Genomic DNA, 115343 nt, shown 5'->3' with positions numbered 1-115343 from the left:
ACGGCATAGCGTCGGCCTTCCAGTCGGCCGGTGCCCAGCTCGGCGAGGCCGTCCCAGAAGCCGGCGCCGTTGTCGGGGGCGTCGCCGTCGCCGAAGGTGCTGGTGATCAGCAGCAGGTCGGCCCCTGCGGGCAGGGCGGCGGGGTCGGCCTCGTCCATGGCGACGAGGGAGGCCGTGTGGCCGCCGGCGGTGAGCCGTTCGGCGGTGGCGGCGGCGAAGTCCTCGGCGTTGCCGGTCTGCGAGGCCCACAGGATCACGACCCGCCGGGTCGGGGTCGGGGTCTGCGGGGGCGGCACGGCGCCGGTGCGGGAGTACATGCCGGCGAGGGTGCCGTTGACCCACAGGGCGTGCTCGGGACTGAAGGGCGCGTCCGGCGGCAGGACCGGTACGCCCGGGGCGCCGGCCGGGATGCCGGCGAGGAAGCCGACCAGATAGCGCCGTTCCAGCTCGGTGAGGACCGGCGGCGGGCTGGGCTCCAGGCCGAAGACGGCGGCCGCGGAAGGCTGGACGGCGGAAGGCTGGACGGCGGTGGGGACGAGGGCGGCCGACGGCTGCGCGGCCAGGTTCTGCGCAGCCAGGTTCTGCGCGGCCAGGTTCTGCGCGGCCGGGGTCTCGGCCGCCGGAGCATGGACGGTAACCGGTGTCGACACCTTCGTCAGCGACACCGCGCACACCTTCAGCTCGGGCTGGAAGGACAGCGGGTCGACGGCGTCGCTGGTGACCGCGTTGACGCTGAGGTACTCGCCGAAGAGGTCGTTCCAGTGGAACGGTGCGAAACAGGAGCCGGGCAGGACGCGGTCGGTGACGACCGTCGGCAGCACGGCCCGCCCGCGCCGTGAGGCGACCTCGACGGAGTCGCCGTCGGCGAGGCCGAGCGCGGCCGCGTCCTCGGGGTGCACCTCGACGAACGGGCCGGGATCGAGTTTGTTGAGCTTGGCGACTTTGGCTGTCTTCGTCAGGGTGTGCCACTGGTGCTGGAGACGGCCGGTGTTGAGGACGAACGGATAGTCGTCGTCCGGCATCTCGGCGGGCGGAACGTGCGGACGCGGGTGGAAGACGGCGCGGCCGGAAGCCGTGGGAAACGTGAGGGAACCGTCTTCGTTCACGTAGCGGATCGGGTTGCGGTCGGGCCCGTCGGCGGTGGCGGCCGGCCACTGCACCGGGGTGTCACGCAGCCGCTCGTATGTCACTCCGCGCAGGTCGTAGCCGGTCTGCGGGTTGTGGGCGCGCTTGATCTCCTCGAAGATCTGCTCGGCGCTGTCGTACGAGAAACCGCTCTCGTAACCCATGGCTCGGGCGACGGCCGCGATGAGCCGCCAGTCGGCCGTGGCCTCGCCGGGCGGGTCGGCGGCGGGCCGGGCGAGGGTGAGGTTGCGCTCGCTGTTGATGAGGACGCCCTCGGTCTCGGTCCACAGGGCGCCGGGCAGGACGACGTCGGCGTAGGCGTTCGTCTCGGTGTCGGCGAAGACGTCCTGGGTGACGACGAACTCGGCGGCCTCCAGGCCCTCGATGACCGTCCTGCGGTTGGCGACGGAGGCGACCGGGTTGGTGCAGATGATCCAGCAGGCCTTGATCTCGCCGTCGGCCATCTTCCGGAACATCTCGACGGTGCCCTTGCCGACGCCGTCCGCGCGGATCGTGCCCGGTTCGAGCCCCCACAGCTCTTCGACGAAGGCGCGGTCGGCGTCGACGAGGACGGAGCGCTGACCGGGGAGCCCGGGCCCCATGTAGCCCATCTCCCGGCCGCCCATGGCGTTGGGCTGGCCGGTGAGGGAGAAGGGACCGCTGCCGGGGCGGCAGATCGCACCGGTCGCGAGATGCAGGTTCACCAGGGCGTTGGTGTTCCAGGTGCCGTGCGTGGACTGGTTGAGGCCCATGGTCCAGCAGCTGGTCCACTCCTCCGCCTCGCCGATCAGCCGGGCGGCCTCGCGCAGGCAGGTCTCCGGGATGCCGGTGAGCTCCGCGACGGTCGCGGGCGGGTAGTCGGCGAGGAACTCCGGCATCGCCTCCCAGCCCTGGGTGTACGCGGCGACGAAGTCGGGGTCGGTGTGGCCGTCCTCGTGCAGAAGATGCAGCAGACCGTTCAGCAGGGCGAGGTCGGTACCCGGCTTGACCTGGAGAAACAGGTCTGCCTTCGCCGCGGTGGCGGTGCGGCGCGGGTCGACGACGATCAGCTTGGCGCCGGCCTTCACCCGGTCCATCATCCGCAGGAACAGGATCGGGTGGCAGTCGGCCATGTTGGAGCCGATGACCAGGAAGACGTCCGCCTTGTCGAGGTCCTCGTACGAGCCGGGCGGACCGTCGGCGCCGAGAGACAGTTTGTAACCGGTTCCGGCGCTTGCCATGCACAGCCGGGAGTTCGACTCGATCTGGTTGCTGCGGAGGTAACCCTTTACCAGCTTGTTCGCGAGGTACTGCGCCTCGAGGCTCATCTGCCCGGAGACGTAGAGGGCGACGGCGTCCGGGCCGTGCTCGTCGACGATCGCACGCAGGCGCCGTGCCGTCTCGGCGACCGCCGCGTCCACGGGGGCGGGCTCGGGCTCCTCGCCGCGGTCCGAGCGGACGAGGGCGCTGGTCAGCCGGCCGGGCGCGGCAAGCATGTCGGCGGTGGTCGCGCCCTTGGTGCACAGCCGGCCGAAGTTCGCCGGGTGCTGCTTGTCGCCGACCGCTTTCAGGACCGTGCGGCGGCCGTCCGGTCCGCGGCCGATGTCGAGGACCATGCCGCAGCCGACGCCGCAGTACGAGCAGACCGTGCGCACCTTCGTCTCGGTCGCGCTGTCGGTCCGCGGGTCCGGCACGGCCACGGGCGCCCCTTTCGTTCTGACGTCCTGCTGACGATCGGCCTGGTGAGAGCTTCTGCAAGCCTCTGTGACGGTACGAACCGCGCATTACACAGGTGTCTCCCGGACCGGCCACCAGGAGTTAAGCCCGGCGCACAGCGCAGCGCGGCCGGGTGTGAGCGGCACCTTCCGCTCCGCAGGTAGGAAGGCTACCTGGGCGAGGACGAACGAATTCCGGAACCGGGGGCGGGCGGGCCGGGCCGGCGCGAGGGTGACCGGGCCGGCGCGAGGGTGACCGGGCCGGCGCGAGGGTGACCGGGCCGGTGTGAGGGTGGCCGGGGCTGAGGGGCGGCGGGCTGTGCACGGGCGGGGGCCGGGGCTGCGGCGGGACGCGCTCGGAGCTGCTGAGCTCCTCGGCGATCCCCGAGGGCGGGCCCGCGGTGGGGGCGGTGCACCGGGCCCTGCCCGGCCTGTTCGAGCAGTGGGCGGTGCTGCCTCCCTCGTGGTGCATGCAGAACTTCGCCGGCACGCACGCCCACGCCGACAGCATCCGCGGCCAGGGCACGATCATGACCGCGGCCGGGACCGGCCGGGTCGGATTCGTCGACGCCGACGACATCGCCGCCGTCGCCGTACCGGCCCCCACCCAGGACCGCGCGCCCGATGCCGAGGACATCGCCGCCGCACCGGCCGGCCGCCACACGGTTTCCGGGCGGTCGCCGAACGCGAGCCGGCCGCCGAACGCGAGCGGGCCGTTCGGGCAGGAGACGCTCAGTCGCGGTAGGCGGCGGCCGCGTTCTCCACGAACGACCTGATCAACGGGTTGGCGTCCCCCTCCTGCCATGCCACCGCGACGCGGCTCGGCGCCATGTCGACGACCGGGATCACGGCCAGCTGTTCGGGTGGGCGGTGACCGAGCGGGGTCATCCCGACCGTGCCGTTCCAGAGCACGGCCTGCAGACACTCCTGGACGGCACGCACCACCGGACCCTCACGCGGCTCGCCCCCGTTCCAGTACGACTGCCAGATCGGGTCGGTGCCGTCCGGGAACTGGAACCAGCGCCGGCCCGCCAGGTCGGCCAGCTTCAGGCGGTCGCTCCCGGCCAGCGGATCGTCGGTGCGCAGCACCGCGCCCACCGGGTCGGCGCGCAGTTCGCGCACCGCCAGGCCGCTCTCGTCGAACGGCAGGCGGGTCAGCGCGACGTCGACGAGTCCGGCCCGCAGTCCGCAGGTCGGATCGGTCAGGTCGGTGTCGCGGATGCGGACTTCGACGCCGGGGTGCCGTCGGCGGTACGCGGCGGCCAGTCGCGTCGCGCCCCGGTCGGAGCTGTCGCCCAGGAGGCCGACGGTGAGGGTCGCGGCGCCGGCCGCGCCGGCCACGCGCACGCGTGCCCGGTCGGCCTGGTCGAGCAGGGCGCGCGCCTCGTCCAGCAGCACCGCCCCGGCCGGGGCGAGGGCGACGCCCGCGGCCGAGCGGTGCAGCAGGGTGGCGCCGAGATCGGCCTCCAGCCGCCTGATCGCCCGGCTCAGCGGCGGCTGGCTCATGTGCAGCCGGACGGCGGCCCGGCCGAAGTGGAGTTCCTCGGCGACGGCGACGAAATAGCGCAGCGTTCGCAGCTCCATGACCAGGGATGATACCCGTGCGGTATCGGGCTCACCACAACGGTCTTGGACGGCCGCGGTGTTCCGGCGGTGCAATCGGCGCATGGCTGACGAACAGATTCCCGACCCCGCCGTGCAGGTCTCCGGCGCCCAGGACATCGCCCCCGACCTGCTGGTGATCCCGAACCAGGGGGCCGCACTGGTACCGAACATCGGCGTCATCGGCGGTACACGAGCCGTCCTGGTCGTCGAGACGGGCATCGGCGCCGCCAACGCCGAGCAGGTCCTCGCCCTCGCGTCCGAGGTGGCCGGGGACCGCCGCCTGTATCTGACCACGACGCACTTCCACCCCGAGCACGCCTTCGGCGCACAGGTGTTCGCAGGCCGGGCCACGTACCTGGTCAACCGCGCCCAGGCAGCCGACCTGGAGCAGAAGGGGCCGGGCTATCTGGAGATGTTCCGGAGCTTCGGCGGGCCGGTCGCCGAGCGGCTCGACGGCGTCCAGGTGCCCACCCCGGACGTGGTCTACGACGACGGGTACGACCTGGACCTCGGCGGCCGGACCGTGCGGCTGCGGCCCACCGGACGGGGCCACACGAAGGGCGACCAGGTGGTCGAGGTACCGGACGCCGGCGTGCTGTTCACCGGGGATCTCGCCGAGACCGGGCAGTTCGCCATCTTCCCCTGGTTTCCGCCGTACGACACGGACGTCTCCGGCGTGCGCTGGCTGGAGGTCATGGACCGGCTGGCCGCGACCGGGCCCCGGGTGGTGGTCCCCGGCCACGGCGACCTCGGCGGCCCGCAGGTCCTCACCGACGTCCGCGACTATCTGCGCGACGAGACCTGGCGGCGGCGCGACTCCACGACGGCCGAGGACGAGATCGTCGCCGAGGTCCGGGCGCTGCTGATCGAGCGGCATCCGCAGTGGGCGGGCCGGGAGTGGATCGAGCGGGGCGTCGGCTGCCTGTGCACGGAGCACACAGCAGAAACGGAACACACAGCAGAAGCGGAACCGGCACGGCCGAGGTGACTGACGACCCGCCCGCGAGGGTCAGCCCCGGCCAGGCCAGGCCAGGCCAGGCCAGGCCACGGCGAGCATCGCGGCGAACGCGGCAAGGGCCGCACCGGCCCCCGCCGTGACGCTCTGGTCCTGAGAGAAGCCTGCGAGAACGAGAGGCCGAGAGGCCGGCGCCCGTCACGCCGGCCTGACCGATCCGGTGTGGTGCGCGAAGATCACGGCCGGTACGCGGCCGCGGACACCGATCTCGGGAGCGGCCGCCGGACCGGACCGTTCAACCGATGTGCGCGGCGAACGCGGCGTAGGCCCGTTCGTCGAAGAGGACGAAGGTGACCTCCTCCACCGAGGTCGGCGTCGCCCGCACGGTCTGCACCGCGATCCGGGCGGCGTCGTCCATCGGCCATCCGTAGATGCCGGCGGAGACCGCCGGGAAGGCGACGGTGCGCGCGCCCAGCTCGTCCGCGACCCGCAGCGACTCCCGGAAGCAGGAGGCCAGCAGCTCCGAGCGGTCCTCGCCCGCGCTGTACACCGGGCCCACGGTGTGGATCACCCAGCGCGCGTCCAGTTCGCCCGCCGTCGTGGCGACCGCCTGGCCGGTGGCCAGACCCTTGCCGTAGTGCGAGGCGCGGAGCCGACGGCAGTCGTCGAGGATCGCGGGGCCGCCCCTGCGGTGGATCGCGCCGTCGACGCCGCCTCCGCCGAGCAGCGAGGAGTTGGCCGCGTTGACGATGGCGTCCACCGACTGCCGGGTGATGTCGCCCTGGACGAGCGTGATCGTGGTCATGACTGTGTGTATAGCAACGGGGACCGGCCGACCGCTCAGCTTTGTCGCCGCAGTCTGCGCCATACGGCCTTGGCCGCGTTGTGGCCCGACATGCCGTGCACGCCCGGGCCGGGCGGGGTGGCCGAGGAGCAGATGAAGACGGCCGGGTGCGGGGTGGCGTACGGGAACGGGGTCAGCTTGGGGCGCAGCAGGATCTGGAGCCCGGAGGCCGCGCCGGTGGCGATGTCCCCGCCGATGTAGTTGGCGTTGCGGGCGGCGAGTTCGGCGGGCCCTGCGGTGGCGCGGGCGAGCACGCGGTCGCGAAAGCCCGGAGCGAAGCGCTCCAGTTGGCGTTCCATGGCGTCGGTGAGGTCGCCCGTCCAGCCGTTGGGCACATGGCCGTACGCCCAGAAGACGTGCTTGCCGGCCGGGGCCCGGGTGGGGTCGACGACGCTGGGCTGCACCGTGATCATGAAGGGTCTGTCGGGGGCCCGGCCCTCCCGGGACGGGGCGCGCAGGGCGGCGCCGATCTCCGCGCTGTCCGCGCCGATCTGCACGGTGCCGGCGGCGCGGGCCTCCTTCGCGGTCCATGGGACGGGGCCGTCGAGCGCGTAGTCGATCTTGAAGACGCCCGGTCCGTACTTGTACCCCGCGTAGTAGTCGCCGAAGCCGGCGATGCGGGCGAGGGCGGTGGGCGAGGTGTCGAAGACGTACGCGCGGGCCGGCGGCAGGTCGTCGAGGCGCTTGACCTCGTAGTCGGTGTGGACGCTGCCGCCGAGGTCCTCGAGGTAGGCGGCCAGGGCGTCCGAGATGGACTGGGAGCCGCCGCGGGCCACCGGCCAGCCGCGGGCGTGCGCGGCGAGGGCGAAGACCAGGCCGACGGCGCCGGTGGCGAGGCCGCTCAGCGGAGCCATGACATGGGCGACGAGGCCGGCGAAGAGCGTCTTGGCCGGCTCGTCGCGGAAGCGTCGGACGAGCCAGCTGGACGGGGGCAGACCGACCAGGCCGAACCGGGCCAGGGTGACCGGGTCGCGCGGGAGCGCGGTCAGCGGCAGCGACATGAAGTCGCGGGCCAGGGTGTCCCACTTGGGCAGGAAGGGCTCGACCAGACGGCGGTACGCGCCCGCGTCCCGTGGCCCGAAGGAGGCGGCCGTCTCGGCGACCGACCTGGACAACACGGCCGCGCTGCCGTCGAGGAAGGGGTGCGCCATGGGCAGCTCGGCGTGCAGCCACTCCAGGCCGTAGCGCTCCAGGGGCAGGGCGCGGAACGCGGGCGAGTTGATGCCGAGGGGGTGCGCGGCGGAGCACGGGTCGTGGCGGAAGCCCGGCAGGGTGAGTTCCTCGGTGCGGGCGCCTCCGCCCACGGTGTCCCGTGCCTCGAAGATCGCCACGGAGAAGCCGCGTCTGGCCAGCTCCACCGCCGCGGTCAGCCCGTTGGGCCCCGCTCCCACCACGACCGCATCGAGCATCGACGGCACTTCGACCCCTTCGTCAGCCGGTGACCGCCGTAGACCGGTGGCCCCCGCAGTCAGGATATGCCGGGCGTACGACAACGCCCGCGGCGCGGGGGCCCGAACCGGCCGGGACGCCCGCACCGCCCGGCACGATGCCCACACTGCGCCACGCCACGCCACGCCACGCCAGGCCACACCGCACCGCGCCACACCCGCGCCACGCCACACGGCACCCGCGCCACACCGCGTCGCACCGCACCGCATCGCTCAGGCGATGTCGCGAAGCCGCTCGACGCCCGAGAGGAGTCCCGACACCCTGCGGGCCGTCGCCGCGTCCCGGGCCGCCGTGAAGGGCAGGGAGTTGCCGCCGGTGATGCGGAACGGCTCGCCGGTGAGGGTGAGGTGGGCGCCGCCCGCCTCCTCGACCAGCAGCAGTCCGGCCGCGTGGTCCCAGGCCGCTTCCCAGGAGAAGGCCGTGGCGTCCAACTCGCCCCGGGCGATGGCGAGATACTCGAGCCCGGCGGATCCGCACGCGCGCGGTGCGACTCCGTCCGTCCACAGCGCCAGCAGGGCGCGCTTCTGCGCGTCGGTCGTGTAGTCGGGGTGCGAGGTGGCCACCGTCAGGTCGCGGCCGGGCTCGGGCGGACCGGCGAACAGCCGCTCGCCGTCCAGGAAGGCGCCGCCGCCCCGGACGGCCGTGGCCAGTTGGTCGCGGGCCGGAGCGTACGTCCAGGAGGCGTGCAGGACGCCGTGCCGGACGAGCGCGACCAGGGTGCAGAAGCCGTCGTCGCCGTGCACGAACTGCCGGGTCCCGTCGACCGGGTCGACGATCCACACCGGCGCGTCGCCCTGTATCGCCTCGTACGTGGCCGGGTCGGCGTGCACGGCCTCCTCGCCGACGACGACCGAGCCGGGCAGGAGGGCGGCGAGGGCCTTGGTCAGGAACAGCTCGGCGCCCCGGTCGGCGTCCGTCACCAGGTCGTGGGGTCCGCTCTTCTGGTCGACCTCGTGCGCCGCGAGCTGCCGGAAGCGGGGCATGATCTCGGCCGCGGCGGCCCTGCGGACCGCCTCCTCCACGTCGGCCGAGCGGCGCGCGAGAAACTCGTCGATGGTTTCCTTGTCTTCGATCATGCCTCCATGAGAGCACGCCCCACTGACAATCCCCGCCCGCCGGGTGCATCACGGGTGGAATCGGGATGAAGAACAGGAAGTCGAACTCGTCAGCGGCCCACCGCGTACCCCTGCATCCCGCGCGGGTTCGCGGCCGCGAGCAGGATCCCGGTCTCCGGGTCGCGGGCGACCGCGCACAGCCGGCCCTCGGACCACGGGTCGCCGACGGTGAGGTCGTGGCCGCGCCGCCGCAGCTCCTCCACCACCGCCGCCGGCATGCGGGACTCCACGGTGACGCTGCCGGGCCGCATGCCGCGCGGGTAGAAGGAGCCGGGGAAACCGTCGTTGTGCCAGTTCGGGGCGTCGATCGCGCCCTGGAGGTCGAGGCCGCCGCGCACCCGCGCGCGAAGGGCGACGGCGAGGAGGAAGTGCAGCTGCCACTGGTCCTGCTGGTCGCCGCCCGGCGTGCCGAAGGCCAGCACCGGCACCCCGTCGCGCAGCGCGATCGAGGGCGTGAGGGTGGTGCGGGGGCGCCGGCCCGGCGTCAGCGAGTTCGGCAGGCCCTCCTCCAGCCACGTCATCTGCAGCCGGGTGCCGAGCGGGAAGCCCAGCTCGGGCACGACCGGGTTGGACTGCAGCCAGCCGCCGCTGGGCGTCGCCGCGACCATGTTGCCCCAGCGGTCGACGACGTCGAGATGGCAGGTGTCGCCCCGGGTGAAGCCGTTCGCGCCGATCTCCGGCTCCCCCGGCCCGAAGGGCGCCGGGCCCCGGGCGACCGTCGGCTCGCCCGCGCCCAGGGGGCTGAAGCCGGGGTCGTCGGCAGCCGCCACGCACGCGTGCGTGCTCAGCCGCGGGGTGCGCCCGCCGGGGCTGCCGGGCCGTACCTCGTACGAGGCCTTGTCGCCGATCAGCCGCCGCCGGTCCGCGTTGTAGTCGGCGGCGAGCAACTCGTCGAGCGGGACCTCGGCCGCGTCGCCGTACCAGGCCTCGCGGTCGGCCATGGCGAGCTTGCAGCCCTCGACGAGGAGATGGACGTAGTCGGCGGAGCCGTACCCGGGCAGCTCGGCCGGGAGCAGGGCGAGCTGCTGGAGGAGGGCGGGGCCCTGGCTCCACGGGCCCGCCTTGCACACGGTCCAGCCGTTCCAGTCGTACGTCGCCGGCGCCTCGTAGGACGCGGACCAGGCGGCGAGGTCGGCGGCCGTGAGGGTGCCGGTGTGCCGCTCGCCGCTGGTGTCCAGAGTGGGCCGGGCGGCCTGCCGGACGAGCGCCTCGGCGACGAACCCGGTCCGCCACACCTCCCGCGCGGCCTCGATCCGCGCCTCCCGGTCGCCCGCCCCGGCGGTGGCGGCGGTCTCGGCGAGCAGCCGCTTCCAGGTGGCGGCGAGGGCGGGGTTGCGGAACAGCGCGCCGGGCCGCGGGGCCTCCCCGCCGGGCAGGTACACCTCCGCCGACGACGTCCACTCCGTCTCGAAGAGCTCCCGGACCGTCTCGACGGTCGCGCCGACGTTGTCCACGGGCGCGTGCCCGTGCTCGGCGTACCCGATGGCGTACTTCAGCACGTCGTCGAGGGACTTGGTGCCGTGGTCGCGCAGAAGGAGCATCCAGGCGTCGAACGCGCCGGGGACCGCGGCTGCGAGGGGCCCCGTTCCGGGGACGAGGTCCAGGCCCAGCCCCCGGTAGTGCGCGACCGTCGCGCCCGCCGGCGCCACGCCCTGTCCGCACAGCACCCGCACCTCGCCGCCGGCCGGGGCGAGCAGGATCGGGACCTCGCCGGCGGGCCCGTTCAGGTGCGGTTCGACGACGTGCAGCACGAAGGCGCCGGCCACGGCCGCGTCGTAGGCGTTGCCGCCGTCCTCCAGGACGGCCATCGCCGACTGCGAGGCCAGCCAGTGCGTGGAGGACACCATTCCGAACGTGCCCTGGAGGGTGGGACGGGTGGTGAACAAAACGGGCTCCTCACTGCGCGGCGGCCGATCTCGCGATCGTACGTACCTACCCACCGCACGCTCCCCGTCCCCCTCCTCCCCTCCTCCCCTCCTCCCCTCCTGTCCCTCCTCCCCTCCTGTCCCTCCTCCTGTCCCTCGCCCCGTCCCTCCTCCCGTCGCCGCGCCCTCGCCTCCCCGTCGCCGCGCCCTCGCCGTCTCTATGTCCGGTGAAGAACCCCGATGTCCCGGTAGGTTCAGGCCCCTTCGTCACCGCACAGGCACGGAGCGAGTTCGCACTTCCGCCCCACAGGGAGTCGTGTGACACTGGCGTCTCCTGTCCGCACTGCGGACTCCGTCCGCACCGTCCCCCACGAAAGTGCGCCGTGCGCTCTCTCCCACTGCCGCTCGCCCTCACCGCGCGTCTGACCCCGGTGGTCGTGCTCGCCTGTGCGGGTTGGGCGATGTCGTCCGGCCCGCTGACCGATAAGCAGGACACCGCGGCCAAGGACACCCAGAAGACCCGGACCGAGAAGTCGTCCGGCCCGTCCTCCACGGCCGTCTCCAAGACGTATGCCGCCGCCCCCGCCCCCTGCACCGGCGTGGCCGCGAAGACCGTCTCCTCGCTCGTGCCGGGCGCCAAGGTGGCGGGCAAGGAGATCCCGTCCACGGACACCGAACTGCGCCGCACCTGCTCGTGGAACGCGCTCAAGGGCTACGACTACCGCTGGCTCGACGTCTCCTTCGAGATCACGGAGTCGGACGACGCGGCCACGAGTTCCTACAAGGAGCGCGTCGGGGAGAAGAGCGGCGGCGGTGCGGTGCCGGGGCTCGGCGACGAGGCCTACTCCGTGGTGAACCTGACCACGGAGGACAAGCAGCAGACCCGTGAGGGCGTCGTCATCGCCCGGGTGGCCAACGCGCTGGTGGTCGTCAACTACAACGGCAGCGACTTCGAGACGAAGAAGGCGCCCACCACCGACGAGATCAACAAGGGTGCGATCAAGGCCGCGAAGGAAGCGGTGGCCGCCCTGCAGAACGGCAAGAAGAGCTGAGACAGCGGTTACCCAGGACGGCCGGAAGAGCTCTTCTGCTCTTCCGGCCGTTTCCTGCGTCATGCGTCAGCCGACGCGTCCGTTTCCTGCATCACGCGTCAGACGACGTCCTTCACCAGCTTGACGTGCTCTTCCTGCTTCTCCTGTTCCTGCCGTCCGCGCGCCAGCATCAGGGCCAGGTACAGCGCCATGGAGGTGCCGAGGCCGACGGCCCAGCCGTAGTCGGCGAGGGGTTCCAGCGCCGGGATGGGCCGGCCGTCGATCAGCGGCTTGAAGCTGGCGCCGCCGATCGCGAGAACACCGCCGGTGACGAAGGCGACGACGGCCCGCCAGTTCCAGCCGTTGTCGTACCAGTAACGGCCGCCCTCCTTGTACAGGTCGGTCAGATCGAGCTTGCCGCGGCGCAGGATCCAGTAGTCGGCGATGAGAATGCCGGCGACCGTGCCGAGGAGCCCGCCGACCAGGCCGAGCCAGGTGAAGATGTAGCCCTGCGGGTCGGAGTACAGCTTCCACGGCATGATCACCACCCCGAGCACACAGGTGACGAGGGCACCGGCGCGGAAACTGATCTTCCGCGGCGCGATGTTGGAGAAGTCGAACGCCGGCGAGACGAGGTTGGCCGCGATGTTCACCGACAGGGTCGCCACCAGCACGGTCACCAGCGCGAACAGCAGCCCGACCACGTTGTCCGTCTTGGCGGCGAGCTGTACCGGGTCCCAGATCGTCTCGCCGTACACGGCCTGCGATCCCGAGGTGACCATCACCGAGAGCAGCGCGAAGAGCGTCATGGTCGTGGGAAGACCGAGAGCCTGTCCCCAGGTCTGCGCTTTCTGCGACTTTCCGTACCGGGTGAAGTCCGGGATGTTCAGCGACAGCGTCGACCAGAAACCGATCATGCCCATGAGAGACGGCCAGAAAAGTTTCCAGAAATCGCCGCCCCAGCCCAGCTTGGAGGGCTGGTCGAGCAACGGGCCGAAACCGCCTGCCTTGTTGCTCATCCAGATCAGCATGACGACCGCGCCGACGAGGACGAAGGGCGCCGCCCAGTTCTCGAAGCGGCGGATGGTCTCCATGCCCCGGTAGATGATCGCGACCTGGATCGCCCAGAAGATCGCGAACGACAGCCACATGGTCCAGGCGTAGCCGCCGATCTTCCCGGCGTCGCTCCAGCCGTTGCCGATCAGCTTGCCGGCGAGGAAGTAGATCGCCTCACCGCCGATCCAGGTCTGGATGCCGAACCAGCCGCAGGCCACCAACGCCCGTACGACAGCGGGGAGGTTGGCGCCGCGGATGCCGAAGGAGGCGCGGGCGAAGACCGGGAAGGGAATGCCGTACTTCGGTCCGGCGTGCCCGGTGAGCAGCATCGGGACCAGCACGATCAGGTTGGCCAGGGCGATGGTGAGCACCGCCTGCTTCCAGTCCATGCCGACGGCGATCAGACCGGAGGCCAGCGTCCACGACGCCGTGTTGTGGGCCATGCCGACCCACAGCGCGGAGAAGTTGTACGTGGTCCAGGTGCGCTTCTCCACGGGGACGGGAAGCAGGTCCTCGTTGGCGTAGGGGCCGCTGGGCTGCGGCGAACCAGGGGCGATCTCCACCCGGCCGTCGGCCAGGGTGACTTGAGAGGTCGGCGGTATGGCCGTGGGAGCGGTGTCGGTCATGGGCAGGCCAATCAAACGAGGGGCGGATCCGGAAAGGCCGTGCGGGGTCTCCGGCCCCCTCTCCCCGGGACGCTGGGAGAGGGGAGAACTGGAGTGGGGGGATGGGGAGTTGATCCGGGGGGACGGGTCAGCCGTTGACGGCGGGGATCACCGTGGCGCCGTACGCGTCGATGACCTTCTCCTGCGCGTCGTGCATGTCGTAGACGGCGAACTGGTCGACGCCCAGCGCGCGCAGGGCGTTCAGTTTCTCGATGTGCTTCTCGACCGGTCCGATGAGGCAGAACCGGTCGACGATCTCGTCGGGCACGAAGGAGGTGTCGGGGTTGTCGCTGCGGCCGTGGTGCGAGTAGTCGTACCCCTGCCGGGCCTTGATGTATTCGGTGAGTTCCTCGGGGACCTGGGAGGAGTGCTCGCCGTACTTCGCCACCAGGTCGGCGACGTGGTTGCCGACCATCCCGCCGAACCAGCGGCACTGGTCGCGGGCGTGCGCGAGGGCCTCGGGCGAGTCGTCCTCGGTGACGTACGCGGGGGCGGCGACGCAGATCTTCACCTCGGACGGGTCGCGGCCGGCGGCGACGGCGGCGTCCTTGACGGCCTTCACCATGTACTCGGTGAGATACAGGTCGGCGAGCTGGAGGATGAAGCCGTCGGCCTCCTCGCCGGTCATCTTCAGCGCCTTGGGGCCGTACGCGGCCATCCAGACGGGAAGCTTCGCGTCTTCCTTGATCCAGGGGAACTTGACGACCGTGCCGCCGAGGTCCGCCTCCTGGCCCGAGCCGAGCGCCTTGATGACCTTCATGGCCTCGCTGATGCGGGCGAGCGTGTTCGGGGCGCGGCCCGCGACGCGCATCGCGGAGTCGCCGCGGCCGATGCCGCAGACCGTGCGGTTGCCGAACATGTCGTTGAGGGTGGCGAAGGTGGAGGCGGTGACCTCCCAGGTGCGGGTGCCCGGGTTCGTCACCATCGGGCCCACCGTCAGCTTGCTGGTGTTGGCCAGGATCTGACTGTAGATCACAAACGGTTCCTGCCAGAGCACCGCGGAGTCGAACGTCCAGCCGTATGTGAAGCCGTTGCGCTCGGCGCGCTTCATCAGGCTGACGACCTTCGAGGCCGGCGGGTCGGTCTGCAGGACGAGTCCGAAGTCCATGTGCGCTGCTCCTAGTTGAGGTACTGACAGGTGGAGCGCGGGGTGTAGACGCCGTGACCGGCGTGGCCGGTGTACTCCCGCTCGGTGATGACGAGTTCGCCCCGCGACAGGACCGTCTCCACACGGCCGGTGAGCCGCTTGCCCTCGTACGCCGAGTAGTCGACGTTCATGTGGTGGGTCTCGGCGGAGACGATCTGCTCGGCGTGCGGGTCGTAGATGACGACGTCGGCGTCGGCGCCGGGGGCGATGGTGCCCTTCTTCGGGTACATGCCGAACATCCGGGCCGGGGTGGCGCAGGCGATCTCGATCCAGCGGCGGCGGCTGATGTGCCCGTCGACGACGGCCTGGTGGAGCAGGTCCATCCGGTTCTCGACGCCGGGAAGGCCGTTGGGGATCTTGGAGAAGTCGCCCCGGCCGAGCTCCTTCTGGCCCACGAAGCAGAAGGGGCAGTGGTCGGTGGAGACGACCTGGAGGTCGTTCGTCCTCAGGCCCTGCCACAGCTTGGCCTGGTGCTCCTTCGGCCGCAGCGGCGTGCTGCACACGTACTTCGAGCCCTCGAAGTCGGGCTCGGCGAGGTTGTCCGTCGACAGGAACAGATACTGCGGGCAGGTCTCGCCGAAGACGTTCAGCCCCTCGTCGCGCGCCCGCGCCAGTTCCGCAACCGCTTCCATCGCCGATACGTGCACCACGTACAGCGGGGCCCCGGCGACCTGCGCGAGCTTGATGGCGCGGTGGGTGGCCTCCGCCTCGAGCAGCGCCTTGCGCACCTCGCCGTGATAGCGGGGATCGGTCTCGCCGCGCGCCAGCGCCTGCTCGACCAGGACATCGATCGCGATACCGTTTTCCGCGTGCATCATGATCAGTCCGCCGTTGTCGGCGGAGCGCTGCATGGCGCGCAGGATCTGACCGTCGTCGCTGTAGAAGACGCCGGGGTACGCCATGAACTGCTTGAAGGAGGTGACCCCCTCCTCCACCAGCAGGTCCATCTCCTTGAGCGTGTCCTGGTTCACATCGGAGACGATCATGTGGAAGGCGTAGTCGATCGCGCAGTTGCCCTCCGCCTTGGCGTGCCAGGCGTCCAGTCCCTCGCGCAGGGTGTGCCCGACGCTCTGCACGGCGAAGTCGACGATGGTCGTCGTACCGCCCCAGGCGGCCGCCCGGGTGCCGGTCTCGAAGGTGTCCGAGGCGAAGGTGCCGCCGAACGGCAGCTCCATGTGGGTGTGGGCGTCGACCCCGCCCGGGATCACGTACTTCCCGGTCGCGTCGATGACCTGCTCGGCGCTCCAGGCCTCGGCGGCCGAGGTGCCGGAGGCGGCGAGGGCGGCGATACGGCCGTCCTCGATCAGGACGTCGGCGTGGATCTCGTCGGACGCGGTGATGACGAGACCGCCGCGGATGATTTTACGGCTGCTCATGTTCCGGCTCCGGAGAGGTAGTTGGTCGGGTGCGGGTCGGATGTGGTTGATCGGGCAGTTCCCCGCGCCCCTGGGTCGGTCGAGTGCGGGGAACTGCGTTCATCACGGAGCTGTCAGCGGGCCGTACGCCTCCGGGCGGCGGTCGCGGTAGAACTGCCAGCGGTCGCGGACCTCGCGCAGCTTGGCCATGTCGAGGTCGCGGACGACGAGTTCGGTCTCCTTGTCGCTGGCCACCTCGCCGACGAACTGGGCCTCCGGGTCCACGAAGTACGAGGTCCCGTAGAAGTCGTTGTCGCCGAGTTCCTCGACGCCGACCCGGTTGATCGCGCCGACGAAGTACTCGTTGGCGACCGCCGCCGCCGGCTGCTCCAGCTGCCACAGGTAGGCGGACAGACCGCGCGAGGTCGCCGACGGGTTGAAGACGATCTCGGCGCCCTCCAGTCCCAGCGCGCGCCAGCCCTCCGGGAAGTGGCGGTCGTAGCAGATGTAGACGCCGATCTTTCCGACAGCGGTGTCGAAGATCGGCCAGCCGACGTTCCCCGGGCGGAAGTAGAACTTCTCCCAGAAACCCTTTACCTGCGGGATGTGATGCTTGCGGTACTTGCCGAGGTACGAGCCGTCCGCGTCGATCACCGCGGCGGTGTTGTAGAGGACGCCGGGCTGCTCCTCCTCGTACATCGGCAGTACCAGGACGATGCCGTGCTCCCGGGCCAGCGCCTGGAAGCGCTGGACGATCGGGCCGTCGGGGATCTGCTCGGCGTACTCGTAGAACTGCGGGTCCTGGACCTGGCAGAAGTACGGTCCGTAGAACAGCTCCTGGAAACACAGGACCTGAGCACCCTGCGCGGCCGCGTCGCGGACCGCCTGCTCGTGCACCTGGATCATCGATTCCTTGTCGCCGGTCCAGGCCGTCTGGAAGACGGCGGCACGGATCACTCTGCTCATCGGGACCTCCGGTCACTCGGTGTGCGAGAAGACTAGGAAGTCCGAAAACCGGCTTTGAGTTGCAGCGTGTCACGTCTGCGGGCCCCGGGCGTGCCACGGTGTCACCCTCTCGTGGATCCATGTTTCACCGCCGTTTTCCCAGGTCGTCGCATGTTTCAGGCCTGTTGCGCATCATGCGCGAGGAGCGCGATGTGCACCGAGGCGGCCTGTTCGAAGTCGTCGAGGTCCACGCCCAGCCGCCCCTGTATCGCCTCCAGCCGGCGGTACAGCGCAGGCCGGGAGACGTGGTGGAGCTGGGCGGTGCGGGACTTGTTGCGGCCGGTGGCCAGATAGGTCCGCAGCACGGCGAGCAGGTCCTCGTCGGCCGCGCACAGCAGCCCGTCCAGCTCCCGCTCCGCGAAGGACTGCACATGCGGGTCGTCCCGCAGCAGCCGGATCAGGCCACGCAAGTGGACGTCCCGCAGACGGACGACGGCCGGGAGGTCGAGGGCGGCCGAGGAGTCGGCCACGGCGTCGGCGACATGCTGGGCCTCGCGCAGCCCGGCGGGCACGTCGTCCCAGACGATGCGCGGGGCGGCCGCCGCGACGACGGTGCGGGTCTGACCCGACTCGGTCCGCAGCCGGGCGGCGAAGTGGGCGGCGAGCGCCTCGGCGTCCTGGTCGCGGGCGAGGCTGAGCAGCACGGCGGTGGCCCCGTCGGCGAGCTCGGCGACCAACCCGGGCAGCCCCAACAGCCGTAGCATCCGGTCGAGTTGACCGGGGTCTCCGTCGCGTACCACGAGCGGGACGAAGGTCCGCCGGTTGACGGGGAGGCCGGCCGCCCGGGCCCGGGGCAGCAGTTGCCGGGCCGGTACGACCCCGGAGACCAGATCGGTGAGCAGGCTCTGCGCGGACTGCTCCTCCCAGGTGTGGGCGGAGGCGCCGCCGAGCATACGGTGCAGGACGAGGGCCTCGGCGGCCCGGTCGGCGAGCAGCCGCCCGCCCGCGGTGTCGCCGCGGTAACCGCACAGCATGATCTGTCCCCACCGCTCGCCGCGGCCGCCCAGTTCGGCGCGGATCCAGCCGTCGCCCTCGCTGCCGCCGGCCTGCCGGGCGATGCGCTCCCAGTCCCGCAGCACGTCGTCGACCGCCGACCGCTCCCCCGCCGTCGCCAGCACCCGGTGGGCGAGGTTGGTGACGACGACGGGACAGCCGGTGTGGTGGGCGATCTCGTCGAGCAGGAGTTGCAGCGGGGCGCCCGCGGTGATCAGTCCGGTGAGCGCGGTCCGTACGGCCTCCGACAGGCTGACGGCGGCGAACTTCCGCTGGACCAGCCGGGACTGGACCTCCTCGGTCAACTCGGCGAAGGGGAACGGCCGATGGAGCACGACCATCGGCAGCCCGCACCGCTCGGCGGCCCGCCGCATCACGTCCGGCGGGGTGGGGAAGGCCCGCCCGAGACCCAGCACGACGGCGGCGGCCTCCGCCCGGTGCAGGGAGTGGATGTACTCGGTCTGCGCGCTCTCGTCCCCGGCCAGCAGCACACCGGTGGTGAGGACCATCTCGCCGCCGCTGAGCATCACTCCGACGTCCGCCGCCTCGGCGACATGCACCCAGCGCACCGGCCGGTCGAGCTGGCCGGCGCCGGCCACCACCTCGGGCTCGCCCGCCAACACCCGCTCCAGGGCCAGGACCTGACGGACCGACAGGGCGGGTTCCAGAGGCTCCACGGGGCCCCAGGGCTCCAAGGCGATGGTCATGGCGATGCGTTTCCCTTGGCTCAGGCCGGTGCTACCGCGTGCTGCGCAGCGCGTTCTCGAGGATCGCGGCGCCCTCCTCGGCCTCCGCCACGGTCAGGGACAGCGGCGGGGCGATGCGCAGGGCGCTGGTGTCATGGCCGCCTCCCTTGCCGATCAGCAGCCCGTCGGCGCGGGCCGCTTCGAGGACGGCGGACGCCCGGTCCGGGTCTGCCCGGTCGGTGCCGGGCTTCGTCAGCTCGACGCCGATCATCAGCCCGCGCCCGCGCACCTCCCGTACGCCCGGATCCTGGGCGACAGCGGCCCGCAGCCGTTCGATGAGCAGGCCGCCGACCCGCCGCGCGTTGCCCTGGAGGTCGTGTTCCAGCAGGTAGGAGAGGTTGGCGAGACCGGCCGCCATGGTGATCTGGGTGCCGCCGAAGGTGGAGATGCTGTTGGCGTCCAGGCAGTTCATGATCTCGGAGCGGGCGATGACGCCGCCGATGGACATGCCGTTGCCGATGCCCTTGGCGAAGGTGACGATGTCCGGCGGACCGCTCTGCGCGTGCGCCTGCCAGCCCCAGAAGTGCTCGCCGGTGCGGCCCCAGCCGGTCTGCACCTCGTCGGCGATCCACAGGATCCCGTATTCGTTCAGCACGTCACGGAATGCTGCATACAGTCCGTCCGGTGGTGAGGTGAATCCGCCGACGCCTTGGATGGGCTCGGCGATCAGGGCCGCGGGCGGGCGGGTGTGTCCGAGCAGATCCCGCAGGTCCGCGACGCAGGCGTCGATGAACTCGGCGTCGCCGAGATCGGCGAACGGGCCGCGTCCGCGCACTCCGCCGTGCACGTACAGCGTCTGGAGCGGGGACAGCGAGGTCGGGGACCAGCCGCGGTTGCCGGTGATGCCGACCGCGCTGAAGGAACGGCCGTGGTAACTGTTGCGCATGGCCAGGATCGTGTTGCTGCGCCGGTAGGTCGTGGCGAGCAGCAGCGCCGTGTCGTTGGCCTCGGTGCCCGAGGTGGTGAAGAAGACGCGGGCGTCCGGGATGCCGCTGATGTGGGCGATGCGCTCGGCGAGCTCGACCATGGGCCGGTTGAGGTAGAGCGTCGAGGAGTGGACGATGCGCCCGGCCTGTTCGCTCACCGCCTTGGTGATCTCGGGCAGCGCGTGTGCGGTCATCGTGGTGAGGATGCCGCCGAAGAAGTCGAGGTACTTGGCGCCCTCGGCGTCCCAGACGTGGCGGCCCTCGCCGTGGGTGATCTCCAGCGGCTGCTCGTAGTACAGGGCGAGCCAGTCCGGCAGGACGTTGCGGTGGCGGGCGTGGAGATCGCTCACGGCTGCACCAGCCCTTCGTAGGCGTCGGGACGGCGGTCACGGTAGAAGGCCCACTGCCGGCGGACCTCGTCGACCAGGTCGAAGTCGAGGTCGCGGATGAGGAGTTCCTCGTCCTTGTCGCTCGCGACCTCGCCGACGAACTGTCCGCGCGGGTCGACGAAGTAGGAGGTCCCGTAGAAGTCGTTGTCGCCGTACTCCTCGACGCCGACCCGGTTGATCGCGGCGACGAAGTACTCGTTGGCGACCGCGGCCGCGGGCTGCTCCAGCTGCCAGAGGTGGGCGGAGAGGCCGCGGTGGGTGGCGGACGGGTTGTAGACCAACTGGGCTCCGTTGAGGCCCAGTTGCCGCCAGCCCTCCGGGAAGTGCCGGTCGTAGCAGATGTAGACGCCGATCTTGCCGACGGCCGTGTCGAAGATCGGCCAGCCGAGGTTGCCGGGCTTGAAGTAGTACTTCTCCCAGAAACCCTTCACCTGCGGGATGTGATGCTTGCGGTACTTGCCGAGGTACGAGCCGTCGGCGTCGATCACGGCGGCGGTGTTGTAGTAGAAACCGGACTGCTCGACCTCGAAGACCGGGACGACGACCACCATGCCGGTCTCGCGCGCGAGCTCCTGCATACGACGCACGGTCGGCCCGTCGGGCACCGGCTCGGCCCAGCGGTAGTGCTCCGGCTCCTGGACCTGGCAGAAGTACGGAGCGTTGAAGACCTCCTGGAACCCGATGATCTTCGCGCCCCGGCGGGCCGCCTCGCGGGCGTGCTCCTCGTGTTTCGCCACCATGGACTCGGTGTCGCCGGTCCAGGTGGCCTGAACCAGTGCGGCACGTACGACGTTGGCCATGAGCTGCTCCTTCGACGGTTCCGTCAGAGCCTCTACGCCCGTAGACGAAGGTCGTAGAGGGATGAACGTAAGCCTCCGGGACAGGCTTGCCAAGACCATCGTCGTTAACCCGCGGAGTCGATCGCGTTTCACACTCTCGTGGGTTAAGTCGCGGTGCCGTACGGCCGAAGGCGTGACTCCGGTCGGACGTGCGATCGGTCAGGCGGTGAAACCGGCGACCCTGAGCGCGTGCACCAGGTCCCAGTGGCGTTGCTCGGAGACCGCGCGGGCGGCGGCCAGCAGGAGCGGGACGAGCGCCTGCGGGTCCGGGGCGACGCTGCGGGCGGCCTCCTCGGGGGTGCGCACCCGGACATAGGCGTCGAGCAGCGCGCCGGCCTCGCGCCGTCGGCCGCCCTGGACGAGACCGAGGACGGCCTGCCCGATCTCCACGGCCGGCCGGGCGACGCCCTGCCGCAGGATCTGCTCGCCGTCGGCCGTGCGCCCCACCGCGACCAGCGCGTCGGCCGCGGCGACGAGCCGGTCGGCGGGGAGGGAGGCGGCCTCCCAGAGCAGGGTGGTCCAGTCGGCGCTGAGCCCCGCGCGCTGCAGTTCGGCCGCGAGCAGCGGGATGCGGGCGGCCGGCCAGTACGCGAGCTCGACGAGGAGGGCGTGCGCCTCGCCGCTGCGGCCTTCGCCGCGCAGCCGCACCAGCCGCTCCACGACCTCGACGGTCTCCCGCCGGGCCGCCGCGTCCAGCGGCTCGCGCTGCGGCTCGGAGCGCCCCTCGGGGCTGTCGGCGGCGGCTCCGGCGAAGCGGGCGCCGCGCGGGGTACGGCGGGTGGCCGGGGCGGGGGCGGGGGCGGGCGCCGCCGGTTCGGCGGCGGGCGGCTGGACGACGGGCGCGGCGTCCTCCTCCTCGGCCATGCCGGCGAACCGGGCGCTGCCGCGGCGCCGCTTGCGCTGCTTGGGCACGGGGGCCGGGGCGGGCAGGGGGGCGGGCGCCTCCTCGGCGGGGACCTCGGCGTCGACGGGGGCCGCTGCGTCGTGGACGTCGTACGCGTCGACCGTCGGGCCCGCCATGGGCTCGGCGGTGCCGCCGTACCCCGGCCGGGCGCCGTACCCCGTCCGGGCGTCGTACGCGGGGCCGGCGGCGGTGTGCGGGGCAGGCCCGCGGCTCGGGTCGGAGGCTGGCAGACGGTCCAACTCGGTTATCCGGTACCGGAGTTCAGCGCACCGCGCGGTGGCTCGTTCATGGTCGTCGTGGGCCCAGGCGAGGTCGAGGCGGACGGCGTCCGCCTGTTCCCGGGTGCCCGCGGAGGAGAGGCGGCGGCCCAGTTCGGCCAGCCGTTCGGCGGCGTAGCGCTGCTCGCGGAGCATGACGTCGAGCCGGTCCCCGAGGGCGTCACGGCCGCCGGGACGGGCGTCGTGGGCGGCGAGTGCGGCGGCGTGCAGCGGCCGGACCTGTTCCGCCTCCCGCCCGGCGACCTCGGCGCCGTACTCGGCGGAGAGGTCCTGGAGGACCGCCTCGACCACGTCCCAGGGGGGTACCTCACGTCCGTCGAGGCAGGCTTGCATGCCGTCGGGATCGCGCTGCCAGAACACGGCGCACCAGCCGGCGCCCTGATCGAGGCGCGCCAGCAGTCCGTTCAGGTGGTTCGCGAACTCCCGCACCCGGCCCGGGAGTTGATCCACTGTCATCGCCCAACTCCCGCCCGACCGGAACACTCCGGCTTCGTAGAAAACACCAGTTGTGTTACAGCGGGGCTACGACGAGTTTGCAAAGCGGACGCGACGAGTTCATTGCGCGATCTTGACCGAGGCGAGGACGGCCGCCGCCGGGGTCACACGGGCGCGGGCGTGCACAGCTCCGCCAGCTCGTCCATCGACAGACCGAGCACGCGGGAGAGCGCGGCGACGGTGAAGAACGCCGGGGTGGGCGCGCGGCCGGTCTCGATCTTGCGGAGGGTCTCGGCGGAGACGCCCGCGTCCGCCGCGATCTCGGTCATGCTCCGGCCGCCGCGGGCCGCGCGCAGCAGGCGCCCGAGCCGTTCGCCGCGTTCACGCTCTTCGGGGGTCAGTGGGGTACGCACCATGCCGTCATTCTAATACCGGTATAGTAATTGGCATGGTGGAACTGAAGACAGACACATCGATCGACGCCATGTACGAGGCGGGGCAGGTCGTCGCACGAGCCCTGACGGCCGTGCGCGAGGCCGCCGCCGTGGGCGTCTCCCTGCTGGAGCTGGACGAACTGGCGCACGACGTGCTGCGGGAGGCGGGGGCGACGTCACCGTTCCTCGGCTACCGCCCGTCCTTCGCGCCGACGCCCTTCCCGGCGGTGCTCTGCGCCTCCGTGAACGACGCGATCGTGCACGGCATCCCCACCGCCTACCGGCTGCGCGACGGCGACCTGCTCTCGGCCGACTTCGGCGCGCAGCTGAACGGCTGGGCCGGTGACTCCGCGATCAGTTTCACCGTGGGCACGGCGCGCCCGGCGGACGTCCGGCTGATCGAGACCGCGGAGCGGGCCCTGGCGGCCGGCATCGAGGCGGCGGTCGTCGGCAACCGCGTCGGCGACATCGCGCACGCGATCGGCACGGTGTGCCGGGCGGCCGGCTACGGCATCCCGGACGGCTTCGGCGGCCACGGCATCGGCCGCCAGATGCACGAGGACCCCGGGATCCCCAACGAGGGCCGCCCGGGCCGCGGCCTCCCCCTGCGCCACGGCATGGTCATCGCGATCGAGCCGATGCTGATCGCCGGCGGCAAGGACGGCTACCACGCGGCCCCCGACGGCTGGACCCTGCGCACGAACGACGGCTCCAGGGCCGCCCACGCGGAACACACGGTGGCCATCACGGAGAACGGACCGAGGGTGCTGACCGACCGACGGTAGAACAGCGCACCGAAGGGGCGCGGGGCTGTATCCGTGTGCGGCTCCGCCGCGTGGGCGCGACCAGCCACGACGGCCCCGCAGCCGCCATACAAGACCAAGGCCCCGCCCGTGCCGCGTCAACCTGTAGGAAATGCCGCCCACTCCCCGGCATGCCATGGTGGTCTAAGCCCCGCAGGGACGGGCACCCGCGTTTCGGTCCGGTGCCCCGATCGAACGGAACGCCATGACCAACGGCTTCACCGGCCCGGAGGGCTACGGCGACCCCTTCGGTGAATTCCTGGCCCGCTTCTTCGGCGGGCCCCGCCCCGGCCCCCGCCAGATCAACATAGGCCAGCTGCTCAGCCGCCCCGCGAGGGATCTCGTCCGCGGCGCGGCCCAGTACGCCGCCGAGCACGGCAGCCGGGACCTGGACACCGAGCATCTTCTGCGGGCGGCTCTCACCGCGGAGCCGACCCGCAGTCTGCTCAGCCGGGCGGGCGCCGATCCCGACTCGCTCGCGACGGAGATCGACGAACGGTCGGGTCCGGTGCGGCATCCGCCGGGCGAGGTGCCGCCGCCGACCTCGCTGTCCCTGACCCCGGCCGCGAAGCGCGCCCTGCTGGACGCGCACGACCTGGCCCGCTCCCGGGGCGCGGGCCACATCGGCCCGGAGCACGTGCTGAGCGCCCTCGCCGCGAACCCCGACTCGGCGGCCGGGCACATCCTGAACGCGGCCCGCTTCGCCGCCGCGGGCCTGCCGCCCGAGCCGCCGGACACCGCGCAGCCGGCCCGTGCGACGGACCGGCAGCGGCCCACCGAGACGCCCACCCTCGACAAGTACGGCCGTGATCTCACCGAGTCGGCCCGCCAGGGCCGGATCGACCCGGTGATCGGCCGGGACGACGAGATCGAGCAGACCATCGAGGTGCTGTCCCGGCGCGGCAAGAACAACCCGGTGCTGATCGGCGACGCGGGGGTGGGCAAGACCGCCATCGTGGAGGGCCTGGCCCAGCGGATCGCGGACGGGGACGTGCCGGACGTCCTCGTCGCCCGGCGCGTGGTCGCGCTGGACCTGACGGGCGTGGTCGCGGGCACCCGCTTCCGAGGCGACTTCGAGGAACGGCTGAACACCATCGTCGACGAGATCCGCTCGCACTCCGACCAGCTGATCGTCTTCATCGACGAACTGCACACGGTGGTCGGCGCGGGCGGGGGCGGCGAGAGCGGGTCGATGGACGCCGGGAACATCCTCAAGCCGGCCCTGGCCCGCGGCGAGCTGCACATCGTGGGCGCGACGACGCTGGAGGAGTACCGGCGGATCGAGAAGGACGCGGCGCTCGCCCGCCGGTTCCAGCCGATCCTCGTGCCGGAGCCGTCCGTCGCGGACGCGCTGGAGATCCTGCGCGGGCTGCGCGACCGCTACGAGGCCCATCACCAGGTCCGCTACACCGACGAGGCGCTCGTCGCGGCCGTGGAGCTGTCCGACCGCTACCTCACCGACCGCCGGCTGCCGGACAAGGCGATCGACCTGATCGACCAGGCCGGCGCCCGGGTGCGGCTCGGCGCCCGCGCCAAGGGCACGGACGTGCGGGCGATGGAGCGCGAGGCCGAGCAGCTCGCCCGCGACAAGGACCAGGCGGCGGCCGACGAACAGTACGAGCAGGCCACCCAACTACGGGACCGCATCGTCGAGTTGAAGCAGCGCATCGCGGCGGCGACCGGCGAGGAGGCGGCCGACGAGGGCCTGGATCTGGAGGTGACCGCGGAGGCCGTCGCCGAGGTGGTGTCCCGGCAGACCGGCATTCCGGTCGCCAGTCTCACCCAGGAGGAGAAGGACCGGCTGCTCGGCCTGGCGGACCACCTGCACGAGCGGATCGTCGGCCAGGAGGAGGCCGTACGGGTCGTCGCCGACGCGGTGCTGCGCTCGCGCGCGGGCCTCGCCAGCCCCGACCGGCCGATCGGCAGCTTCCTGTTCCTCGGCCCGACCGGGGTCGGCAAGACGGAACTGGCCCGCGCGCTCGCCGAGTCGCTGTTCGGCAGCGAGGAGCGCATGGTCCGGCTGGACATGAGCGAGTACCAGGAGCGCCACACGGTCAGCCGGCTGGTCGGCGCCCCGCCCGGCTATGTCGGACACGAGGAGGCCGGGCAGCTGACGGAGGTCGTCCGCCGCCACCCGTACTCGCTGCTCCTGCTGGACGAGGTGGAGAAGGCCCACCCGGACGTCTTCAACATCCTCCTCCAGGTCCTCGACGACGGCCGGCTCACCGACTCCCAGGGCCGCACGGTCGACTTCACCAACACGGTCATCGTGATGACCAGCAACCTGGGTTCGGAGGCGATCACCCGGCGCGGCGCCGGCATCGGCTTCGGGGCGGGCGGCACGGACGCCGACGAGGAGGCACGGCGCGAGCAGATCCTGCGGCCGCTGCGCGAGCACTTCCGCCCGGAGTTCCTCAACCGGATCGACGAGATCGTCGTCTTCCGTCAGCTCAGCGGTGAGCAACTGCGGCAGATCACCGACCTGTTGCTGGAGAAGACGCGTCGGCTGGTGCACGCGCGGGGCGTCACGGTCGAGTTCGCCGACGCGGCCGTGGACTGGCTGGCCCGGCGCGGCTACCAACCGGAGTACGGCGCGCGTCCGCTGCGCCGCACCATCCAGCGGGAGGTCGACAACGAGCTGTCGCGGCTGCTGCTCGACGGGCGGGTCAAGGACGGCGACCGGGTGACGGTGGAGGTCGAGGACGGACGGCTCGCGTTCCGCACCGGCGCCGGTGTCGACGCCCGTACGGATACCGGCGAGCCGCCCGCACCCGAACCCTGATCCGCGCCTCGCGGGCGGCGCTACGGCGCCGGGTACACCACCTGCGCCGAGCCGCCGCCGCGTCGTACGGTCTCGGCGGCGGCCAGCCATTTGCCGTTCGGCAGCCGCTGGACGGCCGTTGCGGCGCCGATCTCGGCGTTGAGCCTGAAGGAGTGCCCGATGGCCTCCAGTCGGGCCCTGAGGCCGCTGGGGCTCGTGTCGTTGAAGAGCGCGGGCTCCAGCTCCGTCTGGGCGGCGTTGCGCTGGCTGGCGCGCGGGGCGGCGATCGCGTCGACGAGCGGCAGGCCGCGGTCGAGGAACTGGGTCAGGGTCTGCAGCACGGTGGTGATGATGGTCGCGCCGCCGGGCGAACCCAGCGCCACCACGGGCTTGTCGTGCCGGTCGAGCACGATCGTCGGCGAGAGCGACGACCGCGGCCGCTTGCCGGGGCCGGGCAGGTTCGGGTCGTGGACGGCCGGGTTGGCGGGGGCGAAGGAGAAGTCCGTCAGCTCGTTGTTGAGCAGGAAGCCGCGGCCGGGGACGGTGATGGCGCTGCCGCCGGTCTGCTCGATGGTGAGCGTGTAGGAGACGACGTTCCCCCACTTGTCGGCGACGGTCAGATGCGAGGTGTTCTCGCCCTCGTACGTCGTCGGCGCCGCCGTGCCGCCCGTGTTGCAGGCCGCCGGGTTGCGCGGGTCGCCGGGCGCGACAGGACTGGTGAGGACGGCGTCGTCCTTGATGAGGCAGGCGCGCGAGTCGGCGTAACTCTGCGACAGCAGCTGCTTCGTGGGGACGTCCTCGAAGGCGGGGTCGCCGAGCCAGCGGCCGCGGTCGGCGAACGAGATCCGGCTGGCCTCGATGTAGCGGTGCAGGTACTGGACCTCGCTCGCCTTCGAAAGATCCGTGTTCTCAAGGATGTTGAGAGCCTCGCCCACCGTCGTGCCGCCCGAGGACGAGGGCGCGATGGAGTAGACGCCCAGGCCCCGGTAGGAGGTCCTCGTGGGCGCCTGGACCTTGGCGCGGTAGGCCGCGAGGTCCTTGGCGGTCAGCTTGCCCGGCCGGGCGTTCCAGCCCGAACTCGGGTCCACGGGCGGGTTGTTGACGGTGGAGACGATGTCCTTGCCGAGGTCGCCCCGGTAGATCGCGTCGACGCCCTTGCGGCCCAGCTCCGCGTAGGTGCTCGCAAGGTCGGGGTTCTTGAACGTCGAGCCCACGACGGGGAGTTGGCCGCCCGGCAGGAAGAGCTTCGCGGTGTCCGGGAAGTAGCGGAAGCGGGTCTCGTTGCCGGCGGTCTGGGAGCGGAAGGTGTCGTCGACGGTGAAGCCGTCGCGGGCGATGCGCTCGGCGGGCTTCAGGACCGTGCCGAGCTTCTCGCTGCCCCACTGCTTCAGCGCCGTCGCCCAGGTCGCGGGCGCGCCCGGGGTGCCGACGCTGAGGCCGCTGCTGACGGCGTCCGCGAAGGCGAGCGGTGCGCCGTTCTCCAGGAACAGACCGGAGTCGGCGGTCAGCGGGGCGGTCTCACGGCCGTCGATGGTGTGCACCGTACGGGACTTGGCGTCGTAGTAGACGAAGTAGCCGCCTCCGCCGATGCCGGTGGAGTAGGGCTCGGTGACGCCGAGGGCGGCGGCGGTGGCGACGGCCGCGTCGACGGCGTTGCCGCCCTTCCTGAGCACCTCGATGCCGGCGGCGGAGGCGTCCGCGTCGACGCTGGCCACGGCGCCGCCGTAGCCGACGGCGACCGGGACCTTCTCAACTGTCTTCGCCTTGGCGGCGGGTGGCGCCGCCGCCCCCACCGTGACCACGGCGGCCGAGACCGCCAGGACCGACAGTTTTCGCGCGACGGAGCGACCCATCCGTACCTCCAGTCCGGGACCGTCCGCGCAGCGTAACCACATTCGCAGGGCCTCGACAGCCTCCTTCCGGGCAGTGTCATACGACTGCCACACCTCGAACACGGGTACGTACCGGTCATGCTCGCCCGCTACCATGCGCGCCCATGAACGACGACGTGCGCAACATCGCCCTCGGGGTCGTCGCGGCCGGTATCAGCGCCGCGCTCGGCTGGCTCGCCCGCACCTATCTGTGGAAGCGCAGGCTCCGGCGCAAGCAGACGTTCTTCGGGCTGCCGGAGAACTCGGAGACGCTGCTCGTCGTCAACCGCGACCCGGCGTCCTCCGAGCCGGCGGTGCACCGGTTCGACGTGTTCGCGCTCCTGGAGCTCTCCGCGCTGATCAAGGACTGCGGCGCGAACGTCCAGGTGGTCACGCAGGACACGGCGCAGCAGGGCTTCGGCGAGCGCACCGAGTTCTGTGTGGGCGGCCCGTCCTCCAACCGGCGCATGATGGCGCACATGTCGGCGATGCTGCCCGGTGTGCGCGTCAACATCGATCCCGAACCGGGGCCCGATCGGGGCGCGTTCCAGATCGGCGCCGAGCGCTACCGGCTGGACCCGGGCATCACGGAGTACGTGCTGCTGGCGCGGCTCACCGCGGGCCAACGGCGCGAGGCGCGGCCGGTGTTCCTGTTCTGCGGCCAGCGGGCGATCAACAACCAGGCCGCCACCCGCTACCTGGCCCGCAACCACGAGCGGCTGGCGCGAAAGCACGGCAACGGCTCCTTCGTGCTGCTGCTGAAGGTCGTCAACTCGCAGGCGTACGGCCCGGACGTGGTGGAACTGGTCGCCGATGTGACCCGGGCGGCCCAGGCTCCCCTGCCGCCCGCCCAGGAGGTCTCCGCCCGCTCGTCGCACCGCGCCTCCTGAGTCGCCGCCCCCGGTCCCTGTACAGCACAACAATCGTTACTCCTGCGTAACTTACCGACGGGTTACCGACGGTACGAAACCCGGTTACCGTCGGGTCACTTCGCTGTGCCGCACGTCGAGGAGTGACCCGTGAGATCCGTGGGACAGCACCGCCAGGCCCTGCGCACGACCGTCGTGGGCGTCGTCTCCGCCTCGCTGGTCGCCGGTGGCGTCCTCGCCCTGGCCCCCACGGCCGGGGCCGCCGGGAACGGCGTCCGCTTCGTCGACATCGCCGGCGACGGCGGCACCGTCCTCAAGGCGAACGTCGTCACCCCCGCCGACGCCGACGGCACGCGCCGCTATCCGCTGATCGTGCTGCCGACCAGCTGGGGCTTCCCGCAGGTGCAGTACCTCGCCCAGGCCCAGAAGCTCGCCGACTCCGGTTACCTCGTGCTCAGTTACAACGTGCGGGGCTTCTGGCAGTCCGGCGGGGAGATCGACGTGGCCGGGCCGCGCGATGTCGCGGACGCCTCCGAGGTCATCGACTGGGCCCTCGCCCACACCGACGCCGACGCGGGGCGCATCGGCATGGCGGGCGTCTCCTACGGGGCCGGGATCAGTGTGCTCGCCGCCGCGCACGACCCGCGCGTCAAGGCCGTCGCCTCGCTCAGCGGCTGGGGCGACCTGATCGACTCGATCTACTCGGAGCGCACCCAGCACGTCCAGGCGGCCGCCGTGCTCGACACCGTGGGCACGGTCACCGGCCGGCAGAGCGCCGAGTCCCGGGAGATCTTCTCGGCCTTCTACTCCGGCGACCCGTCGAAGGAGAAGGACATCGTCGACTGGGGGAAGAAACGTTCCCCCGCAACCTATGCCGACCAGCTCGACCGGAACGGCGCGGCCGTGCTGCTCGCCGGCTCCTGGGGCGACACGATCTTCCCGTCCAACCAGTCCATCGCCTTCTACGAGCAGCTGACCGGCCCGAAGCGGCTGGAGCTGCGGCCCGGCGACCACGCGACCGCCGAGCTCCCCGGTCTGCTCGGGCTGCCCAATGACGTCTGGACGGACACCGAGCGCTGGTTCGACCACTACCTCAAGGGCGTGGACAACGGCGTCGACCGCGAGCAGCCCGTGCAGCTCAAGTCCCGTACCGGGGGCGGCTACGAGGGCTACCCGGACTGGAAGTCGGTGGGCGCGACACGGAAGAAGATCGCTCTCGCGGGCACGACCACGATCCACACGAACGTGAACTCGGGCGCGGACGGCGGGATCGTGTTCGTGGCCGGCATCCTCGACCAGATCGCCCAGGCGCCGCCGGTCGCCTCGATCCCGCTGCTCCCCCGCCGCTGGGCCGCCGTGTGGCAGTCGGAGAAGTACGCGACGCCCCAACAGGTGCGCGGCACCGCGAAGCTGCACACGACCGTCACCCCGACCGAGGAAAGCGGCACCCTCGTCGCCCACCTGTACGACGTGGGGCCGCTCGGCCTCGGCAAGCTGGTCGCCCACGCGCCGTACACCTTCCACGGGCGCACGCCCGAAACACCGTTCGGTCTCGATCTGGAGCTGCTCTCCACGGCCTACGACGTCCCGGCAGGGCATCGGCTCGCCCTGGTCGTCGACACGGTCGACCCGCTCTACATGGAGCACAACCCGTCCGGCGCCCGGCTGACCTTCTCCTCGCCGACGAACGACCCGTCGTACGTGTCGGTTCCGCTGCGCGAGCAGTGATCTCCGGCCGCCGCCGGGGCGGGCGGGCTCCGTGGCCGCCGCCGTCGTTCAGTGCTTGAGGATCTTGGACAGGAAGTCCTTGGCGCGGTCGCTGCGCGGGTCGGTGAAGAACTCCTCGGGGGTGCGGTCCTCGACGATGCGGCCGTCGGCCATGAAGACCACCCGGTTGGCCGCCGAGCGCGCGAAACCCATCTCGTGGGTGACGACGACCATCGTCATGCCCTCGCGGGCCAGTTGCCGCATCACCTCGAGGACCTCGTTGATCATCTCGGGGTCGAGGGCGGAGGTGGGCTCGTCGAACAGGAGCGCCTTGGGGTCCATGGCGAGGGCGCGCGCGATGGCGACGCGCTGCTGCTGGCCTCCGGAGAGCTGCGCGGGGTACTTGTCCGCCTGGTCGGCGAGACCGACCCGGTCGAGCAACTCGCGGGAGCGTCTGTCCGCGTCGTCCTTCTTGCGCTTGCGGACCTTCACCTGGCCCAGCGAGATGTTCTGCAGGACGGTCTTGTGGGCGAAGAGGTTGAAGGACTGGAAGACCATGCCGACCTCGGAACGCAGGTGCGCCAGCCCCTTGCCCTCCTCGGGCAGCGGCCGTCCGTCCAGCGTGATCGTGCCGGACCGGATGGGCTCCAGCCGGTTGATCGCGCGGCACAGTGTCGACTTCCCCGACCCCGAAGGGCCGATCACCACGACCACCTCCCCCCTGCCGACGACGAGGTTGACGTCCTGCAGGACATGCAGCTCCCCGAAGTACTTGTTGACGTCACGCAGCTCGATCAACGGATCGACGGCCATCCGCAGCCCTACTCACTCTCAGCCGTGTCGTGGTTGCCGCAAACTATCCACATAAGGCTCACGTGAAGAAGCGACACGCACTTTTCGCGTATTAGCCCTATTTACGCCCGCTCCTCAGTTCTCGGCCACCTCGGCGTACAGCTGCGACAGTTCGGGCGTCCCGGTCACGGCCCACTCCCGCCCGGCCGTGACGACGTCCACCTCCCGGCCGGACACCAGCCGGACGACCGCCTCCCCGCCCGGCCGGATCGCCCAGGCCGCGCCGGGCACCGTGCGCACCACGACCGTCCCCAGATAGAGCCCGGCGTCATGGCCGAACCAGGGCAGGCTCTCCTCGTCGTCGCGCCAGCGCGGCGGAAGCTGGTCCAGCGCCTCCAACGACGCGGCCGTGTCGTCCAGTCCGATCCCCTCCCGGGCCGCGTGCGAACGCAACAGCTCGCATTCGGAGAGGAGTTCGGCGATCCCCTCGGGGTCCTCGGCCAGCACCGCCGCGCGGTACTTCTTGCTCCTGTTGCCCAGAAAAGGGATGTTCATTGCTCCAGCGTGACACCCGCACCCACGCACGCACCACAGGCGCGCTGGCCCGCGCCGAGGGTCGAATTCCCGCCCCGCCCCGCCCGCGCGGCACCCGGCGGAACAGGGAACTACACCGCCAGGTCGACCACGACCGGGGCGTGGTCCGAGGCGCCCTTGCCCTTGCGTTCCTCGCGGTCGACGTAGGAGTCCTCGACCGACTTGGCGAAGGACTCGTTGCCGTACACCAGGTCGATGCGCATGCCGCGGTTCTTGGGAAAGCCGAGCTGGCGGTAGTCCCAGTACGTGAAGGGGTGGTCGTACTTCAGGGGGCGCGGGACCACGTCCGCCAGGCCGGCCTCTCGCAGGGAGGCCAGGGCGGCGCGCTCGGCCGGGGTGACATGGGTGAGGCCCTCGAAGGCGGCCACGTCGTAGACGTCGTCGTCGGTCGGCGCCACGTTGTAGTCGCCCATCACCGCGAAGGGCCGGCTGCCTGCCGCATCCCCGGCCACGGCGGCCTTGAGGGCCTCGAACCACTGGAGCTTGTAGGCGTAGTGCGGGTGGTCGACCTCCCGGCCGTTGGGCACGTACACCGACCAGACCCGGACCGGGCCGCAGGTCGCGGAGATGGCGCGGGGCTCGGTGCCGCCGTCGTAGCCGGGGTCGCCGGGCAGGCCCTTGACCACGTCCTCGATGCCGACGCGGGAGATCACCGCCACGCCGTTCCACCGGCCCGTGGCGTGCACCGCCGCCTCGTAGCCCAGCTCGCGCAGCTCGTCGAGCGGGAACTGCGCCTCGGCGACCTTGGCCTCCTGGAGGCACAGCACATCGGTGCCGCTGCTCTCCAGCCAGGCCAGGAGCCTCGGCAGGCGGGCGGTGATCGAGTTCACGTTCCAGGTCGCGATGCGCATGCCTCACAACCTACCGGGCGCCACTGACACTCACAGTGCCGTGCTCTCCCCCGGGGCCAGCCGCAGGTGTCGCGCCCCGCCGAGGGCGCCGATCTGGTTGTCGTAGATCGGCCGGGCGAGGTCGGTGAGGAGGGCGTCGTGGATGTCGTAGGCGCGCTGCGGCCGCACCTCGCGGACGTAGTCGATCACCTCGGAGATCTTGCTCCAGGGGGCCATCACCGGGAGCATCAGCGTCTCGACGGCCCCCTCGGGGACGGTGAGCGCGTCGCCGGGGTGGAAGACGCGGCCGCCGTCGACGAGGTAGCCGACGTTGGTGATGCGCGGGATGTCCGGGTGGATGACGGCGTGCAGCTCGCCGTGGACCTGGACGTCGAAGCCCGCGGCGGTGAACGTGTCGCCGTGGCCGACGGTGTGGACGCGGCCGGGGAAGGCGGCGGAGATCTTCTCGGCGACCGAGCGCAGGGTCCAGATCTCGGTGGCCGGATCGGCCTCCATGGCCGCGCGCAGCCGCTCCTCGCTGAAGTGGTCGGGGTGCTCGTGCGTGACCAGGATCGCCTCCGCGCCGAGCGCGGCGTCCGCCTCGCTGAACCCGCCGGGGTCGAGGACGAGGGTGCGGCCGTCCTTCTCCAGGCGGACGCAGGCGTGCGACTTCTTCGTGAGCTTCATGGTCGTCATGAGCTCCATCCTGCCGCTCACGTACGGCGGGCGCTCACTCCTGCGGGGTGGTCTCCTCGCGGATGACCTGCTGCGCCACCTTGAACGCGCTGTTCGCCGCCGGCACGCCGCAGTAGACGGCCGCCTGGAGCAGCACCTCCTTGATCTCGTCCGGGGTCAGGCCGTTGCGCAGCGCGGCGCGGGTGTGGAAGGCGAGCTCCTCCAGGTGGCCGCCGGCGACCAGCGCGGTGAGCGTGACGCAGGACCGGGAGCGCCGGTCGAGGCCGGGACGGTCCCAGATCTCGCCCCAGGCGTAGCGGGTGATGAACTCCTGGAAGTCGCCGGAGAAGTCGTCGGCCTGCGACAGGGCCCGGTCGACGTGGGCGTCGCCGAGCACCTCCCGGCGCACCTTCAGCCCCGCGTCGTACGGATCGGGGCGGCCCATGACCTGCGGCGGTTCGAGGACGGGGGCGGGCGCGATCTCCGCGATCGCCATGGGCTGCACAGGCTGGGGCGTGGTCAGGACCGCTCTGACCGGGATGCCCGGGACGGCCGTCTGTCCGGTGGCGGAGTCGTAGGCGGGCTGCCAGGCGGTCGAGAAGTGGCGGACCAGCAGGTCGGTGACGGCCGCGGGCTGCTCCACCGGGACCAGGTGCGAGGCGCCCGGTACGACGGCCAGCCGGGCGTCCGGAATGCCGGCGACCAGGGTGCGCGCCTCCGCGGGGCCGGTGACCTGGTCGTCCGAGCCGACGAGGACCAGCGTCGGCACGCCCACGAGAGAGACCTCGGCCCGTACGTCGAACGCGGCGAGCGCCTCGCAGGCCGCTATGTAGCAGCCGGGGTCGGTGGTGCGCACCATCTGCACGGCCCACTCGGTGATGGCGGGCTGCGCGGCGGCGAAGCCGCTGGTGAACCAGCGGTCGGGCGAGGTGCGGGCGATGGGGTCGAGGCCGTTCGTGCGGACTATCACGCCCCGCTGCCGGAACTCGTCGGCCGTGCCGAACCGGGGCGAAGCCGCGATCAGCGCGAGCGAGGCGACCCGCTCCGGGTGCCGCAGGGCCAGCTCCACGCCCACCGCGCCGCCCAAGGCGCAGCCCGCGTAGCCGAAGCGCTGTACGCCGAGCCCGTCCAGGGTGGCGAGCAGCCGTGCGGCGAGGTCGGACACCGAGCCCACCGCGTGGGCCGGGGCGCCGCCGTGGCCGGGCAGGTCGAACCGGAACACCCGCCACTGCTGGGCCAGTTCGGGAACCTGGCGGTCCCACATGTGCCATGTCGTACCGAGCGAGGGGCCCAGGATCAGCACTGGTGCCTCTTCCGGCCCGTCAAAGCGGTATTGCAGGGTGTTGGACGTACTCTCGCTCACCCGACTCACGCTCCCACATCTCCGAATTTCTCAAGGGCTTAGGTCGGAACCCCGTGCAGGCCGTCCCACGTTGTGGCAGCCTCGCGAAGATCCGATGCATCGGGCTTCACACATGTGAGACACGACGCGCGAGCATCGTACCGACGCACCCTGGGAAGCTCCGATTCGCGTCGCGCAGCCGCCTGCACCGGGGCGACGATCACATCTCGTCGGCGCCGCCCAGGCCGGTGAGCGCGCCCACCGGATCCGGGTCGGGGGTGCCGCGCGGCCACCAGTCGTCGTGGCCCGGATCCGACTCGTAGGCGTACCACAGTCCGTCGCGGCCGAAGCGGAGTTGGACGTGACCGCGCGGGTGGGTGAGGTGGTTGCGACGCGGGCGGAAGGCGGGCAGGTCGGCGGCGAGGAGGAGGGGGCGGGCCCGGTCGAAGCGTCCGGCCGGCGGATCCCACTGCTCCTCCAGGACGATGAGCCCGTCCGGCCCGCCCTGGCGCCAGGCGGCCACCGCGCGCGCCAGCTCGGACGGGGTGCGGCCGGCGGCGGAGGCGAGCGAGGCGTACAGGGAGCGGGTGGTGGCGGTGAGCCCGGAGCCGGGGCGCGACGCGGCGAGCCGTACGGCGTCCTGCCAGAGGGTCAGTTCACCGATCTCGTCGTGCCCGGAGAGCAGCAGGGCGTGGGCGCGGGCCGCCGCGTCGGTCGCCAGGTGGTCCAGCGCGAAGGAGTCCGGGCCGCCCGGCGCGGACGGGTAGGCCGGGGGCTGCTCGGGGTGCGGGGGCACGGGCGACGGGGCCGGGAGCGGCGGCAGTCGACGCTCGGCGAGGGCCTCCCCGGCCCGTACGCCCGGCAGGGGTTCCGGTTCCTGTTCCTGAGCGGCGCGGGCCGCGCGGGCGGCGTTGCGGCGGGACAGCGCGTCGAGCAGCTCGCGTTCGCCCCGGCCGCGCAGCAGGAGCAGGACGAACGGGTCGGCGTCGAGCAGTCGCGCGCTCTGGTAGCAGAGGGCGGCGGCGTGCTTGCAGGGGTGACCGCGGTCGGGGCAGCTGCAGTGCGGCTCGAGGTCGCCGGGGCCGGGCAGCAGGGGCACCCCGCATTCGGCGAGGGACTCGGGCATCTCCTTGTCGAGCAGGGCGGCGATGTGTCCGGGGCGCTCGACGGCGGCGTCCAGGAAACGCTCCCAGTCCTCCTCGCCCAGGGTGCGCAGCCGCACCTGTACGCGGTACGGACGGGGGCGGCTGCCCTGTACGTACGCCAGGACGAGCCCGGGGGTGACCGTGATCGCGTCCACGTTTCCCTGCTCGGCGTAACCGCGCCCGCGGGCCAGGCGGCCCGGGTCCAGGGCGCCCTCCTCGAGCGCGGCGACCCAGGCGTTGCCCCACCAGGTCTCCGCGAACGAGCCGCCGGTGCGCGGGGGGAAGGCGGGGAAGGTGCGGCGGTGGTCGCCGTCCCGGGAGGGGGCGGCCATCGAGCGTGCGGCGCGGGGCGGTTCGGCGGTCGGGAGGAACGAACTCTCGTCGGCGGTCGCCGCGTCGTCCCCGTCGGCCTCGAACTCGGGCTCGGGCCTGGACTCGAACTCGGGCTCTGGCTCGGCCTCGAACTCGGGCCTGGACTCGAACTCGGGCTCTGGCTCGGTCCCGAACTCGGGCTCCGACTCGGCCGTCTCGTGCTCGTGGGACGGCATCCGGAAGGCGCCAGCGAGCGACTCCCTGACGACACGCGCACGTTCGTCGGCGACAGGGTCGCGCGTACGGCTCGGTGGGCGGGCTTCGGCGGGGCGGACGTCGGCGCGGGGGCGCGGGCGGGAGGGGGAACGGGGGCCGTTGCGTGCGGTCTCGGGCCCGGTCGGCTCCCCCGCGTCGGCCGCGCCCTGCCGCGCCTGCGCCCGCGCCGCGCGCAGAGCCTCACGGGCGACGTCCCCGGGACGCGGGCCCGCGGGGGTCTGAGGGGTGGGGGTCTGCGGGGCGGGGGCCGGTGCGGGGACGGCGTCGGCTGCCGGGGTGTCCGCCACGGGGGTGCCGTCGGCTGCGGAAGCGGGTCCGGGAGCGGATCCGGAAGCGGGAGCGGGAGCGGGTTCCGGCGTCCGCCGCAGGGCCGCGCGAGCGGCGTCGCCCGGCCTGGGGGCCCGGCCTTCGGGCTGCTCCTGCTTGTGGGACTGCTCCTGCCGCCGTTCCCGGGCCTCGCGCAGCGCGCGGCGTGCCTCGTCGGCCGGCCTCGAACCCGGCTCCTCGTACGCCTCGGGGGCCGCCGCCTCCGCCTTCTCGGGCTCGTCCTTCTCCGGCTCGTCCCTCTCCGGCTCCCCCATCACGCCTCCCTCCGCAGCCTGACCAGGTCGGACAGTTCACGGTCCGTCAGTTCGGTGAGGGCCGACTCGCCGGAGCCGAGGATCGCGTCGGCCAGGGCGCGCTTGGCCTCGAGCATCTCCGCGATGCGGTCCTCGACCGTGCCCTCGGTGATCAGGCGGTGCACCTGGACCGGCTGGGTCTGGCCGATGCGGTAGGCGCGGTCGGTGGCCTGTTCCTCCACCGCCGGGTTCCACCAGCGGTCGAAGTGGACGACATGGCCCGCGCGGGTGAGGTTCAGGCCGGTGCCGGCGGCCTTCAGGGAGAGGACGAGGATCGGGGTCGCGCCGCTCTGGAAGCGGTCCACCATCCGCTCCCGCTCGGGTACCGGGGTGCCGCCGTACAGGAGCTCGACCGGGACCGCGCGGGCGGTGAGGTGGGCGGTGATCAGGCGGGCCATGCCGACGTACTGCGTGAAGACGAGGGCCGAGCCGTCCTCCGCGAGCAGGGTGTCCAACAGCTCGTCCAGCAGGGCGAGTTTGCCGGATCGGGTGGCCAGGGCGTCGCCGACGGAGGCGGCCTCCTCCTTGAGGTACAGGGCCGGGTGGTCGCAGATCTGCTTCAGCGCGCCCAGGAGTTTGAGGACCAGGCCGCGGCGGGCGATGCCGTCCGCCGTCTCGATGGCCAGCAGGGACTCCCGCACCACCGCCTCGTACAGCGCGGCCTGTTCGCGGGTGAGCGGGACCGGATGGTCGGTCTCGGTCTTGGGCGGCAGCTCGGGCACGATGCCGGGGTCGGACTTCTTGCGGCGCAGCAGGAACGGGCGGACCAGGCGGGCGAGGCGCTCCACCGCGGCTGCGTCCTCGCCGTTCTCCACCGCGCGCGCGTGCCGGGCGCGGAAGGACTTCAGGGGGCCGAGCAGTCCCGGTGTCGTCCAGTCGAGCAGGGCCCACAGCTCGGAGAGGTTGTTCTCGACGGGGGTGCCGGTGAGCGCCACGCGCGCGGGCGTCGGGATCGTGCGCAGCGCCTTCGCCGTCGCCGAGTAGGGGTTCTTGACGTGCTGGGCCTCGTCCGCGACGACCATGCCCCAGGGCTGCTCGGCCAGTGCGGGGGCCGCCGAGCGCATCGTGCCGTACGTGGTGAGGACGAAGCCGCCGGACAGGTCCGCCAGGCTGCGCTCGGGGCCGTGGAAGCGGCGGACGGGGACGCCGGGCGCGAAGCGGGTGATCTCGCGCTGCCAGTTGCCCAGCAGGGAGGCCGGGCAGACCACCAGGGTCGGCTCGGTGCGGGCCCGCTTCAGGTGCAGGGCGATCAGGGTGATCGTCTTGCCGAGGCCCATGTCGTCGGCGAGGCAGCCGCCGAGGCCGAGGGAGGTCATGAGGTCCAGCCAGGCCAGACCGCGCAGCTGGTAGTCGCGCAGGGTGGCGTGCAGGCCGGCCGGCGGCTCGGCGGGGTGCACCCCCGCGGTGAGCCGGTCGCGCAGGGTGGCCAGGGCTCCGACGGGGACCGCCGTCACGGTCTCGCCGTCGACCTCCGCGGTGCCGGTGAGGGCGACGGACAGGGCGTCGACCGGGTCCAGCAGGCCCAGCTCGCGCTTGCGGGCCTTGCGCACGAGCGCCGGGTCGACCAGGACCCACTGGTCGCGGAGCCGGACCACCGGGCGGTGGGCCTCCGCCAGCAGGTCCATCTCGGCCTCGCTGAGCGGGTCGCCGCCGAGCGCCAGCTGCCAGCGGAACTGCAGCAGTTCCTCGCTCTCGAAGAAGCCGGTGCCGTCGGTCGCCGAGCCCGGCGCGGGCCGCACCACGGCGGCCGCGGCGAGGTCCTGCGCCAGGTCCCTCGGCCAGTGCACGGCGACGCCGGCGGCCGCGAGCCGGGTGGCCGCCACGCCGAGCAGATCGCCCAGTTCGTCCTCGGCGAGGGCCAGGACGTCCGGCGCGTCCTGTTCGGCGAGCCGGGCGAGCGGCGGCCAGACGCGGGCCGCGCGCCGCACCGCGAGGGCCGCGTCCACGCGTGCGCGTGCCCCGAAGGCGGCGTCGGCCGCGCCCGCCCACAGGGCCGCCGCGTCGGTCACCAGGGTGGGGTCGGCGAGGCTGTGCACCTGGACGACGGCCGCGCCCGCGCTGCGCCCCCGCCCGCCGCCGTCGTCGAACAGGTCGTACGCGTTCAGGTCGAGGCGGAGCGAGATCCGCACGCCCGCGTCCATGCCCGCGGCGACCTCGGCGGCCCAGTCGTGCGCGCCGGGCAGCCGCTGGGGCCGGCGGTCCGCGAAGGGCTTCCCGCACGCGTGGGGCGCGGCCGGGGTGCGGGGCATGGTGTCCGCCACGGCGTCCAGGAAGGACCGCATCAGGGCCTCCGGGCGGGGCAGCAGCAGCGGGCCGGGGCCGGGGAGCGGCACCGCGTGGCCCTCGTGCGGGAGCGCGGCGGCGACCGCGCGCAGGTGTGCGATGTCCTCCGGGTCCAGCGGGCCCGCCCGCCAGGCGTCGTGCCCGGCGGGCGTCAGACCGGGCAGCAGGCGGCCGCGGGCGGTGAGCCGCAGCGCGTGCAGCGCGGCCGCGCCCCAGCAGGCCGTCGCCGGGTGGGCGGCGGGGTCGCGGCGGGCGCGCACGAGCAGCGGGAGCGCCTTGTCGAGCGGCAGGGACAGGGCCGGGGCCTGCCTGCGGCGGATCGAGGAACCGTGGCGGCGCACGACGGTGAGTTCCGTGGGCTCCGCGTCCGTCGTGTCGGGCAGTGTGCCGTCGGCCGGGTCCCAGAAGGCGACGCGGCCCTCGCGCGGGAGGGGTGCGGGCAGGAAGACGGCGGCCAGCCGCACCGGGACGCAAGCCGTCTTCGCCGGTGCCGTGCCGTCGTCGGCCAGGGCGCGCATACCTTGTGTCCACCTCCCGCCCGCGTGTCGGATCAGTCGTCTTCGACTCTACGGGCGGGGTCTGACATTCGGCCCCGGCGGCCTGCCGAGCACCCCGTCGGGTCCGGTCGGCTCCGTTCGGGCCTGGCCGGGTCCGGGCGGGGTGGGTCGGGGTGGATCAGGGGACCGCGCGCGAGACGACGTAGACGAAGGGGTACACCGCGTTGCCGGTGTTCACCACGATGTCCAGCGTCGGCTGGGGGTCCTTCTGCTCATGGACGATGCCGAAGTCGTCGCCGGGGCGGGAGCCGGGGCCGGTGAACTTCCAGCCCGTGATCTCCTGGTCGCGGGCGCTGATGGTGATGTCGCCGTTCTTCAGGTCGGCCCGGCTCAGACCGACGTCCGCGAGGAACTGGTCGAGACCGTCGTGCGTGGTCTGGAACTGCACATAGAGACGGCTGGTCTTCCAGTTGTTCGTCTCGTAGTAGGCGACCTGGTTCGACGGGTGCGGGATCGGCACCTGGTACAGCCGGCGCTGGACCTTCGACGGCCAGCCCTCGGTCAGGCCGGTGGCCGAGTACTTGGCCTCCTTGTTCCTGCCGCTGTCACGGCTCTGGTTGGCGGAGATCACCAGGTAGCCGGCCGGGACGCCGATGAGCAGCACGATGATCAGCAGGGTGAGCGCCCTGCGGCGGATCACGTGCCGGCGGTCCTCCGGCGGGCGGGACGGCTCACCGGCGGCCGCGGCCTGGTGGGGCAGCGATGCTGTCATGCGATGTCCCAGGTAGTGCGGGGCGGTGCGGTGGTCATGCGGTGTCCGGGGCGGTGCGGGGCGGCCCGGCGGTCACGCCGGGTCCTGGGCTCGGCGGGCCGCCTCCGTGAATCGTTCGAAGCGCTCGTAACGCTCCACGCGGCGGCGCTTGGCGCGCCGGAAGCGGCGGGCGACCAGGCGGGCCAGGTCGGCGGCCCCCACCATGCCGGCCTCGGGGCCCAGCTGGGCGCGGACGATCCGGGCCTCGGGGCGGTAGCCGCGGCCGGTGAGCTGGCGCTTGAAGGCGTCCCGCGCGGGGGCGATCAACAGGTCGTCGGCAGCCGAGACACCGCCGCCGATCACGAAGCAGGACGGGTCGAGGGCGGCGGCCAGGTTGGCGATGCCGACGCCGAGCCACTGGCCGATGTCCTGGAGCAGCTCGATGCACATGGCGTCGCCGTCGCGGGCCAGCTCGGTGATCATCGGGCCGGTGATGTCGCCGATGTTGCCCTTGACGTGCTCGATGATCCCGTAGGCCACCGGGGAGTCGGCGGCGGCCAGTTCACGGGCCTCCCGGACCAGCGCGTTGCCCGAGCTGTACTGCTCCCAGCAGCCGCGGTTGCCGCACGGGCAGCGGTGGCCGCCGGGCACGACCTGCATATGGCCGAACTCGCCGGCGACGCCGTACTTGCCGCGCTTGACCTGGCCGTCCTCCAGGATCGCGCCGCCGATGCCGGTGCCGAGGGTGATCATGACGAGGTGGTCCTCGCCGCGGCCCGCGCCGAAGCGCCACTCCGCCCAGGCGGCGGTGTTGGCGTCGTTGTCGACCAGCACGGGAACCGCCAGCCGACCGGAGAGACGGTCCCTGAGGGGCTCGTTGCGCCAGGACAGGTGGGGCGCGAACAGGACGCGGTTGCGGTCCGCGTCGACCCATCCCGCCGCGCCCACGCCGACCGCGTGCACGTCGTGGCGGTCGGAGAGGTCCAGGACCAGCTCGACGATGGTGTCCTCGACGACCTTCGGGCTCTTGGACTTGTCCGGGGTCTCCGTGCGGACCTTCTCCAGGATGTTGCCGTCGGCGTCGACGACGCCCGCCATCACCTTGGTGCCGCCGATGTCGATGCCCACCGTGGGCACCCGGGGCGCGGTCAGGTGCGAGCGGCGCTCCCGGGTGCCTACCGTGCGCAGCGCCGGTGCGCGGCGGGAGCCGATGGGGGCGGTGAAGTTGCCGTAGGTGCTCATCGTCGCCGATTCTGCCTCACCCTGATGCCGGGTGCCGAGCCGGGCGGCGGCGGGCCGTGCGCGTCGTCGGCCGTTCCCGGGTGTGTCGTGGCTGGTCGAGGCCCACGGGGCGGCGCGACAGGGCGACGCGGTCCCGCACCCTGCCTCGGGCGGCCGTGAAGGGGGTCACACGTCTCATGACCGTCGACTGTCTCGTCCTGACATATCGCCATCCTGGCATATTGTCCGGACAATGCGACCAACACGCTGCGGGGCGACCCCTCGCCCCGGGTCCCGGCCCGGGATCCGCACGGGGTCCGCACGGGGGTCCTCGGGGGAGCCCTCAGAGGAGTCCTCAGGGGCGCACGAGCAGCTGGAACTCGAAGGAGTAGCGGGTCGGCCGGTAGATGTGGTCGCCGAACTCCACCGCGCGGCCGGTGTCGTCGAAGGTCGTGCGCTGCATGGTCAGCAGCGGGGCGCCCTCGTCCTCGGCGAGCCGCTCGGCCTCGGCGGCGGTGGCGGCCCGGGCGCCGATGGACTGCCGGGCGCTGTGCAGGGTGATCCCGGCGGCCCGCATCAGCCGGTACAGGCCGGTGGCCTGGAGCTGCTCGGTGTCCAGACCGAGCAGACCGGAGGGGATGTGGTTGCACAGGTACGCCATCGGCTCGCCGTGCGCCAGCCGCAGCCGCTCCACCCGGTGGACGTCGCTGCCCTCGGCGACCGCGAGCGCGGCAGCGACCTCGGCGGACGCGGGGACCATGGTGTTGACCAGGACCGTGGTCGCCGGACGCTGCCCGGCCGCCTCCAGGTCGTCGTAGAGGCTGCTGAGCTCCAGGGGGCGCTTGACCTGGCTGTGCACGACCTGCGTGCCGACGCCCCGCCGACGCACCAGGAGGCCCTTGTCGACGAGCGACTGGATCGCCTGGCGGACGGTCGGCCGGGACAGGCCGAGCCGTGCGGCCAGCTCGATCTCGTTGCCCAGCAGGCTGCCCGGGGTGAGCGAGCCGTGCTCGATCGCGGCCTCCAGCTGCTGGGCCAGCTGGAAGTACAACGGCACCGGAGAGCTTCGGTCCACACGTAGTTCGAGCTGCACAGTCGGGTCCACTCCTGGTTTCGGCACGGGCCGAGCGTAGCTCCGTGGCCGGTTGACGGGAAGTTCTGTGGTTCGGTTGTCCGGACATACGCATTGACAGGGCACTGCCTGCGAGGTCACTTTGATTCCATGCGCATCGGGGTCATCGGGACGGGCCGCATAGGCACCATTCATGCGAACACACTCAGCCGTCACCGCGAGGTCGGATCCCTGATCCTGACGGACGCGGACCACGCGCGGGCTCAGGAGCTCGCGTACCGGCTGGGCGAGACGGCCGCCCCAGGGGTGGACGAGATCTTCCGCTGGGGCGTGGACGCCGTGGTGATCACGACGGCGACCTCGGCCCACGCCGAACTGATCGGCCGGGCGGCACGCTCCGGGCTGCCGGTCTTCTGCGAGAAGCCGATCGCCCTGGATCTGGCGGGGACCTTACAGGCGATCGCCGAGGTCGAGTCCGCCGGAACGATCCTTCAGATGGGCTTCCAGCGCCGCTTCGACCCGGGGTACGCGGGGGCCCGGGAGGCGGTGCGTTCGGGGCGGCTCGGACGGTTGCACACGGTGCGGGCGCTGACGTCCGACGAGTCGCCGCCGCCGGCCTCGTGGCTGCCGGTGTCCGGCGGGATCTACCGGGACGCCCTCATCCACGACTTCGACTGTCTGCGCTGGGTGACCGGGCGCGAGGTGACGGACGTCTACGCCACCGGGTCCGCCGCCGGACCGGCGATGTTCCGCGAGGCGGGCGATGTGGACACGGCCGCCGCCGTCCTCACCCTCGACGACGGCACCCTCGCCACGGCGACGGCGACGCGGCTGAACGGCGCGGGCTACGACGTCCGCATGGAGCTGGCCGGGGAGCTCGACCAGATCGTCGTCGGCCTGGACGACCGCACGCCGATCGCGTCCACCGAACCCACCGGGCCGCCCGCCGCGGACAAGCCGTGGACCGGGTTCCTGGAACGCTTCGAGCCCTCGTACCAGGCGGAGCTGAACGCCTTCGTGGACGTCGTGCGCGGCAAGCGGGCCAACCCCTGCGACGGCCGCGAGGCACTCCAGGCCCTGCGGATCGCGGAGGCCTGCGAGGTCTCCCGGCGGGAGCGCAGAGCGGTGTGGCTCGCCGAGATCCCGGAGACCTCGGAGGCGGGCTGAACACGGGCGCGCCGGTGTCTCAGGCTCCGGTGTCTCAGGCTCCGGTGGCTCAGGCCCGGGGGTCGCTGCTCGGCGTCCAGCGGAGCGGCAGGCTGCGCATTCCGCGCATCAGCATGCCGGGGATCCATTCGCCGGGCGGTCCGTCGAGCGCCAGGGACGGGGCGCGCTCGACGAGGGAACGTATCGCCGTGCGGGCCTCCAGGCGGGCCAGCGGGGCCCCCAGGCAGTAGTGGATGCCATGGCCGAAGGCGAGGTGGCCGCGGTTGTCGCGGCGGATGTCGAAGCCGTCGGGAGCCGGAAAGCGCTCCGCGTCCCGGCCTGCTGCGGTCAGGCCGATCATCACCGCCTCGCCCGGCGCGACGGGCACGCCGGCGATCTCCAGCGGCTCGGCGGCGAACCGGTACGTGGCGTTCTCCACCGGCCCCTCGTAGCGCAGGGTCTCCTCGACCGCGCCGTCCAGCAGGGTCATGTCGGCGCGCAGGGCGGCGAGTTGGTCCGGGTGGGTGAGCAGGGCATGCACCGCGTTGGAGATCAGGTTGACGGTCGTCTCGTGGCCGGCGATGAGGAGCACGAACGCCATGCCGCGCAGTTCCCCGGGCGAGAGCCGGTCGCCGTCCTGCGCGGTGGTGCGGATCAGGTCGCTCAGCAGGTCGCCGCTCGGTCCGGCGCACCGCTTGTCCTCGATCAGCTCGGTCAGGTACTCGCCGAGCCGCACGAACGCGTCGCGCTCGGCCTGTGCGCTCGTGGGCGCGACGGCCTCGCTCGACAGCTTGCGGAACTCGGTGCGGTCCAGCTCGGGAACGCCGAGGAGCTCGCAGATGACGGTGAGGGGCAGGGGGTAGGCGAGCGACTCCACGAGGTCGGCGCGGCCGTGCGGAAGCATCGCGTCGAGCAGGTCGTCGGTGATCTCCTGGATCCTCGGCCGCAGTTCCTCCACGCGGCGCACGGTGAAGGCGCGGGAGACCAGCGAGCGCAGGCGCGTGTGCTGCGGCGGGTCGGAGACCAGCAGGTGTCTGCCGATCGCCCGATCGTCGGGGAACGTGCGGCCCATCCGCGAGGCGTCCTTGGCCAGCCGGGGGTCGGCGAGCGCCGCGCGCGCCTCCGCGTGGCCCACGACGAGCCAGGTCACGTGGTCCTCCTCGGGCAGCCGCACCCGGTGCACCGGGCCGCGCTCACGCAGCCGCGCGTAGACCGGGTGCGGGTTCCTGCGGAAGTCGTCGCCGAACTCGCCCAGGTCGACCGTCTCGACCATGCCGCTCCCCCTCACGTCGTCCGCAGAACATGCCACCCCCTACAACGCGCGGGACGTCCGCTCAGTGCCCGCCGTGCTCCCCTTGCTCCCCTTGCTCCAAGAGGCCCGCGTCGTAGGCCAGGAGGGCGATCTGGACCCGGTTGTTCAGGTCGAGCTTGGCCAGCACCCGGGAGACATGGGCCTTCACGGTGGCGACGCTCATGAACAGTTCGGCGGCGACGTCCGCGTTGGACAGTCCCCGGCCGACCGCGACGGCCACCTCGCGTTCGCGCTCGCCGAGCACCGCGAGCCGCACGCACGCGTGGGCGCGCCGGGTGTCGGCGGCCGTGCCGGCCGCATGGTCCATCAACTGCCGGGTGACCGCGGGCGACAGGACGGGGTCGCCGGCCGCCACCCGGCGCACGGCGTCGAGGATCTCGGCCGGCGGGGTGTCCTTGAGGACGAACCCGGCGGCGCCCGCGCGCAGCGCCCGCAGCACCTGTTCGTCGGCGTGGAAGGTGGTGAGCACCACGACCTGCGGGGCGTCCTCGCGCTCCCGCAGCCGTCGGGTGGCGGTGATTCCGTCCACGGACGGCATCCGGATGTCCATCAGGACGACATCGGGCCGGGTGCGCTCCACGAGCCCCTCCACCTCGCCGCCGTCGGCGGCCTCACCGACGATCTCGATGTCGTCGGCGCCGCCCATCATGAACGTCAGACCGGCCCGCACCAGGGGATCGTCGTCGACGAGGAGGAGTCTGATCGCAGTCATGGGTCTTACGTAATCACGGTTGCGGCAGGCGAGTTGCGCGGATGCGGGCAGTGCGGACGCAGCGGGTCACCGTGCCGGTGGCCGGAGGGACAGGCTCCGCTCACGCCCACGGCAGCCGGGCCCGTACCTCGAACCCGCCGTCCTCGCAGGCCCCGTGCGTGAGGCGGCCCCCGGCGAGCGTCGCCCGTTCGGTCAGGCCGATGAGGCCCTGGCCGGAGCCGGGGACGGCCGGTACGTCGCCCTCGGGGGCCGGGTTGCGCACGGTCACGGCGAGGCCCTCGCCCCGCCCGCCGGACACGGTGACCGCGGCCTCCGCGCCCGGGGCGTGCTTGCGGGCGTTGGTGAGGCACTCCTGGACGATGCGGAAGGCGGTGCGGCCGACCGAGGCGGGGACGGCGTCGGCGTCCGTGACGCGCTGGTCGAGGGTCACCTTCATGCCGGCCTCCCGGGACTCGGCGACCAGCGTGTCCAGGGCGGCCAGCGTCGGCTGCGGGCGGCCCGCGTCGTCGGGTTCGCCGGCCCGCAGGACTCCGATGATCTCCCGCAGGTCCTGGAGGGCCTCGTGGGCGCTCTCGCGGATGACCCCGGCCGCCCGCGCGATCTCCTCGCGGGGCGCGTCGGGACGGAACTCCAGCGCGCCCGCGTGCACGCTGAGCAGGGTGAGCCGGTGGGCGAGCACGTCGTGCATCTCCCGGGCGATGGACTCGCGGGCCAGTTGCTGCGCCTGCTCGGCGCGCAGTCGGGCCTCCGTCTCGGCGCGCCGGGCACGGTCGCGCAGGCTCAGCATCAGCTGCCGTTTGGAGCGCACGAACATGCCCCAGCCGATGGCCGTGACGATGAACAGCACGCTCCACGCCACCGACGGCCCGTACGCCAGGGTGGGGTCCGGGCGGACCCAGGCCAGCAGCGGGAGCAGGGCGAGCTGGGCGCCGCCCACCCAGGCCACATAGCGCAGCGGCCGGTGCACGGCGAGCGTGAAGAGGGCGACCGCGCAGGCGCCGGCCGAGGTGGTCGACAGGAAGCCGAGCGGGACCAGGGCGACCGCCAGGGCGAGGGGCCACCGGCGGCGCAGCCAGACCGCCGCGCAGGCGAGGACGCCCAGGAGCTGGTCGGTCACGGCGAAGGCGGGCGAGAGGTCCGCGCCGCCGGGGAACGCGTCCGCGACCGCCAGGCCGACGCCGACGGCGATGAGGAAGCAGCAGAAGTCCACGACCCAGTCGCGGGCGGTGCGCCGCTGCGGCCGGCCGGGGCGCTCGGGGTCCGGGGCGAGCTCCGCGACCAGGGCGGACGGCAGCAGCCATCGGCGTCCGGTGATTCCGACCGCCGTCGGCGCCGTGTCGTCGTCTGCCTTCATGGTCGACAAATCTACGCAGTGCGGGCCCGCGGCACCTCTTCGTGGCCCGGATCCCTACCGAAGGGAGGTGACGATCGACCGAAGTCGCGGCGCCCGCTACTTTCGGCGCGGCCGGGCCGCCGGGACGGGGCCTTGCGTCGGACATGTCTCGCCCCGCGGCCGATGGCGCGAGGGGGGTCCGCGGGGCGAGGGTCTCGGACATGAAGGAACTGCTGGGAGTACTCGGATTTCTCGCCCTGGTGCAGGGCGTCCTGGGCCTGCTGCACGAGTTCACCGACTGGCACGTGGGTCTCGTGCAGCGGCTCGGCTTCCTCGACGGCTACGAGGTGTACGCGAGCGCCGCGCTCATCGTGCTGGCGTTCGCCCTGTTCGCCGCCGCGGAGAGCCGGAGGTCGGGCTGAGTGGGGTCAGCCGGACCTCCGGTCCCGTCGCGCCGCTCCTCGGCGTTCGACAGCTGATCGGGGGCCGGCTCAGCAGCCGTAGTTGATCAGCTTGAACGTGACGTAGTGGTCCGCCGTGTAGTAGTCCTCGTCGGTCTTCTTCCCGGTCACGATGCGGCGCGCTCCGCGCGTCGACGACCCGGGGGTCTTCACCGTGTACTCGTGGTAGTAGCCGGTCGACTGACTGGGCAGCACGCCCTCGCGGTTCTGGAAGACGGCCCCGTCCTGCGAGTACGGGAAGGGTCCGCCCTCCTCGATCAGCTCGAGGGTGTCGTACGCCTGGGACGGCAGGCTGCCGTAGCAGATGCTGCCGACCGCGGCGTGCGCCGTCGTGGCGGAGACGGTGCCGCCGACGAGCAGGGCGGTCAGGACGGCCGCCGATGCTCCGATGCGGGTGATTCGTGGGGGGAATCTCATGCCGACATGATGACGCGCGTAGACCGTGGCATGTCAATGACAACTCCGAGGATTTTCCCGTCAAGTCCGATGAATTTTCGGGAAGTTAACCTGCGGCTACCCGTTGTCCGGGAGTTCCTGCGGGCCATGGCGGGGCCGGCCTTCGAGGTCCGAGCCAGCCCCGGCGATCTCGATGTCCGTTCGCCGCCAGCGGCGCAGGACCCCGACGGCTGGGATGGAGGCATGACGACGACATACGCAAGGACGACGGCACACGGAACTCTGCACGGCAAGGCGGCCCTGGTCACCGGCGGCAGTCGCGGGATCGGGGCGGCCACGGCCCTGCGGCTCGCGCGGGAGGGCGCGGATGTGGCGGTGACGTACCTGAACGGCAAGGAGGCGGCCGAGGACGTCGTGCGGGCCGTGGCGGGCCTGGGGCGGCGGGCGGTGGCCCTGCGCGCGGACTCGGCGGACCCGGCGGAGGCGGCCGGGGCGGTGGACCGGGCGGCGGAGGCGCTGGGCGGTCTCGACGTGCTGGTGAACAACGTGGGCGTCGGCGTCCTCGGCCCGCTGGAGCAGCTCGACCTCTCCGAGGTCGACCGGGTGCTGGCGGTGAACGTGCGCGGGGTGTTCCTGGCCTCGCAGGCGGCCGCCGGGCGGATGACGAGCGGCGGCCGGATCATCACGATCGGCAGCTGTATGACGCAGCGGGTGCCCGGCCCGGGCGGCACGCTGTACGCGATGAGCAAGTCGGCCCTGGTGGGACTGACCAAGGCGCTGGCCAGGGAGCTGGGTCCGCGCGGGATCACGGCGAACCTCGTCCACCCGGGCCCGGTCGACACCGACATGAACCCGGCGGACGGCCCGTACGCGGCCGCCCAGGCGACGATGACCGCGCTGGGCCGCTTCGGGCGGGCGGAGGAGGTGGCCGCGGCGGTCGCGCATCTCGCGGCGGCCGACTACGTCACCGGCGCCGAGTTCGCGGTGGACGGCGGACACGCGGCGTGAGCGTCGGGCGGGCGCCTCCCGCACCCGGTGCAGGAGACTCCCGCGCACCCGGTGCGGGTGACCGAAGTCGTGGTGCGCCGCCCTCTCGTCCTGCCCGTGAACACCCCGTCCCCGACGGGGTGTTCACGGCGGCGCGGGCCGGATCAGCCGCCCAGCTCCTGGTGGCGGGCGGTCAGGGCCGCGACGCCCGCTTCCGTGAGGGAGCCGAACAGGCGCAGGCGGGAGATGCCGCCGTCGGGGTAGATGTCCACGCGCGCGTGCGTGCCGACGGCCGGGGTCGGCAGGACGAAGCGGTGGTTGGTGTCGGGCTGGAGGCGGGTGCGCGGCAGGATCTCCGTCCACTCGCCGCTCTCGCCGTCCTTGACCGACACCGAGGCCCAGCCGGCGCTGTTGCCCTTCAGGTACGCGGTGTCGATCTCCAGCGCGCGGATCTGCGCCTGGGCGACCAGCCGGTAGCGGATCCAGTCGTTGCCGGTGTCACGGCGGCGGCGGGTCTCCCAGCCGTCGTCCATCTTGCGGGAGCGGCCCGGCTGGATGGTGTTGGACGCCGGGGAGTAGAAGAGGTTCGACGCGTCCTCGGCCCGGCCGCCGTTCTCCAGGGCGACGACGTCGAAGGCGCCGAGCACGGACAGCCACTCCGGGTCCGGGACGACCTCGCCGTACACGCGCAGGCGCGCGATGCCGCCGTCGGGGTGCTGGTTGACCCGCAGGTGGGTGAAGCGCTGCTCCACCGACACGGAGAAACCGTTCGCGGCGTGGCCGCCGACCGGCGTGCGCGGGACGAGCGTCGTCCACTTCACGTCGTCGCCGAGGAGTTCCTCGGGGGACGGCGAGCCCGGCGCCGACGTGCCCTCGACGGACACGGCCTGCGGGTAGTTGCCGCGGAAGTGGGCCGTGTCGACGACGATGCCCCGGATCACGCCGGGCGCGCCGAGCCGGATCAGCGCCCAGTCGTGGTCCTCGGCGGTCGGCCACGGGTGGTCGGCGGAGGCGCCCCGGCGGCGACGCGTCTCCCAGCCGTCCATGATCTTGCCCTTGTGCCCGAAGCGCTCCGGGTCGAACTCGGCGGGGTGCGGCAGCAGCAGGTTCTCGCGCTGCGCGAAGAACTCGTCGTTGGCGGCGACGACCGCCGCGCCGAGCTGCCGGTCGGCGAGGTTGGCGTGGTGCGTGAAGGGGAAGTCGGCGGTGCGGTGGTCCGCGTACGGGTCGCCGCCGCCGTAGGGGTTCGCGTCGCCGGTGAAGCTCTGTATCGCCGTCACGGTGATCAGGTCTGCCTTTCGGTAGTCGGCCGGTGCGGGTGCCGGTGCGGTGCGGGTGCGGGGTGGGTCAGGGGGTGCGGGTGAGGAGTCGCCCCTTCGGTTCGGTGAACTCGCCGTCCGCGACGATGCGTTCGCCGCGCAGCCAGGTCGACTTCACGACGCCGTACAGGGTCTTGCCGGCGTAGGCCGTGACGCGGTTGCGGTGCTGGAGGGCGGCCGGATCGACGGTGAAGGTCTCGTCGGGGGCGAGGACGGCGAAGTCGGCGTCGCGGCCTGCTTCGATCGCGCCCTTCTGCGACAGACCCACCAGCGCGGCCGTCCGGGCCGACATCCACCGCACGACGTCCTCCAGGCCGTGACCGCGTCTGCGCGCCTCGGTCCACACCGCCGCCAGGCTGAGCTGAAGCCCCGAGATGCCGCCCCACGCGGTCGCGAAGTCGTCCGTCTTCAGGTCGGCCGTGGACGGCGAGTGGTCGGTGACGACGCAGTCCACGGTGCCGTCCGCCAGCGCCTGCCACAGCAGGTCCTGGTTGGCGGACTCACGGATGGGCGGGCAGCACTTGAACTCGCTGGCGCCGTCCGGGACTTCCTCGGCGGTGAGGGTCAGGTAGTGCGGGCACGTCTCGACCGTGATGCGGACGCCCTCCGCCTTGGCGGCGGCGATCAGCGGCAGCGCGTCGCTCGACGAGAGGTGCAGCACGTGCACGCGCGCGTGCAGGCGCTTCGCCTGGGCGATGAGGCCCGCGATGGCGGTGTCCTCGGCGTCGCGCGGGCGACTGGCGAGGAAGTCGGCGTACTTGGGGCCGCCCGTCTGCGGGGCCGCCTCCAGGTGGCGGGGGTCCTCGGCGTGCACGATCAGCAGGCCGTCGAACCCGGCGATCTCGGCGAGGGACCGGGCCAGGCCGTCCCTGTCGAGGTGCGGGAACTCGTCCACGCCCGACGGGGAGAGGAACGCCTTGAAGCCGAAGACGCCGGTGTCGTGCAGCGGCCGCAGGTCCTTGACGTTGTCGGGCAGGGCGCCGCCCCAGAAGCCGACGTCGATGTGCGCCTTGTCGGCGGCGACCTCCCGCTTGACGCGGAGGTTGTCGACCGTCGTGGTGGGCGGCAGGGAGTTCAGGGGCATGTCGACGAGGGTGGTGATGCCGCCGGCCGCCGCCGCGCGGGTGGCGGTCCAGAAGCCCTCCCAGTGCGTGCGGCCGGGGTCGTTGACATGCACGTGGGTGTCGACCAGCCCGGGCAGCAGGACGTCGTCGCCGAAGTCCTCCAGGCGGGCGCCCTCGGGCAGGGGGGCGTCGTGGGGCAGGACGGCCGTGATCGTGCCGCGGGCGACCGCGACCGCCGCGGGACGCGTCCCTTCGGGAGTGATGACCCGCGTCGAGCGCAGCACCAGGTCAGCTTCAGCGTCGGACACCCGGACCCCTCTCTGTTCAACATTCCGTTGAAGGAGTCTTCACTCCCGCCTCCACACCGTCAAGGGCACACTTCCCCGCAGAGCGCCCACCTCCGGCACTCTGGACGTTTCCACAAAGCGGAATTAGTATTCCGACAAGCAGAACGTAGCTAGGCACAAGCGAGGAGTCAACCGACCGCCGGGTAGGCTTCAGCCCCTCCCGCCAGTTTCGAACCGTCAGATTCGTACCGCCAGTTTCGAGAGGAACGCGCCGTGCCGACGTCCAGCGCCAGCACCACCGACTCCGCCAAGTCCGCCGGCGGAGGGGTCCAGTCCCTCGAGCGCGCCTTCGATCTGCTCGAGCGGATGGCGGACGCGGGCGGCGAGGTGGGTTTGAGCGAGCTGTCCGCGAGCAGCGGGCTGCCGCTGCCCACCATCCACCGCCTGATGCGCACCCTGGTGGCCTGCGGTTACGTCCGCCAGCAGACCAACCGCCGCTATGCGCTCGGCCCGCGGCTGATCCGGCTCGGCGAGTCCGCCTCCCGGCTGCTGGGCACCTGGGCCCGCCCCTACCTGGCCCGGCTGGTCGAGGAGACCGGCGAGACGGCGAACATGGCGCTGCTCGACGGCGACGAGATCGTGTACGTGGCGCAGGTGCCGTCCAAGCACTCGATGCGGATGTTCACCGAGGTCGGCCGCCGGGTCCTGCCGCACTCCACGGGCGTCGGCAAGGCCCTGCTCGCGGGTTTCCCGGACGCCGAGGTGCGCGCCCTGCTCGGCCGCACCGGCATGCCCGCCGCCACCGAGAAGACGATCACCACGGCCGACGGCTTCCTCGCCGCGCTCGCCGAGGTGCGGCGCGCCGGGTACGCGGTCGACGACAACGAGCAGGAGATCGGCGTCCGCTGTCTGGCGGTGTCGGTGCCCGACTCCCCCACCGCGGCGGCCATCTCCATCTCCGGCCCGGCGGGCCGTGTCACGGAGTCGGCCACGGAGCGGATCGTGCCCGTGCTCCAGCAGGTGGCGGTGGAGCTGTCGGAGGCGCTGACCAGCTCGGGACCGACGGTGTAGGGCGGTGCACGGGTGGCCCGGAGGCTGCCCGAGAGCGGCGTGGACAGGCAGCGGTCAGCCTGGCCCGCGACTCCTTCAGGTCCTTCGCCGCCCGGCAGGACGTCGAAATCGATGCGCGCCCGGCAGGCCTCACCCGAGTTCGCCGCGCGGCTCGCCGCCTGCCGAACCCTGTGCGACGACATGCGCAGCGGCGCCTACGAGCCGGCCTGCGACATCCGAGCCCACGTCGGCCACCGCCCGGCACCGCCCCCACGACTCAGCGGCGCGGTGGCTCGCCGAACAGCTCCACCGCGCTGCGCACGTCCGACAGTCCGCGGGACAGGGCGCTCATGGAGCCGATCGCCCCGGCGATCAGCAACAGCGACCGGCGTAACCGGGGAATCTCCGGGATCCCGTGCGCGGCCATCGCGGCGAGCGCGGCGAGTTCGTCCTCGGCGACGACCCGGTCCGGGAACTCGGCCGGGTGCGCGGCGAGTTCGCGGCGCAGCCGGGACACCGCGGCCCGCAGTTCCGCCACCCTCGGATCCTCGTCGCTGCCGGTCACTGCCCTCTGCGCCCTCTGCCCCAAGCTTCGCAACACGGCTCCCCCCTGGCACCAACCCGCGCGCGTGCGAGTACGCGCGCGTGTTCCCACCCCGCGCCCCCATGGCGCTGGTCGAGCACCGAAGGACGCGCGGGTCAGTTAACGCCACCCGATGCCGGATCCGCCACTGCGCGGACGGAAATTCAGTCCCTGGTCGGGTATGCAGGACGCATGACGCAATACGAGGACCGGGCCGCCGTCGCCGCCGAGGACCCCGAGAACGCCGAAGGCCCGGTCGTCGGCCTGCTCCTCGCGGCGGGCGGGGGCCGGCGGCTCGGCGGGCGGCCCAAGGCGCTGCTCGAACACCGGGGGCGGCCGCTCGTGGAACACGCGGTGGGGGTGCTGCGGGCGGCGGGCTGCACGCGCGTGTACGTGGTGCTGGGGGCCGGAGCCGACGCGGTACGGGAGCGGGCGCGGCTGGCGGGGTGCGTGGTCGTGGAGAACGCGGAGTGGGAGCAGGGCATGGGCGCCTCGCTGCGCGTCGGCCTCGGCTCGCTCGCCGGGTCGGGGGCGCGGGCCGCGCTGGTCTCGCTCGTCGACCAGCCGGGCATCGGGCCGCGGGCCGTGGCCCGGGTGCTCGCCGCGTTCGAGGACGAGCACTCGCTCGCGGCGGCGGCCTACGACGGTCTGCGCGGCCATCCCGTGCTGTTCGGGTCGGCCCACTGGGCGGGCGTGGCGGCGAGCGCGAGCGGGGACCGGGGTGCGCGCGCCTACCTCAAGGAGCACGCGGCGACCGTCACGCTCGTGGAGTGCGGGGACGTGTCCGAGCCGTACGACATCGACACCCCCGAGGATCTCGGCCGCCTCACCGGTCCCACCGGGCCCCATGGCCCCACCGCGGGCCCGTAGGAATCTTGACGTCAACAAACCATTGAACTTCCACGATGAGGAAACTAGTATCCATTGATCAGAAGGGCACCCGGTGCCACGCACGCTGAAGGAAGTGACCGCTCATGTCCGCACCAGCGCCGTCCCCGCTGGCCATCGTCGACGCCGAGCCCCTGCCGCGGCAGGAGGAGGTCCTCACCGAGGCGGCGCTCGCCTTCGTGGCCGAGCTGCACCGGCGGTTCACACCGCGCCGTGACGAGCTCCTCGCCCTCCGGGCGCAGCGCCGCGCCGAGATCGCCCGCACCTCCACGCTCGACTTCCTCCCGGAGACCGCCGCGATCCGCGCGGACGACTCCTGGAGGGTGGCCCCCTCCCCCGCGGCCCTGGACGACCGCCGGGTCGAGATCACCGGCCCGACCGACCGCAAGATGACGATCAACGCCCTCAACTCGGGCGCCAAGGTCTGGCTCGCGGACTTCGAGGACGCCTCGGCGCCGACCTGGGAGAACGTCGTCCTCGGGCAGCTCAACCTGGCCGACGCCTACACCCGGAACATCGACTTCACCGACCCGAGGTCCGGGAAGTCGTACGCGCTGAAGGACGCCGGCGAGCTCGCCACGGTCGTCATGCGCCCGCGCGGCTGGCACCTGAACGAGCGTCACCTGGTCGCCCCCGACGGCACCCAGGTCCCCGGCGCGCTCGTCGACTTCGGCCTGTACTTCTTCCACAACGCGCAGCGCCTGCTCGACCTCGGCAAGGGCCCGTACTTCTACCTCCCGAAGACGGAGTCGCACCTGGAGGCCCGTCTCTGGAACGAGGTCTTCGTCTTCGCGCAGGACCACGTCGGCATCCCGCAGGGCACGGTCCGCGCCACCGTGCTCATCGAGACGATCACGGCCGCGTACGAGATGGAGGAGATCCTCTACGAACTGCGCGACCACGCCTCGGGGTTGAACGCGGGCCGCTGGGACTACCTGTTCTCCATCGTCAAGAACTTCCGTGACGGCGGCGCCAGGTTCGTTCTCCCGGACCGCAACGCCGTGACGATGACCGCCCCGTTCATGCGGGCGTACACCGAACTCCTCGTCCGCACCTGCCACAAGCGCGGCGCGCACGCCGTCGGCGGCATGGCGGCCTTCATCCCCTCCCGCCGGGACGCGGACGTCAACAAGGTCGCCTTCGAGAAGGTGCGCGCGGACAAGGACCGTGAGGCGGGCGACGGCTTCGACGGCTCCTGGGTCGCCCACCCCGACCTGGTCCCGATCGCCATGGAGTCCTTCGACAAGGTCCTCGGCGACAAGCCGAACCAGAAGGACCGGCTGCGCGAGGACGTCCACGTCGAGGCGGCCGACCTGATCGCCGTCGACTCGCTGAAGGCCGTGCCGACGTACCCGGGTCTGGTCAACGCCGTCCAGGTCGGCATCCGTTACATCGAGGCCTGGCTGCGCGGTCTGGGCGCGGTCGCCATCTTCAACCTCATGGAGGACGCGGCCACCGCCGAGATCTCCCGTTCGCAGATCTGGCAGTGGATCAACGCGGGCGTCGAGTTCGAGAACGGCGAGAAGGCCACGCCCGAGCTGGCCCGCAAGGTCGCCGCCGAGGAACTGGCCGCGATCCGCGCGGAGATCGGCGAGGAGGCCTTCGCGTCCGGCCACTGGCAGCAGGCCCACGACCTGCTGCTGACGGTCTCCCTCGACGAGGACTACGCGGACTTCCTCACCCTGCCCGCGTACGAGCAGCTCAAGGGCTGAGACTCAGGGGCTGAGGCTCAAGAGCCGAGGCTCAAGGGCTGACGTCGTCCTGCGCAGGCTTGTCCGAGTGGCCCAGGGACTTTCCCGGGGCCACTCGGTCGCGTACGAGCCTCTTCACCGCCGTCGGCTCCGGGAAGCCCTGCTCTCGGCGGTCCCAGACCACCTCGTCGTTCACCCGGACGACGAAGACGCCTCCGGTGCCGGGCTTGAGCGACAGCTCGGTCAGCTCGGTCTCGAAGGTGGTGAGCAGCTCCTGCGCCAGCCAGGCCGCGCGGGGCAGCCAACGGCACTGGGTGCAGTACTCGATCTGCACGATCCGGGTCATCCGAGATGCACCGACCAATCCTGTTCCGCGGCCGGTTTGCCGTGCAGGTCGGGGACCTGCTTCAGCCATTTCGGCCGGCCCTGCTGTGTCCTCGCCGCCCTGAGGGCCTCCTCGGCGGCGAGTTCCTCCCGGGTGGGGAAGTCGGTGGGCAGCCAGGCCGCGGAGGCGCACACGCGCGCGTGGAGGTACGCCACGTACGCCTCTCGGAGGACGTCCGGCGCGCCGAACCCGTCCTCGTCCGTCAGCCAGGCGTCCGGCACCTCCGCCACGATCGCGCGCAGCAGCTCCTCGGTCACCCTGGGGGCCAGCTCGGCGTCGGCGGCCCGGACGTCCGGGGCGTAGTGGCCGAGGGCGTGATGGCGGAAGTCGTACGCCTTCTCGGGGTCGGCGCCGTCCCAGCGGTGGTGGAAGACGAGGGCCGCGCCGTGGTCGATGAGCCACAGCCGCGGGGGCGCGATCCCCAGGGTGGGCCAGATCATCAGGTTGGAGCTGTGGACCGTGCGGTCGACGTTGACGGTCAGGGCGTCGAGCCAGACGATCCGGCCGGCCTCCAGCGGGTCCACGGGGAAGGACTTCGCGATCTCCGGGGTGAAGTCCTGCGCGCCCGGCAGGTGGTCCATGCCGAGGTTGAGGCCCGCGCTGGCGCCGTGGAGTTCCCGCACCTCCTGGTGGGGCTCGCCGTCGGCGATCGCCGGGTCGAAGTGCACCAGGACCAGCTCGGGGAAGCGCAGCCCGAGGGCGCGCGCCAGCTCGCCGACGATCACCTCGGCGACCAGCGCCTTGCGGCCCTGCGCGGAGCCGGTGAACTTCACGACGTAGGTGCCCAGGTCGTCGGCCTCGACGACTCCGGGGACGGAGCCGCCGGACCTCAGCGGGTTCACGTATCGAACAGCAGTCACATCGCGCAGCACATCGGCCAGCGTAGTTCAGATCATGTGCCGACCAGCGGGTTCGGCAGCGGCAGGTAGCGGGCGTCGGCGCCGTCCGCGCCCGTCCAGCGCAGCAGCAGGTTGGTCTTGCCGGGCAGGGTGGGCGCGGTGAGCAGGGCGACGGCCTCGGGGAGGTCGTGGCGGGCCAGTTCACGGCGTACGGCGGGCCAGGGGTCGAGGCCGGGGCACCGCTCGGCGAGAGCCGCTGCGACCTCGCACAGATGGTTCACGACCAGGCAGTACACCAGCCGCTCCCAGCCGGCCGCCCGCTCCACGTCCGCGAGCAGTTTCACGCCCTCGGCGTCCCGGAACAGGGCCTGCACGGGGGTGCCCTCGGCGTCGACGGCGACCAGCGTGTTCTGCAGATGCGCCTCCAGGACGACGCCGTGGTCGGCGAAGGCAGCCAGCGCCGGCGGGACGACGACGGCCAGGTACGCCTCCCACCAGGCCGCCGGGTCCGGCGCGGCGGCCAGCGGGCTGCCCTCGAAGCCCTCCACCAGGCCCGCGGCGAGCAGCGGGGTCGCACCGGGCAGCAGACGGCCGTCGAGACCGTCGCGGACCAGGACGGCGAGTTCCTCGAAGGCGAAGTCGGCGGTGCGGTAGCCGCGGTCGCTCAGCCAGGCCGCCGGGCCGTCGATCGCCTCGAAGGCGCGGGCCGCCGCCGCGTCGGTGCGGCGCAGTCCCAGCAGGTCATGCCGCCACAGCCGGCGGATGTCGTTGGTGATGCGGACGTCGAGGCTGAACTTCAGGCACAGGTCCCGCTCGGGTGCGTACAGCGTGCGCACGGCGGCCGTGGGCCAGGCGTCGAAGTCGGTCGTCCCGAGCCGGACCAGACGGCCGTCGGCGAAGGCCTGGGTGAGGTCCACGAGGTCGAGCTGCCAGGGGTGGGCGGGCAGCAGCCGGTAGCCGGGCGGGGCCGTGCCGAGGGCGTCCAGCGCGGAGGTGTCGCCCTCCTCGACGACCGTGTCCTCGCGCACGCCCAGCACGACGAGCGGGAAGCGGGCGTACGCCTCCGGGGCGTAGGGCAGCCAGCCGGCCTGCGGGCCGCCGCCGCGCGCCTTGGGGGCGGGGTGGTGGGGGTGGCCGGTGATCAGGCACTGCTCGGAGCGCAGATAGGGGTCGGCGGGCGGGGTGGCACACGCGCGTGCGGTGAGCAGCGCGGCCACCGCGTCCCTGCTGTCGATCATCTCGGTGGGCAGCTCGTGGTTGGACGCTCCGGTGTGCCGGCGCAGTTCCTCGGCGACCAGTTTGACGAGCTCCTCGTGGCCGATCCGGCGCCAGGCGCCCGCCGCCTCCACCTCGGGCTCGGCCGGCCGCCGGGCGCCGCGCACGCGCAGCAGACGGCCGCTGCCGGGCAGCCGGTACACGAGCCGCCCGTCGGCTCCGGGCCGTCGGGGCAGCTCTTCGCCGATCTCGCGGAGCAGGCAGTTGAGCAGCGGCGCGGCCGCGTAGGCGTCGGCCTCGGCGTCGGCCTCGGCCTCGGCGGGCGGGGGGATGAGGTCCACGTGATCCACTGGTTCCCTGGTTCCCTACGGTTCTTCTGAGCGGAGACGATCAGTATCGCCGTCGTCACGGCCCCTCCGTGACGTCGTACCCGTACCCCAGGAGCCCACCCGTGCACCGTCCCTCAAGCGCCGAGTCCGAGCTGGCCGAAGAACTGGCCACCGTACGCCCCGCTCTCGGTCCCCGGTTCGCGGCCGCGTTGCCGGGGGCCAGGGCCGCCGTGCTGACCCGGCTGTGGCGGGCCCTCGTCCATGAACCGCTGCCCTGGATCGCGCACCGGGCGGAACCCGAGGGCGAGAGCCTGCTCACACTGAGCGACGGTCGCCGTCTGCACGGCCCGCGCGCGGACCCGTACGCGACCGCCTCCTATGTGACGGAGGTTCGGCTGGACGGTGTGGCGTACGACGATCCGGCACGGTTGATGACGGAGCTGGCGGTGCCGCACGGCGCGGATCTCGCCGTCGAACTCGGCCACAGCGTCGCCTCGTTGGCGCTGTCGCGGGCCGGGCAGGACCCCCACGCATCCTCGCTGAAGGACCCGCGGGAATGGCCGGCGCACGACTGGGAGTGGGAGCAGCGGGTCGTCGACGGGCATCCGTACCACCCCAGCTGCCGTTCGCGGCCCGGCTTCACGGTGGCCGAGCAGTTGGCCTACGGGCCCGAGCACCGGCCGTCGGTGCGGCTGGGTCTGCTGCCGGTGCCGGCCGACGAGTGCCTCGTGTCGGGCGAGTGGCCGCCGCAGCTGCGGGACGGGGCGCGGCTGGTGATTCCGGTGCATCCGTGGCAGGCGGCGCACGTGCTCAAGCGCTCCTGCGAGGAGGGGGCCACGGCGCATCCGCTGATGTCGCTGCGCACGCTTGCCCTCGCCGACGGTCCGCATGTCAAGACGGCGTTGAGCACCCGGCTGACGTCCTCGGTGCGGGACATCTCGATCGGTTCCATCGTCGCGTCCGCGGCCCTGTCGGAGTTCGCGGAGACGTTGACGCCGCGCGCCTACGGCCTGCTGCACATGACCCGGACCCTGGGCGCGGCGACGGCCGACTCCCCCGATCTGGCGGCCGTGTTGCGCGAGTCGCCCGCCGTCCACGGCGCACCGGGCGAGCGGGTCGTCCCGGTGGCCGCCCTCGCCGGCACCGAACTGCCCGGCTCCCCGGCCTGGTTGGCGCAGTTCGCGCGTCTGGCGCTCACCGTCGGGCTGCGACTGCTGGAGCTGGGCGTGGCGTTGGAGGCGCACGGGCAGAACCTGCTGGTGGTGCTGTCGGCGTCGGGCGCCCCGCTGCGGCTGGTCTACCGCGACCTGGCCGACATCCGCGTCAGCCCGGCCCGGCTGGCCCGGCACGGCATCCCGCTCCCCGACGGCCTGCCCGCCCGGATCCGCACGGACGACGTCACGACGCTGCGGCGCAAGCTGTTCGGCTCCCTGGTGGCGGGCGCGCTCGCCGGGACGGCCGGCAGCCGTACGGCCCTGCGAGCGGCCCTGGAGACGGCCCTGCGGGACGTCCCGCCCACCCCGGACCTCGGGGCGCTGCGCGAGCAGCCGCTGCCCACCAAGGCGCTGACGCTGATGCGGCTGTCGCCGGGGGCGCCCGGGGACCAGTGGGCGCTGCTGCCCAACCCGCTGGGCGGGGACGCGGGCTGACCTTCGTTCTGTACGCGGGCTGACCTTCGTTTTGTGGCGAGACGCCTCTGATCAATAGGATCCGCCGATGATCAGAACACAACGGCTGGCGGCGGGCGTATGCGCCCTGCTCGCCGCGCTGACGGCCGGGATCGCGTTCCCGGCCGGGGCGATGGCCGACGAGACCACCGCCACCGCGCCCAAGGTCAATTTGGTCCTCGACGTCAGCGGTTCGATGCGGACCAAGGACATGGACGGCGGGACGCGGATGGCCGCGGCCAAGCAGGCGTTCAACGAGGTGCTCGACGCGACCCCGGAGAACGTCCTGCTCGGCATCCGCACCCTGGGGGCCAACTACCCGGGCGACGACCAGAAGACGGGCTGCAAGGACACCGCGCAGCTCTATCCGGTCGGCCCGCTGGACCGGACCGAGGCGAAGACGGCCGTGGCGACCCTGGCGCCGACCGGCTGGACGCCGATCGGTCCCGCCCTGCTGAAGGCCGCCGACGACCTCGAAGGCGGCACCGGCTCCAAGCGGATCGTGCTGATCAGCGACGGCGAGGACACCTGCGCTCCGCTCGACCCGTGCGAGGTGGCCCGTGAGATCGCGGCCAAGGGCATCGGCCTGACCATCGACACCCTCGGCCTGGTGCCCAACGTCAAGATGCGCCAGCAGCTCAGCTGCATCGCCGAGGCGACCGGCGGCACCTACACGTCGGTCGAGCACACCGACGAACTCACCGACCGCGTCAACCAGTTGGTCGACCGCGCCGCCGACCCCGTGGTGACTCCGGTCGCCACCGAGGGCGCGGCCTCCTGCGCCGCGGCGCCCACGCTGAAGTCCGGTCTGTACACCGACCGCGAGGAGTTCGGCCAGGAGCGCTGGTACAAGGTCGCCGTCGAGCCGGGCCAGGAACTGCGGGCCTCGGTCAGCGTGTCGGCGGACCGGGCCATGAACCCCGACTACGGGGTGCTGCTGCGGGCGGTCACCGTGCACGGCCGCGAGATCGTGCGCGGCGAGGCGGCCGGCAACGGCCGTACCGACGTCATCTCGACCGGTCTGCGCTACCCGAAGGCGGAGGACGACGACGATGACGCTCCCGCCGAGACGGTGTGCGTCCAGGTGACCAACTCCTACTCGGCGGCCGCCGGTGTGAAGACCACGCCGGGCATGCCGCTGGAACTGACCGTGGACGTGGTCGACGGCCCCTCCCAGGCGAGCGACGTGGCCTCCTTCGGCCTCGGCCGCGGCTGGTGGCTGCTCGGCGTCCTGGTACTGGCCGGCTTCCTCGCGGGTGTGCTGTGGGGCTGGGTGTCGCGCCTGCGGATCGCGGTCTGGAGGACCAACTAATGCGTATCACACGTGTGTTGAGCGGCGCGTTGCTCGCGCTGGGACTGGCGGTCGGACCGGGGGCGGTCGCACCGGCCGCGGCCGACTCCACCCCGTCCGCGAGCCCGTCCGGCGACGGCGACGGCTCCGCGCCCACCGAGGCGGGCACGTCGTTCCGTACGGCGACCGAGATCGACCAGGGCCAGACGGCCACGGCGAACGGCTCCGCGGGCGACTACCTGTACTGGTCGTTCCCGGCGGACTCGGGGCAGCGCCCCACCGTCAAGGCGACGGTGAAGCTGCCTCAGACCCACACCGCGCAGACCTGGCAGGTCGACGTGTACGACGGTCTGCGGCGCCGTCAGGCCTGCCAGTACGGCGCCCAGACGCGCACCGCCGGGGCGCAGGCGGCCTCCGTCGAACTGGCCTGTGTGCTGCGCACGGTCCGCGCCTGGTCGGAGCCGTGGGCGGACGACCCGCTGCCGGGCACGTACTACGTCCGGCTGACGGTCCTCGACCTGAAGGCGTCCGACCTGGGGCTCCCGGTCGGCGCCGAACTGCGGGTGGACTCCAAGGACATCGGGGGCTCCGCGGCCGTCGACGGTTCGCTGGCGCAGCCGCTGGTTCCGGGCATCGCGGTCACGTCCCAGGCGGAGGAGTCCGAGGACGACTCGTCGGCCTCGGCCGTGCTGTCGAGCATCGAGCCGGACGACGGCTGGGCGTCCGGCTGGTGGTCCGACCGCTGGGTGTGGACCTCTCTCGGCGCGGCGCTGGCCGCACTGGCGGGCATCGGCGGCTACACGCTGACGCGCGGCACAGGGCGCCCGAGGCACGTGCCACCGGGCGCGTGACGCCGCATCGGCTGCATCAGCCGATGCATGAGCCGACGCATGAGCCGCGCATTGCCTGATGTTCCGTCAGAAGGCCTACCAGGACACACTGGTGGGCCTTCTGCCATGCCGTCATGCCGTCATGCCGTCACGCTGTCTCACGCCTCGCGCAGCGCCTTGGCCAGTGCACTGTCACCGCTCACGTCGATCCGCCCGGCACGCACCGCGTCGAGGACGCTCAACTCCCCCTGGGCGACGCCCATACAGGTGTCCACGTCGAGGACGAGCCGCGCGTCGGGCTCGGCGGGCGCGGGTCCGTCGCCGTACACGGGAACGCCTTCCGCTCCGACGTAGAGATGGAACTCCCCTTCGTCCAGGCGGACTTCGACGAGCCCCTCGCCCTCCAGCCCACGCAACAGGGGCAGCGCGAACCAGTGCGCACGGACGGCGTCGGTGGGGCGCCGCTCGCCGAGCTCGGCTTCGCCCCACTTGCCCAGCGCCTGGAGCACCGGCAGCAACTCCCGTCCCCGCGCGGTGAGTTCGTACACATAGGCCGCACCGGGCGGAGGCAGCCGGCGCCGGGTGGCCAGCCCGTCCCGTTCCATGTCCTTCAGCCGCGAGGCGAGCACGTCCGTGCTCACCCCCGGCAGGTCGGCGTGCAGGTCCGTGTAGCGGCGCGGGCCGGCGAGCAGCTCCCGGACGATCAGCAGGGTCCAGCGGTCGCCGACGGTGTCGAGTGCGCGGGCGGCGGAACAGTACTGGTCGTAGCTTCGGCGAGGTGACATGGCACGCAGTCTAGACATGTCGTTGGACTTTCCAAGCTGGAACTTGGTAAAACCAAGCAACACAACGAACCGGAGGGGCGAGCGCGCATGGAGTTCCGGCAGTCGAACAAGCTGAGCGAGGTCTGTTACGAGATCCGCGGCCCGGTGATCGAGCACGCCAACGCACTGGAGGCGGCGGGCCACAGCGTCCTGCGCCTGAACACCGGCAACCCCGCGGCGTTCGGCTTCGAGGCGCCGGAGGAGATCCTCCAGGACATGATCCGGATGCTTCCGCAGGCGCACGGTTACACGGACTCACGCGGCGTCCTCTCGGCCCGCCGTGCCGTGGCCCAGCGCTACCAGGAGCGGGGCCTGGAGGTGGGCGTGGACGACGTCTTCCTCGGCAACGGCGTGTCGGAGCTGGTGTCGATGGCCGTCCAGGCGCTGATCGAGGACGGCGACGAGATCCTGATCCCGGCCCCGGACTTCCCCCTGTGGACGGCGGTCACCACGCTCGCCGGGGGCAAGGCGGTCCACTACCTCTGCGACGAACAGGCCGACTGGTATCCGGACCTGGCCGACATGGCGTCGAAGATCACGGACCGTACGAAAGCGGTTGTGATCATCAATCCGAACAACCCGACCGGCGCGGTGTACCCCAAGGAGATCATCGAGGGCATCCTCGACCTCGCCCGCCGGCACGGTCTGATGGTCTTCGCCGACGAGATCTACGACCAGATCCTGTACGACGACGCCGTCCACCACTCGGCCGCCGCGCTCGCCCCCGACCTGGTCGTCCTGACCTTCTGCGGTCTGTCGAAGACGTACCGGGTCGCGGGTTTCCGCTCGGGCTGGCTGGTAGTGACCGGTCCCAAGCAGCACGCCAAGGACTACCTGGAGGGCCTCACCATGCTGGCCTCCATGCGCCTGTGCGCGAACGCGCCCGCGCAGTACGCCATCCAGGCCGCGCTGGGCGGCCGCCAGTCCATCCACGAGCTGACCGTGCCGGGCGGCAGGCTGTACGACCAGCGCGAGGTGGCCTGGGCGAAGCTCAACGAGATCCCGGGCGTTTCCTGCGTGAAGCCCAAGGGCGCGCTGTACGCGTTCCCGCGCATCGACCCCAAGGTGCACCCGATCCACGACGACGAGAAGTTCGTCCTGGACCTGTTGTTGCAGGAGAAGATCCAGGTCGTCCAGGGCACCGGCTTCAACTGGCCCACCCCCGACCACTTCCGCATCCTCACCCTCCCGCACGCGGAGGACCTGGAGACCGCGATCGGCCGGATCGGACGGTTCCTCAGCGGGTACCGGCAGTAGTCACCGGCCGTGGTCACCGACCGTAGCCATCGGTGGTCACCTGTGGTCACCGCAGCGCAGGAACGGTCGGCTCTCCTGTCGTACGCTGAAAAACGTGGGCGATCTTCTCCTCGTCCGGCACGGTGAGACCGAGTGGTCGCTGTCCGGACGGCACACCGGCTGGACGGACCTCCCGCTGACCGAGAACGGGCGCAAGGAAGCCGAACAGCTCGCGCCGCTGATCCGGGGGCTCCGGGTCGGCGCCGCGTTCGTCAGTCCGCTGCGGCGGGCGCGGGAGACCGCCGAGCTCATCGGGCTGCACCGACCGCGCGTCGAAGACGATCTGCGCGAGTGGGACTACGGCGCGTACGAGGGCGTCACGACCGCCGAGATCCAGCGGACGCACCCCGGCTGGTTCCTGTTCGACGACGGGGTCGCGCCGGGGCCGCCGGAGCATCCCGGGGAGACGCCCGAGCAGGTCGGGGCGCGGGCCGACCGGATCCTGGCCGAGATCGACACCGACGCCGACGTGGTGCTCGTGGCGCACGGACACGTCCTGCGGGTGCTGACCGCCCGGTACCTCGGGCTGGCCCCCTCGGCGGGGGCCCACTTCCGGCTCGCGACGGGCACGCTGAGCCGGCTGGGCACGGAGCACGGGCGGCCGGTGATCGCCGAGTGGAACGTCGGAGCCGGGGCGTAGCCTCGCGTCCTACTCGGGGCTGTGGAGCGGACGCCCGGCCTTGACGCGGCGCTTCACCTCACGGAAGTCCCGGATGCCGTCCACGCAGGTGACCCTGCGACCGTCCTCGTCCTCGTCGTCGTACACGCGCAGCAGGTCGCGGTCGAGGTGGTCCAGAAGCCGCGGATCGTCCATCTCGAGCCCGACGGGCTGCTGCGCGATCTCCAGGCGCGGCCGGCCGATCACCGCGGCGGCCGTCAGCGCGCCGCCGACGGTGAAGTGATGCTCCTCGCCGTAGAAGAGGCCGGTGTGCACATCCCCGCCGATGTACGCGGCGCAGTCGTTGTAGTCGCCGATCAGCCGGTCGGCGCGGAGCTCTCCGTGGACCTCCAGCCAGCCGGCGGTCACCACGTCGCGGGCCCTCATGTCCCCCGTGACCAGCAGATACGACTCGGGGTCGTCGTAGTCGGCGTAGCCGCCGTCGACCACCAGGTCACCGAGCACGACGAGCAGGTAGGCGCGCTCCCGGTGCAGGTCGAGGTCGCCGTGGACGTGCAGGTCGCCGTCGGCCAGCCAGACGTCGGCCTCGTAGTCCTCGATCTCGTCGAGTCCGGCGGTCACGTGCTTGATCTTGTGGCCGTCCCGGAACCGGCCGACGGCGGCGAGGACTTCGGACCGGGGGACCTGGCGCTGCTTGAAACTGCGGGCGTTGGCAATCACAGCGGAAAGCTAGCGGAAAGCTGTCCGACGTCTCGGCGATACTGGCTGTTCCGTCGGTCTCCGGGGCCGGGGACAGCACTTGGAGGGGGCCCGCCGTGACCCGACCGCCGACCGCCGCGCAACGGCGGCTGATCGAGGCCGCCGACCCGGTCACGGGCCGCCTGCGGGGTACGGAGGCGCAGCTCACGGCGCTGGTGAAGCGGGGGCTGGCCTTCCGGCACCCCCGCCCGCCGCACGATCACTTCCTGACCCCGGCGGGGCATCGGATGCGGGAGGACGATCCCGCCGCCGAGCCGGAGTCCCCGCGGCCGAAGTCCCCGCGGCCGGACTCCCCGCAGCCGGCGGACACCGGCGGGTTCGCCGCGCGGGTCGGCGGTGAGGAGGCCCCTCCCCCGGCCGGTCCGGCCCGGGTCCGCGAGGTGCACAGCGCCTGGGAGGGGCTGCTGGAGCTGCGCCGGATGACCAACCCGGACGGGAGCCGGGAGCGGCCCTGCGGCTGGGAACGCACACATCTCGTGCGGGCCGCCGCCCTGGCCCTGGAGGCGGCCGGACACCCTCCCGCCGGGCCGACCGGCACCGACGGCTACCGGGTGCGGGCGACCCCGCAGCCGGAGGCGGTGGCCGTGCACGGACCGGACGACGCGACGCTGTCCGCCTGCGCGGCGACACTGGAGAAGGCGGGCTGGCAGGTCGGCGAGCACACCGATCGCCGGAGCAGGAAGCGCTATCTGCTGGCTTCCCCGCGCCGCGTGTAGAAGGCATGCCAAGATCGATGCCTCTCGATGTGAAGGGGAAACAGTGAGCGAGCCGTTTTCCGTCCGGGTCACCGTCCGCGGATACGAGACCGACGTGCAGGGACACCTCAACCAGAGCGTGTACATCAACTACGCGGAACACGCTCGCTGGGCGTTGCTGCAAGCGGCCGGCATCACCCAGGCCGGGCTGATCGGCAAGGGCGTGGGCCCGGTCGCCCTGGAGACGAACATCCAGTACAAGCGCGAACTCCTCGCCGGGGACGAGGTCGACGTCACGTGCGTCTTCGAGTGGGGCAGCGGGAAGACGTTCCGCATCCAGCAGACCATCCGCAGGGCGGACGGCACCGTCTCGGCCGAACTCACCTCGGTCGGCGGCCTGTTGGACCTGGAGAAGCGCCGGATGGTCGCGAACCCCCAGGGCTACTTCAAGGAACTCGCCACGGATCCCGCCCTGTTCGGACTGTAGTCCTGGCCGGAGCCCCGGGAGACGTGCGACGGACGATCCCGGGGCGGTGTCGGCACCCTGTCACGGCTTGGACCGCTCGACAGGGCGGACGGATCGCACGACGGCCGTGCGGCTACTTCAGCTCGTCGGCGGTGTAGTAGCCGCCCGCGACCAGGACATAGTCAAGGTTCTTCTTGTCGACGCTCGTCGGCTGCAGCAGGAAGGCCGGCACGTACTTGGCGCCGTTGTTGTAGGCCCTTCTGCTGTTCACTCTGGGCGTCTTGTCCTTGAATATGGCGTCGACCATCTCTGCGGCGACGCCGGCGAGCAGGCGGACGTCCTTGTAGACGGTCTGCGACTGCTGACCTGCGATGATCGACTTCACCGAGGGCAGTTCGGCGTCCTGACCGGTGATGACCGGGAGGGGCTTGCTGCCGGAGCCGTAACCGTCCGCCTTGAGCGCGGACAGGACGCCGAGGGAGATGCCGTCGTACGGCGACAGCACCGCGTCGACCGTCCGGTTCCCGTACGACTCGGCGAGGATGCCCTTCATGCGCTTCTCCGCGGTGGGTCCGTCCCAGCGCAGGGTGGTGACGTCGTTGAGCCCGGTCTGGTCGGACCGCACGACCAGCTTCTTGCTGTCCAGGTACGGCTGCAGGAGGTGCATCGCGCCGTCGAAGAAGTACTTGGTGTTGTTGTCGTCGGGAGAGCCGGCGAACAGCTCGATGTTGAACGGGCCCTTGCCGTCCTCGAGGCCGAGCTCTTCGATGATGTAGTGGGCTTGGAGCCGCCCGACCTGCTCGTTGTCGAAGGAGACGTAGTAGTCGACGTTCTCGGTGCCGAGGATGAGCCGGTCGTAGGAGATCACCGGGATCTTCGCGGCGGCGGCCTGCTTGAGCACGCCGTTCAGCGACTTGTTGTCGATGGCCGCGATGATCAGCGCGTCGACTCCCTGCTTGATCAGGTCCTCGATCTGGGAGACCTGGGTCTTGGGGTCGTCCTTGCCGTAGACCAGCTTGGTCGCGTACCCCTTCTGCTTCAGGTCGTCGACGACGCTCTTGCCATCGGTGAGCCAGCGCTCAGAAGCCTGGGTCGGCATGGCGATGCCGACGGTGCTTCCGTTGGAGCTGCCTTCGGAGCTGCCCTTGCTGTCCTGCCCGCAGGCGGACAACGTGAGGGCGAGGGAGACGACTCCGGCCAGCGTGGCGAGGGCGGCTCTTCGGTTGCGCATAGTCAACGGTCCTTGTTTCTTCTCGTCGTTGAGAGGATGAGGGCATATCGGATGTCGCTCGGGGGCGCGGTGGAGCCAGCCGGGCGGTCGGCACGGACCGGCTCCGGGGAGAGCGGTGCGCCGCGGCGGATCAGCCCGGCGACCGCATGGATCCGCACATGGCCCGCCGAGGTCGTCGGGGGTCCGGGTGCGCATCTTCCAAGGGCGGCGAACAACCGGAAGGCGGCCCTCGATCACCGGTCGGTGCGTGCGTGTGGCGCGGCATCCGGGTCTCGCCGACACTCGTGACCCTGTTGCCGGTGTGCACCTGTACGTACGTCAGGATGCGCCACCGCGTTCGGCCCACGGGCGTGCTGATTCCAGTGCTGCGCAGGGCGCTCGCCTTTCAAGCGTTCGAAATGTCGTCACATGTTCGGAAGCTTGCGGAACACTAGGGGCGAGAACGCGAGGTGTCAACGGGGTGAACAGGAACGGTTACAGAAAGGCGTGACGGCGATCGACGAGTCAGACCGACTCCCGCTCCCGCTCGGTGTCGTACGACGCGCGCGCCTCGGCGATGTAGACCCTGTTGTGCTCCGCCCAGTCGGTGAGGCGTTGCAGGGTCTCGTGCAACTCACGGGCCACCGGGGTGAGTTCGTACTCCACCTTCGGCGGCACCGTCGGATGCACGGTGCGGGTGACGAGTCCGTCGCGCTCCAGGTTGCGCAGCGTCAGGGTCAGCATGCGGCGGCTGATGCCCTCGATGCTGCGCTCCAGTTCGGTGAACCGGATGGGTCCGTGCGCGGCGGCGACGAGGATCTGCACGCTCCATTTTCCGGAGACCCTGTCAAGAACCTCGCGGACGGGGCAGGCGTGCGCGTTCACGACCTGCGAGGTAACACCCGTGTTCCTCTGCGACATCGAAGTGCCTCCTTACACCGCTCTCCATGGTTATCCACGATGGTCCCCGTTACAAGTCGTGCACCAAGGGTTGCCCTGAAGAATGTGGAGGCCACACCGCCATGACGGTCATCGCCGATTCCTCGACGCGGATACCGCAACGAACGTACTCCCGCTGGGCGGCTCTCGTCGTGCTGTGCGCGGGGACCCTGATGACGATCCTGGACGGCAACATCGTCACGGTGGCGATGCCGGCCATCCAGAGCGACCTCGGGTTCAGCGGCCCGGGTCTGGCCTGGGTCGTCAACGCCTATCTGATCCCCTTCGGGGGCCTGCTCCTGCTGGTCGGCCGGCTCGGCGACCTGGTGGGCCGCAAGCGGATGTTCACGGCGGGCCTCGCGGTGTTCACCGCGGCGTCGGTGCTGTGCGGGGTGGCCACCGACCAGGAGGTCCTCATCGCGGCGCGGGCCGTGCAGGGCGTCGGCGGGGCGATGACCTCGGCGGTGGTCCTGGGCATGCTGGTGGCGCTGTTCCCCGAGCCGCGTGAACAGGCCCGCGCCATCGCGGTGTTCAGCGCGGTCGGCGCGGCGGGCGGCGCGCTCGGCACGTTCCTCGGCGGGGCGCTGACCCAACTCCTCGACTGGCACTGGATCTTCCTCATCAACCTGCCGATCGGCGTGGCGGCCTGGTGCGCGGCCGTCCGCGTCCTCGCCCCCGAGAACGGCGCCGGGCTCGGCAGGGGCGCCGACTACCCGGGGGCCGCCCTGGTCACGAGCGCGCTCATGCTGACCGTGTACGTCATCGTCGGCGCGGGTGAGCGCGACGGCACCGCGACCGCGCTGCTCGCCCTGCTCGCCGCCGCGCTGTTCACGGGGTTCGTCCTCCGCCAGGCGAGGACCGCGCGCCCGCTGCTGCGGCTGCGGCTGTTCGGCTCCCGGCTGCTCAGGGGGGCGAACGCCGTCCAGGTCCTGATGATCGCGACGATGTTCGGCTTCCAGTTCATCGGCGCGCTGTATGTGCAACGCGTCCTCGGGTACGGCGAGTTGGCGACCGGTACGGCGTTCCTGCCGGCGCCGGTCGCGATCGGCCTGCTGATGCTGTTCCTGTCCGCGCGGACCATCGAACGCTTCGGCCCGTACCGCGTCCTGCTGACCGGCCTGGTCCTGATCGCCGCCGGAATGGCGCTGCTGAGCCGCGCACCGGCGGACGGCTCGTACGCCGCCGACTTCCTGCCCCCGATGCTCCTGATGTCCGCCGGCTTCGCCGCCGCGATGCCCGCGCTGACCGGGCTCGCCATGTCGGCGGCACGGGAGGAGGACGGCGGCCTGGCCTCCGGGCTCTTCAACACCACGCAGGTGGTGGGCGGTTCGCTCGGTCTCGCGGTCCTGTCGACGCTGGCCGCGAGCCGCACCGACGAACTCCTCGGCGAGGGGGCGGAGTTGGTCCCGGCCACGGCGGAGGGTTACCAGCTGGCGTTCCGGGTGGCCGCGTCGATCGCGGTGGCGGCGCTGATGCTCGCGGCGGTGGCACTGCGTACGCGCAGGCCGGGGCAGCCGCGTCGACAGCGCTGAACGCGCAGAAGAATGCGGCTGCGGCCATGGGACCGGACCTGCGATGATCCGGCCCATGGCCGCGCAACGCGTGAAGGCGAGCCTCTACATCTCCGTCGACGTGGAAGCCGACGGTCCGATCCCGGGACCCTACTCGCTGCTGAGCCTGGGCGCGGTGGTCGCGGGCCGGCAGGACGCCGACGGGTTCACCGCGGCCGACCCCGACCGACAGACCTTCTATCGCGAACTACGGCCGATCAGCGCCGAGTTCGTCCCGGAGGCACTGGCCGTGAGCGGGCTCGACCGGGAGCGGCTGGCCGTGGAGGGGATCGAACCCGCCCTGGCGCTCGCCCAGTTCACCCGCTGGGTGCGCGAGGTGAGCGGGGACGCGCAGCCGGTGATGTGCGCCTACCCGGCCTCGTTCGACTGGACGTTCCTGTACTGGTACCTGATCCGCTTCACCGGCACGAGCCCGTTCGGGCACTCCGGCTGCCTCGACATGAAGACCCTGTACGCGACCAAGGCGGGACTGCCGCTGCGGGCGGTGGCCAAGCGGACGATGCCCGCGCAGCTGCTGTCGAACCGCCCGCACACCCTCCCCCAACTCTCGACTTCGCTCGAGCCGGGGGCACCCCCATCGCCCTGGACGACGCCGTCGAACAGGCCGAGCTCTTCGCCAACCTCATGGCGTGGCAGGGGCCCGGATCGCCCCGGTGATCTCCTCGCCCGCCCCCATCGGACGGGGCACGTCCGCCGCGTCCCGGCGACCCTGGCCCCCATGGACGGCGGAGGAACCGTTCCGGGGCGCGCGCTTCCACGCGCGCCCCGGTCACGGCTTCCGGGCGAGGGCCGTCCCCCTCGACCGGAGGTCTTCACCTCATCGGCCCTGCGCGGCGATCCGCGCCAGCCGCTGCGCCTCCTTGCGGGTGGAGCGCGCGATCGCGTCCTCGTCGGCGTGCAACAGGCGTCCTTCCTCGACGATCTGACGGCCGTTCACGAAGGAGGCGGTGACCGGGGCGGCCGCGCCGAAGACCAGGGCGGTCACCGGGTCGGCGATGGAGGCGTGGGCGAGGGTGTCCAGCCGCCACAGCACCAGGTCGGCCAGCTTGCCGGGCTCCAGGGAGCCGATCTCCCGTGCCCGGCCGAGGACCTGGGCGCCTCCGAACGTGCCGAGTCGCAGCGCCTGACGGGCGTTCAGGGCGGCTTCCCGGTGGGCCCCGAGGCGGTTGACGAGCAGGGCGTTGCGCAGCTCGGTGTGGAGTTCGCCGGACTCGTTCGACGCCGTGCCGTCGACCCCGAGGCCGACCGGTACGCCGGCCGCCAGCATGTCGGGGACGCGGGCGATGCCCGCCGCCAGCCGGGCGTTGGAGGACGGACAGTGGGCGACACCGGTCTTCGTCCGGGCGAAGGCGTCGATGTCGGAGTCGTTCATGTGGACGCAGTGCGCCATCCACACGTCCTCGCCGAGCCAGCCGGTGGACTCGAAGTAGTCGGTCGGACCCATGCCGAACAGCTCGTGGCAGAACTTCTCCTCCTCGACCGTCTCCGAGCCGTGGGTGTGCAGCCGCACGCCCAGCCGACGCGCCAACTCCGCTCCCTGGCGCAGGAGTTCGGTGGAGACGGAGAACGGCGAACAGGGGGCGACGGCGATCTGGGTCATCGCGTCGAAGGACGCGTCGTGATGCTCCGCGACGGTCGCCTCGGTGGCGGCCAGGGCGCCCTCCAGCGTCTCCACCGCGAAGTCCGGGGGCAGCCCGCCGTCCTTCTCGCTGCGGTCCATGGAGCCGCGGGCGAGGGTGAAGCGGACGCCCATGTCGCGGGCCGCGCCGATGATCGCGCCGGACAGGTCGCCGGTGCCCTTCGGGAAGACGTAGTGGTGGTCCATGGCGGTGGTGACGCCGCCGCGGGCCATCATCGCCAGGGAACCCTCGGCGGCCGCGCGGACCATCGGCTCGTCGATGCGCGCCCAGGTGGGGTAGAGGGCGACGAGCCAGTCGAAGAGGTTGTGGTCGGTGGCCAGGCCCCGGGTGATCCACTGGTAGAAGTGGTGGTGGGTGTTGACCAGGCCGGGGGTCACGAGGTGGCCCGAGGCGTCGATCCGGCGTACGACGTCCGTCAGGCCCTCGGGAGCCCGGCCCGCGCCGAGCGACTCGATGCGATTGCCGGAGACGACGACGTAACCGTTTGCGTACTCGGTGTCCTGGGCGTCGACGGTCGCGATCGAGCAGTTCTCGATGACGATGCGCTGAGCCATCATGCGTCCTCTTCTTTCCGTGTCCGCTTCAGAGGTTGGTGAGGTCCGCCGGGATCCGCGCCTCGCAGCCGTCCCGCAGGACGGTGGCCTCGATCAGGCCGTAGGGGCGGTCGGCGGCGAAGTAGACCGCCCCGTCCTCGGTGGCGTTCTTGAGCCCGAACGGCTCCAGGTCCACCAGGAAGTGATGTTTGTTCGGGAGGGAGAAACGGACCTCGTCGATCTCGGCGCGCTGCTCGACGATCCGGGCGCCCATCGCGTAGAGGGTCTGCTGGAGGGAGAGCGAGTACGTCTCGGCGAACGCCGCGAGCAGGTGCCGGCGCGTCTCCTCGTACGAGGTCTCCCAGTCGGGCGCCGGCTGCTCGTCGTCGGTCCAGTTGAACCGCCAGCGGGCGGAGACCTCGGTGGCGAGGATCCGGTCGTAGGCCTCGGGGAGGGTCGTGTACTTGTCCTTGGCGTACCCCCAGAACTCGGAGTCCGTCGAGTTCAGCACCACGAGGTCCTTCAGTCCGGAGACGACCTCCCACGACGTGCCGTCGTAGGTGATCTGGGTCAGCCGGGTCTCCTGGCCCTTGCGGGCGAAGGAGTGCGCGCCCTCGCCGCCGTGCTCGATGCGCTCCCAGCCGTACTCCTCGACACGGATCCGGGCCGTCCTGATCGGCTCCTGCGAGGTGACGAAGTGGCGGGCGAGGTGGATGCCGAACTGCTCGGCGGACTCGATGCCGTGTTCCTTGGCGAACGCGTACACCGTGTTCTTGGTGGTGTCGGTCGGCAGGACGTTGGCGTTCGAGCCGGAGTAGTGGACCTCGTCCATGTCGCCGCTCAGCGACACGGAGACGTTGAGGTCCTTGATGTGGTGGGTGGCGCCGTCCCGCGTGATCTTCACGACTCGGTTCTCGGCCTTGCCGTACTGGTTCTGCCCCAGGATCACAGGGCGGGCCGGGCGGGAATTGTCTGCCATCTTCTGCTAGCTCCCTCGGTATACGGAGTAGCCGAACGGGTTGAGCAGCAGCGGTACGTGGTAGTGCTCGCCGGGCGTGACGGCGAAGGTGATCGCTACCTCTGGAAAGAACACACCGCTGTCCCGATTCGCGGGGGCGTCCTGCTGCGCATCGGCTTGCTTCTTCTCGAAATACGGTGCGACGGCGAAGTCGAGCCGTACGTGGGTGGTGCCCTCCGGCAGCGCCGGCAGGTCCTTGCACCGCCCGTCGGCGTCGGTCGCGGAGCCGCCGAGCGCCTGCCAGTCCGCAGCCGGGCCGCTGCGGGCGCAGAGCCGGACGGCGACGTCCGCGGCGGGGCGGCCGATGCTGGTGTCCAGGATGTGCGTGGACACCGAGGCGGTGGTGCTGGTGCTCATGGCGGGCTCAGTCCTCTTCGACGAGTCGGGCGAGGCGGATACGGTTGATCTTGCCCAGCTCGGCGCGGACGATCTCGCGCTCCTGCTCCGGCGTGTTGCCGATCCGCTCCTTGACCGCGTCCCGCATCTGCTCGCCGGTCCGGCCGGTGGCGCAGATGAGGAAGACATGGCCGAACCGGTCCTGGTAGGCCAGGTTCAGTTCCAGCATCTGCGCCTTGAGCTCCTCGGAGGCGCCGGACATGCCGCGCTGCTCCCGGGCCGAGGTCGGGTCTCCCGGCTTCGGACGGCCGATCGGCGGGTGCCCGGCCATGGCCTCGGCCAGGTCGGCCGCGGTCAGCGCGGCCGTCGCGGCGTCGTTCGCTGCGTAGAGGTCGTCGGCGGTGGCGTAGGGGCGGGCCGCGAGCAGCCGGTCCGCCCAGGCTCCGGAGGTGCATGCCTCGCGGAGCGCGGCGCGGGCGGCGGACTCCCCGAGGCCGTTGAACCGGGCCAGGCCGGGGGGCGTGGAAGTCGAAGTCACGGGGCCAGCTAACGCCTCACCGCGACTTCACGTCAACACTTTGTTGAAAATTTCGGCCGACAGGACCCTCCGGGACCCGCCGCCGCTCAGCCCTTCTCCCGGTTCAGGTAGTTGTAGACCGTGAAGCGGCTCACCCCGAGGGCGCTCGCCACCGTCTCCACGCCGTGCCGTACGGAGAAGGCGCCGCGCGCCTCGAGTATCCGTACGACCTCCTGCTTCGCCTTGCGGTCCAGGTCGGCGAGCGGTCTGCCCTTCTTGCGCTCCATGGCGGCCAGGATGTGGTCGAGGGAGTCGGCGAGCTGGGGCAGCCGCACGGCGACGGTCTCGACGCCGTCCCAGCTCAGGACGACGTCGTCCGAGCCGGCCTCGTCCGGCGGGAGCATCTCCCCGCCCATGGCGTCGACCAGCGGCTTCACCGCCGCGATGAACGCCTCTTCGCCGCCCGTGGTCACTCGCCCTCCCCGAGGACGTTGACCTGGAGGGAGATACGGGTGGCGCCCGCGCCGAGGGACTTGCGCAGCAGGGCGTCCACGGCGGCGAGCACCGCGTCGGCGGTGCCCTCCACGGTGTTGCCGAAGGGTCCGACGTCCACCGCGTCCAGGTCGGCCGCCTCGATCACCTCGCGGGCGGCCAGCGCGTGCGCGGGCGCCTCGTCGAGGTCGAAGGGCTCGGTGGTGAACTCCACTTTCAGACGCATCGCGCCCCACACCTCTCTGAACGGGTCCGGGCCGTCGACGCCCCGGACCCCGACCCTAACGGACCCGGCGGACGATCACCCCGGACTCGGGATTCCGCCTCAGTCGGGAGGCAGCAGCAGGTCGGGGGCGGGGTCCCGGCCGTCCGCGAGGTAGGCGCTCAGCGCGGTGCCGTGGGCGAGGGTGAGCGGGCCCCGGCGGCCGATGCCGAGCTGCCGGGCCAGGTCCTGCGCATGGAGTCGTACGGCGGACTCGACCAGGGTCGCGTAGCCGTCGGTGGCGGCGCGGAACCGGTGCCAGGCCGTGCCCGTGATCGCGCCGCAGAGCAGCACGCCCGGCCACCACAGGGCGGCGACGGCGAGATAGAGCAGGCCCCAGCCCGCGAGGGTGGCGGCGCGCAGCATGCTCTCGCGCGCGGCGGTGATCTCGGCGCGTGTCGTGTCGGGGACGTGCAGCCACAAGTGGGGCCAGACCACGGCCACTTGGAGGCCGAGATCGCCGCGCAGCCGGGTCTCCACGGCGTGCAGCCGGTCCCCCGTCCAGGTGGGCCGGGCGGGCGCCGCGTCGGCGACCCGGCGCAGTCGGCTGCCGGCGACGGCCGCCCGGTGCGCCGCGTCCGCCTCAGGGTCGGCCAGGCCCGCCGCGGCCAGGGCGACGCCCGCTTGTGCCCGACGCCGGTCGAACAGCCGTGCGCGGCGCGCGATCAGCCGGCGGACGACAGCGTGGGTCGCCGTCGGCCACGCGGGCCAGTCGGCGGCCAGCCACAGCCGCTCCACCAGGGAGCCCAGCGCCTGCGCGGCCAGCCCGCAGGCGGCCGCGGCGAGCAGGAAGGCGAGGAGGAGCAGGAGCAGGTCGGCGGTGGACGCGGCGAGCGATCCGGTGTGCCGCTCGAGGCGGGTCGGCAGCGTGCCGAGCGCGTACCAGCGCGTGTGCCCCAGCTCCCGTCCGGCGGCCAGCGCGCCGAGGAAGAGGGCGCCGGGCAGCACGAGCAGCGTCAGCCACCGTTCGGCGAGCTTCTTGCCGAGTTCGGTCAGGAGGCCGTTCACGGCGTCACAGGCTCTTCAACCGCAGCGGGGCGCCGTCGAGTTCGCAGGCGGGCGGGGCGTCGGGGGTGTCGTCGGCCCAGTGGTAGCGCAGGCAGCGGCCGTGCGGGCACAGGTAGATCCCCGGCTCGCGGCCGGCGCCGGGGACTCCGGCGAGCCGGGCGCCGGGGCCGCGGGTGCCGCCGTGCAGCCCCTTCGCGTCGCCCTCGGCGAGGATCCGCCGGTGCAGCCGCCCGACCAGCGCCTCGACGTCGCCCCCGTCGCGTACGCCGGCCAGCAGGCCGTCGACGGCGTCCCGCGACTCCTGCTCGCGCAGGCGACGGCGGAGGTCCTCCGCGTGGGTGAAGAAGTAGACCAGGGCCTCGGACGTGCGCCGGGCCTTCCGGTCGGGGACGCTGCTCATGTTCTCTGCGGTCATGTCTTCTCCGGACGGGCCCCGCGGGGGTGCGGGGCGTGTGCGGGGGTGCGCGGTGACGATGCGAGTACGGTAGGGCAACTCCTGATCCGGGCCTGCCCCGTTGCTCTACTCTGCGCTGCCATGACCACTGAACGGGAGGCGGAGCGCGACCGGCTGCTCGCCTCCGCACGGCGGCGATTACGGCGGGTCAGGGCGACCGGGGACGGATCGCCGCTGCGGACGCCGCAGGCGCAGGCCGACCTGCGGGCGCTGCACGAACTGCGGTCCGAGGGCCGCCGGGACGCCGAGGCCGGCTACCGGCTCGCCTGGCTGCTGCTGTTCCAGAACCTCCAGGAGCAGGAGCCGGACGAATCCGTCGTGGACGCCATGGGCGACGGATTCGCCGACGCCCTGCTGGCGGGCATCGACGACCTCCCGGCCCAGTTCCTGGCCGGCATCGCGTCGATCGCCGAACCGGCCGCGACCGCCCTGCTCCGGCAGGCGCAGTCGTCGTCCGATCCGGCCCTGCTCGACACGGTCGTCGAGCAGCACCGGCGGATCGTGGCCGCCACGCCCGCCGAGCATCCAGGACGTCCGCAGCGGCTCGCGAACCTGGGCGTCGCCCTGCACAGCCGGTTCGAGCGGCGGCCGTCCGAGGAGGACCTGACCGCCGCGCTGGACGCCCACGACGAGGCGGTCCGCACGACCCGGCCGGACGATCCCGATCTGCCGACGCGGCTCAGCGGGCGGGCGGGCGTGCTGTGGTCCCGCCACCGGCTGAAGGGCGACGCCGCCGACCTGGACGCCGCCGTCGAGGGGATGCGGGCGGCGGTCGACGCCGCGCCCGCCGGGTCCCCGAAGCAGGCGCTGTGTCTTTCCAACCTGGCGCTGACGCTGCGGGACCGGTTCGGCCGGTACGGGGATCCGGCGGACCTCGACGCGGCGGTCACCGTCGGCCGCCAGGCATGGCAGGCGACGCCTGCGGACGACCCGAACCGGTCGCTTCGCCTGCACAACCTGGCCGGCACCCTGCTGATCCGCTACCGCGACGTGGAGGGCGTGACATCGCTGGAGCAGACCGTCGACCGACTGCGTACGACGGCCGACGGCTCCGGCGCGTCCGGCGCCCCGGCGGACGTGTACACGCTGTGCTTCCTGGCGGGCCTGGACGACATCCCGTCCGAGGTGGCCTCCGACGTCGCCGCGACGGCCGCGCCCCTGGCCCTCGCCCGGCAACAGCGGCTCACGACCGCGTACGACCCGGCCGAGCACGAGTCCGTCATCGCGCTGTGGCGGCGCGTCGTCGGCATCACCCCACCGTGGGATCGGCGACGGCACATCTTCCTCGCCAACCTCAGCCATGCGCTGCTGGTCCGCTACCAGCTCACCGGCGCGGCGGAGGATCTGGCGGCGGCGCTCGCCACCGCGCGCCGGGCGGTGCGCGCGGCTGCGCAGGACGATCCGGAGCGCGGCCTGGGGGTGGTCAACCTGGCGGCCGGGCTGTCCGAGCGGTATCGGCGCGAGGGGCAGACCGAGGACCTGGATCTGGCCGTCGACCTGCTGCGGGAGACCGTCGCACGGTTTGCGCACGATCACCGTGACCGGGCCCGGTACCTCTGCGAGCTCGGCGCGATGCTGGCCCTGCGGTTCGAACGGCACGAGGACCCGGCCGACCTCGACGACGCCATCGCCGTCCTGCGCGAGTCCGCCCGGACCGTGCCGGCCGACCCGATGGGCCCGGGGCTCGCCCTGAACAACCTGGGCGAGTCGCTGAAACTGCGGCACACCGTCCTGGGGAACCCGGACGACCTCGACGAGGCCGTCGGCGTGCTGCGGGTCGCCGTGGAGGCCACCCCCGCAGCGCATCCGGGCCGGGTCCAGTACCTGGCCTCGTTGGGCGCGGTCCTGACGACGCGGGGCGAATGGCTGAGCGACCGACAGGCTCTGGAGGAGGCGGTCGAACTGCTGCGGGCCGCACTCCACGCCGCTCCGGCCGGCTCCCCGGTGCGGTCGCGGATCCTGCACGACCTGGCCGCCGCCCACTACCGGCGGTTCTTCCAGCCGGGGCCGCGGTCTGCCGACCTGGACGAGGCGGTGACGGCGGCCAGGGCGGCGCTCGCGGACCTGTCCCCCGGCCAACCCGCGCACGCCCTGTGCCGCAGGCTCCTCGTGGACGCCCTGCGCACGCGGTACGAACAGAGCGCGAACCCCGACGACCTGACCGAGGCCGTCGCGGTCGGCCGGGACCTCCTCGTGCCCGGCGGCGAACTCTCCGCGACGCACTGGGCCGAGCAACTGGCCACCGGAGCAGGGGCGTTGCACACCCGACACATCCGGACGGCCGCTCCGGCCGACCTCGACGAGACGGTCGACGCGCTCCGGACGGCACTGCGGACACTGCCCCCCGGGCAGGACGCACGCCTGGCGATCCTGAACAACCTTGCGCTGGCGCTCCTGGCCCGCTGCGTGCACACCCACTCGGGGCCGGACCTGGACGCGGCGATCGACGCGCAGCGCACGGCGGTGGAACTGGCCGGCCCCCGGCACAGTGCCCGCGCCCAACTCCTCAGCGCCCTGGGCGGTTTCCTCCAGGCCCGGTACGGGCACTCGGGTTCGAGGGCCGACCTGGACGAGTCCATCGGCGTCCTCGCCGCGGCGGCCGAGGCGGCGCCCGACGGCCATCCGACACGGGCCATGGTCCTCCCGAACTGGTGCAGCGCCCTGCTGATGCGGTCCGAGGCGACGGGAGACAGAGCCGACCTGGATGCGGCGGTGGCCGTCGCCCGGGAGGCGATCGCCGTGACGCCCGCCGACGGCATGAGGCGGGTCTGGGCCCTCAGCCGACTCGGTCAAGCACTGGCGCACCGCCACCGGTCGGACGGCCCGGCCACCGATCTCGACGAGGCCGTCGCGATCCTGCGCGAGGCCTGCCGCGGCGCCCAGGCCGCCCCGGTGATGAGGCCGATCCTGCTGTATCAGCTGAGCGACGCCCTCGGCTCCCGCCATGAACGCGACGGCGACCGCGCCGACCTGACGGAGGCGGTACAGCTGTCCGCGCAGGCCGCGTCGCTGCCCTTCGCACCGCCCACCTCGCGCATCATGGCGGCGATGCGTGCGGGACAGCTGCTGGCGGCGTCCGGGGACGTGTCGCGGGCGACCGACTTCGTCGAGGACGCCGTGACCCTGCTGCCCCGGATCGCTCCGCGCCGGCTGCGCAGAGGCGAACAGCAGTACCTGCTCGGCCGGTTCCCCGGGCTGGCGGCCTTCGCGGCGGCGCTGGCGCTGCGCGACCCCGCGAGGCCGCCGGGCGAACGGGCCCTGCGCGCACTGCGGTTGCTGGAGACCGGGCGGGGCGTGCTGATGGGCCAGGCGCTGGACGCCTGGAGCGAGTCGGCGGTACTGCGCCGGGCACATCCCGAACTCGCCACCCGCTTCGAGGAGTTGCGGGACATCCTGGACCGGCCGGACGACGGGGCGGACGCCTTGATGGGAGGCGTCCCGGGAGCGGGGGCCGGGTCCGGGTCCGGGTCCGGGTCCGGGTCCGGGTCCGAGACGGGCGACCGGCACCGGCTCGACGCCGAGCTGGCCGCCGTGCTCGAACGGATCCGCGCACAGGACGGGTTCGGCTCCTTCGGACTGCCGCCCTCGGTCGGCGAACTCCTGGCCGCCGCACAGGAGGGCGCGGTCGTCGTCCTCAACGTCACCACGGTGCTCTGCGACGCCCTGCTGGTCACCCCGGCCGGCGTCACCGCCGTCCCGCTGCCCGGGCTGACGCTGTCGTACGCGACGGATCTCGCCCACGCCTGCCAGCGCGCCGCGCACGAGGCGACGGACGACGACCCGGATGTGCGGACCAAGGCCCAGGAGACGCTGTCGACGGTCCTGGGCGCGCTGTGGGACGTCGTCGTCGAACCGGTGCTCACCGCGCTGGGGCACGACCGGGCGCCCCGGGACGGGAGGTATCCGCGGGTGTGGTGGGTGCCCGGCGGGCCGCTCGCCCGGCTGCCGATCCATGCCGCCGGTCATCACGACGGGTCGGACCGGGCGGTGCTCGACCGGGTCGTCTCCTCGTACGCGCCGACCGTCCGCGCCCTGCGGCACGCCCGCCGCGAACTGCCGGACACCCCCGCCGCCGGCCCGCCGCTGGTCGTGGCCATGCCCACCACGCCCGGCCACTCGCCGCTCGACTTCGCTGCGGACGAGGCCGAGGTGTGCGCGGAGCTGCTGCCCGAGGCGGCGGTCCTGCTCGCCCCGGAGCGGCCGCCGACCCGCGACGAGGTGCTGCGCCGGCTGCCCGGCTGCCCGGTCGTCCACTTCGCCTGCCACGGCGACAGCCTCTCCGCGGACCCCGCGCAGCATCGGCTGCTCCTGCACGACCACGCCGAGACCCCGCTCACGATCGGCGAGCTGGCCACCGTCCGGCTCGACCACGCACGTCTCGCGTACCTGTCGGCGTGCGGGACGGCCGTCTCCTACGACGGCGTCCTCCTCGACGAGGCCGTGCAACTGACCTCGGCGTTCCAGCTGTGCGGCTTCCGGCATGTGGTCGGCACCCTGTGGCCGGTCGTCGACGGGACCGCCGTCGAGTTCGCGGAGGCCTTCTACGCGGCCCTGCGGCCCGAGCCCGACGCCGCCCCGGACCCCGACCGGTCGCCGTACGCCCTGCACACGGCGGTGCGGCGACTGCGCGACGAACTGCCCCGCACGCCGTCGCTGTGGGCGTCCCACGTCCACACCGGCGCCTGACCTGCCACCGCCTCACGAGAAGGACAGCATGGACCGCACACCGTTTCCACCGCACACGTTCGCCCGCCACAAATGGCTCCTCAACCTCTTCGCGGCGCTCTCGCTGGCCGCGTTCTTCTATGTGGGAGGCCAGTTCGGCGTGGGCGCGCTGGGCGCTCTCTTCGTGCTGTGGAGCGCGGCGCTGGTCTTCTTCGGCTATCAGGAGGGGCAGAAGCGGTTGCGCGCCGTCGAGGAGGATCGCGCCCGGGCACTCAAGGCGCACACCGCCTCGATGGCGGAACGGATGCTGTTCGCCGGGCGGGAGGAGGGGTGGGAGTTCGAGGCGTCCTGCGCCGAGACCGCGCTGGGGTTCGGCCGCATCCCGCAGGACGTTCCCGACCGTGGGCTCACGGAGGAGCAGCAGGTCGTCGCCCGGCACGCGGCCGACCTGGCGGCGGAGGGCGTCCTGCGCACCCGGATCGACGGCTTTCCCGTCACCGCGTTCGACCTGGAGATGATCAATGACGCCGATGTGTGGGAACTGCGCAGGCGCTGCCGCTTCGAGCGGGCCGCCGAGGCGTCCAAGGACTATCTGACCGTGGTCGCCGTGCACCTGCCGGTGCGGCTGCCGTACCTGGCCTCGGTGCACCCCTTCGCCCCGGGGTCTCGGGTCGCGTGCACGGCGGACGACGCCTTCGCGGAGTTCCTGCTGTCCGTGCCGACGGTGCGCGCGGCGGCGCTGGACGTGGAGCGGCTGTGGTCCGTGCAGGGCGACCTGCTCGTCTCCTGCGCGCTGACCAACTACGGCCTCGATGTGGCGGACGTGGTGGAGGTCACCCGGCGAACCGCCCGGCTGGCGGGCGCGTTCCCCTGGTCCGAGCTGGAACGCTTCCGCGTCGAAGCGCCCGAGACCGGAACCGGGGCGGGGACCGAGGCCGAGGCGGAGACCGGGACCGGGCAGCACTCCCTGTGGGTCCACGAGTTCACCTCCGGCCTGATCGGCCCACAGGTGCGGCGCTGGGACGAACAGCGGCTGGGCCGCACGGAGTTGCGCGCCTTCCGGTCCACGCACGAGTGGCTGAGCGAGCGGGCGCCGGCCGAGAGCCTCGCCGGCTGAGCCGACACACCGAGCCCCCCGGAGCCCGGCGGCCTGCGCTCTTCGAGCGTGCCGCCGGGCTCCGACGTGTTCCCACCCCTTGACAAGCCCCGAGACCGAGCGGCAATCTTCCAGTAAGCAGAAAACAACTTCCGCAATACGGAATTCTAAAACCCGGAAGGGAGCGCGAGAGCCCATGGGCTTCGAGGACCAGCGCTTCAACGTCAACCTGTCGATCCTCTTCACGGAACTCCCGCTCCTGGAGCGCCCCGCGGCCGCCGCCGCGGCCGGCTTCACGGCGGTCGAGCTGTGGTGGCCCTGGATCGACTCCCCCACCCCCGAGCGGTCCGAGCTCGACGCCCTGAAGAAGGCGATCGAGGACGCGGGCGTCCAGCTCACGGGCCTCAACTTCTACGCCGGCCGGCTCCCGGGCCCCGACCGCGGCGCCCTCTCGCTGCCCGGCGCGGAGTCGGAGCGGTTCCGCGCCAACATCGACGTGGCCGCCGACCTCGCGGGCTCCCTGGGCTGCAAGGCGCTCAACGCGCTGTACGGCAACCGGGTGGACGGCGTGGACCCGGCCGAACAGGACGCGCTGGCCCTGGAGAACCTCGTGCTCGCGGCCCGCGCGGCGGACCGGATCGGCGCGATCCTGCTGATCGAGGCGCTGAACCGGCCCGAGTCGCCACGGTATCCGCTGGTGAGCGCGCCGGCCGCGGTCGAGGTCGCGGACCGGGTCGACGCGGCGTCCGGGCTCGGCAACGCGCGCTTCCTCATGGACCTCTACCACCTGTCCATGAACGGCGAGGACCTGCCGTCGGTGATCGATCGGTACGCGTCCAGGACCGGTCACGTCCAGATCGCCGACAACCCCGGCCGTGGCGCGCCCGGCACGGGCGCACTGCCCCTCGCCGACCTCCTCGACCGGCTGCGGAAGGCCGGTTACGACGGCTGGGTCGGCCTGGAGTACAAGCCGGGCGACCGCCCGAGCGCCGAGGCCTTCGACTGGCTGCCCCGCTGATCCCCCCGTACCGAGAGGCATCCCGATGAGCAACGCGAACAACGCCCTTCCCAAGATCGCCTGGATAGGCCTCGGCATCATGGGCTCCCCCATGTCCGAGAACCTGATCAAGGCGGGCTACGCCGTCACCGGCTTCACCCTGGAGCAGGACAAGCTGGACCGGCTCTCCGCCGCCGGCGGCGCCGCGGCCGGGTCCATCGCCGAGGCGGTCCGGGACGCCGACGTCGTGATCACGATGGTGCCCGCCTCCCCGCAGGTCGAGGCCATCGCATACGGTCCCGACGGCATCCTGGAGAACGCGCGGACCGGCGCACTCCTGATCGACATGTCCTCGATCACCCCGCAGACCTCGATCGACCTCGCGCGGTCGGCGAAGGACAAGGGCATCCGGGTGCTCGACGCCCCCGTGTCCGGCGGCGAGGCCGGCGCCGTGGAGGCCGTGCTGTCCATCATGGTCGGTGGCGAGCAGGCCGACTTCGACGAGGCGAAGCCCGTCTTCGAGGCGCTCGGCAAGACCGTCGTGCTGTGCGGACCGCACGGCTGCGGGCAGACCGTGAAGGCCGCCAACCAGCTGATCGTCGCCGTGAACATCCAGGCGTGCGCCGAGGCGGTGGTCTTCCTGGAGAAGTCGGGCGTGGACCTGAAGGCCGCGCTGGACGTCCTGAACGGCGGACTCGCCGGCTCGACCGTGCTGACGCGCAAGAAGGACAACTTCCTCGCCCGCGACTTCAAGCCCGGCTTCCGCATCGACCTGCACCACAAGGACATGGGCATCGTGACGGACGCCGCCCGCGGCGTCGGCGCGGCCCTGCCCGTGGGCTCGGTGGTCGCCCAGCTGGTCGCGAGCCTGCGTGCGCAGGGCGACGGCGGGCTGGACCACTCGGCCCTGCTGCGCGGCGTCGAGCGCCTCTCGGGCGCACAGCTCTGAGTCGCCCCTTCTTTCGGTTCATCCCTGCTTTCCCATTCCTTTCCCAGACTTCCGGGCGGCGCCGCCGCTGACATCTGTCCTGTCGCGCCCAGGCGGTGGCGCCGCCCGGAAACCCGGCTCACGTACGGACTCTGACGGGAGGTCAGAACCCGTGCGTGCTGAGGGACCGCGGCGGCGTGCGAGCCAGTGCGGTGGTGAAGGAACGGGGCCCCCTCTCGACCTGAGGGAGGAGGCCCGCGTCTCCGTCGCATCCGCCGCGGTCCCTGCCCACCGGACAGTGGGTCGCCCCTACCCACCCCCCAGCGCTCCCCCGTCGGCAGGGCCGAGGGGGGAGCGCTGCGCGTCGTCCCGCCCGGCTCCGCCCGGCATGCGGATCCCGCCCACCCGCAGGACGCTGAAGGCATGGGCAATCCGACGCAGTATCCGCACATCGTGGTCCACCCCCCGGCGCTGGACGGGTCCCGCCGGGTCACCTCGGGCGACACCGTTCTCGGGGTCGCCTCGCATCTCGACGACGTCGTCGAGATCCTGCGCCTGGCCGACCTGGACCGGATCGAGGTGGAGGAGAGCGACCTCATCGAGTGGCAGGGCGGCGGCCCCGACGACTGGCCGGGCCTGTCGGAACACCATTCGCAACACCATGAGGAGCATCACGAGGCCTAGGGGCCCAGAGGTCCAGAGGTCCAGGGCGCCGATCGGGACGCCGATCGAGGCCTTGCTCGGGGCGCGCCAACCTCAAATCAACCTCTGAACGTCGTCCAGCAGGCTTCAACCGCCCTCGGGGCAGGGCACATTGTCGTCACGCGGGGTCCGCCGACACGGGGGCGGCGGACCCCGCTTCCGGGAGTGATGACATGAGCAGTGGCACGTCGGTCCGACTGGAGCCCTACGAGGTCGCGCTGATGCGGGGTGGCACCCGGTCGGCGGTCACGGTGGCCGTGCTCGCTCTGCACCTGCGCGGTCTGGTCGACGCGGGCAGGCAGGGACGGATCCGCACGACGGGGGCGGCGGGGGCCGGGGCTGGGGCTGAGGATGGGGCTGCGGGGAACTCGGGAGACGACCTCCCGCCCCTGCCGACGGCGGTGTACGCGGCGCTTCAACGCCCCGCGAACATCGCGGAGTTGGAGACCGCGCCGGGCGTGCGCGAGGCGCTCTCCGAGCTGCGGGCAGGGCTCGTCGCGGCCAGGATGCTGCGCTCCCTCCCTCCGCGCCGGACCCGCGCCGCTCGGCATGCGCTCCGCGCCCTGCACGCCGGGCATCCCCCGCCGACCGACCGGAAGGCGCTGGCGCCGGACGACGTCCTGATCGCGGTCGCCCTGTACGGGGAACCCGCCCTGAGCGTCCTGGCCGCGCGTTTCGCCCTGCGGGCGGGGCTGACCGCCCGGGCCGAGGTGGCGGACAAGGGGTTCCACCGCAACGCGCCCCGGGGCGGCGGCACGGGCGGCGGGTCGTACTCCTCCTGCGGAAGCGGGAGCAGCGGCTGGGACTGAGCGCCTCAGAGACACGCACGGAAACCGCATACGGAAAACGGAGAGAGGCGGCCCGTCCCCCGGATGGGCCGCCCCCTTCGGACGACAACCGCTCCCGTCAGCCCTTCAGACTCCGGTCGGACCATCAGCGTCCTGTCAGAGCTTCAGTGCGCTCAGAGTTTCAGTGTCCCGTCAGACCTTCAGCGTCCTGATCGACGTCGGCGCGTGCGCCGGCTCGGTGGCGAGTTCCTCGAACTCCACGACGTTGCCGATGTCGTTGGTGGTGCTCATCGAGATGTTGGTGACGCGTTCCAGGATCGCCTCGACGACGACCGGCACCTGGAACTCGGCGGCGAGCTTCTTCGCCTGCTCGAAGGCGGCGCCCAGTTCGGCGGGGTCCGTCACCCGGATGGCCTTGCACCCGAGCCCCTCGACGACCTTGACGTGGTCGACGCCGTACACCCCCAGCTCCGGCGAGTTGACGTTCTCAAACTCCAGGTTGACCTGGAAGTCGATCTCGAACGCCCGCTGCGCCTGACGGATCAGCCCCAGGTAGGCGTTGTTCACGAGGACATGGACGTACGGGATCCTGTGCTGCGCGCCGACGGCCAGCTCCTCGATCATGAACTGAAAGTCGTAGTCCCCGGAGAGGGCGACGACCTGCGCCTCGGGGTCGGCCTTGGCGACCCCGAGCGCCGCCGGGATCGTCCAGCCGAGAGGGCCCGCCTGGCCGCAGTTGATCCAGTGCCGCGGCCGGTAGACGTGCAGCATCTGCGCGCCGGCGATCTGCGAGAGGCCGATGGTGGTGACGTACCGGGTCTCCGGCCCGAAGGCCTTGTTCATCTCCTCGTAGACGCGCTGCGGCTTGATCGGGATGTCGTCGAAGTGCGTACGCCGCTGGAGGGTCGCCTTCTTCTCCTGCGCGGCGGCCGCCCATGCCGAACGGTCGGGGAGCGTGCCCGCCGCCTTCAACTCCCTCGCCACCTCGACGAACAGCTCCAGGGCCGCCTTCGCGTCCGAGGCGATCCCGTAGTCCGGGGCGAAGATCCGGCCGATCTGGGTGGGCTCGACGTCGACGTGGACGAAGGTGCGGCCGGCCGTGTAGACGTCGATGCGGCCGGTGTGCCGGTTGGCCCAGCGGTTGCCGATGCCGAGGACGAAGTCGGAGTCCAGGAAGGTCGCGTTGCCGTAGCGGTGCGAGGTCTGCAGGCCGACCATGCCGGCGTTGAGCTCATGGTCGTCGGGGATCGCACCCCAGCCCATCAGGGTCGGGACGACCGGGGTTCCTGTCATCTCGGCGAATTCCACGAGGAGTTCGGCGGCGTCGGCGGTGATGACCCCGCCGCCGGCGACGATCAGCGGGCGCTCGGACGCGTTCAGCATCCGGATCGCCTTCTCGATCTGCGCACGGGTCGCGGCCGGCCGGTAGACCGGCAGCGGTTCGTAGGTGTCCGGGTCGAACTCGATCTCCGTCTGCTGGACGTCGACCGGCAGATCGATCAGGACCGGACCCGGCCGGCCGGAGCGCATGAGGTGGAAGGCCTGCTGGAAGACGCCGGGGACCTGCGCCGCCTCCAGGACGGTGACCGCCATCTTGGTCACCGGCCGCGCGATCGAGGCGATGTCGACGGCCTGGAAGTCCTCCTTGTGGATCACGGCGGTCGGGGCCTGGCCCGTGATGCACAGGATCGGGACGGAGTCCCCGATGGCGGAGTACAGCCCGGTGATCATGTCGGTGCCGGCCGGGCCGGAGGTGCCGATGCAGACGCCGATGTTGCCCGGGTGCGTACGGGTGTAGCCCTCGGCCATGTGCGAGGCGCCCTCGACATGACGGGCGAGTGTGTGCTGAACGCCGCCGGCCGCCCTGAGCGCCGCGTAGAAGGGGTTGATCGCCGCGCCGGGGACACCGAACGCGCTGGTGACGCCCTCGCGCTTGAGGATCTCGACTGCCGCGCGGGCAGCGGTCATACGAGCCATGGAGTACTCCTCGGATTCGCTCTCCCGTCGCGCCCCGCGGGTGAGAGCTGAGCTTCCCTGCCGTTTTCCAGCTTTTCCGTAATGCGGAAATTGTTTTCTACTATCTGGAAGCAATGTAAGTGGGCGGGCAAAGGTCGTCAAGAGACGGACAAGCGAGGGCCGAAGGAGGACGATGGGGGCCATGTCCGAGAGCGTGCCGGTGCGCTGCCCGGCCTGTCGGCGCGAGCGCCCCTACACCGTGCCGTCCTATCCGTGCGCGTGCGGCGCCCCCGTCACGCCGGTGCTCGACCGGCGGACGACGCCGACGGCCGTCGCGCACCGGGCCTGGGACGAGGAGTGGATCGCCCTGCGCTGCCCCGCCTGCGGCCGCTGCGACCAGTGGCCCCACCCCGAACTGGGCTGCGCCTGCGGAACGGTGCTGCGCATCCCGGTGACCGCCCCGCCGACCGACTCGGAGCCCGATCCGGCGCCCGATCCGGAGACATCCGCGCCGCCGACACGGCCTCCGGCATCGACAACGGGCCCGGCACCGGCACCGGAGCCCCCGTCGAGGCAGACGCCGGGGCTGGAGCCGGGAGCGGGGTCGAGGTCGGGCGCGGGGCCAGGAGCGGGGTCGGGGTCGGAACCGGAGCCGGGGTCAACGCTGACACCAGGGCCGGCCCAGTCGCCGGCCCCGACCCCGGCCCCGACCGCGCAGCGCCGTGCCTTCCGTCCCGTCGCCATCCGTACCGCTCGCGACGCGGTCACGGCTGCCGCGCTCTATCTGAACTGGCTCGGGCACGGCGACATCCGGCGGGCCGACCAGCGGCCCACCGCCGGCATCGGCCTCGCCGCTCGCGGGCTGCTGGCGCAGGTGGACCCGAGCGTGCGCCCGGCCTCGCTGCGGGACGTGGAGTGCCTGTGGCTGACGGCGATGACGGAGTCCGCGGACTGCGTCTACTTCTCCCTCGCGGGATACGCGGACGACGCCCGCGCCCGCGCCGACCAGCTCCGCGTCCCGCTGTTCGTCCTGGACCTCACGGGCGCCCCGCAGCCGGTCAACGCGACGGCCGACGCCCTGGACGCCCGAGGCGTCTGAGGGCGACGGCCACCACGACGCACCACCGCTCCACAACCGCTTCCGCAACTGCTGCCACAACTGCTTCCGCAACCGCTAGCGATCCGCGTACTTCTCGCGCAGTTCGATCTTGCGCACCTTCCCCGAGACCGTCATCGGGAAGGCCTCCAGGAGCTGCAGCCTGCTCGGGATCTTGTAGTGCGCCAGCCGGCCCTCGCAGTAGACGCGCAGTTCCTCCAGCGTCAGAGGGTCCCGCTCGTCGCCCGGGATCACACAGGCGAGGACCTCCTCGCCGTACCGCTCGTGCGGGACGCCGACCACCTGGACGTCCCTGACCTTCGGGTGGCCATGGAGGAACTCCTCGATCTCGCGCGGGTAGATGTTCTCCCCGCCCCGGATGATCATGTCCTTGATGCGGCCGACGATCTCGACGTAACCGTCTTCGCGCATCACCGCCAGGTCCCCGGTGTGCATCCAGCGTCCCGCGTCGATCGCCTCGGCCGTCTTCGCGGGCTCGTTCCAGTAACCGAGCATCACGCTGTATCCGCGGGTGCACAGCTCGCCCGCCGTGCCGCGGGGCTGCGTCGCCCCGGTCGCCGGGTCCACGACCTTCACCTCGACATGCGGCAGCACGCTGCCGACGGTGCCGGTGCGGTGGTCGAGGTCGTCGTCGCGACGGGTCTGGGTGGAGACGGGCGAGGTCTCGGTCATGCCGTAGGCGATGGACACCTCCGTCATGTGCATCTCGGCGACCACCCGTTTCATCACCTCCACCGGGCAGGGCGAGCCCGCCATGATGCCGGTGCGCAGGGACGAGAGGTCATAGGCCGCGAAGTCGGGGAGGTTCAGCTCCGCGATGAACATGGTCGGGACGCCGTACAGGGAGGTGCACCGCTCCTGCTGCACCGCCCTCAGCGTGGCCTGCGGATCGAAGGACGGCGCCGGGATGACCATGCAGGCGCCGTGCGAGGTGGCCGCGAGATTTCCCATCACCATGCCGAAGCAGTGGTAGAAGGGCACCGGGATGCAGATCCGGTCCTGCTCGCTGTAGGCGATCGACTCACCCACGAAGTAACCGTTGTTGAGAATGTTGTGGTGGGAGAGCGTGGCCCCCTTGGGGAAGCCCGTGGTGCCCGAGGTGTACTGGATGTTGATGGGATCGTCGCAGGACAGTTCCTCGGGGCGGGCTTCGGGTGTCGCGGGTGTCGCCCGGGCGAGCAGTGCCTCCCAGCTCGGGTCGCCGATGTAGACCACCTCGCGCAACCGGTCGCACCCGGGCCGGACCTGCTCGACCATCGCCCGGTAGTCGCTGCTCTTGTGGCCGAGGGAGGCGAAGAGCAGACAGACCCCGGCCTGGTCGAGCACGTACTCGACCTCATGGGTGCGGTAGGCCGGGTTGATGTTGACCATGATCGCCCCGATGCGGGCGGTGGCGTACTGGACGAGCACCCACTCCGCGCAGTTGACCGCCCAGATCCCCACCCGGTCGCCCTTGGCGACCCCCGCGCCGAGCAGGGCGGAGGCCAGCCTCTCGACCTCCGCGCCGAATTCGGCGTAGGTCCAGCGCCGCCCCGACGGGACGTCGACCAGCGCCTCGCGGTCCGGCCAGGCCGCCACCGCCCGGTCCAGGTTGGTGCCGATGGTGTCCCCGAGCAGCGGGGTGTCACTGGCGCCGTGCGCGTACGAGTTCACCGGAAGTCCTCCTCGCGGTACTCGTCCGCCGAGCCCGCGGCCGTCGCCTCGCGCAGCTCGATCCGGCGGATCTTGCCGCTGACGGTCTTGGGCAGCGGGGCGAACTCCAGGCGGCGGATGCGCTTGTAGGCGGCGAGGACCTCGCGGGAGTGCTCGAACAGCACCTTCGCGGTGTCGGGTCCCGGCTCCCAGCCCTCGGCGAGGACGACGTACGCCTTGGGCACGGCGAGGCGCAGTTCGTCGGGGGCGGGGACGACCGCCGCCTCGGCGACCGCCTCGTGCTCCAGCAGCGCGCTCTCCAGCTCGAAGGGGCTGATCTTGTAGTCGGAGGCCTTGAAGACGTCGTCGGCCCGCCCGACATAGGTGATGTAACCGTTCTCGTCACGGCTGCCGATGTCACCGGTGCGGTAGTAGCCGCCGGCCATCGCCTCGGCCGTCCGGTCGGGGTCGCCGTGGTAACCGGTCATCAGGCCGACCGGACGTGCGGACAGGTCCAGCGCGATCTCGCCCTCCCGCGCGCCGGGGGCGCCGGACACCGGGTCGAGGAGTTCCACCCGGTAACCGGGGCCGGGCCGGCCCATCGAGCCGGTCTTCAGCTCCTGTCCGGGGCTGTTGGCGATCTGCACGGCCGTCTCGGTCTGGCCGAAGCCGTCCCGGACCGTCACTCCCCACGCGCGCCGCACCTGCTCGATGACCTCGGGGTTGAGGGGCTCGCCCGCGGCCACCGCCTCGCGGGGCGGGGTGCGCAGCTGGGTGAGGTCGGCCTGGATGAGCATGCGCCAGACGGTGGGCGGGGCGCAGAACGTCGTCACGCCCGCGCGGTCCATCTCCGCCATGAGCCGGACCGGGTCGAAGCGCGTGTAGTTGTGGATGAAAACGGTTGCTTCGGCGTTCCAGGGGGCGAAGAGGTTGGACCAGGCGTGCTTGGCCCAGCCGGGCGAGGAGATGTTGAGGTGCACGTCACCGGGCTTGAGCCCGATCCAGTACATCGTCGACAGGTGTCCGACCGGATACGAGGTGTGGGTGTGCTCCACCAGCTTGGGGCGGGCGGTCGTGCCGGAGGTGAAGTAGAGCATCAGCGGGTCGTCGGCGAGGGTGGGACCGTCGGGCGTGAAGCCGGCCGGGGCGGCGTAGGCGTCCTCGTACGGCTGCCAGCCGTCCGCCGCGCCGCCGACCGTGATGCGGGTGTAGTCGCCGGGGACCTCGTCGAACTTGGCCGCGTCCGCGGACCGGGCGAGGACGTGCCGGACCCGGCCGCGCTCGACGCGGTCGGTCAGGTCGGCGGGGCCGAGCAGCGGGGTCGCCGGGATGACGACGGCGCGCAGCTTCATCGCGGCCAGCGCGGTCTCCCACAGCTCGGCCTGGTTGCCGAGCATGACGAGGATCCGGTCCTCGGCGGCGACCCCGCGGCCGCGCAGCCAGTTCGCCACGCGGTCGGAGCGCTCCGACAGTTCGGCGAAGGTGAGACGGGTTTCGGAACCGTCTTCTTCCACGATGTGCAGGGCGGTGCGCTCGTTGCCGTCGGCGATGACGTCGAACCAGTCGAGGGCCCAGTTGAAGCGTTCCGCACGGGGCCACTCGAAACGCTCGTAAGCGGTTGTGTAGTCCTCGCGGTGTTCCTGCAGGAAGTCGCGGGCTCTGCGGAAACGCTCCGTGGCCGTCGTCATCTGTCCTCCTCGGTGCCGGACCATTGCCGGGCGGCTCTGACATCGTGTAATCCGTGATGCAGGTCTCACTACCCCCGAACGGGGGTGTGCGGCACCACGCCGCGCGGAAAGGGCGAGAACGTGGCAGCAGACGCGGCCGGAACGGCGGAGATTCGCGGTGCGCTGGCGCGGCTGCGACGGGCGACGGGGCTGCCGGTCGCGTTCGGCGGTCTGGTGGAGCCGGGGCGGCAGCGGATGCGGATCAGCGAGTTCAGCGGCGCGACGGGCGTCGCGCTGCGCGGACTGGCGGTGACCTCGGGCAACGGCCTCGGCGGCAAGGCGGTCGCGCTGGCCCGTCCGTGCGCCGTGACCGACTACTCGCTCTCCCGTCAGATCAGCCACGAGTACGACGCGGCCGTCGCCGAGGAGGGCCTGCGTTCGGTGCTGGCGATCCCGGTGGTGGTGCGGCGCCGGGTGCGCGGGGTGCTGTACGGGGCGTTGCGCACGGCGCAGCCGCTGGGCGATCGCACGCTGACCGCGGCCGTGCAGGCGGCGCGGGACGTGGAGCAGGCGCTGGTGGTCCAGGACGAGGCGCGTGACCTGCTGGCGGCGGCCCGCCCCGGCGCACCGGCGGCCGGCGCGCCCGGCGCCGGTGCGGGCGCAGGTACCGGGACCGGTGCGGGCGTCGGTGCGGCGGCAGGCTGGGAGCAGGTGCGCGAGGCGCACGCGGCCCTGCGCGCGCTGGCGCCGCGGATCGCCGACCCGGCCCTGCGCGCCGAACTCCTCGACGCCTGCGGACTGCTGACCTCGCGGGCGCACCAGGAGCCGCCGGGGCAGTCAGTGCAGCCAGGGCGGCCGGGGCAGCCTGCCGACCTGGCCCCGCGCGAGCTGGACGTGCTGACGTGCGTGGCGGCGGGGGCGACGAACGCGGCGGCGGCCGAGCGGTTGGGACTGCGTCCGGAGACGGTCAAGGGCTATCTCCGGTCGGCGATGCGCAGACTGGGCGCGCACACGCGGGGAGAGGCGGTGGTCGCGGCCCGCAGGGCGGGTCTGCTGCCGTAGCGCGGGCGGCGCAACACTCCCGTGACGCGCATCGGGCAGGATGCCGGGAGCAACGATCACATCAAGCCAGGGAGGCCCCTCACGACAAGCGACCATTCACCCACCGCCGCCATGAATTTACATATGCGTCATGTTGTTATATCCCTCACCACGTCGTGTCTCCGGATTTCAAAGAGTCGTTGCCTAGAATTTGGCCCGGACACGACACTCGGAGGGGAGCGGTGACCGTGCGACGGGAGTTCAAGGAGCCTGCCAGATGCCGCCCCGACCTGGTCATCGGCAGGGAGGAGCTGTTCACGGCCGCCCGTGACCAGCTGACCCGTGGCGGCAGTGTGCTGCTGCACGGCCCTGCCGGAATAGGAAAGTCGACCGTGCTGCGGGCATTGGCCGCGGATTACGGCGACGCGGCGCGCACGGTGCTGCGCTGCTCGGCGACCGAGTCCGAATCCCATCTCCCGTTCCTGGCCCTGGCCGATCTCTTCGGCCTCGTCCTGGACGAGATCTCGGACAAGCTGCCGGCCGCCCAGCGCACGGCCCTGGAGTCGGCGCTCACCGGTCGCGGCGAATCGACTCTGCAACGCGACGGCCTCGCCCTGCGGCTGGCCGTGCTGTCGGCCCTGCGCGCCCTCGCCGCCTCGGGCCCCGTCCTGCTCGTCGCCGACGACCTGCAGTGGCTGGACTCGGCCAGCGCCGAGCTCCTCGGCTTCGCCGCCCGCCGCCTCGGCGACACCCGCGTCCAACTGCTGTGCGCGGTGCGGACGGAGGGGCAGGAGTACGACCGTCATCTACGCGCGTCCCCGCCCGACACCCTCGCCGTCCGGCTGAGCCCGCTCTCCCGCGCCCAGGTCTCCGCGCTGCTCGATCACCGCGGCTACACCGCCCTGCCCCGCTCAACCGTGCGGGAGATCCACCGCACCAGCGGCGGCAACCCCCTGTTCGCCCTGGAGCTGGGCCGCGCCCTCGGCGAGAACGCGACCCCGCCCCGGCCCGGCGAACCCCTGCCGGTGCCGACCTCGTTGCGCGCCCTGGTGCTCAGCCGGCTCGACATGCTCTCCGACGACGCCCGCCGCACCCTGCTCGTGGCCAGCGCGGGCGCCCGTCCCACCCTGGCCCTGCTGCACGCGGCCGGCCGCGAGAACGCCGAGGCGGAGACCGCGCAGGCCGCGGCCCTCGGGCTGCTGACGACGGAACCCGAGGGGCCGGCCGTCCGGTTCGCGCATCCGCTGATCTCGGCCGCGCTCTACGCGGAGGCGCCCGCGCAGGAGCGCCGGGCCGCGCACGCCGCGCTGTCCACCGCCGCCTCCGACCCGATCGAGCGGGCCCGCAACCTCGCGCTGGCCACCACCGGCACCGACCCGGAGGTGGCCGCCCGGCTCGCCGAGGCCGCCGCGCTGGCCCGCGACCGGGGCGCCCCCACGGTCGCCGCCTCGCTCGGACTGCTCGCCGCCCGCCACACCCCGCCGGACGGCACTCCCGCCCCGGACGACCGAAGACTTCAGGCGGCCGAGGACGCGATCACCGCCGGCGAGGTGGACCTCGCCCGGGACATCGCGCGCGAGGTGCTGACCCGGGCGACCGTGCCCGCCGAGCGGATCCGGGCCTGGGAGGTGGTGATCGAGGCCGCCGGGCAGTCCCTCGGCGAGGTCGACGCCGTCTTCCCGCAGGCCCTCGCCGACGCCGGCGACGACCCGCGGCTGCTCGCCCTGGTCCACTACCGGCTGGCCTGGCGCAAGCTGATCGTCGAGGGCGACTTCGCCGAGGCCCGGCAGGAGGCCGCGCACACGGCGGAGCTGGCCGCCCGGGGCGGCGACCGCCGGACGGAGCTGTTCGCGCTCTCCTTCCAGGCGTCGACGGAGATCCTGATGGGCCATCCGCTCGCGCCGACGACCATCAAACGGGCGTTGAAGGAGCCCCAGGACCCGTATGTGGCGTGCCATCACAACGGCGCCGGCATGGCCCGGTTCCGCTGGCTGCTGATGAGCGACCAGCTGCCCGAGGCCCGTTCCACCATCACCGCGCTGCTGCGCGAGGTGCGCCGGCGCGGGATGGTCGAGAGCGAGGTGCACTTCCAGCGGTTCCTCGCCGACACCGAACTGCGCTCCGGGCACTGCGGACGCGCCCTCGACCTGGCCCGCGAGAGCCTGCGGCTGGCCCGGGACTCCGGCATCGGCCTGGGCGCCTCCGCGATGCTCACCTCCCTGGCCGAGGCCTCCGGCGGTGATGTGGACCGAGCGCTGGTGCTGGCCCGGGAGGCCACCGACCGCGCCGAGGAGGACGGCGACCAGATGTACCTCTCGCGGGCGCTGGCCGCGCTGGGCTATGCCCAGCTGGTGGCCGGGGACGCGGCGGGCGCGGTCGGCTCGCTGCGCCGGGTGCGGGAGCTGGAGCAGGGCCTGGGCATCACCGACCCGGCGCGGGGCCGCTGGCACGGCGACCTCGCCGACGCGCTGGTCCGGGTCGGCGAGCCGGGCGAGGCGCAGGACGTCATCGACGTGACCCGCGAGCACGCGCTCAGGCTGGGCCGGGAGAGCGTGCTGGCCGTGCTGGACCGGTCGGAGGCGATGGTGCGGGCCGCGCTCGGCGACCACGAGGCGGCGCTGTCCCGGCTGACGTCCGTTCAGGACCGGCTCGCCAAGCTGGGATACGGCCTGGAGGAGGCGCGGGCGGCGTTCGCGCAGGCCCGGCTGCGCGCCCTGCAGCCGGGACCGGGGCCGGGGCCGACGTCGTACGACGAGGCGGCGCGGCTGTTCCGGCGGTGCCGGGCGCTGCCCTGGCTGCGTCAGGTGGAGGTGGCCGCCGCCGAGGGCGCGCCGGAGACGGTCGCCGCCGTCCCCCAGCAGGCTCTGTCGTCCGACGCGCTGGAGGGGCTGGCCTCGATGGAGCGTCAGGTCGCCGCGCTCGTCATGGAGGGCGCGACCAACCGGGAGATCGCCGCGCGGCTGTTCATCAGCGTCAAGACGGTCGAGGCGACCCTGACCCGGGTCTACCGCAAGCTGGGGATCCGCTCGCGGGTGGACATCGTCCGACTGGCGGCGGGGCGTCACGCGAAGTGAGGAATTGGCGGGTTAACTGCCCGTCACGGGCTACCTGTACTGAGCGGGCACCCCGCCCGGCGCGGCGGCCTCACTGAGGGGACGCTCTACGGCGGCTGTGCGTTCCCTGGGACGACCGAGGGTTTTCCCTGCCCCAACTCCCCTAGGGGGTTCCCTCATTGGGAGGAGCGGGTTCCGGGTCCTAGCGTAAGGGACGTGCCGCTCGCCCGGGCACACGGGGGTCGGTCCCGCGACCCCCGTGCACTCCCCCCACACCCGCGCGACCCCCCACCGGCAACCCCACGAGGAGATCCATGTTCGGGCTCAACCGCGTGAAGAAGACCGCAGCCGTCCTCGCGGCGACCGCCGCCGCGGCAGCGACCGCACTGCTCAGCGCCCCCACCGCTGTCGCAGCGCCCCAGCCGATCGTCGGCGGCACGACGACCACGACCACGACGTACCCGTTCATGATGCAGATCACGGACGCCTCGCAGAACCAGTTCTGCGGCGGCACCCTCGTCTCGGCGACCAAGGTGGTCACGGCCGCCCACTGTATGGTCGGCGAGACCACGAGCAGTGTGCGTGTCGTCGGTGGGCGCACGTACCTCAACGGCACCAACGGCACGGTCAGCCGGGTGAGCAAGATCTGGATCAACCCGAGCTACACGGACGCCACCAACGGTGACGACGTGGCCGTCCTGACCCTGTCGACGTCGATGCCGTACACCACGGCGTCGTACGTCTCCTCGTCCCAGACCAGCGTGTACGCGGCCGGCACCACCGCCCGTGTCCTCGGCTGGGGCACCACCTCGGAGAACGGCAGCTCCTCCAACCAGCTGCGGACCGCGACCGTCCCGATCGTGTCCGACTCCAGCTGCGCGAGCTCCTACGGTTCGGACTTCGTCCAGACCGACATGGTTTGCGCCGGATACACATCCGGCGGCGTAGACACCTGCCAGGGCGACAGCGGCGGTCCCCTGCTCATCGGGGGCGTCCTGGCAGGGATCACTTCTTGGGGCGAGGGCTGCGCGGAGGCCGGTTACCCGGGTGTGTACACCCGGCTGACCACCTTCTCCAGCCTGGTCACCACGCAGGTCAACTCGTAGTGCCCGAGTCGACCGCGTGACCCGCAAGAACTCCTGAGCATCGCTCAGGGAACGACCAGGGGGCGCTGCGAGCCTCCACGAGCGGCCCGCAGCGCCCCCTCTCCAAGCCCTCACCGGTCCCCGGTGGGGGCTTGTCGCGTGACGACCGTGCCGAAGCGGATGTCGTGGCTCGCTTGCGGGTGCATCGTGGCCAGCATCCGCTCGCCCTGCGCGATCACGTCCTGCCGCTGGGCCCGGGTGAGGGTGCCGAACGGCTCGACGACGAGGGCGTCCGGCTCCAGTCTCCACACGCCCGCCAGGAAGCCGTCGACCAGGAGGGTGCAGTAGGCCTGGTTGCCCTGCCAGGAGCGGCCCCAGTACTCGGGCGGGACGACGCGGGTGCGGTCGGCGTGGGAGAGGAGGAGGTTGTCGAACTCGGGGAGGAATCGGGGCGGGGCCGGGGTCTCGGGGTCGGGGCGCGTGGCGTCGGGCAGGTCGAAGAGCTCGACGCCCCGCTCGTCGCGGAAGACGAGCAGGCTCGGGCGCAGCCGTTCGAAGGCCTCGCGCAGCCGGGTCAGGCCGGCCCAGGTCTGCATGTCCTTGACGGAGGCCGGCCCGAAGGCGGCCAGATAGCGCAGCACGACGGAGTCGGCTTTCGGGGCCGGCTGCGCGGCACGGCCGAGCCAGTGCTCGGCGGTGGTGAGCGCGACCTGCCCGCTCCTGCCCCACAGCCCGCGCGGGGTGACCTGGACGAGCGGCAGCCGGCAGCGCGCGGCGACGGCGAGGGACTGCGGGTCGGCCTCGGGCCACTCGGCCGAGAGGGCCTCGCGCAGCTGCTTCATGGTGCGCGGTCCGTCCTCGACGAGGTCGCGGGCGAGGACGGCGAGCCGGTCGAGGTCGACCCCGACGAGTCCCTTGCGGAAGTACGTCAGCTCGCGGTCGCGGGCGGGCTGGACGAGCGGTCTCAGGGTCAGGCAGTCGTCGGCGGTGTGGGTGTGGATGGTGGAGCGCATGGTGACGATACGGACGACCGCACGCTCGGCCATCGACGTCGACAGCGCCTCGGGGACGAAGCCGTCGAGGCGGGCGGCGAGCGCGTAGTACGGCGGCTTGACGTTCTGCGCCTGCAGCCCGAGCAGATGCTCCACGGCCGCCTCGGCCGACAGCGAGGAGGGACGCAGCAGCAACTGCCGGTCGAGGGTGGCACGGTTGAGGGCGCGCGGGCCGAGCACGGGGGCCGCCGGGGACGTCGTCTTCGTCATGCACGGCAAGCTAACGGGCATCGCGGACAGGTACTGTCCGCGACGCACAGCGATGCGGTGGCCGACTCCCCGGGCTGCGGCCGTTCGCCCCGTATATCCTGCTCTGTGATCACGTAGACATAGGCTCGAGCGCATCGGCCGAGTCGACGGAGAGGCAGACGCGATGCCCGAGCGCCCCAGGAAGTCCGTCTGGCGCCGCACTCCGCCCGCGCCGGAGCCGGCGCCCCCGCACCCGTCGGCGCACACCGGGCCGCAGCCGCTCGAGACCGGCGAGGTCGCCAGCGTCGTCCAGGCCGCGCTGTACCGCGACGGCGTCCGCGTCTTCACGCCCACCACGCTCTCGGAGACCTTCCGGGCGCTGCGCGAGCAGCCGTCGGGCATGGCGTGGATCGGGCTCGCCCGCCCGACCGAGGGTGAACTCCACTCCCTGGCCGCGGAGTTCGACCTGCATCCGCTCGCCGTGGAGGATGCGAAGGAGGCCCACCAGCGCCCCAAGCTGGAACGCTACGGCGACACCCTCTTCGTCGTCCTGCGGGCGGCCCGTTACCTCGACGCGCAGGAGGAGATCGACTTCGGCGAGCTGCACGTCTTCGTGGGCCCCGATTTCGTCATCACGGTCCGGCACGGCGCGGCCCCCGACCTGTCGGCGGTGCGCCGCCGTATGGAGGAGACGCCGGAGCTGCTCAAACTCGGCCCGGAGGCGGTGCTGTACGCCATCCTCGACGCCGTGGTCGACGGCTATCTGCCGGTCGTTTCGGGCGTCCAGAACGACATCGACGAGATCGAGACCGAGGTCTTCCGCGGCGACCCGGAGGTCTCCCGCCGGATCTACGAACTCTCCCGCGAGATGGTCGAGTTCCAGCGCGCGACCCGCCCCCTGGTCGGCATGCTGCACGGCCTGATGGCCGGCTTCTCCAAGTACGGCACGGACGACGAGCTGCAACGCTACCTGCGGGACGTCGCCGACCACGTCACCCACACCAGCGAACGCGTCGACGGCTACCGCCAGGCGCTCACCGAGATCCTCACCGTGAACGCGACCCTCGTCACCCAGCAACAGAACGCGGAGATGCGGGCGTTGGCGGAGGCGGGGTTCGAGCAGAACGAGGAGATCAAGAAGATCTCGTCATGGGCGGCGATTCTGTTCGCGCCGACGCTGGTGGGGACGATCTACGGGATGAACTTCGATCGGATGCCGGAGTTGCACTGGGTACTTGGATACCCGTTCGCAATCCTCCTGATGGCGGTTGTATGTACCAGTTTGTACATCATCTTCAAGCGGAAAGACTGGCTCTGAGTAATCGCCTCTGAAGGCGCTCCCGGGAGTGGGCACGGCCCGGATCGCAGGCTCCGGCGACTCTTTCCAGGCCGCTGGGGAGAATCTGGGGAGAATGAGCCGCGCTCCGATGCGGGCGGTGTCCTGCGATCGCAGGCGTTGACCTGCGGAAGCCTCGCCGTTGAAGCGCAGGCTGGGAGCAAGGATCAGCACGGAGAGTAGCGAACTTCCCTCGCGGAACGCCGAAACGGTTGGGCACAGCAGATCGCTGTGCCCACCCGTTTCGTGGGTCGTGTGGAGTGGACGTCTACGCGGCCAGTACAGGCTGGCCGAGCAGAGCATCGATGGCGCCGCGCCCCTTGCCGCCGGCCTCCGGCATGAAGTGGGCGTAGTAGTCCAAGGTGATGGTCGGGCTCGAATGGCCGAGCCAGCGGGCCAGGGTGACGACGGACTCGCCCGCTTCGAGGATGACCGAGGCGTACGTGTGCCGGAGCACGTGGAAGCCGTCCTTGCGAGACGCCTTCCACCGCTCGTCCTTCTTCCGCATGGGGATGACGCCGGCGGCTGCCAAGGCCGGCTTCCACACCTCGACGTTGAAGATGTTCGCGCGAAGGGCGTTGCCGTACGTCGTGGTGATGACGAGCGGGAACTTCTTCGTCTCCCGTTCAGGCTCCGGGCCGCCCCACGGCAGCTCCACCTCGACCGCCGGGTACTCCATGAAGTACTGGGCCAGGGCCGCCGCGACCGACGGAGGCATGTCGACGACGCGGGTCTTGCCGCCCTTCGGCAGGGTGAAGTACAGCCGCCCGCCGAGGAGTTGGACCTGCCGACGGACACGCAGGACTCCACGGGCGAAGTCGACGTCCTCCGGCGACAACCCGAAGACCTCGCCCTGCCGCAGCCCACAGCCGAGCGCGAGCACGACCGCGACGCGGTAGCGCGCGTTGATCGCCTCCCGTACGCGCCGTGCGGTCTCCAGGGGCCAGGCTTCCCGCTGATCCTCCGGTGCCTTGGGCCACCGCACGGACTTGGCCCGCATCGGATTGCGTGCCAAGCGCTTGTCGTCGATGGCGGTCTCGAAGATGTTCGAGAGCGTGCCGAGGATCTGCCGGGCGTATCGCGGTGAGAGCTCGCTCTCCAGCGTGGCGATGTATTCGCGGAGTACTGCCGGGCTGATGTCCCGCAGGGCGACGGTGCCCAACTGGGGCTGGACGTGGAGGCGGACTCGTTCGTCGATGCGTTTGACCGTGCCGGGCGCACCGCGAACACCCGTCTGCCAGAAGCGTGTTACGTAGAAGTCATCTCATTTGGTTGGGTAGGCTGCCAGTCGTGGCGACGATCGTTGAGCGGCTGGTGCCGGATGAGTTGTGGGAGCTGTTCCAGCGGGTGGTTCCGGAGGTGCCGTCGCGGCCCCAGGGTGGGGGCCGGCGTCGGCACGGCGACCGCGAAGTGCTGGCCGCAATCGTCTTCGTGGCGACCTCTGGCTGCACGTGGCAGCAGTTGCCGACCGCCTCGTTCGGGCCGTCCGGCGCGACGGCTCACCGGCGTTTCACCGAGTGGACGAAGGCCCGGGTGTGGGCCAAACTCCACCGCCTGGTCCTCGACGAACTCGGATCCCGCGGCGAGCTGGACTGGTCCCGGTGCGCGATCGACTCGGTCAACATGCGGGCCCTGAAAAGGGGGAGCTGACAGGCCCGAATCCTGTAGACCGGGGCAAGTACGGATCAAAGATCCACTTGATCACGGAGCGGACCGGACTGCCCCTGTCCATCGGCATCTCGGGCGCCAACACGCACGACAGCCAGGCCCTGATCCCGCTGGTGAAGGGCATACCGCCGATCCGCTCCCGCCGGGGACCACGGCGTCGTAGGCCCCGCAAACTCCACGCCGACAAGGGCTACGACTACAACCACCTGCGGCGATGGTTATCCAGCCGAGGAATCCGCCACCGCATCGCCCGCAGGGGCATCGAGACTTCGCAACGTCTGGGCCGCCACCGCTGGACCATAGAACGCACGATGTCCTGGCTCGCCGGATGCCGATGTCTCCACCGCCGCTACGAACGCAAAGCCGACCACTTCCTGGCCTTCACCAGCATCGCCTGCACCCTCATCTGCTACCGCAGACTCACCAAATGAGATGACTTCTTAGCAGCACCTCGTCAACCGCGCTCGCCAGCTCAACCATCGACACCCCTGCGGCGCCTTCCGCTGTCCGGGCGACAGCCTGGCGGCGCACCCGGCGGGCTACCTGCATGCCGCTGCTCAAGGAGGCCACGGTCTCAAGCCCGAGCAGGTCGCTGCCGAAGAGTCGGTAGCGGACCAGGTCGATCGACCTCCGGTGCTCGCGCACGGCATGCACGTCGTAGCGGGTGAAGTCGCCGGCGATGCAGATCAGGCGCGGGCCGCTCCACAGGACCTGGGACGCGGCCGTCACCCCGAGCCGGTCGCGGACCAGGTGCTCGAACTCGGACCGGTGGTCCTGGGCGGATCCGACGAGTTGGAGAGGTGGGCCGGATCGCTCAGCGGTTCAGGCAGACGCCAGCTTCCGGATGCGCGGGTGGTTCTCCAGCGCCCACCGCACGGTCTTCGGCGGGCGTCCGAGCAGGGTTTCCAGTTGGTCGGTGGTGCCGCGGTAACCGCCGCCGCCCTTCAGCCGGGTCAGGGTCTTGAGGTGCTCCGCGGTGTGCGGGAGCGCGGACAGGGCGGTGTCGACGTAGGTCTCGTTCCAGGTTTCGACGTCTTCGGGAACGTACGTGACCTCGCGTCCCAGCACGGCCGCGTAGTCCTCCGCAAACCCGTACATGTCCTTCAGCTCCGGGCCGTTGAGGTCGTAGGACTTCGAGATGTGCGGTTCCGGGTCGGCCAGGATCTTCACGCACAGCTCCGCCACGTCGTAGCCCGCGATGGGGGCGAGCCGATGGGCACCGAAGGGCAGGCGCAGTTCACCCCTGCTCAGCGGCTCCAGCGCCAGCCAGGTCATCAGGGGGTTCTCGACGAACATGGCCGCCCGGATGTTGACAGTCGGGAGGCCGGACCAGTCCAGCACCTGCTCGGCGACCCAGTGGGCGCGTTGCTGCGGCGACCAGTTGGCGACGAGTCCGCCGAGCCACGCACGCCGCTCTTCCTCCGGCGCGGTCATCTTGTCGAACGTCATGAACGACTGCTCGTACTCGGAGATGTTGACGAACACCTCGATGTCGCCCTGGGCCCGCGCCGCCGCGGCCATCAGGCTGACGGCGTCCGTGTAGTACGGCGACAGACTCATGCTGAAGTAGATGCGGCGGATGCCCTTCAGCGCGGCGCTCACGTCGGCGATGGTGAGCAGGTCACCGACGAAGACCTCGGCCCCGGCCTGGCGGAGCGCATGCGCGCGTTCGTCGTCCTGGCGCACGAACGCGCGCACCGGGTGCCCTTGTTCGAGCAGCATGTCGACCATCGTCCGGCTCACACCGCCGATTTCGCCTGCGGCACCGGTGATCAGGATGGGGCTGCGCTCTGGCATCAATGTGTCCTCTGTCTGGTGGTGGGGGGATTCAGCTGTTGAGAAAGCCACGTGGCGGATGCCGCGTAGCGTCATCGGGACGCGGAGCCGTCGGTGCGGTTGAGGGAAGTCGAGGAGTGCGGCGTTGACCTCGGCGGGACGCTCCTGCTGTGTCCGGTGCCCGCAGCCCGGCAGCACCAGCGGGCCGTGCAGTTGAGGCGCGGCAGCGCTCAGCGGGTTGTCCGACCCGCCCTGGCCACGGAAAATCTCGCTCTGCGAGCTGCCCCCACCCGGGGAACGCAGCGCGGTGACCATGTCGCGGTCTCCCACCACATACAGCGCAGGACCGGTGATCCCGAGACCCCGGAAGGGTATGAGCAGTTCGTTGTTGCGTTCGATGTTCCGGCACCAGTCGAAGGCCCCGGATGAATGCCCGCTCGCCGTGCAGGACGAAGTCCTCCGCGTACGCCCGAATGTCGTTTTCCGTCGGCCATGCCGGGAGAGCGGGTGACTCCCGGCGTACCCGCGCTGGTCGGGGGCGGCGACCCGGTACCCGGCCGCCGTCGGCGCCCCGAACTGGTGACGCCAGGAGTACCGGCTCTCCGGCCAGCCGTGCAGGAGCAGGACCAGCGGCCCTGCCCCTCTTCGGCGATGTGCAGGCGGATCCCGTTCACATCGACGAAGCGGTGGGTGGGCGAGCTTCCACACGGGGCTCCCTGGAAAACGCGGGTGGTGTCACTTTTTCAGCTGGGCGTACATGGCTTCCAGGTCGGAGGACAGCTGGGACTTGACCCAGCGGGTGATGTCGTCGGCCAGCACCTCGTGCGCTCCCGCCTCGATGCCGTCGAGTGCGGCCACGGCGATGTCGCGGGGGTCGGCCTTGGGCGCGTCGACGCCCGAGGTCATTTCCGTGTCCACGTAGGCCATGTGAAGTCCGGTCACCGCGATGCCGCGCGGCTGCAGCTCCAGGCGCAGGGAGTTGGTCTGCGACCACAGGGCGGCCTTGGAGGCGCCGTAGGGCGTGCCGTCGGCCAGCCAGGACAGGGCGGAGTGGGCGTTGAGGATGTGGCCCCCGCCGTTGCGCTCGATGACCGGCACGAAGGCCCGGGTGACCAGCAGCGGCCCGTAGAAGTTGGTCTCCAGATCCCGGCGCACGTCCTCCATCGGAGAGTTGAGGTACGAAGCGCGGACGGAGGCGCCGGCGTTGTTGATCAGGATGGTGACGTCCTGGGCCTGCTCGGCGGCGGCTGCCACGGACGCCGGGTCAGTTGCTTCGAGTGCCAGCGGAACGGCATCGGGGTGGGTCACCGTGCGCGTGTCCCGGGCCGTGGCGTAGACCTTGCCGGCCCCGCGCGCATAGAGCTCCTCGACCAGCATCTTGCCGATGCCACGGCTGCCTCCGGTGACGAAGACGCTGGCGCCCTTGATTGCTGTCATGACTACCTCCACGAAGATGGAAACCGATCGGTTTCACCACCGTAAACCGATCGGTTTCGCGATGCAAGTCGGGGTGAGCACTGGATGACCACGGCACGCGGAGTCGAGGTGGAGTCGGGCGGAGCTCAGGCTTCAGGGGCTGGCCGGCCTCGTGTCCATCGGCGAAGTCCGTACTCGCCGGGCGCAGGCCGGTGAAGCCACGAGCCCGTCGGCAGCGATCGACGTGGCCTGGCTGGACCTCAGGCGGAATTCGGAGGAGTGGTGTGAGGAGTGGCGTGCCGTTCGGCTCGGTGTCGCCGACGTGCTCGGCCGCGCGCCCTTGCGAGCTTGGCCTGGGGTCGGCGACCAAGTACGGCGGGCGGGTCGGCGAGGCGCGCGACGACAGGGAAGACAAGCCCGATGACGGCCGACGACCTCTGTGGCGACGCGACCTCGCGCCGAGAGGCCCAGTCCGCGCCGGTCGCCGAGTGCCTCGACGCCCCACGCAAAGGCGACCCGGTCGCTGGTGCGTTGGGAGGGAAACAGATCAGGCCGGTGGGTGACGATCAATCCCACGTCTGTGGCGGCTCGACGGACGTAGTGCCGAGGATCACCCTGGGCGAGATGGAGTCGCCCATGTCCACGGTGTGGATCTCCGGTGTTTCCTATGGGGCCGGAACCACCGGCAGGACGATGCGGGAAGGCCGGGCGGGGTCATGGAAGACCTGCTGCCGGGCCACCCGGGCCGTGGTCGCGCTCTCCTCGGGTTCGCCCGTGTTGAGGTTGCGGTCCCAGCGGGGGAAGTTGCTGGAGGTGACCTGGACCCGTATCCGGTGCCCCGCCCGGAAGACGATGCTGGTCGACCACAGGTCCACGACGTGCTCGGCCGCCTCGCCCGGTGTCGCCGCACGCACCCGCACGATGCCGTCGGTCACACCGCGGGAGACACCTCTCTCATCGACGTCGCACAGGCGTGCCACCCAGTCGGTCGAGGGTCCGTCCGTGGCCGCGAAGAGCACCGCCCGGACCCGGCCGGTCACCTCGACGTCCTCGGTGAGCGGTTCGGTGGTGAAGACCAGGACGTCCTCGCGCGCCTCGACGGCCGCCTGGTCGAGCGGCCCGGGACGGAACTCATCGGCGTTCAGGAGCCCGCCGCCCACGAGGAGCGCGCCACCGGTGGTCGCCACCGGGTCCATGGGGTCGTAGGTGAACTCCTCGGCCTGCTCGGCGGTGGACGGCGGCTCCTGTGTCAGGCGTCCGTCGGCGCGCAGGTGGAAGTCGGTGTCCACGGCCCGCGACAGGGGCCATTCCGTCTCCTCGCGCCACTGGTTGATGCCCATGACGAACAGCAGCACCTTGCCCGTGTCCGGCTCCGGAGCCTCGCCGCCGTCGTCGCCGAGGATGCGCCGGAACCAGTCGAACTGCATGTCGTGCAGGCGCCCGCGCATGCCCATGAAGTCGGAGTTCGCGGCGAACCCGAAGTTGACGTCACCGACCACGTGCCGCCAGTTGGTGTGGGTCCACGGGCCCATGACCAGCGTGGCGGACCGGCCGGCGCGGCGCATGGCGGTGAAGTTGTCGAGCGTGCCCTGGCCGAAGATGTCGAACCAGCCGCCGACCTGGAAGGTGGGCAGCTCGACCTCGGCGTGCCGACCCGCGACCTGGCAGGACGCCGCCCACTCGGGCTCCCGCCGGGAACGCTCGTAGCCCAGCTCGGGCAGGTCGTGCCGGGCGAACGCGGGAAACCGACCTGCGGGCAGCTCCCCGTAACCGCCGCGCGCCAGGCCGTCGAAATCCTGTACGAGCCCGGTGATGCCGTTCACGAGCCCGTCAAGATCGGTGGAGTGACGGCGCATCAGGGTGTCGGCACCCTGCAGGAGCGACCAGGGCACGCTGAGGCCGAGCTCGATCGCACCGCCACGCGTCCACAGCCCGTCGTCCGGGTCGGACCAGGTGATCATCGGCGCGATGGCCTTCAGCTCCGGTGGCTTCGACAGCGCCGCCATCCACTGGGTGTTGCCGAAGTAGCTGCCGCCGATCATGCCGACGGAGCCGTTCGAACCGGGGAGGGCGGCAGCCCACCGTACGGTGTCGTATCCGTCCCCCTCCTCATACGTGAACGGCTCCCACTCCCCCTCGGAGGCGAACCGGCCGCGGGTGTCCTGGAGGACCACCATGAAACCGTGCCTGGCCGCCGCCAGCGGATCGAGTACGACGCCCATCATGGGCGTCTGCTTGCCGTACGGCAGCCGCGCCAGCAGCACCGGCCACGGCCCCGTGCCACCGGGCCGGTAGACGTCCGCGCGCAGCACCGTGCCGTCATGCATCTCTGCCGGAACGTCGAACTCGATCTGGATCTCCGTCACGCGCCGCTCCATTGCGTCGTTTGTCCTGCGGGGTGTGTGAGGGCGGGCAGGCGTCAGCCGGCAAGCTGGTTCATCTTGCGGATCTGCCGGTCGTAGGCCCAGGCGGGAGCGAAGCGGAGCAGGCGTGCGCGTCCGGCCGTGGGGCCGGCGGCGTAACGCAGTTTCGGCTTCGCGTCGGTGGCTGCCGCGACGACCGCCCGGGCGACCACGGCGGGGTCGTCGCCGTCCCTGATCGCCTCTGCCATCACGCGGTCGACGGTCTGCCGCTGCTTCTCGTAGGCATGCAGGAGTGTGTCGGGCCGCGCGCTGTTGGTCTCGAATCCGGTGTTGGTGTAGGCGGGTTCAACTATGAGCGCCCGGATGCCGTGGTCACGGACCTCGTGGTCCAGCGACTCGGTGTAGCCCTCGACCGCGTGCTTGGAGGCGGCGTAGGCGGCCATGTACGGCTGGGGCACGAATCCGACCACGGACGAGAGGTTGATGATGCGCCCGCGCCCCTGGCCGCGCATGTACGGCAGGACCTCGTTCACCATGCGCATGACCCCGAAGACATTGGTGTCGAAGACGCCCTGGGCCTGCTCGATAGAGGTTTCCTCGGCCGCACCCAGTGACCCGATGCCGGCGTTGTTGACCAGGACATCGATCCGCCCGAACCGCTCGCTCACCTCCTGGACCGCGGCGGCGACCGAGGCGTCACTGGCCACGTCGAGGTCGAGGAACGTCACACCGCCGAGCGGGGCGAGGCGCGAGGTGTCGCGGCCTGTGCCGACCACGTCGAAACCCGCCGCGACCAACGCGAGCGCGGTTACCTTCCCGATGCCGGATGACGCACCCGTCACGAGTGCCACCGGCCGGTTCGTCGTCATCATAGATTCCTGACTCGCTAGAAACCGATCAGTTTCCATCCACAGTAAACCGATCGGTTTCCGTGCGCAAGTTCAAACGCCAACCCGATCCTGGCCGCGCCACCGTCTGCACGCTGAGGCCGATCGGGCTGCGCGGCGGCTGCGGCGTCTCGCCCAAGGTGGGACGGAGCGCTGTTGGTGACGCGCGGCAGGCAGAAGCCCGGCTCATGGCGGTCGGCCGCCGCAAGGGCCCTGTGGACCGGCGCCCGGTCAGGGGCCTGGCCGGCAGACCCAAACCGACCGGCGCCTGACACAATGACGGCATGGCCAGGATCAGCGCGCAGGAGAGACGCGAAAGCGTCGTCGGCGCAGCGATCGCCGAGTTCGCACTCAAGGGCTACTACGGCACCTCCACCGAGGCGATCGCCAAACGCGTCGGCGTCACGCAGCCGTACCTCTTCCGGCTCTTCCCGGGCAAAAAGGCGATCTTCGTCGCCGCCTTGGTGCGGAGCATGGAAGACACCCGCCTGGCTTTCGAGCGGGCGACCGACGGGACGGAAGGCAGCGAACAGACGCGCGGCGCCTTGGCGGACGCGTACGCGCGGCTGATCTCGGCGCACCCCGAAACACTCCTGATGCAGATGCAGGGATACGCCGTCGTCGCGGCCGCCGAGGCAGAGGGCGATGACCAGACGGGGGAACTCGTTCGGGCCGGCTGGATGAGACTGTGGGAAACCGTGCACCTGTCACTGGGAGCCGACGCCCACGAGACCGCAAGCTTCTTCGCCTGTGGCATGCTCGGCAACACCCTTACGGCCATCGGGCTTCCCTCCGATCACAGGGAAGCAGGGGCTTGAGGCCATGGGCACTGCTCCGGCCTGCCGGAATCGGACATCAACCCGAAAGACCGCTTCGGTCGCCGATCCTGCTCGAAGACCGGGCGGATCAGTGCATGCCCGCCGCATCGAGCAGGCTGACCACAGTGGGCGCGATGAGCCCGGCCAGATTGTCGGCGCCGATCCCCGCGCGGGCGCTGGCACCGTCGAAGACCAGGATGAGCTGCCGGGCCAGCAGGCCAGGGTCGCTCGCCCCACCCTGTTCGGCCTCGGCACGGAAAAAGGCCGTCAGGTCCGCTTTGATCTGGTAGGCCACCCGGCTCGCGGGGTGGGTCTGATCCTTGAGCTCGATCTGCACAGCTAGGTAGCGGCAGCCTCGGAACTCGGCCGCACCCGCCCGCGACTCCACCCGCTCGAAGACGTACAGGATCCGCTCGCGGGGGGAAAGACCATCGTCCTCCGGAGGCAGGGCCATCGCCACGAAGGCAGCGGAACGCTCCTTCAAGCTCGCCGCCAGCAGTTCATCCTTACTGTCGAACAGCTGGTACATGGACCGCTTCGACACCCCCGCCGCCTTGCACAGCGCCTCGACGCCGATGCCGACACCGTCGCGGTAGGTGAGCGTGGCCGCGGCCTCCAGCAGCCGCTCCCGGGGACTTTGCTTCACTTCGGTAGTCATACCGCGAGGTTAACTCGAATCGGACGAAATAGAAACCGATCGGTTTCCATGCCGATCGGTTTCCATGGGTTGCCGGGGAGATGCCCGCCACCGCGCGGACGCCTGAAGCCCAGTCAGAGGCTCGGCGACAGCCTCGGGGGAAAGGCCGTCGCCGAGCCCTGATGGTGCGCGCGCCTCTCGTCCCCACGGGGGCGCCGCACACCGGGGCCACTCCGAGTAATGGCCCCGTCTCGGGGTGAGCCGCCTTCCGCTACGCCGGGGCAGCGGTCTTCGCGGGCTTCTTCTCGGCGGGGATACGGTGCAACCCCTTGCGGTCGTACCAGCCCGTCACGCCGAAGCCGAACAGGGCGGCCGCCGCGAGGCCGACGGCCATCATGACCCAGCCCCGGGTCAGGCCGGCGTCGGCCTGGGCGTCGTAGTAGAGGATCGAGCGGATGCCGCCGGTGATCTGCCGCAGCGGCTCGAACTCGGCCAGGAAGCGGTAGAAGCCGGGCAGCGCCTGAAGCGGCGTGGTGGCGTTGGCCGTCGGTACCGCCATCCCGATGAAGACCAGCGTGACCACCAGCATGCCGGGCGTGCCGAAGACGGCGAGCAGGGTGAGCGCGCCGATCCCGGAGACCGCGATGGCGCACACCGAGTACAGCCACAGCAGTGGCAGATGGGCGGCGTGCATCCCCATGAGGCCGACCGCGCCCGCCATGACCAGGCTCCCCATCAGCAGGGACAGGCCGGCCATGAGGATGCTGCTGATGGCGAGGGTCTGCACCCGGGTCGCCCGGATCAGCGGGCGGTGCAGGCGCAGCGGGCCCATGTCGTTGTGGGTGTAGCCGAGGGCGTGGTCCACCTGGCCACTGATGACGTTTGCGGAGAGCATGCCGCAGACCACCAGGACGAGCGCGTAGTAGAACGCCGTCAGCCCCAGGCCGCTGTGCGAGTCGAGCGGATGGCCGTCCTCGACGATGACGGCGGCCGGGTCGGCCAGGAGGACGCGCGCCGCGGCGGGCAGCTTCTCCTGCCCGGTCCCACTTTGGGCCGTCAGCTCCTTGCCCACCTGGAGCGAGGCGCGCTCGGCCGCCTGCGTCGTCGCCGTCCGGGCCAGACTGGAGCCCACACTGCCGGCGGACTGGTTGGTCAGCACCGTCAGCGTCGGCCGGGTCGGGGCCCCGGTGGTCGCGGCGCCGGTGAGTGCGGTGGTGGAGGAAGTGAAGTCGGCGGGGACGACGAGCGCGCCGTACAGCTTGCCCTTGCCGATCTCCTCCTTCATCTCCTTTTCGTCCATCACCTTCCAGTCGATCTTGTCCCCGCTCGCGGTGGACTTCCTGATCGACTCGGTGATCTGTTTCCCCAGGTCGACCTGCTTGCCGCCGACAGCGGCTCCCTTGTCTGCGTTGACCAGACCGACGGGCAGATTCTTCATGTGGTCGACGGGATCGATATTGGCCCCGACGTAGAACACAGTGAACAGCAGCGCGAGGATGCCCGTGATGACGCCGTTGGCGATCCACAGGGGTTTGGCACGCAGGACGCGGAACGGGTGAATCCCACTCATGGCTTACTCCGGTCTCGGACAACACACTGATATCCAGAGAAGGGCGGACAGCTTCATTGCGGTCCGGCGACCCTCGGAACGTTCAATCCCGGCACACACGGCCGTCGACGCGGAACCGGGCATGCAGTACTCCCGCCGGACTCCGACTGATGAAACCGGTCGGTTTCAGGCCCATCGTAAACCGATCAGTTTACAAATTCCAAGTCGCGGCGCCGGCCCACATCCCAGCAGCGCCAGGAAGCCGCGTGCCGGCGCCATCTCTGGCATCGGCTCGCTTCGAGCCGCGAGTGGAGGGGGTCGCTTCAGGTCACGCAAGCGGTCCAGGTCCGTCGCGCCGGACACAGTCATCGGGGCGGCCCCGCCCAGCAGTCGCCGTTACCGAGGCGGGAAACGCCGGGCCGGTTCGGCCCGTGGCCGACGGTCTACGGGAGGCGGGGACTGGAAACTGAGCGGTGGCCACCAGGCAAGCACCTGCCCCGGCTCAGGAGGGTGTGCGCGCTGGCGCCAGCTCGGCTGTTACGGCGTCGGCTACAGCGTCCCTCACCTGCGCCTCCGTGGGCGTGGGCCGGTCGAGTTCGGCAGCGAGTTGAGCCAACGAGGCCATCCGGACACCGGGCAGGGCGCAGGCCGTGAACGTGGTGTAGACGTCGAGGTCCGGGTCGACGTTGAGCGCGAATCCGTGGCTGGTGACGCCGCCGCTGATGCGCATGCCGATGGAGGCGATTTTGCGGTGGTCGGGGGTCCACACGCCGACCAGGCTCTCGGCGCCTCGGGGTGTGTCCCGGCGTATCGCCTCGAATCCCAGTGATCCCAGCGCACGGATCAGGGCGTTTTCGATCCGTCGTATCAAACCGCGCGGTCCCAGCTCGCGTACGTTCAGCACGAGATACCCGATCAGCTGCCCTGGCCCGTGATAGGTGGCGTGACCTCCCCGGTCGACTTCGACCAGGCTGATCGGTGAAGCCGGTTCCGGCAGTTGGTCGGCCGGTGTCCGCGCCGTGTAGGTGATCACGGGAGGGTGGGTGAGCAGAAACAGCCGATCCCCGGTACGCCCCTGCTTCCGCTCGGCCACCCAACCGGCCATGTCGGAGTGGGCCACCTCATACGGCACCTCACCCAGATCGACCCGCTCCATCTCCCCTGGCTGCATTACCTCTCCTGTGCCTTTGAGGCGACGTCGCCTCGCGCCGCGCCTGCGAAAACCCGCCCCCGACGAACAGACCACGGCCGCGGCTCTCGCCACTGCACCAGCAGACCACCATGCGCGCGACACAGCCCCGCGGTCAGGTGTCGTCACCCATGACCACGACCAGCCACAGCCGTTTGCGGCTGGCTTCAGCGTGGCGTTCCGTAGCCGTGGATCCCGGGGATGGCGAGTTGTCCGCCTGTCTGTCCGGCCTGGTCGATGTCAGCGTCGTCCAAGCCGAGTTGAAGCTTGAGACCGATATCGCCGATCGTGTCGTAGAGCCACTCCGGAATGGTGTCCGGGGTGAGGTGCAGACGGAGGACGGGTGGTGCGGGAAGGTTTTCGATGCTGGACAGGGTGCCTGTCAGGCTTTCGACGTACATGGTGATGTCGTCGCCGCGGAGCGTGGAGGTCGAACCGGGCGCTCCGTCGATGTGCTGGATCTGTGGGCCGACGGGCACCGCCATCTTCAGGTCGCGGATCGTGACCGCCGCCGCGGTGAACTTGAGCACCCGTTTGGGCCCGGCGGCTGTCTCCACGGTCACCACGCCGCCGAAGACGAGGTCGTGCAGTTCGAGGCGACTCCCCTTCATGTTCCATGCCTCGGCGGAGAATCGGCCGGCCTCATCTTCCTCCGGGGCCTTGAGGTCGCTGATGTCGCAGGTGCGGGCAGTTCCTCGGGGCGACTCCGGTCGGGGTGACGGCTCGGCGGTCCGGTGGCTGGGAGTAGGTGATGCGGGCGCCGTGGACAGGGGCTCGGACGGTGCTGTGGTCTCTGGCCTCGAAGTGGCCGAGCTTGGTGCAGGGCTCGCGTGGAGTGAGGGGCTCGCGTCGGGTGACGGGCTTTGTTGCTCGGCGTCGTCGCGGAAGAGGGGACCGAGGATGTCCGCAAGGCTCGTTGTCGGGGAGGTTGCGCTGGGCGAGGGCGAGGGCGTGGGAGTGGCGGTCGGTGCTGGGCTCGGGCCCGCTCCCTCGTCCTCCGCGTGCGACGGCGGCTTGACGGGCTCCCCGCTTGGGTGAGCGCCGGCCGTGTGGGGATCAGCGGACGGGGTGGGGTTTGCGGGAGTGTTCGTCGCGGAGGTTGAGGTGTCGTCGGGACGGGCGCAGTCGACACCGCTGGTTCCAGGCGCGCCTGACCCCTCGTCGGAAACGGAGAGCGCCGCGGTGGCACTCGTGTCCGCGGGCTCGGGCAGGCGTTGACTTCCCAGGATGAGGGCGGTCGGCAGCGCGGTCAGCGCGAGTGCCCTCCCGACCGGCAGACGCAGGCGTGTCAGCGTGGACGTACGGGGGGTGGCGTGCCGGCCCCTCGGTGGTCGAGCGTATCGGGGGGCTGCGGCCTCGCCGTGGGTGTCGGGCACCTGGTCACTCACTCCCCTGTCCTCCCGCCCGGCTGACGGCGACCGACGGCCCCTCGGTGGCGTCGGGTATGTCCTCCGGGTGCTCGTCCACCGGGCCCCACGCCAGCGCCATGAGTCCGCCTGCCGCAGCGAGCAGTGTGCCGACGAAGAATCCGCCGAAGTTGGAGATGGGAAGCGACAGCACGCCGAGGAACACCGCGACACAGCCGGCGAAGAACCTGATGATCGGCTGGAACCAGAGGAGTCCGCCAAGGACGATCAGCGTCAGGCCGATGACCAGGGACCCGGCCCCCGCGGTGGTGGACATCGCCACGGACAGGGCGCCCAGGGAGAGGTTGAAATACGGGAAGTAGATGATGGGCGCAGCGGCGAGGAGCACCAGCAGGCCCGCCCAGAAGGGGCGGGTGCGCCGCCAGTCCCGGAAGTCCCGGCGAGCGCGGATGAAACCGCTGTCACTGTGGGGGTGCGCGGGTGCACCTGCACTCGTCATGTCGAGCTCCCAAGTCGTGAGTGGGTGAGGGTGTCCGCGAGGACGGTGGAGCACTGCCGCCCCGGGACAATCGCCGGTCGCTTGCGCGCACGGGAGACCAGAGGGCGGGAGCGAGGTCAGAAGCAGTCGTGGCGGCCGGCCGCGATGTTCATGTGGAGGCCCGACAGTTC

Annotated in this window: 96 protein-coding genes and 4 pseudogenes (2 of these 100 cut by a window edge); 34 read left to right on the top strand and 66 right to left on the bottom strand. The window is 71.8% G+C overall.

The window, feature by feature from the left end:
* A protein-coding gene (locus ABZ725_RS19580) for a bifunctional nitrate reductase/sulfite reductase flavoprotein subunit alpha (RefSeq protein ID WP_358804140.1) crosses the window boundary here: on the bottom strand, positions 1–2720 show its 5' portion. It extends 1480 nt beyond the left edge of the window; 2720 of the gene's 4200 nt are visible here — the first part of the coding sequence; it begins with the start codon at positions 2718–2720; its stop codon lies off the left edge, out of view.
* A 452-nt stretch (positions 2721–3172) separates the two neighbouring features.
* Between ABZ725_RS19580 and ABZ725_RS19575 the strand changes: the two are divergent.
* Positions 3173–3451 (top strand): annotated as a pseudogene (locus ABZ725_RS19575) (ergot alkaloid biosynthesis protein); the annotation flags it as partial.
* A 100-nt stretch (positions 3452–3551) separates the two neighbouring features.
* On the opposite strand, the gene ABZ725_RS19570 reads toward ABZ725_RS19575, so the two are convergent.
* Positions 3552–4403 (bottom strand): LysR substrate-binding domain-containing protein, encoded by an 852-nt coding sequence (locus ABZ725_RS19570; protein WP_358803872.1) that lies wholly within the window; start codon positions 4401–4403, stop codon positions 3552–3554.
* Between the two features lie 82 nt (positions 4404–4485).
* Between ABZ725_RS19570 and ABZ725_RS19565 the strand changes: the two genes are divergently transcribed.
* Positions 4486–5412, top strand: coding sequence for an MBL fold metallo-hydrolase (locus ABZ725_RS19565; RefSeq protein ID WP_358803871.1), 927 nt, complete (start codon positions 4486–4488; stop codon positions 5410–5412).
* A gap of 262 nt (positions 5413–5674) precedes the next feature.
* Here the strand turns inward: ABZ725_RS19565 and ABZ725_RS19560 are convergent, their stop codons facing one another.
* From ABZ725_RS19560 to ABZ725_RS19545, 4 genes are all read right to left on the bottom strand, one after another.
* A complete protein-coding gene (locus ABZ725_RS19560; RefSeq protein WP_358803870.1) occupies positions 5675–6184 on the bottom strand; it encodes an O-acetyl-ADP-ribose deacetylase in 510 nt (169 codons plus the stop codon).
* 35 nt (positions 6185–6219) lie between these two features.
* On the bottom strand, positions 6220–7632 hold the full coding sequence (locus ABZ725_RS19555) for an NAD(P)/FAD-dependent oxidoreductase (protein WP_358803869.1): 1413 nt from the start codon (positions 7630–7632) through the stop codon (positions 6220–6222).
* 252 nt (positions 7633–7884) lie between these two features.
* The gene (locus tag ABZ725_RS19550) at positions 7885–8748 is read right to left on the bottom strand and encodes an inositol monophosphatase family protein (RefSeq protein ID WP_358803868.1); all 864 of its coding nucleotides are present in this window, start codon (positions 8746–8748) and stop codon (positions 7885–7887) included.
* A gap of 89 nt (positions 8749–8837) precedes the next feature.
* Positions 8838–10673, bottom strand: a complete 1836-nt coding sequence (locus tag ABZ725_RS19545; RefSeq protein WP_358803867.1) for a gamma-glutamyltransferase — start codon at positions 10671–10673, stop codon at positions 8838–8840.
* 362 nt (positions 10674–11035) lie between these two features.
* Between ABZ725_RS19545 and ABZ725_RS19540 the strand changes: the two genes are divergently transcribed.
* Positions 11036–11704 carry a hypothetical protein gene (locus tag ABZ725_RS19540; protein WP_358803866.1) on the top strand — a complete coding sequence of 223 codons (669 nt, stop codon included), beginning with the start codon at positions 11036–11038 and terminating at the stop codon, positions 11702–11704.
* A 98-nt stretch (positions 11705–11802) separates the two neighbouring features.
* Here ABZ725_RS19540 and ABZ725_RS19535 read toward each other — a convergent pair whose 3' ends face one another.
* From ABZ725_RS19535 to ABZ725_RS19495, 9 genes are all read right to left on the bottom strand, one after another.
* Entirely contained in the window at positions 11803–13365 is a 1563-nt protein-coding gene (locus ABZ725_RS19535; protein ID WP_351905192.1) for an NCS1 family nucleobase:cation symporter-1, read from the bottom strand.
* 127 nt (positions 13366–13492) lie between these two features.
* Positions 13493–14512 carry a TIGR03842 family LLM class F420-dependent oxidoreductase gene (locus ABZ725_RS19530; RefSeq protein ID WP_358803865.1) on the bottom strand — a complete coding sequence of 340 codons (1020 nt, stop codon included), beginning with the start codon at positions 14510–14512 and terminating at the stop codon, positions 13493–13495.
* Positions 14513–14523: 11 nt separating this feature from the next.
* Positions 14524–15927, bottom strand: coding sequence for a dihydropyrimidinase (gene hydA / locus ABZ725_RS19525; protein WP_358803864.1), 1404 nt, complete (start codon positions 15925–15927; stop codon positions 14524–14526).
* 102 nt (positions 15928–16029) lie between these two features.
* Complete coding sequence (locus tag ABZ725_RS19520; RefSeq protein WP_351905201.1) at positions 16030–16872, bottom strand: nitrilase-related carbon-nitrogen hydrolase; 843 nt, start codon at positions 16870–16872, stop codon at positions 16030–16032.
* A gap of 155 nt (positions 16873–17027) precedes the next feature.
* Positions 17028–18611 (bottom strand): PucR family transcriptional regulator, encoded by a 1584-nt coding sequence (locus tag ABZ725_RS19515; protein WP_358803863.1) that lies wholly within the window; start codon positions 18609–18611, stop codon positions 17028–17030.
* 31 nt (positions 18612–18642) lie between these two features.
* Positions 18643–19926 carry an aspartate aminotransferase family protein gene (locus tag ABZ725_RS19510; RefSeq protein ID WP_358803862.1) on the bottom strand — a complete coding sequence of 428 codons (1284 nt, stop codon included), beginning with the start codon at positions 19924–19926 and terminating at the stop codon, positions 18643–18645.
* Complete coding sequence (locus ABZ725_RS19505; RefSeq protein ID WP_351905210.1) at positions 19923–20765, bottom strand: nitrilase-related carbon-nitrogen hydrolase; 843 nt, start codon at positions 20763–20765, stop codon at positions 19923–19925. The genes ABZ725_RS19510 and ABZ725_RS19505 overlap by 4 nt, the downstream gene beginning before the upstream one ends.
* 198 nt (positions 20766–20963) lie before the next feature.
* Complete coding sequence (locus ABZ725_RS19500; protein WP_358803861.1) at positions 20964–22442, bottom strand: hypothetical protein; 1479 nt, start codon at positions 22440–22442, stop codon at positions 20964–20966.
* A gap of 143 nt (positions 22443–22585) precedes the next feature.
* Positions 22586–22837, bottom strand: coding sequence for a helix-turn-helix transcriptional regulator (locus ABZ725_RS19495; protein ID WP_358803860.1), 252 nt, complete (start codon positions 22835–22837; stop codon positions 22586–22588).
* A 32-nt stretch (positions 22838–22869) separates the two neighbouring features.
* Between ABZ725_RS19495 and map the strand changes: the two genes are divergently transcribed.
* Both map and ABZ725_RS19485 read left to right on the top strand, forming a co-directional pair.
* Positions 22870–23640: a type I methionyl aminopeptidase gene (gene map, locus ABZ725_RS19490; RefSeq protein WP_358803859.1), complete on the top strand. Its 771-nt coding sequence runs from the start codon at positions 22870–22872 to the stop codon at positions 23638–23640.
* Positions 23641–23863: 223 nt separating this feature from the next.
* Entirely contained in the window at positions 23864–26440 is a 2577-nt protein-coding gene (locus ABZ725_RS19485; protein ID WP_358803858.1) for an ATP-dependent Clp protease ATP-binding subunit, read from the top strand.
* 20 nt (positions 26441–26460) lie between these two features.
* Here the strand turns inward: ABZ725_RS19485 and ggt are convergent, their stop codons facing one another.
* Complete coding sequence (gene ggt / locus ABZ725_RS19480; RefSeq protein ID WP_358803857.1) at positions 26461–28272, bottom strand: gamma-glutamyltransferase; 1812 nt, start codon at positions 28270–28272, stop codon at positions 26461–26463.
* Between the two features lie 143 nt (positions 28273–28415).
* Between ggt and ABZ725_RS19475 the strand changes: the two genes are divergently transcribed.
* Positions 28416–29180 (top strand): hypothetical protein, encoded by a 765-nt coding sequence (locus ABZ725_RS19475; protein ID WP_351905228.1) that lies wholly within the window; start codon positions 28416–28418, stop codon positions 29178–29180.
* 138 nt (positions 29181–29318) lie between these two features.
* Positions 29319–30887 (top strand): alpha/beta fold hydrolase, encoded by a 1569-nt coding sequence (locus ABZ725_RS19470; protein WP_358804139.1) that lies wholly within the window; start codon positions 29319–29321, stop codon positions 30885–30887.
* Between the two features lie 48 nt (positions 30888–30935).
* On the opposite strand, the gene ABZ725_RS19465 is transcribed toward ABZ725_RS19470, so the two are convergent.
* From ABZ725_RS19465 to ABZ725_RS19420, 10 genes are all read right to left on the bottom strand, one after another.
* Positions 30936–31679 (bottom strand): amino acid ABC transporter ATP-binding protein, encoded by a 744-nt coding sequence (locus ABZ725_RS19465; RefSeq protein WP_358803856.1) that lies wholly within the window; start codon positions 31677–31679, stop codon positions 30936–30938.
* A 114-nt stretch (positions 31680–31793) separates the two neighbouring features.
* The gene (locus ABZ725_RS19460; RefSeq protein WP_351905234.1) at positions 31794–32213 is read right to left on the bottom strand and encodes a DUF6278 family protein; all 420 of its coding nucleotides are present in this window, start codon (positions 32211–32213) and stop codon (positions 31794–31796) included.
* Positions 32214–32323: 110 nt separating this feature from the next.
* Complete coding sequence (locus ABZ725_RS19455; protein ID WP_358803855.1) at positions 32324–33103, bottom strand: exodeoxyribonuclease III; 780 nt, start codon at positions 33101–33103, stop codon at positions 32324–32326.
* A gap of 30 nt (positions 33104–33133) precedes the next feature.
* On the bottom strand, positions 33134–33769 hold the full coding sequence (locus ABZ725_RS19450; RefSeq protein ID WP_358804138.1) for an MBL fold metallo-hydrolase: 636 nt from the start codon (positions 33767–33769) through the stop codon (positions 33134–33136).
* A 43-nt stretch (positions 33770–33812) separates the two neighbouring features.
* Positions 33813–35120, bottom strand: coding sequence for a 4-carboxymuconolactone decarboxylase (pcaC, locus tag ABZ725_RS19445; protein WP_358803854.1), 1308 nt, complete (start codon positions 35118–35120; stop codon positions 33813–33815).
* Positions 35121–35319: 199 nt separating this feature from the next.
* A complete protein-coding gene (locus tag ABZ725_RS19440) occupies positions 35320–37413 on the bottom strand; it encodes an SWIM zinc finger family protein (RefSeq protein WP_358803853.1) in 2094 nt (697 codons plus the stop codon).
* Complete coding sequence (locus tag ABZ725_RS19435) at positions 37413–40253, bottom strand: DEAD/DEAH box helicase (RefSeq protein WP_358803852.1); 2841 nt, start codon at positions 40251–40253, stop codon at positions 37413–37415. The genes ABZ725_RS19440 and ABZ725_RS19435 overlap by 1 nt, the downstream gene beginning before the upstream one ends.
* Before the next feature lie 157 nt (positions 40254–40410).
* On the bottom strand, positions 40411–41004 hold the full coding sequence (locus tag ABZ725_RS19430; RefSeq protein ID WP_351905395.1) for a sugar kinase: 594 nt from the start codon (positions 41002–41004) through the stop codon (positions 40411–40413).
* Positions 41005–41076: 72 nt separating this feature from the next.
* Positions 41077–42225 carry an ROK family glucokinase gene (locus tag ABZ725_RS19425; protein ID WP_351905397.1) on the bottom strand — a complete coding sequence of 383 codons (1149 nt, stop codon included), beginning with the start codon at positions 42223–42225 and terminating at the stop codon, positions 41077–41079.
* A gap of 334 nt (positions 42226–42559) precedes the next feature.
* Positions 42560–43297, bottom strand: a complete 738-nt coding sequence (locus tag ABZ725_RS19420; protein ID WP_351905597.1) for a GntR family transcriptional regulator — start codon at positions 43295–43297, stop codon at positions 42560–42562.
* Between the two features lie 129 nt (positions 43298–43426).
* Between ABZ725_RS19420 and ABZ725_RS19415 the strand changes: the two genes are divergently transcribed.
* Positions 43427–44443: a Gfo/Idh/MocA family oxidoreductase gene (locus ABZ725_RS19415; RefSeq protein ID WP_351905399.1), complete on the top strand. Its 1017-nt coding sequence runs from the start codon at positions 43427–43429 to the stop codon at positions 44441–44443.
* Positions 44444–44492: 49 nt separating this feature from the next.
* Here the strand turns inward: ABZ725_RS19415 and ABZ725_RS19410 are convergent, their stop codons facing one another.
* From ABZ725_RS19410 to ABZ725_RS19400, 3 genes are all read right to left on the bottom strand, one after another.
* On the bottom strand, positions 44493–45695 hold the full coding sequence (locus ABZ725_RS19410; protein ID WP_358803851.1) for a cytochrome P450: 1203 nt from the start codon (positions 45693–45695) through the stop codon (positions 44493–44495).
* A gap of 61 nt (positions 45696–45756) precedes the next feature.
* A complete protein-coding gene (locus ABZ725_RS19405; RefSeq protein WP_358803850.1) occupies positions 45757–46446 on the bottom strand; it encodes a response regulator transcription factor in 690 nt (229 codons plus the stop codon).
* A 100-nt stretch (positions 46447–46546) separates the two neighbouring features.
* The gene (locus ABZ725_RS19400) at positions 46547–47800 is read right to left on the bottom strand and encodes a histidine kinase (RefSeq protein WP_358803849.1); all 1254 of its coding nucleotides are present in this window, start codon (positions 47798–47800) and stop codon (positions 46547–46549) included.
* Between the two features lie 200 nt (positions 47801–48000).
* Between ABZ725_RS19400 and ABZ725_RS19395 the strand changes: the two genes are divergently transcribed.
* A complete protein-coding gene (locus ABZ725_RS19395; protein ID WP_351905407.1) occupies positions 48001–48201 on the top strand; it encodes a hypothetical protein in 201 nt (66 codons plus the stop codon).
* 69 nt (positions 48202–48270) lie between these two features.
* Here ABZ725_RS19395 and ABZ725_RS19390 read toward each other — a convergent pair whose 3' ends face one another.
* Entirely contained in the window at positions 48271–48657 is a 387-nt protein-coding gene (locus tag ABZ725_RS19390) for a ribonuclease domain-containing protein (protein WP_351905409.1), read from the bottom strand.
* A 222-nt stretch (positions 48658–48879) separates the two neighbouring features.
* Between ABZ725_RS19390 and ABZ725_RS19385 the strand changes: the two genes are divergently transcribed.
* Positions 48880–49644: an SDR family oxidoreductase gene (locus tag ABZ725_RS19385; RefSeq protein ID WP_351905411.1), complete on the top strand. Its 765-nt coding sequence runs from the start codon at positions 48880–48882 to the stop codon at positions 49642–49644.
* Between the two features lie 143 nt (positions 49645–49787).
* Here ABZ725_RS19385 and alc read toward each other — a convergent pair whose 3' ends face one another.
* Both alc and allB read right to left on the bottom strand, forming a co-directional pair.
* Entirely contained in the window at positions 49788–50903 is a 1116-nt protein-coding gene (gene alc, locus ABZ725_RS19380) for an allantoicase (RefSeq protein WP_358803848.1), read from the bottom strand.
* A 67-nt stretch (positions 50904–50970) separates the two neighbouring features.
* Positions 50971–52314 carry an allantoinase AllB gene (gene allB, locus ABZ725_RS19375; RefSeq protein ID WP_358803847.1) on the bottom strand — a complete coding sequence of 448 codons (1344 nt, stop codon included), beginning with the start codon at positions 52312–52314 and terminating at the stop codon, positions 50971–50973.
* Between the two features lie 252 nt (positions 52315–52566).
* Between allB and ABZ725_RS19370 the strand changes: the two genes are divergently transcribed.
* Entirely contained in the window at positions 52567–53364 is a 798-nt protein-coding gene (locus ABZ725_RS19370; RefSeq protein WP_351905417.1) for an IclR family transcriptional regulator, read from the top strand.
* A gap of 256 nt (positions 53365–53620) precedes the next feature.
* On the opposite strand, the gene ABZ725_RS19365 is transcribed toward ABZ725_RS19370, so the two are convergent.
* Positions 53621–53908 carry a DUF5955 family protein gene (locus ABZ725_RS19365; RefSeq protein WP_351905421.1) on the bottom strand — a complete coding sequence of 96 codons (288 nt, stop codon included), beginning with the start codon at positions 53906–53908 and terminating at the stop codon, positions 53621–53623.
* Between the two features lie 210 nt (positions 53909–54118).
* On the opposite strand from ABZ725_RS19365, the gene ABZ725_RS19360 reads away from it, so the two are divergent.
* Positions 54119–54796 (top strand): nucleotidyltransferase family protein, encoded by a 678-nt coding sequence (locus ABZ725_RS19360; protein WP_358803846.1) that lies wholly within the window; start codon positions 54119–54121, stop codon positions 54794–54796.
* A 104-nt stretch (positions 54797–54900) separates the two neighbouring features.
* A complete protein-coding gene (gene aceB / locus ABZ725_RS19355) occupies positions 54901–56526 on the top strand; it encodes a malate synthase A (protein WP_358803845.1) in 1626 nt (541 codons plus the stop codon).
* Between the two features lie 31 nt (positions 56527–56557).
* Here aceB and ABZ725_RS19350 read toward each other — a convergent pair whose 3' ends face one another.
* From ABZ725_RS19350 to ABZ725_RS19340, 3 genes are read right to left on the bottom strand one after another with little or no spacing between them, the layout of a single operon-like run.
* A complete protein-coding gene (locus tag ABZ725_RS19350; protein WP_351905429.1) occupies positions 56558–56851 on the bottom strand; it encodes a SelT/SelW/SelH family protein in 294 nt (97 codons plus the stop codon).
* On the bottom strand, positions 56848–57762 hold the full coding sequence (locus ABZ725_RS19345; protein ID WP_358803844.1) for a HipA family kinase: 915 nt from the start codon (positions 57760–57762) through the stop codon (positions 56848–56850). The genes ABZ725_RS19350 and ABZ725_RS19345 overlap by 4 nt, the downstream gene beginning before the upstream one ends.
* Before the next feature lie 20 nt (positions 57763–57782).
* Complete coding sequence (locus ABZ725_RS19340; protein WP_358803843.1) at positions 57783–59285, bottom strand: IucA/IucC family protein; 1503 nt, start codon at positions 59283–59285, stop codon at positions 57783–57785.
* Positions 59286–59395: 110 nt separating this feature from the next.
* Here ABZ725_RS19340 and ABZ725_RS19335 point away from each other — a divergent pair, with 110 nt between their 5' ends.
* The 3 genes from ABZ725_RS19335 (at position 59396) to ABZ725_RS19325 (ending at position 63082) form a co-directional block, all read left to right on the top strand.
* Positions 59396–60922: an IucA/IucC family protein gene (locus ABZ725_RS19335; protein WP_358803842.1), complete on the top strand. Its 1527-nt coding sequence runs from the start codon at positions 59396–59398 to the stop codon at positions 60920–60922.
* Between the two features lie 67 nt (positions 60923–60989).
* A complete protein-coding gene (locus tag ABZ725_RS19330) occupies positions 60990–62252 on the top strand; it encodes a VWA domain-containing protein (RefSeq protein WP_358803841.1) in 1263 nt (420 codons plus the stop codon).
* Positions 62252–63082 (top strand): hypothetical protein, encoded by an 831-nt coding sequence (locus ABZ725_RS19325; protein ID WP_351905443.1) that lies wholly within the window; start codon positions 62252–62254, stop codon positions 63080–63082. Before ABZ725_RS19330 ends, ABZ725_RS19325 begins: the two co-directional genes overlap by 1 nt.
* A 137-nt stretch (positions 63083–63219) precedes the next feature.
* Here the strand turns inward: ABZ725_RS19325 and ABZ725_RS19320 are convergent, their stop codons facing one another.
* Positions 63220–63846, bottom strand: a complete 627-nt coding sequence (locus ABZ725_RS19320) for a winged helix-turn-helix transcriptional regulator (protein WP_358803840.1) — start codon at positions 63844–63846, stop codon at positions 63220–63222.
* A gap of 87 nt (positions 63847–63933) precedes the next feature.
* Between ABZ725_RS19320 and ABZ725_RS19315 the strand changes: the two genes are divergently transcribed.
* Both ABZ725_RS19315 and ABZ725_RS19310 read left to right on the top strand, forming a co-directional pair.
* Entirely contained in the window at positions 63934–65142 is a 1209-nt protein-coding gene (locus ABZ725_RS19315) for a pyridoxal phosphate-dependent aminotransferase (protein ID WP_358803839.1), read from the top strand.
* Positions 65143–65236: 94 nt separating this feature from the next.
* On the top strand, positions 65237–65821 hold the full coding sequence (locus ABZ725_RS19310; protein ID WP_358803838.1) for a histidine phosphatase family protein: 585 nt from the start codon (positions 65237–65239) through the stop codon (positions 65819–65821).
* A 9-nt stretch (positions 65822–65830) separates the two neighbouring features.
* On the opposite strand, the gene ABZ725_RS19305 is transcribed toward ABZ725_RS19310, so the two are convergent.
* Positions 65831–66520, bottom strand: a complete 690-nt coding sequence (locus ABZ725_RS19305; RefSeq protein WP_358803837.1) for a hypothetical protein — start codon at positions 66518–66520, stop codon at positions 65831–65833.
* A gap of 95 nt (positions 66521–66615) precedes the next feature.
* Here ABZ725_RS19305 and ABZ725_RS19300 point away from each other — a divergent pair, with 95 nt between their 5' ends.
* Together ABZ725_RS19300 and ABZ725_RS19295 are read left to right on the top strand one after the other, a co-directional pair.
* Positions 66616–67275, top strand: coding sequence for a hypothetical protein (locus tag ABZ725_RS19300; RefSeq protein WP_358803836.1), 660 nt, complete (start codon positions 66616–66618; stop codon positions 67273–67275).
* A 43-nt stretch (positions 67276–67318) separates the two neighbouring features.
* On the top strand, positions 67319–67741 hold the full coding sequence (locus tag ABZ725_RS19295) for an acyl-CoA thioesterase (RefSeq protein ID WP_358803835.1): 423 nt from the start codon (positions 67319–67321) through the stop codon (positions 67739–67741).
* 112 nt (positions 67742–67853) lie between these two features.
* Here the strand turns inward: ABZ725_RS19295 and chvE are convergent, their stop codons facing one another.
* The 3 genes and pseudogenes from chvE to ABZ725_RS19280 all read right to left on the bottom strand — a co-directional run bounded on the left by chvE (position 67854) and on the right by ABZ725_RS19280 (position 69851).
* Positions 67854–68951, bottom strand: coding sequence for a multiple monosaccharide ABC transporter substrate-binding protein (gene chvE, locus ABZ725_RS19290; RefSeq protein WP_358803834.1), 1098 nt, complete (start codon positions 68949–68951; stop codon positions 67854–67856).
* Between the two features lie 244 nt (positions 68952–69195).
* A pseudogene (locus ABZ725_RS19285) lies at positions 69196–69324 on the bottom strand (mandelate racemase/muconate lactonizing enzyme family protein); the annotation flags it as partial.
* Between the two features lie 131 nt (positions 69325–69455).
* The gene (locus ABZ725_RS19280) at positions 69456–69851 is read right to left on the bottom strand and encodes a helix-turn-helix domain-containing protein (protein WP_358803833.1); all 396 of its coding nucleotides are present in this window, start codon (positions 69849–69851) and stop codon (positions 69456–69458) included.
* Positions 69852–69952: 101 nt separating this feature from the next.
* On the opposite strand from ABZ725_RS19280, the gene ABZ725_RS19275 reads away from it, so the two are divergent.
* A complete protein-coding gene (locus ABZ725_RS19275) occupies positions 69953–71401 on the top strand; it encodes an MFS transporter (protein ID WP_358803832.1) in 1449 nt (482 codons plus the stop codon).
* Positions 71402–72257: 856 nt separating this feature from the next.
* Here ABZ725_RS19275 and ABZ725_RS19270 read toward each other — a convergent pair.
* From ABZ725_RS19270 to ABZ725_RS19235, 8 genes are all read right to left on the bottom strand, one after another.
* Entirely contained in the window at positions 72258–73637 is a 1380-nt protein-coding gene (locus ABZ725_RS19270; protein ID WP_358803831.1) for an 8-oxoguanine deaminase, read from the bottom strand.
* A gap of 25 nt (positions 73638–73662) precedes the next feature.
* Positions 73663–74592: a factor-independent urate hydroxylase gene (pucL, locus tag ABZ725_RS19265; protein ID WP_358803830.1), complete on the bottom strand. Its 930-nt coding sequence runs from the start codon at positions 74590–74592 to the stop codon at positions 73663–73665.
* A 6-nt stretch (positions 74593–74598) separates the two neighbouring features.
* Entirely contained in the window at positions 74599–74988 is a 390-nt protein-coding gene (uraH, locus tag ABZ725_RS19260) for a hydroxyisourate hydrolase (protein ID WP_358803829.1), read from the bottom strand.
* Positions 74989–74995: 7 nt separating this feature from the next.
* A complete protein-coding gene (gene uraD, locus ABZ725_RS19255) occupies positions 74996–75505 on the bottom strand; it encodes a 2-oxo-4-hydroxy-4-carboxy-5-ureidoimidazoline decarboxylase (protein WP_358803828.1) in 510 nt (169 codons plus the stop codon).
* Positions 75506–75591: 86 nt separating this feature from the next.
* Complete coding sequence (locus ABZ725_RS19250; protein WP_351905483.1) at positions 75592–75957, bottom strand: helix-turn-helix domain-containing protein; 366 nt, start codon at positions 75955–75957, stop codon at positions 75592–75594.
* The gene (locus tag ABZ725_RS19245) at positions 75954–76202 is read right to left on the bottom strand and encodes a hypothetical protein (protein ID WP_358803827.1); all 249 of its coding nucleotides are present in this window, start codon (positions 76200–76202) and stop codon (positions 75954–75956) included. The genes ABZ725_RS19250 and ABZ725_RS19245 overlap by 4 nt, the downstream gene beginning before the upstream one ends.
* Before the next feature lie 99 nt (positions 76203–76301).
* Entirely contained in the window at positions 76302–77246 is a 945-nt protein-coding gene (locus ABZ725_RS19240; RefSeq protein ID WP_358803826.1) for a hypothetical protein, read from the bottom strand.
* Between the two features lie 4 nt (positions 77247–77250).
* The gene (locus ABZ725_RS19235) at positions 77251–77661 is read right to left on the bottom strand and encodes a hypothetical protein (protein ID WP_358803825.1); all 411 of its coding nucleotides are present in this window, start codon (positions 77659–77661) and stop codon (positions 77251–77253) included.
* A 120-nt stretch (positions 77662–77781) separates the two neighbouring features.
* On the opposite strand from ABZ725_RS19235, the gene ABZ725_RS19230 reads away from it, so the two are divergent.
* From ABZ725_RS19230 to ABZ725_RS19205, 6 genes are all read left to right on the top strand, one after another.
* Positions 77782–82386, top strand: coding sequence for a CHAT domain-containing protein (locus tag ABZ725_RS19230; RefSeq protein WP_358803824.1), 4605 nt, complete (start codon positions 77782–77784; stop codon positions 82384–82386).
* Between the two features lie 28 nt (positions 82387–82414).
* Positions 82415–83482, top strand: a complete 1068-nt coding sequence (locus ABZ725_RS19225) for a hypothetical protein (protein WP_358803823.1) — start codon at positions 82415–82417, stop codon at positions 83480–83482.
* A 175-nt stretch (positions 83483–83657) separates the two neighbouring features.
* Positions 83658–84479, top strand: a complete 822-nt coding sequence (locus tag ABZ725_RS19220) for a TIM barrel protein (protein ID WP_358803822.1) — start codon at positions 83658–83660, stop codon at positions 84477–84479.
* 25 nt (positions 84480–84504) lie between these two features.
* Entirely contained in the window at positions 84505–85407 is a 903-nt protein-coding gene (locus tag ABZ725_RS19215) for a 2-hydroxy-3-oxopropionate reductase (protein WP_358803821.1), read from the top strand.
* A gap of 402 nt (positions 85408–85809) precedes the next feature.
* Positions 85810–86070, top strand: coding sequence for a hypothetical protein (locus ABZ725_RS19210; protein WP_358803820.1), 261 nt, complete (start codon positions 85810–85812; stop codon positions 86068–86070).
* 191 nt (positions 86071–86261) lie between these two features.
* Positions 86262–86897, top strand: a complete 636-nt coding sequence (locus tag ABZ725_RS19205) for a TIGR04222 domain-containing membrane protein (RefSeq protein WP_358803819.1) — start codon at positions 86262–86264, stop codon at positions 86895–86897.
* A gap of 171 nt (positions 86898–87068) precedes the next feature.
* Here the strand turns inward: ABZ725_RS19205 and gcl are convergent, their stop codons facing one another.
* Positions 87069–88853, bottom strand: a complete 1785-nt coding sequence (gcl, locus tag ABZ725_RS19200; RefSeq protein WP_358803818.1) for a glyoxylate carboligase — start codon at positions 88851–88853, stop codon at positions 87069–87071.
* A gap of 181 nt (positions 88854–89034) precedes the next feature.
* On the opposite strand from gcl, the gene ABZ725_RS19195 reads away from it, so the two are divergent.
* Positions 89035–89931 (top strand): hypothetical protein, encoded by an 897-nt coding sequence (locus ABZ725_RS19195; RefSeq protein WP_358803817.1) that lies wholly within the window; start codon positions 89035–89037, stop codon positions 89929–89931.
* Positions 89932–90006: 75 nt separating this feature from the next.
* Here ABZ725_RS19195 and ABZ725_RS19190 read toward each other — a convergent pair whose 3' ends face one another.
* Both ABZ725_RS19190 and ABZ725_RS19185 read right to left on the bottom strand, forming a co-directional pair.
* On the bottom strand, positions 90007–91602 hold the full coding sequence (locus tag ABZ725_RS19190; RefSeq protein ID WP_358803816.1) for an AMP-binding protein: 1596 nt from the start codon (positions 91600–91602) through the stop codon (positions 90007–90009).
* The gene (locus ABZ725_RS19185) at positions 91599–93269 is read right to left on the bottom strand and encodes an AMP-binding protein (RefSeq protein WP_358803815.1); all 1671 of its coding nucleotides are present in this window, start codon (positions 93267–93269) and stop codon (positions 91599–91601) included. Before ABZ725_RS19185 ends, ABZ725_RS19190 begins: the two co-directional genes overlap by 4 nt.
* Positions 93270–93389: 120 nt before the next feature.
* Here ABZ725_RS19185 and ABZ725_RS19180 point away from each other — a divergent pair, with 120 nt between their 5' ends.
* The 3 genes from ABZ725_RS19180 (at position 93390) to ABZ725_RS19170 (ending at position 98448) form a co-directional block, all read left to right on the top strand.
* A complete protein-coding gene (locus ABZ725_RS19180) occupies positions 93390–94310 on the top strand; it encodes a helix-turn-helix transcriptional regulator (protein WP_358803814.1) in 921 nt (306 codons plus the stop codon).
* 221 nt (positions 94311–94531) lie between these two features.
* On the top strand, positions 94532–97363 hold the full coding sequence (locus ABZ725_RS19175) for an AAA family ATPase (protein WP_358803813.1): 2832 nt from the start codon (positions 94532–94534) through the stop codon (positions 97361–97363).
* 293 nt (positions 97364–97656) lie between these two features.
* Positions 97657–98448 (top strand): serine protease, encoded by a 792-nt coding sequence (locus ABZ725_RS19170; protein WP_351905530.1) that lies wholly within the window; start codon positions 97657–97659, stop codon positions 98446–98448.
* A gap of 110 nt (positions 98449–98558) precedes the next feature.
* On the opposite strand, the gene ABZ725_RS19165 is transcribed toward ABZ725_RS19170, so the two are convergent.
* A complete protein-coding gene (locus tag ABZ725_RS19165; protein ID WP_358803812.1) occupies positions 98559–99689 on the bottom strand; it encodes a winged helix DNA-binding domain-containing protein in 1131 nt (376 codons plus the stop codon).
* Between the two features lie 163 nt (positions 99690–99852).
* Between ABZ725_RS19165 and ABZ725_RS19160 the strand changes: the two genes are divergently transcribed.
* Positions 99853–100986, top strand: coding sequence for a magnesium and cobalt transport protein CorA (locus ABZ725_RS19160; RefSeq protein ID WP_358803811.1), 1134 nt, complete (start codon positions 99853–99855; stop codon positions 100984–100986).
* 286 nt (positions 100987–101272) lie between these two features.
* Here ABZ725_RS19160 and ABZ725_RS19155 read toward each other — a convergent pair whose 3' ends face one another.
* Entirely contained in the window at positions 101273–102166 is an 894-nt protein-coding gene (locus tag ABZ725_RS19155; RefSeq protein WP_358803810.1) for a site-specific integrase, read from the bottom strand.
* 137 nt (positions 102167–102303) lie between these two features.
* Here ABZ725_RS19155 and ABZ725_RS19150 point away from each other — a divergent pair.
* Positions 102304–103103, top strand: a protein-coding gene (locus ABZ725_RS19150; RefSeq protein WP_358804137.1) for an IS5 family transposase whose coding sequence is annotated in 2 segments (ribosomal slippage) — positions 102304–102639 and positions 102642–103103 — 798 coding nt in all. Because the reading frame shifts where the segments join, the coding sequence is not laid out codon by codon here.
* Positions 103104–103113: 10 nt separating this feature from the next.
* On the opposite strand, the pseudogene ABZ725_RS19145 reads toward ABZ725_RS19150, so the two are convergent.
* The 6 genes and pseudogenes from ABZ725_RS19145 to ABZ725_RS19120 all read right to left on the bottom strand — a co-directional run.
* Positions 103114–103446: pseudogene (locus tag ABZ725_RS19145) on the bottom strand (transporter); the annotation flags it as partial.
* 48 nt (positions 103447–103494) lie between these two features.
* A complete protein-coding gene (locus ABZ725_RS19140) occupies positions 103495–104469 on the bottom strand; it encodes an NmrA family NAD(P)-binding protein (protein WP_358804136.1) in 975 nt (324 codons plus the stop codon).
* Between the two features lie 534 nt (positions 104470–105003).
* Positions 105004–105156: pseudogene (locus ABZ725_RS19135) on the bottom strand (alpha/beta hydrolase); the annotation flags it as partial.
* Between the two features lie 27 nt (positions 105157–105183).
* On the bottom strand, positions 105184–105885 hold the full coding sequence (locus ABZ725_RS19130) for an SDR family oxidoreductase (protein ID WP_358803809.1): 702 nt from the start codon (positions 105883–105885) through the stop codon (positions 105184–105186).
* A gap of 644 nt (positions 105886–106529) precedes the next feature.
* Complete coding sequence (locus ABZ725_RS19125; RefSeq protein ID WP_358803808.1) at positions 106530–108230, bottom strand: CocE/NonD family hydrolase; 1701 nt, start codon at positions 108228–108230, stop codon at positions 106530–106532.
* Positions 108231–108283: 53 nt separating this feature from the next.
* Positions 108284–109096, bottom strand: a complete 813-nt coding sequence (locus tag ABZ725_RS19120) for an oxidoreductase (protein ID WP_358803807.1) — start codon at positions 109094–109096, stop codon at positions 108284–108286.
* 302 nt (positions 109097–109398) lie between these two features.
* On the opposite strand from ABZ725_RS19120, the gene ABZ725_RS19115 reads away from it, so the two are divergent.
* Positions 109399–109932, top strand: coding sequence for a helix-turn-helix domain-containing protein (locus ABZ725_RS19115; protein ID WP_358803806.1), 534 nt, complete (start codon positions 109399–109401; stop codon positions 109930–109932).
* A gap of 88 nt (positions 109933–110020) precedes the next feature.
* Here ABZ725_RS19115 and ABZ725_RS19110 read toward each other — a convergent pair whose 3' ends face one another.
* The 6 genes from ABZ725_RS19110 to ABZ725_RS19085 form a co-directional block, all read right to left on the bottom strand.
* Positions 110021–110590 (bottom strand): TetR/AcrR family transcriptional regulator, encoded by a 570-nt coding sequence (locus ABZ725_RS19110; RefSeq protein WP_358803805.1) that lies wholly within the window; start codon positions 110588–110590, stop codon positions 110021–110023.
* Between the two features lie 250 nt (positions 110591–110840).
* Positions 110841–112139 (bottom strand): SNG1 family protein, encoded by a 1299-nt coding sequence (locus ABZ725_RS19105; protein WP_358803804.1) that lies wholly within the window; start codon positions 112137–112139, stop codon positions 110841–110843.
* Positions 112140–112620: 481 nt separating this feature from the next.
* Positions 112621–113289: a lipoyl(octanoyl) transferase LipB gene (gene lipB / locus ABZ725_RS19100; protein WP_358803803.1), complete on the bottom strand. Its 669-nt coding sequence runs from the start codon at positions 113287–113289 to the stop codon at positions 112621–112623.
* 185 nt (positions 113290–113474) lie between these two features.
* On the bottom strand, positions 113475–113918 hold the full coding sequence (locus tag ABZ725_RS19095) for a hypothetical protein (protein ID WP_358803802.1): 444 nt from the start codon (positions 113916–113918) through the stop codon (positions 113475–113477).
* 769 nt (positions 113919–114687) lie between these two features.
* Positions 114688–115173, bottom strand: coding sequence for a DUF6114 domain-containing protein (locus ABZ725_RS19090; protein WP_358803801.1), 486 nt, complete (start codon positions 115171–115173; stop codon positions 114688–114690).
* Positions 115174–115289: 116 nt separating this feature from the next.
* On the bottom strand, positions 115290–115343 hold the 3' end of the coding sequence (locus ABZ725_RS19085) for a DUF6230 family protein (RefSeq protein ID WP_358803800.1). 561 nt of this gene lie beyond the right edge of the window; only the last 54 of its 615 coding nucleotides appear in the window; its start codon lies off the right edge, out of view — the gene reads right to left on this strand; its stop codon occupies positions 115290–115292.

The sequence above is a fragment of the Streptomyces sp. NPDC006872 genome (genome assembly GCF_040635845.1).
Classification (GTDB): domain Bacteria; phylum Actinomycetota; class Actinomycetes; order Streptomycetales; family Streptomycetaceae; genus Streptomyces.
This window is presented reverse-complemented; position numbering and strand designations above follow the sequence as displayed.

What these genes read in the sequence shown, in the direction of transcription:
- ABZ725_RS19130 (WP_358803809.1), bottom strand. Translation starts at nt 105,885, where the DNA reads ATGACAGCAATCAAGGGCGCCAGCGTCTTCGTCACCGGAGGCAGCCGT.
- ABZ725_RS19465 (WP_358803856.1), bottom strand. Translation starts at nt 31,679, where the DNA reads ATGGCCGTCGATCCGTTGATCGAGCTGCGTGACGTCAACAAGTACTTC.
- pucL (WP_358803830.1), bottom strand. Translation starts at nt 74,592, where the DNA reads ATGGCAGACAATTCCCGCCCGGCCCGCCCTGTGATCCTGGGGCAGAAC.
- ABZ725_RS19515 (WP_358803863.1), bottom strand. Translation starts at nt 18,611, where the DNA reads ATGACCATCGCCTTGGAGCCCTGGGGCCCCGTGGAGCCTCTGGAACCC.
- ABZ725_RS19275 (WP_358803832.1), top strand. Translation starts at nt 69,953, where the DNA reads ATGACGGTCATCGCCGATTCCTCGACGCGGATACCGCAACGAACGTAC.
- ABZ725_RS19425 (WP_351905397.1), bottom strand. Translation starts at nt 42,225, where the DNA reads ATGAGCACCTACGGCAACTTCACCGCCCCCATCGGCTCCCGCCGCGCA.
- chvE (WP_358803834.1), bottom strand. Translation starts at nt 68,951, where the DNA reads ATGCGCAACCGAAGAGCCGCCCTCGCCACGCTGGCCGGAGTCGTCTCC.
- map (WP_358803859.1), top strand. Translation starts at nt 22,870, where the DNA reads ATGGTGGAACTGAAGACAGACACATCGATCGACGCCATGTACGAGGCG.
- ABZ725_RS19105 (WP_358803804.1), bottom strand. Translation starts at nt 112,139, where the DNA reads ATGAGTGGGATTCACCCGTTCCGCGTCCTGCGTGCCAAACCCCTGTGG.
- ABZ725_RS19315 (WP_358803839.1), top strand. Translation starts at nt 63,934, where the DNA reads ATGGAGTTCCGGCAGTCGAACAAGCTGAGCGAGGTCTGTTACGAGATC.
- ggt (WP_358803857.1), bottom strand. Translation starts at nt 28,272, where the DNA reads ATGGGTCGCTCCGTCGCGCGAAAACTGTCGGTCCTGGCGGTCTCGGCC.
- ABZ725_RS19280 (WP_358803833.1), bottom strand. Translation starts at nt 69,851, where the DNA reads ATGTCGCAGAGGAACACGGGTGTTACCTCGCAGGTCGTGAACGCGCAC.
- ABZ725_RS19520 (WP_351905201.1), bottom strand. Translation starts at nt 16,872, where the DNA reads ATGAGCAGAGTGATCCGTGCCGCCGTCTTCCAGACGGCCTGGACCGGC.
- ABZ725_RS19530 (WP_358803865.1), bottom strand. Translation starts at nt 14,512, where the DNA reads ATGGACTTCGGACTCGTCCTGCAGACCGACCCGCCGGCCTCGAAGGTC.
- ABZ725_RS19195 (WP_358803817.1), top strand. Translation starts at nt 89,035, where the DNA reads ATGTCCGAGAGCGTGCCGGTGCGCTGCCCGGCCTGTCGGCGCGAGCGC.
- ABZ725_RS19220 (WP_358803822.1), top strand. Translation starts at nt 83,658, where the DNA reads ATGGGCTTCGAGGACCAGCGCTTCAACGTCAACCTGTCGATCCTCTTC.
- ABZ725_RS19210 (WP_358803820.1), top strand. Translation starts at nt 85,810, where the DNA reads ATGGGCAATCCGACGCAGTATCCGCACATCGTGGTCCACCCCCCGGCG.
- ABZ725_RS19395 (WP_351905407.1), top strand. Translation starts at nt 48,001, where the DNA reads ATGAAGGAACTGCTGGGAGTACTCGGATTTCTCGCCCTGGTGCAGGGC.
- ABZ725_RS19500 (WP_358803861.1), bottom strand. Translation starts at nt 22,442, where the DNA reads ATGACAGTGGATCAACTCCCGGGCCGGGTGCGGGAGTTCGCGAACCAC.
- ABZ725_RS19485 (WP_358803858.1), top strand. Translation starts at nt 23,864, where the DNA reads ATGACCAACGGCTTCACCGGCCCGGAGGGCTACGGCGACCCCTTCGGT.
- ABZ725_RS19140 (WP_358804136.1), bottom strand. Translation starts at nt 104,469, where the DNA reads ATGCCAGAGCGCAGCCCCATCCTGATCACCGGTGCCGCAGGCGAAATC.
- ABZ725_RS19115 (WP_358803806.1), top strand. Translation starts at nt 109,399, where the DNA reads ATGGCCAGGATCAGCGCGCAGGAGAGACGCGAAAGCGTCGTCGGCGCA.
- ABZ725_RS19160 (WP_358803811.1), top strand. Translation starts at nt 99,853, where the DNA reads ATGCCCGAGCGCCCCAGGAAGTCCGTCTGGCGCCGCACTCCGCCCGCG.
- ABZ725_RS19475 (WP_351905228.1), top strand. Translation starts at nt 28,416, where the DNA reads ATGAACGACGACGTGCGCAACATCGCCCTCGGGGTCGTCGCGGCCGGT.
- ABZ725_RS19440 (WP_358803853.1), bottom strand. Translation starts at nt 37,413, where the DNA reads ATGGGGGAGCCGGAGAGGGACGAGCCGGAGAAGGACGAGCCCGAGAAG.
- ABZ725_RS19110 (WP_358803805.1), bottom strand. Translation starts at nt 110,590, where the DNA reads ATGACTACCGAAGTGAAGCAAAGTCCCCGGGAGCGGCTGCTGGAGGCC.
- ABZ725_RS19350 (WP_351905429.1), bottom strand. Translation starts at nt 56,851, where the DNA reads ATGACCCGGATCGTGCAGATCGAGTACTGCACCCAGTGCCGTTGGCTG.
- ABZ725_RS19320 (WP_358803840.1), bottom strand. Translation starts at nt 63,846, where the DNA reads ATGTCACCTCGCCGAAGCTACGACCAGTACTGTTCCGCCGCCCGCGCA.
- aceB (WP_358803845.1), top strand. Translation starts at nt 54,901, where the DNA reads ATGTCCGCACCAGCGCCGTCCCCGCTGGCCATCGTCGACGCCGAGCCC.
- ABZ725_RS19330 (WP_358803841.1), top strand. Translation starts at nt 60,990, where the DNA reads ATGATCAGAACACAACGGCTGGCGGCGGGCGTATGCGCCCTGCTCGCC.
- ABZ725_RS19095 (WP_358803802.1), bottom strand. Translation starts at nt 113,918, where the DNA reads ATGAAGGGGAGTCGCCTCGAACTGCACGACCTCGTCTTCGGCGGCGTG.
- ABZ725_RS19235 (WP_358803825.1), bottom strand. Translation starts at nt 77,661, where the DNA reads ATGACCGCAGAGAACATGAGCAGCGTCCCCGACCGGAAGGCCCGGCGC.
- ABZ725_RS19430 (WP_351905395.1), bottom strand. Translation starts at nt 41,004, where the DNA reads ATGACAGCATCGCTGCCCCACCAGGCCGCGGCCGCCGGTGAGCCGTCC.
- ABZ725_RS19165 (WP_358803812.1), bottom strand. Translation starts at nt 99,689, where the DNA reads ATGACGAAGACGACGTCCCCGGCGGCCCCCGTGCTCGGCCCGCGCGCC.
- ABZ725_RS19185 (WP_358803815.1), bottom strand. Translation starts at nt 93,269, where the DNA reads ATGACGACGGCCACGGAGCGTTTCCGCAGAGCCCGCGACTTCCTGCAG.
- ABZ725_RS19245 (WP_358803827.1), bottom strand. Translation starts at nt 76,202, where the DNA reads ATGCGTCTGAAAGTGGAGTTCACCACCGAGCCCTTCGACCTCGACGAG.
- ABZ725_RS19385 (WP_351905411.1), top strand. Translation starts at nt 48,880, where the DNA reads ATGACGACGACATACGCAAGGACGACGGCACACGGAACTCTGCACGGC.
- ABZ725_RS19505 (WP_351905210.1), bottom strand. Translation starts at nt 20,765, where the DNA reads ATGGCCAACGTCGTACGTGCCGCACTGGTTCAGGCCACCTGGACCGGC.
- ABZ725_RS19495 (WP_358803860.1), bottom strand. Translation starts at nt 22,837, where the DNA reads ATGGTGCGTACCCCACTGACCCCCGAAGAGCGTGAACGCGGCGAACGG.
- ABZ725_RS19325 (WP_351905443.1), top strand. Translation starts at nt 62,252, where the DNA reads ATGCGTATCACACGTGTGTTGAGCGGCGCGTTGCTCGCGCTGGGACTG.
- ABZ725_RS19550 (WP_358803868.1), bottom strand. Translation starts at nt 8,748, where the DNA reads ATGATCGAAGACAAGGAAACCATCGACGAGTTTCTCGCGCGCCGCTCG.
- ABZ725_RS19400 (WP_358803849.1), bottom strand. Translation starts at nt 47,800, where the DNA reads ATGAAGGCAGACGACGACACGGCGCCGACGGCGGTCGGAATCACCGGA.
- ABZ725_RS19230 (WP_358803824.1), top strand. Translation starts at nt 77,782, where the DNA reads ATGACCACTGAACGGGAGGCGGAGCGCGACCGGCTGCTCGCCTCCGCA.
- ABZ725_RS19270 (WP_358803831.1), bottom strand. Translation starts at nt 73,637, where the DNA reads ATGATGGCTCAGCGCATCGTCATCGAGAACTGCTCGATCGCGACCGTC.
- ABZ725_RS19460 (WP_351905234.1), bottom strand. Translation starts at nt 32,213, where the DNA reads ATGAACATCCCTTTTCTGGGCAACAGGAGCAAGAAGTACCGCGCGGCG.
- ABZ725_RS19170 (WP_351905530.1), top strand. Translation starts at nt 97,657, where the DNA reads ATGTTCGGGCTCAACCGCGTGAAGAAGACCGCAGCCGTCCTCGCGGCG.
- ABZ725_RS19360 (WP_358803846.1), top strand. Translation starts at nt 54,119, where the DNA reads ATGACGCAATACGAGGACCGGGCCGCCGTCGCCGCCGAGGACCCCGAG.
- ABZ725_RS19410 (WP_358803851.1), bottom strand. Translation starts at nt 45,695, where the DNA reads ATGGTCGAGACGGTCGACCTGGGCGAGTTCGGCGACGACTTCCGCAGG.
- ABZ725_RS19090 (WP_358803801.1), bottom strand. Translation starts at nt 115,173, where the DNA reads ATGACGAGTGCAGGTGCACCCGCGCACCCCCACAGTGACAGCGGTTTC.
- ABZ725_RS19560 (WP_358803870.1), bottom strand. Translation starts at nt 6,184, where the DNA reads ATGACCACGATCACGCTCGTCCAGGGCGACATCACCCGGCAGTCGGTG.
- ABZ725_RS19120 (WP_358803807.1), bottom strand. Translation starts at nt 109,096, where the DNA reads ATGACGACGAACCGGCCGGTGGCACTCGTGACGGGTGCGTCATCCGGC.
- uraH (WP_358803829.1), bottom strand. Translation starts at nt 74,988, where the DNA reads ATGAGCACCAGCACCACCGCCTCGGTGTCCACGCACATCCTGGACACC.
- ABZ725_RS19225 (WP_358803823.1), top strand. Translation starts at nt 82,415, where the DNA reads ATGGACCGCACACCGTTTCCACCGCACACGTTCGCCCGCCACAAATGG.
- ABZ725_RS19565 (WP_358803871.1), top strand. Translation starts at nt 4,486, where the DNA reads ATGGCTGACGAACAGATTCCCGACCCCGCCGTGCAGGTCTCCGGCGCC.
- ABZ725_RS19535 (WP_351905192.1), bottom strand. Translation starts at nt 13,365, where the DNA reads ATGACCGACACCGCTCCCACGGCCATACCGCCGACCTCTCAAGTCACC.
- ABZ725_RS19450 (WP_358804138.1), bottom strand. Translation starts at nt 33,769, where the DNA reads ATGAAGCTCACGAAGAAGTCGCACGCCTGCGTCCGCCTGGAGAAGGAC.
- ABZ725_RS19415 (WP_351905399.1), top strand. Translation starts at nt 43,427, where the DNA reads ATGCGCATCGGGGTCATCGGGACGGGCCGCATAGGCACCATTCATGCG.
- ABZ725_RS19570 (WP_358803872.1), bottom strand. Translation starts at nt 4,403, where the DNA reads ATGGAGCTGCGAACGCTGCGCTATTTCGTCGCCGTCGCCGAGGAACTC.
- ABZ725_RS19435 (WP_358803852.1), bottom strand. Translation starts at nt 40,253, where the DNA reads ATGCGCGCCCTGGCCGACGACGGCACGGCACCGGCGAAGACGGCTTGC.
- ABZ725_RS19215 (WP_358803821.1), top strand. Translation starts at nt 84,505, where the DNA reads ATGAGCAACGCGAACAACGCCCTTCCCAAGATCGCCTGGATAGGCCTC.
- ABZ725_RS19205 (WP_358803819.1), top strand. Translation starts at nt 86,262, where the DNA reads ATGAGCAGTGGCACGTCGGTCCGACTGGAGCCCTACGAGGTCGCGCTG.
- hydA (WP_358803864.1), bottom strand. Translation starts at nt 15,927, where the DNA reads ATGAGCAGCCGTAAAATCATCCGCGGCGGTCTCGTCATCACCGCGTCC.
- ABZ725_RS19455 (WP_358803855.1), bottom strand. Translation starts at nt 33,103, where the DNA reads ATGCGCATCGCGACCTGGAACGTGAACTCGATCACCGCCCGCCTGCCG.
- gcl (WP_358803818.1), bottom strand. Translation starts at nt 88,853, where the DNA reads ATGGCTCGTATGACCGCTGCCCGCGCGGCAGTCGAGATCCTCAAGCGC.
- ABZ725_RS19405 (WP_358803850.1), bottom strand. Translation starts at nt 46,446, where the DNA reads ATGACTGCGATCAGACTCCTCCTCGTCGACGACGATCCCCTGGTGCGG.
- ABZ725_RS19555 (WP_358803869.1), bottom strand. Translation starts at nt 7,632, where the DNA reads ATGCTCGATGCGGTCGTGGTGGGAGCGGGGCCCAACGGGCTGACCGCG.
- ABZ725_RS19390 (WP_351905409.1), bottom strand. Translation starts at nt 48,657, where the DNA reads ATGAGATTCCCCCCACGAATCACCCGCATCGGAGCATCGGCGGCCGTC.
- lipB (WP_358803803.1), bottom strand. Translation starts at nt 113,289, where the DNA reads ATGCAGCCAGGGGAGATGGAGCGGGTCGATCTGGGTGAGGTGCCGTAT.